The 112,891-nt window shown below is 73.0% G+C and carries 105 protein-coding genes (1 of these 105 cut by a window edge); 48 read left to right on the top strand and 57 right to left on the bottom strand.

What is annotated here, in order from left to right; genetic code table 11:
• Positions 1-844: 844 nt before the first annotated feature.
• From ACTWLT_RS11010 to ACTWLT_RS11020, 3 genes are read right to left on the bottom strand one after another with little or no spacing between them, the layout of a single operon-like run.
• Positions 845-1,489: a response regulator gene (locus ACTWLT_RS11010; RefSeq protein WP_445318254.1), complete on the bottom strand. Its 645-nt coding sequence runs from the start codon at positions 1,487-1,489 to the stop codon at positions 845-847.
• On the bottom strand, positions 1,480-2,637 hold the full coding sequence (locus ACTWLT_RS11015) for a sensor histidine kinase (RefSeq protein WP_445318255.1): 1,158 nt from the start codon (positions 2,635-2,637) through the stop codon (positions 1,480-1,482). The genes ACTWLT_RS11010 and ACTWLT_RS11015 overlap by 10 nt, the downstream gene beginning before the upstream one ends.
• A gap of 41 nt (positions 2,638-2,678) precedes the next feature.
• On the bottom strand, positions 2,679-3,467 hold the full coding sequence (locus ACTWLT_RS11020; RefSeq protein ID WP_445318256.1) for a DedA family protein: 789 nt from the start codon (positions 3,465-3,467) through the stop codon (positions 2,679-2,681).
• 82 nt (positions 3,468-3,549) lie between these two features.
• On the opposite strand from ACTWLT_RS11020, the gene ACTWLT_RS11025 reads away from it, so the two are divergent.
• Positions 3,550-4,266, top strand: coding sequence for a carbon-nitrogen hydrolase family protein (locus tag ACTWLT_RS11025; protein ID WP_445318437.1), 717 nt, complete (start codon positions 3,550-3,552; stop codon positions 4,264-4,266).
• A gap of 35 nt (positions 4,267-4,301) precedes the next feature.
• Positions 4,302-5,132, top strand: coding sequence for an MOSC domain-containing protein (locus ACTWLT_RS11030; RefSeq protein WP_445318257.1), 831 nt, complete (start codon positions 4,302-4,304; stop codon positions 5,130-5,132).
• A 30-nt stretch (positions 5,133-5,162) separates the two neighbouring features.
• Here the strand turns inward: ACTWLT_RS11030 and ACTWLT_RS11035 are convergent, their stop codons facing one another.
• On the bottom strand, positions 5,163-5,774 hold the full coding sequence (locus ACTWLT_RS11035) for a TetR/AcrR family transcriptional regulator (RefSeq protein ID WP_445318258.1): 612 nt from the start codon (positions 5,772-5,774) through the stop codon (positions 5,163-5,165).
• 116 nt (positions 5,775-5,890) lie between these two features.
• Between ACTWLT_RS11035 and ACTWLT_RS11040 the strand changes: the two genes are divergently transcribed.
• Together ACTWLT_RS11040 and ACTWLT_RS11045 are read left to right on the top strand one after the other, a co-directional pair.
• A complete protein-coding gene (locus ACTWLT_RS11040; protein WP_445318259.1) occupies positions 5,891-6,757 on the top strand; it encodes an SDR family oxidoreductase in 867 nt (288 codons plus the stop codon).
• A gap of 74 nt (positions 6,758-6,831) precedes the next feature.
• A complete protein-coding gene (locus ACTWLT_RS11045) occupies positions 6,832-7,272 on the top strand; it encodes a VOC family protein (protein ID WP_445318260.1) in 441 nt (146 codons plus the stop codon).
• Between the two features lie 15 nt (positions 7,273-7,287).
• On the opposite strand, the gene ACTWLT_RS11050 is transcribed toward ACTWLT_RS11045, so the two are convergent.
• The gene (locus tag ACTWLT_RS11050; RefSeq protein WP_445318261.1) at positions 7,288-8,163 is read right to left on the bottom strand and encodes an alpha/beta fold hydrolase; all 876 of its coding nucleotides are present in this window, start codon (positions 8,161-8,163) and stop codon (positions 7,288-7,290) included.
• A gap of 43 nt (positions 8,164-8,206) precedes the next feature.
• Positions 8,207-8,704: a GNAT family N-acetyltransferase gene (locus ACTWLT_RS11055; RefSeq protein ID WP_445318262.1), complete on the bottom strand. Its 498-nt coding sequence runs from the start codon at positions 8,702-8,704 to the stop codon at positions 8,207-8,209.
• A 79-nt stretch (positions 8,705-8,783) separates the two neighbouring features.
• Here ACTWLT_RS11055 and ACTWLT_RS11060 point away from each other — a divergent pair, with 79 nt between their 5' ends.
• Complete coding sequence (locus ACTWLT_RS11060; RefSeq protein WP_445318263.1) at positions 8,784-9,308, top strand: GNAT family N-acetyltransferase; 525 nt, start codon at positions 8,784-8,786, stop codon at positions 9,306-9,308.
• A gap of 13 nt (positions 9,309-9,321) precedes the next feature.
• On the opposite strand, the gene ACTWLT_RS11065 is transcribed toward ACTWLT_RS11060, so the two are convergent.
• The 6 genes from ACTWLT_RS11065 to ACTWLT_RS11090 all read right to left on the bottom strand — a co-directional run bounded on the left by ACTWLT_RS11065 (position 9,322) and on the right by ACTWLT_RS11090 (position 14,320).
• Positions 9,322-9,954: a histidine phosphatase family protein gene (locus tag ACTWLT_RS11065; protein ID WP_445318264.1), complete on the bottom strand. Its 633-nt coding sequence runs from the start codon at positions 9,952-9,954 to the stop codon at positions 9,322-9,324.
• 33 nt (positions 9,955-9,987) lie between these two features.
• Positions 9,988-11,466, bottom strand: a complete 1,479-nt coding sequence (locus ACTWLT_RS11070; RefSeq protein ID WP_445318265.1) for a serine/threonine-protein kinase — start codon at positions 11,464-11,466, stop codon at positions 9,988-9,990.
• A 109-nt stretch (positions 11,467-11,575) separates the two neighbouring features.
• Positions 11,576-11,779, bottom strand: coding sequence for a hypothetical protein (locus ACTWLT_RS11075; protein WP_252417490.1), 204 nt, complete (start codon positions 11,777-11,779; stop codon positions 11,576-11,578).
• 2 nt (positions 11,780-11,781) lie between these two features.
• Positions 11,782-12,846: a LacI family DNA-binding transcriptional regulator gene (locus tag ACTWLT_RS11080; RefSeq protein WP_445318266.1), complete on the bottom strand. Its 1,065-nt coding sequence runs from the start codon at positions 12,844-12,846 to the stop codon at positions 11,782-11,784.
• Between the two features lie 207 nt (positions 12,847-13,053).
• On the bottom strand, positions 13,054-13,935 hold the full coding sequence (locus ACTWLT_RS11085) for a Sco1979 family transcriptional regulator (protein WP_445318438.1): 882 nt from the start codon (positions 13,933-13,935) through the stop codon (positions 13,054-13,056).
• Between the two features lie 145 nt (positions 13,936-14,080).
• Positions 14,081-14,320, bottom strand: a complete 240-nt coding sequence (locus ACTWLT_RS11090; RefSeq protein ID WP_445318267.1) for a DUF397 domain-containing protein — start codon at positions 14,318-14,320, stop codon at positions 14,081-14,083.
• Positions 14,321-14,589: 269 nt separating this feature from the next.
• On the opposite strand from ACTWLT_RS11090, the gene ACTWLT_RS11095 reads away from it, so the two are divergent.
• On the top strand, positions 14,590-15,240 hold the full coding sequence (locus ACTWLT_RS11095) for a GGDEF domain-containing protein (RefSeq protein WP_445318268.1): 651 nt from the start codon (positions 14,590-14,592) through the stop codon (positions 15,238-15,240).
• Positions 15,241-15,273: 33 nt separating this feature from the next.
• On the opposite strand, the gene ACTWLT_RS11100 is transcribed toward ACTWLT_RS11095, so the two are convergent.
• The 3 genes from ACTWLT_RS11100 to ACTWLT_RS11110 form a co-directional block, all read right to left on the bottom strand.
• Positions 15,274-16,287 carry a phosphotransferase enzyme family protein gene (locus ACTWLT_RS11100; RefSeq protein WP_445318269.1) on the bottom strand — a complete coding sequence of 338 codons (1,014 nt, stop codon included), beginning with the start codon at positions 16,285-16,287 and terminating at the stop codon, positions 15,274-15,276.
• Positions 16,288-16,349: 62 nt separating this feature from the next.
• On the bottom strand, positions 16,350-16,814 hold the full coding sequence (locus ACTWLT_RS11105) for an SRPBCC family protein (RefSeq protein WP_445318270.1): 465 nt from the start codon (positions 16,812-16,814) through the stop codon (positions 16,350-16,352).
• Positions 16,807-17,142 carry an ArsR/SmtB family transcription factor gene (locus ACTWLT_RS11110; protein ID WP_252417496.1) on the bottom strand — a complete coding sequence of 112 codons (336 nt, stop codon included), beginning with the start codon at positions 17,140-17,142 and terminating at the stop codon, positions 16,807-16,809. The genes ACTWLT_RS11105 and ACTWLT_RS11110 overlap by 8 nt, the downstream gene beginning before the upstream one ends.
• Before the next feature lie 165 nt (positions 17,143-17,307).
• Between ACTWLT_RS11110 and ACTWLT_RS11115 the strand changes: the two genes are divergently transcribed.
• The gene (locus ACTWLT_RS11115; RefSeq protein ID WP_445318271.1) at positions 17,308-17,958 is read left to right on the top strand and encodes a flavodoxin family protein; all 651 of its coding nucleotides are present in this window, start codon (positions 17,308-17,310) and stop codon (positions 17,956-17,958) included.
• Between the two features lie 32 nt (positions 17,959-17,990).
• Here the strand turns inward: ACTWLT_RS11115 and ACTWLT_RS11120 are convergent, their stop codons facing one another.
• Positions 17,991-18,482, bottom strand: coding sequence for a type II toxin-antitoxin system PemK/MazF family toxin (locus tag ACTWLT_RS11120; RefSeq protein ID WP_252417498.1), 492 nt, complete (start codon positions 18,480-18,482; stop codon positions 17,991-17,993).
• Positions 18,483-18,578: 96 nt separating this feature from the next.
• Between ACTWLT_RS11120 and ACTWLT_RS11125 the strand changes: the two genes are divergently transcribed.
• The 6 genes from ACTWLT_RS11125 (at position 18,579) to ACTWLT_RS11150 (ending at position 22,228) form a co-directional block, all read left to right on the top strand.
• Positions 18,579-19,010, top strand: coding sequence for an OsmC family protein (locus ACTWLT_RS11125; RefSeq protein ID WP_445318272.1), 432 nt, complete (start codon positions 18,579-18,581; stop codon positions 19,008-19,010).
• A complete protein-coding gene (locus ACTWLT_RS11130) occupies positions 19,003-19,518 on the top strand; it encodes an NUDIX hydrolase (protein WP_445318273.1) in 516 nt (171 codons plus the stop codon). Before ACTWLT_RS11125 ends, ACTWLT_RS11130 begins: the two co-directional genes overlap by 8 nt.
• 50 nt (positions 19,519-19,568) lie before the next feature.
• Positions 19,569-20,816, top strand: coding sequence for a hypothetical protein (locus tag ACTWLT_RS11135; RefSeq protein WP_445318274.1), 1,248 nt, complete (start codon positions 19,569-19,571; stop codon positions 20,814-20,816).
• Between the two features lie 343 nt (positions 20,817-21,159).
• Complete coding sequence (locus ACTWLT_RS11140; RefSeq protein ID WP_445318275.1) at positions 21,160-21,522, top strand: DUF2089 domain-containing protein; 363 nt, start codon at positions 21,160-21,162, stop codon at positions 21,520-21,522.
• Positions 21,519-21,779, top strand: coding sequence for a hypothetical protein (locus ACTWLT_RS11145; protein ID WP_445318276.1), 261 nt, complete (start codon positions 21,519-21,521; stop codon positions 21,777-21,779). The genes ACTWLT_RS11140 and ACTWLT_RS11145 overlap by 4 nt, the downstream gene beginning before the upstream one ends.
• A gap of 23 nt (positions 21,780-21,802) precedes the next feature.
• Positions 21,803-22,228, top strand: coding sequence for an SHOCT-like domain-containing protein (locus ACTWLT_RS11150; protein ID WP_445318277.1), 426 nt, complete (start codon positions 21,803-21,805; stop codon positions 22,226-22,228).
• Between the two features lie 58 nt (positions 22,229-22,286).
• Here ACTWLT_RS11150 and ACTWLT_RS11155 read toward each other — a convergent pair whose 3' ends face one another.
• From ACTWLT_RS11155 to ACTWLT_RS11165, 3 genes are all read right to left on the bottom strand, one after another.
• Positions 22,287-23,783 carry an IMP dehydrogenase gene (locus ACTWLT_RS11155; protein WP_445318278.1) on the bottom strand — a complete coding sequence of 499 codons (1,497 nt, stop codon included), beginning with the start codon at positions 23,781-23,783 and terminating at the stop codon, positions 22,287-22,289.
• 164 nt (positions 23,784-23,947) lie between these two features.
• Complete coding sequence (locus tag ACTWLT_RS11160) at positions 23,948-24,139, bottom strand: DUF397 domain-containing protein (RefSeq protein ID WP_445318279.1); 192 nt, start codon at positions 24,137-24,139, stop codon at positions 23,948-23,950.
• A complete protein-coding gene (locus ACTWLT_RS11165) occupies positions 24,130-24,897 on the bottom strand; it encodes a Scr1 family TA system antitoxin-like transcriptional regulator (protein WP_445318280.1) in 768 nt (255 codons plus the stop codon). Before ACTWLT_RS11165 ends, ACTWLT_RS11160 begins: the two co-directional genes overlap by 10 nt.
• 253 nt (positions 24,898-25,150) lie before the next feature.
• On the opposite strand from ACTWLT_RS11165, the gene ACTWLT_RS11170 reads away from it, so the two are divergent.
• On the top strand, positions 25,151-25,441 hold the full coding sequence (locus ACTWLT_RS11170; protein ID WP_445318281.1) for a hypothetical protein: 291 nt from the start codon (positions 25,151-25,153) through the stop codon (positions 25,439-25,441).
• A 254-nt stretch (positions 25,442-25,695) separates the two neighbouring features.
• On the opposite strand, the gene ACTWLT_RS11175 is transcribed toward ACTWLT_RS11170, so the two are convergent.
• Entirely contained in the window at positions 25,696-26,175 is a 480-nt protein-coding gene (locus tag ACTWLT_RS11175) for an NUDIX domain-containing protein (RefSeq protein ID WP_445318282.1), read from the bottom strand.
• A 147-nt stretch (positions 26,176-26,322) separates the two neighbouring features.
• Between ACTWLT_RS11175 and ACTWLT_RS11180 the strand changes: the two genes are divergently transcribed.
• Positions 26,323-27,465 carry a carboxypeptidase-like regulatory domain-containing protein gene (locus ACTWLT_RS11180; protein WP_445318283.1) on the top strand — a complete coding sequence of 381 codons (1,143 nt, stop codon included), beginning with the start codon at positions 26,323-26,325 and terminating at the stop codon, positions 27,463-27,465.
• Positions 27,466-27,479: 14 nt separating this feature from the next.
• Here ACTWLT_RS11180 and ACTWLT_RS11185 read toward each other — a convergent pair whose 3' ends face one another.
• From ACTWLT_RS11185 to ACTWLT_RS11200, 4 genes are all read right to left on the bottom strand, one after another.
• Positions 27,480-28,040, bottom strand: a complete 561-nt coding sequence (locus ACTWLT_RS11185; RefSeq protein ID WP_445318284.1) for a GNAT family N-acetyltransferase — start codon at positions 28,038-28,040, stop codon at positions 27,480-27,482.
• Between the two features lie 125 nt (positions 28,041-28,165).
• Positions 28,166-28,735, bottom strand: a complete 570-nt coding sequence (locus ACTWLT_RS11190; protein WP_445318285.1) for a dihydrofolate reductase family protein — start codon at positions 28,733-28,735, stop codon at positions 28,166-28,168.
• Positions 28,723-29,229, bottom strand: a complete 507-nt coding sequence (locus ACTWLT_RS11195; RefSeq protein WP_445318286.1) for an SRPBCC family protein — start codon at positions 29,227-29,229, stop codon at positions 28,723-28,725. Before ACTWLT_RS11195 ends, ACTWLT_RS11190 begins: the two co-directional genes overlap by 13 nt.
• Positions 29,226-29,600, bottom strand: a complete 375-nt coding sequence (locus ACTWLT_RS11200; protein ID WP_445318287.1) for an ArsR/SmtB family transcription factor — start codon at positions 29,598-29,600, stop codon at positions 29,226-29,228. Before ACTWLT_RS11200 ends, ACTWLT_RS11195 begins: the two co-directional genes overlap by 4 nt.
• Before the next feature lie 201 nt (positions 29,601-29,801).
• On the opposite strand from ACTWLT_RS11200, the gene ACTWLT_RS11205 reads away from it, so the two are divergent.
• Positions 29,802-30,215: a type II toxin-antitoxin system VapC family toxin gene (locus ACTWLT_RS11205; RefSeq protein ID WP_445318288.1), complete on the top strand. Its 414-nt coding sequence runs from the start codon at positions 29,802-29,804 to the stop codon at positions 30,213-30,215.
• Positions 30,216-30,217: 2 nt separating this feature from the next.
• The gene (locus ACTWLT_RS11210; protein ID WP_445318289.1) at positions 30,218-30,340 is read left to right on the top strand and encodes a hypothetical protein; all 123 of its coding nucleotides are present in this window, start codon (positions 30,218-30,220) and stop codon (positions 30,338-30,340) included.
• A 70-nt stretch (positions 30,341-30,410) separates the two neighbouring features.
• Here ACTWLT_RS11210 and ACTWLT_RS11215 read toward each other — a convergent pair whose 3' ends face one another.
• The 14 genes from ACTWLT_RS11215 to ACTWLT_RS11280 all read right to left on the bottom strand — a co-directional run bounded on the left by ACTWLT_RS11215 (position 30,411) and on the right by ACTWLT_RS11280 (position 62,489).
• Positions 30,411-35,921, bottom strand: coding sequence for a non-ribosomal peptide synthetase (locus tag ACTWLT_RS11215; protein WP_445318290.1), 5,511 nt, complete (start codon positions 35,919-35,921; stop codon positions 30,411-30,413).
• Entirely contained in the window at positions 35,918-39,031 is a 3,114-nt protein-coding gene (locus ACTWLT_RS11220) for a non-ribosomal peptide synthetase (protein ID WP_445318291.1), read from the bottom strand. Before ACTWLT_RS11220 ends, ACTWLT_RS11215 begins: the two co-directional genes overlap by 4 nt.
• Positions 39,028-39,216: an MbtH family protein gene (locus ACTWLT_RS11225; protein ID WP_445318292.1), complete on the bottom strand. Its 189-nt coding sequence runs from the start codon at positions 39,214-39,216 to the stop codon at positions 39,028-39,030. Before ACTWLT_RS11225 ends, ACTWLT_RS11220 begins: the two co-directional genes overlap by 4 nt.
• Positions 39,216-40,169 (bottom strand): TauD/TfdA family dioxygenase, encoded by a 954-nt coding sequence (locus ACTWLT_RS11230; protein WP_445318293.1) that lies wholly within the window; start codon positions 40,167-40,169, stop codon positions 39,216-39,218. Before ACTWLT_RS11230 ends, ACTWLT_RS11225 begins: the two co-directional genes overlap by 1 nt.
• A 23-nt stretch (positions 40,170-40,192) precedes the next feature.
• Positions 40,193-45,676, bottom strand: coding sequence for a type I polyketide synthase (locus ACTWLT_RS11235; protein WP_445318294.1), 5,484 nt, complete (start codon positions 45,674-45,676; stop codon positions 40,193-40,195).
• Positions 45,677-45,690: 14 nt separating this feature from the next.
• The gene (locus ACTWLT_RS11240) at positions 45,691-49,218 is read right to left on the bottom strand and encodes a non-ribosomal peptide synthetase (RefSeq protein WP_445318295.1); all 3,528 of its coding nucleotides are present in this window, start codon (positions 49,216-49,218) and stop codon (positions 45,691-45,693) included.
• A complete protein-coding gene (locus ACTWLT_RS11245; RefSeq protein ID WP_445318296.1) occupies positions 49,215-51,524 on the bottom strand; it encodes a lantibiotic dehydratase in 2,310 nt (769 codons plus the stop codon). The genes ACTWLT_RS11240 and ACTWLT_RS11245 overlap by 4 nt, the downstream gene beginning before the upstream one ends.
• Positions 51,521-54,604, bottom strand: a complete 3,084-nt coding sequence (locus ACTWLT_RS11250; RefSeq protein WP_445318297.1) for a thioesterase domain-containing protein — start codon at positions 54,602-54,604, stop codon at positions 51,521-51,523. The genes ACTWLT_RS11245 and ACTWLT_RS11250 overlap by 4 nt, the downstream gene beginning before the upstream one ends.
• Positions 54,601-58,113, bottom strand: a complete 3,513-nt coding sequence (locus ACTWLT_RS11255) for an AMP-binding protein (RefSeq protein ID WP_445318298.1) — start codon at positions 58,111-58,113, stop codon at positions 54,601-54,603. Before ACTWLT_RS11255 ends, ACTWLT_RS11250 begins: the two co-directional genes overlap by 4 nt.
• A 318-nt stretch (positions 58,114-58,431) precedes the next feature.
• Positions 58,432-58,836, bottom strand: coding sequence for a DUF2267 domain-containing protein (locus tag ACTWLT_RS11260; protein ID WP_445318299.1), 405 nt, complete (start codon positions 58,834-58,836; stop codon positions 58,432-58,434).
• Between the two features lie 67 nt (positions 58,837-58,903).
• Positions 58,904-59,302: an NUDIX hydrolase gene (locus ACTWLT_RS11265; protein WP_445318300.1), complete on the bottom strand. Its 399-nt coding sequence runs from the start codon at positions 59,300-59,302 to the stop codon at positions 58,904-58,906.
• Positions 59,303-59,364: 62 nt separating this feature from the next.
• A complete protein-coding gene (locus ACTWLT_RS11270) occupies positions 59,365-60,717 on the bottom strand; it encodes an MGH1-like glycoside hydrolase domain-containing protein (RefSeq protein WP_445318301.1) in 1,353 nt (450 codons plus the stop codon).
• Positions 60,714-61,535: a sugar phosphate isomerase/epimerase family protein gene (locus tag ACTWLT_RS11275; protein WP_445318302.1), complete on the bottom strand. Its 822-nt coding sequence runs from the start codon at positions 61,533-61,535 to the stop codon at positions 60,714-60,716. Before ACTWLT_RS11275 ends, ACTWLT_RS11270 begins: the two co-directional genes overlap by 4 nt.
• Entirely contained in the window at positions 61,536-62,489 is a 954-nt protein-coding gene (locus ACTWLT_RS11280; RefSeq protein ID WP_445318303.1) for a zinc-dependent alcohol dehydrogenase, read from the bottom strand. It abuts the gene before it with no gap.
• Positions 62,490-62,689: 200 nt separating this feature from the next.
• Here ACTWLT_RS11280 and ACTWLT_RS11285 point away from each other — a divergent pair, with 200 nt between their 5' ends.
• The 5 genes from ACTWLT_RS11285 (at position 62,690) to ACTWLT_RS11305 (ending at position 67,287) form a co-directional block, all read left to right on the top strand.
• A complete protein-coding gene (locus ACTWLT_RS11285; RefSeq protein ID WP_445318304.1) occupies positions 62,690-64,084 on the top strand; it encodes an ABC transporter substrate-binding protein in 1,395 nt (464 codons plus the stop codon).
• Positions 64,081-65,037, top strand: a complete 957-nt coding sequence (locus tag ACTWLT_RS11290) for a carbohydrate ABC transporter permease (protein ID WP_252417533.1) — start codon at positions 64,081-64,083, stop codon at positions 65,035-65,037. The genes ACTWLT_RS11285 and ACTWLT_RS11290 overlap by 4 nt, the downstream gene beginning before the upstream one ends.
• Positions 65,037-65,903, top strand: a complete 867-nt coding sequence (locus ACTWLT_RS11295) for a carbohydrate ABC transporter permease (RefSeq protein ID WP_252417534.1) — start codon at positions 65,037-65,039, stop codon at positions 65,901-65,903. Before ACTWLT_RS11290 ends, ACTWLT_RS11295 begins: the two co-directional genes overlap by 1 nt.
• Before the next feature lie 109 nt (positions 65,904-66,012).
• Positions 66,013-66,627 carry a methyltransferase domain-containing protein gene (locus ACTWLT_RS11300; protein WP_445318305.1) on the top strand — a complete coding sequence of 205 codons (615 nt, stop codon included), beginning with the start codon at positions 66,013-66,015 and terminating at the stop codon, positions 66,625-66,627.
• A 54-nt stretch (positions 66,628-66,681) separates the two neighbouring features.
• Positions 66,682-67,287: a class I SAM-dependent methyltransferase gene (locus ACTWLT_RS11305; RefSeq protein ID WP_445318306.1), complete on the top strand. Its 606-nt coding sequence runs from the start codon at positions 66,682-66,684 to the stop codon at positions 67,285-67,287.
• A 21-nt stretch (positions 67,288-67,308) separates the two neighbouring features.
• On the opposite strand, the gene eccB is transcribed toward ACTWLT_RS11305, so the two are convergent.
• Positions 67,309-68,685: a type VII secretion protein EccB gene (gene eccB, locus ACTWLT_RS11310; RefSeq protein WP_445318307.1), complete on the bottom strand. Its 1,377-nt coding sequence runs from the start codon at positions 68,683-68,685 to the stop codon at positions 67,309-67,311.
• 127 nt (positions 68,686-68,812) lie between these two features.
• Here eccB and ACTWLT_RS11315 point away from each other — a divergent pair, with 127 nt between their 5' ends.
• Together ACTWLT_RS11315 and ACTWLT_RS11320 are read left to right on the top strand one after the other, a co-directional pair.
• Positions 68,813-69,532 carry a polyamine aminopropyltransferase gene (locus tag ACTWLT_RS11315; protein ID WP_445318308.1) on the top strand — a complete coding sequence of 240 codons (720 nt, stop codon included), beginning with the start codon at positions 68,813-68,815 and terminating at the stop codon, positions 69,530-69,532.
• A 130-nt stretch (positions 69,533-69,662) separates the two neighbouring features.
• Positions 69,663-69,836: a hypothetical protein gene (locus ACTWLT_RS11320; protein WP_252417539.1), complete on the top strand. Its 174-nt coding sequence runs from the start codon at positions 69,663-69,665 to the stop codon at positions 69,834-69,836.
• A gap of 21 nt (positions 69,837-69,857) precedes the next feature.
• Here ACTWLT_RS11320 and ACTWLT_RS11325 read toward each other — a convergent pair whose 3' ends face one another.
• The gene (locus ACTWLT_RS11325; protein ID WP_445318309.1) at positions 69,858-71,660 is read right to left on the bottom strand and encodes an acyl-CoA dehydrogenase; all 1,803 of its coding nucleotides are present in this window, start codon (positions 71,658-71,660) and stop codon (positions 69,858-69,860) included.
• Positions 71,661-71,791: 131 nt separating this feature from the next.
• Here ACTWLT_RS11325 and ACTWLT_RS11330 point away from each other — a divergent pair, with 131 nt between their 5' ends.
• The 4 genes from ACTWLT_RS11330 to ACTWLT_RS11345 all read left to right on the top strand — a co-directional run bounded on the left by ACTWLT_RS11330 (position 71,792) and on the right by ACTWLT_RS11345 (position 74,579).
• Positions 71,792-72,214 carry an MmcQ/YjbR family DNA-binding protein gene (locus tag ACTWLT_RS11330; protein WP_445318310.1) on the top strand — a complete coding sequence of 141 codons (423 nt, stop codon included), beginning with the start codon at positions 71,792-71,794 and terminating at the stop codon, positions 72,212-72,214.
• 138 nt (positions 72,215-72,352) lie between these two features.
• Entirely contained in the window at positions 72,353-73,390 is a 1,038-nt protein-coding gene (locus ACTWLT_RS11335; RefSeq protein ID WP_445318311.1) for an L-dopachrome tautomerase-related protein, read from the top strand.
• Between the two features lie 73 nt (positions 73,391-73,463).
• Positions 73,464-73,844, top strand: coding sequence for a VOC family protein (locus tag ACTWLT_RS11340; protein WP_252417543.1), 381 nt, complete (start codon positions 73,464-73,466; stop codon positions 73,842-73,844).
• Positions 73,845-73,883: 39 nt separating this feature from the next.
• Positions 73,884-74,579: an alpha/beta fold hydrolase gene (locus tag ACTWLT_RS11345; protein WP_445318312.1), complete on the top strand. Its 696-nt coding sequence runs from the start codon at positions 73,884-73,886 to the stop codon at positions 74,577-74,579.
• Positions 74,580-74,602: 23 nt separating this feature from the next.
• Here ACTWLT_RS11345 and ACTWLT_RS11350 read toward each other — a convergent pair whose 3' ends face one another.
• The 3 genes from ACTWLT_RS11350 to ACTWLT_RS11360 are packed head-to-tail and all read right to left on the bottom strand — an operon-like array spanning position 74,603 to position 78,090.
• Positions 74,603-75,859, bottom strand: coding sequence for an MFS transporter (locus tag ACTWLT_RS11350; RefSeq protein WP_445318313.1), 1,257 nt, complete (start codon positions 75,857-75,859; stop codon positions 74,603-74,605).
• On the bottom strand, positions 75,856-76,452 hold the full coding sequence (locus ACTWLT_RS11355) for an ArsR/SmtB family transcription factor (RefSeq protein ID WP_445318314.1): 597 nt from the start codon (positions 76,450-76,452) through the stop codon (positions 75,856-75,858). The genes ACTWLT_RS11350 and ACTWLT_RS11355 overlap by 4 nt, the downstream gene beginning before the upstream one ends.
• 60 nt (positions 76,453-76,512) lie before the next feature.
• Positions 76,513-78,090: an LLM class flavin-dependent oxidoreductase gene (locus ACTWLT_RS11360; RefSeq protein WP_445318315.1), complete on the bottom strand. Its 1,578-nt coding sequence runs from the start codon at positions 78,088-78,090 to the stop codon at positions 76,513-76,515.
• A gap of 114 nt (positions 78,091-78,204) precedes the next feature.
• Here ACTWLT_RS11360 and ACTWLT_RS11365 point away from each other — a divergent pair, with 114 nt between their 5' ends.
• Complete coding sequence (locus ACTWLT_RS11365) at positions 78,205-78,798, top strand: MarR family winged helix-turn-helix transcriptional regulator (protein ID WP_445318316.1); 594 nt, start codon at positions 78,205-78,207, stop codon at positions 78,796-78,798.
• A gap of 17 nt (positions 78,799-78,815) precedes the next feature.
• On the opposite strand, the gene ACTWLT_RS11370 is transcribed toward ACTWLT_RS11365, so the two are convergent.
• A complete protein-coding gene (locus ACTWLT_RS11370; RefSeq protein WP_445318317.1) occupies positions 78,816-79,865 on the bottom strand; it encodes an aldo/keto reductase in 1,050 nt (349 codons plus the stop codon).
• 350 nt (positions 79,866-80,215) lie between these two features.
• Between ACTWLT_RS11370 and ACTWLT_RS11375 the strand changes: the two genes are divergently transcribed.
• Positions 80,216-81,517, top strand: coding sequence for an MFS transporter (locus ACTWLT_RS11375; RefSeq protein ID WP_445318318.1), 1,302 nt, complete (start codon positions 80,216-80,218; stop codon positions 81,515-81,517).
• Positions 81,518-81,557: 40 nt separating this feature from the next.
• Here ACTWLT_RS11375 and ACTWLT_RS11380 read toward each other — a convergent pair whose 3' ends face one another.
• Together ACTWLT_RS11380 and ACTWLT_RS11385 are read right to left on the bottom strand one after the other, a co-directional pair.
• Complete coding sequence (locus ACTWLT_RS11380; protein WP_445318319.1) at positions 81,558-83,066, bottom strand: CehA/McbA family metallohydrolase domain-containing protein; 1,509 nt, start codon at positions 83,064-83,066, stop codon at positions 81,558-81,560.
• Between the two features lie 191 nt (positions 83,067-83,257).
• Complete coding sequence (locus ACTWLT_RS11385; RefSeq protein ID WP_445318320.1) at positions 83,258-83,920, bottom strand: hypothetical protein; 663 nt, start codon at positions 83,918-83,920, stop codon at positions 83,258-83,260.
• 394 nt (positions 83,921-84,314) lie between these two features.
• Here ACTWLT_RS11385 and ACTWLT_RS11390 point away from each other — a divergent pair, with 394 nt between their 5' ends.
• Both ACTWLT_RS11390 and ACTWLT_RS11395 read left to right on the top strand, forming a co-directional pair.
• A complete protein-coding gene (locus tag ACTWLT_RS11390) occupies positions 84,315-85,277 on the top strand; it encodes a helix-turn-helix transcriptional regulator (RefSeq protein WP_445318321.1) in 963 nt (320 codons plus the stop codon).
• 80 nt (positions 85,278-85,357) lie between these two features.
• Complete coding sequence (locus ACTWLT_RS11395) at positions 85,358-85,996, top strand: DUF6624 domain-containing protein (RefSeq protein ID WP_445318322.1); 639 nt, start codon at positions 85,358-85,360, stop codon at positions 85,994-85,996.
• Positions 85,997-86,032: 36 nt separating this feature from the next.
• Here the strand turns inward: ACTWLT_RS11395 and ACTWLT_RS11400 are convergent, their stop codons facing one another.
• Positions 86,033-86,437, bottom strand: a complete 405-nt coding sequence (locus tag ACTWLT_RS11400) for a winged helix-turn-helix transcriptional regulator (RefSeq protein ID WP_445318323.1) — start codon at positions 86,435-86,437, stop codon at positions 86,033-86,035.
• An 88-nt stretch (positions 86,438-86,525) separates the two neighbouring features.
• Between ACTWLT_RS11400 and ACTWLT_RS11405 the strand changes: the two genes are divergently transcribed.
• Positions 86,526-87,383 (top strand): SDR family oxidoreductase, encoded by an 858-nt coding sequence (locus ACTWLT_RS11405; RefSeq protein ID WP_445318324.1) that lies wholly within the window; start codon positions 86,526-86,528, stop codon positions 87,381-87,383.
• Between the two features lie 107 nt (positions 87,384-87,490).
• Here the strand turns inward: ACTWLT_RS11405 and ACTWLT_RS11410 are convergent, their stop codons facing one another.
• Both ACTWLT_RS11410 and ACTWLT_RS11415 read right to left on the bottom strand, forming a co-directional pair.
• Positions 87,491-87,853 carry a hypothetical protein gene (locus ACTWLT_RS11410; protein WP_252417557.1) on the bottom strand — a complete coding sequence of 121 codons (363 nt, stop codon included), beginning with the start codon at positions 87,851-87,853 and terminating at the stop codon, positions 87,491-87,493.
• 171 nt (positions 87,854-88,024) lie between these two features.
• Positions 88,025-88,729, bottom strand: a complete 705-nt coding sequence (locus ACTWLT_RS11415) for a TetR/AcrR family transcriptional regulator (protein WP_445318325.1) — start codon at positions 88,727-88,729, stop codon at positions 88,025-88,027.
• Between the two features lie 63 nt (positions 88,730-88,792).
• Between ACTWLT_RS11415 and ACTWLT_RS11420 the strand changes: the two genes are divergently transcribed.
• The 6 genes from ACTWLT_RS11420 (at position 88,793) to ACTWLT_RS11445 (ending at position 94,465) form a co-directional block, all read left to right on the top strand.
• The gene (locus ACTWLT_RS11420; protein WP_445318326.1) at positions 88,793-89,629 is read left to right on the top strand and encodes an alpha/beta fold hydrolase; all 837 of its coding nucleotides are present in this window, start codon (positions 88,793-88,795) and stop codon (positions 89,627-89,629) included.
• A gap of 154 nt (positions 89,630-89,783) precedes the next feature.
• On the top strand, positions 89,784-90,731 hold the full coding sequence (locus ACTWLT_RS11425) for an ion transporter (protein WP_445318327.1): 948 nt from the start codon (positions 89,784-89,786) through the stop codon (positions 90,729-90,731).
• A gap of 107 nt (positions 90,732-90,838) precedes the next feature.
• On the top strand, positions 90,839-92,008 hold the full coding sequence (locus ACTWLT_RS11430) for an acyl-CoA dehydrogenase family protein (protein ID WP_445318328.1): 1,170 nt from the start codon (positions 90,839-90,841) through the stop codon (positions 92,006-92,008).
• Positions 92,008-92,853: a phosphate/phosphite/phosphonate ABC transporter substrate-binding protein gene (locus tag ACTWLT_RS11435; RefSeq protein WP_445318329.1), complete on the top strand. Its 846-nt coding sequence runs from the start codon at positions 92,008-92,010 to the stop codon at positions 92,851-92,853. The genes ACTWLT_RS11430 and ACTWLT_RS11435 overlap by 1 nt, the downstream gene beginning before the upstream one ends.
• Entirely contained in the window at positions 92,850-94,061 is a 1,212-nt protein-coding gene (locus ACTWLT_RS11440) for a ferritin-like domain-containing protein (RefSeq protein WP_445318330.1), read from the top strand. Before ACTWLT_RS11435 ends, ACTWLT_RS11440 begins: the two co-directional genes overlap by 4 nt.
• Before the next feature lie 50 nt (positions 94,062-94,111).
• A complete protein-coding gene (locus ACTWLT_RS11445; RefSeq protein WP_252417561.1) occupies positions 94,112-94,465 on the top strand; it encodes a TraR/DksA family transcriptional regulator in 354 nt (117 codons plus the stop codon).
• A 7-nt stretch (positions 94,466-94,472) separates the two neighbouring features.
• Here ACTWLT_RS11445 and ACTWLT_RS11450 read toward each other — a convergent pair whose 3' ends face one another.
• Both ACTWLT_RS11450 and ACTWLT_RS11455 read right to left on the bottom strand, forming a co-directional pair.
• The gene (locus tag ACTWLT_RS11450) at positions 94,473-95,888 is read right to left on the bottom strand and encodes an FAD-dependent oxidoreductase (RefSeq protein ID WP_445318331.1); all 1,416 of its coding nucleotides are present in this window, start codon (positions 95,886-95,888) and stop codon (positions 94,473-94,475) included.
• 38 nt (positions 95,889-95,926) lie between these two features.
• Positions 95,927-96,424, bottom strand: a complete 498-nt coding sequence (locus ACTWLT_RS11455) for a GNAT family N-acetyltransferase (RefSeq protein WP_445318332.1) — start codon at positions 96,422-96,424, stop codon at positions 95,927-95,929.
• Between the two features lie 105 nt (positions 96,425-96,529).
• Here ACTWLT_RS11455 and ACTWLT_RS11460 point away from each other — a divergent pair, with 105 nt between their 5' ends.
• Genes ACTWLT_RS11460 through ACTWLT_RS11470 form a run of 3 tightly spaced genes read left to right on the top strand, consistent with a single transcriptional unit; the run spans position 96,530 to position 98,421 of the window.
• Positions 96,530-96,907 (top strand): ArsR/SmtB family transcription factor, encoded by a 378-nt coding sequence (locus tag ACTWLT_RS11460; protein WP_445318333.1) that lies wholly within the window; start codon positions 96,530-96,532, stop codon positions 96,905-96,907.
• Positions 96,904-97,998 (top strand): ACR3 family arsenite efflux transporter, encoded by a 1,095-nt coding sequence (arsB, locus tag ACTWLT_RS11465; protein WP_445318334.1) that lies wholly within the window; start codon positions 96,904-96,906, stop codon positions 97,996-97,998. The genes ACTWLT_RS11460 and arsB overlap by 4 nt, the downstream gene beginning before the upstream one ends.
• A 15-nt stretch (positions 97,999-98,013) precedes the next feature.
• Complete coding sequence (locus ACTWLT_RS11470) at positions 98,014-98,421, top strand: arsenate reductase ArsC (RefSeq protein WP_445318335.1); 408 nt, start codon at positions 98,014-98,016, stop codon at positions 98,419-98,421.
• 25 nt (positions 98,422-98,446) lie between these two features.
• Here the strand turns inward: ACTWLT_RS11470 and ACTWLT_RS11475 are convergent, their stop codons facing one another.
• The 3 genes from ACTWLT_RS11475 to ACTWLT_RS11485 all read right to left on the bottom strand — a co-directional run bounded on the left by ACTWLT_RS11475 (position 98,447) and on the right by ACTWLT_RS11485 (position 102,766).
• On the bottom strand, positions 98,447-99,907 hold the full coding sequence (locus ACTWLT_RS11475; protein WP_445318336.1) for a dynamin family protein: 1,461 nt from the start codon (positions 99,905-99,907) through the stop codon (positions 98,447-98,449).
• Positions 99,904-101,760: a dynamin family protein gene (locus ACTWLT_RS11480; RefSeq protein WP_445318439.1), complete on the bottom strand. Its 1,857-nt coding sequence runs from the start codon at positions 101,758-101,760 to the stop codon at positions 99,904-99,906. The genes ACTWLT_RS11475 and ACTWLT_RS11480 overlap by 4 nt, the downstream gene beginning before the upstream one ends.
• Before the next feature lie 115 nt (positions 101,761-101,875).
• The gene (locus tag ACTWLT_RS11485; protein ID WP_445318337.1) at positions 101,876-102,766 is read right to left on the bottom strand and encodes an IniB N-terminal domain-containing protein; all 891 of its coding nucleotides are present in this window, start codon (positions 102,764-102,766) and stop codon (positions 101,876-101,878) included.
• Positions 102,767-103,064: 298 nt separating this feature from the next.
• Here ACTWLT_RS11485 and ACTWLT_RS11490 point away from each other — a divergent pair, with 298 nt between their 5' ends.
• The 6 genes from ACTWLT_RS11490 to ACTWLT_RS11515 all read left to right on the top strand — a co-directional run bounded on the left by ACTWLT_RS11490 (position 103,065) and on the right by ACTWLT_RS11515 (position 110,574).
• The gene (locus tag ACTWLT_RS11490) at positions 103,065-104,330 is read left to right on the top strand and encodes an Hsp70 family protein (RefSeq protein WP_445318338.1); all 1,266 of its coding nucleotides are present in this window, start codon (positions 103,065-103,067) and stop codon (positions 104,328-104,330) included.
• A 5-nt stretch (positions 104,331-104,335) separates the two neighbouring features.
• Positions 104,336-106,915: a helix-turn-helix transcriptional regulator gene (locus ACTWLT_RS11495; protein ID WP_445318339.1), complete on the top strand. Its 2,580-nt coding sequence runs from the start codon at positions 104,336-104,338 to the stop codon at positions 106,913-106,915.
• 40 nt (positions 106,916-106,955) lie between these two features.
• Positions 106,956-108,965 (top strand): nitrate- and nitrite sensing domain-containing protein, encoded by a 2,010-nt coding sequence (locus ACTWLT_RS11500; RefSeq protein ID WP_445318340.1) that lies wholly within the window; start codon positions 106,956-106,958, stop codon positions 108,963-108,965.
• Complete coding sequence (locus tag ACTWLT_RS11505; RefSeq protein ID WP_445318341.1) at positions 108,962-109,411, top strand: roadblock/LC7 domain-containing protein; 450 nt, start codon at positions 108,962-108,964, stop codon at positions 109,409-109,411. The genes ACTWLT_RS11500 and ACTWLT_RS11505 overlap by 4 nt, the downstream gene beginning before the upstream one ends.
• Positions 109,389-109,769 (top strand): DUF742 domain-containing protein, encoded by a 381-nt coding sequence (locus ACTWLT_RS11510; RefSeq protein WP_308209451.1) that lies wholly within the window; start codon positions 109,389-109,391, stop codon positions 109,767-109,769. The genes ACTWLT_RS11505 and ACTWLT_RS11510 overlap by 23 nt, the downstream gene beginning before the upstream one ends.
• 70 nt (positions 109,770-109,839) lie before the next feature.
• Positions 109,840-110,574, top strand: coding sequence for a cellulose binding domain-containing protein (locus ACTWLT_RS11515; protein WP_445318342.1), 735 nt, complete (start codon positions 109,840-109,842; stop codon positions 110,572-110,574).
• A gap of 3 nt (positions 110,575-110,577) precedes the next feature.
• Here ACTWLT_RS11515 and ACTWLT_RS11520 read toward each other — a convergent pair whose 3' ends face one another.
• The 3 genes from ACTWLT_RS11520 to ACTWLT_RS11530 form a co-directional block, all read right to left on the bottom strand.
• Positions 110,578-110,739, bottom strand: a complete 162-nt coding sequence (locus tag ACTWLT_RS11520) for a hypothetical protein (RefSeq protein WP_445318343.1) — start codon at positions 110,737-110,739, stop codon at positions 110,578-110,580.
• Positions 110,740-111,055: 316 nt separating this feature from the next.
• A complete protein-coding gene (locus tag ACTWLT_RS11525; RefSeq protein WP_445318344.1) occupies positions 111,056-112,231 on the bottom strand; it encodes a zinc-dependent alcohol dehydrogenase in 1,176 nt (391 codons plus the stop codon).
• A gap of 7 nt (positions 112,232-112,238) precedes the next feature.
• Positions 112,239-112,891, bottom strand: the 3' portion of a protein-coding gene (locus ACTWLT_RS11530; protein WP_445318345.1) for an SRPBCC family protein. It continues 328 nt past the right edge of the window; 653 of the gene's 981 nt are visible here — the last part of the coding sequence; its start codon lies beyond the right edge, outside the window; it ends in the stop codon at positions 112,239-112,241.

The following is a 112,891-nucleotide window of genomic DNA, read 5'->3' on the forward strand; positions in this document are numbered from 1 at the left end:
AACGGCATAGGGGTGCAAGCACCTCGTCCGGCGCTTCTCCAACACGGGGAAAAAGTCAGTTCGGCGGCTCACGGGCGGGGGGCTCGTGGCGCCGGGTCTGTGTGTAACGACCGCCGGGCCGGGGTCATTCCGGGGGTGGCCCGTCCGCTGGCACCCTGTGGTGCGGTGCTGGTGCGGTCGTTCGGGGATGTGTAACGACCGCCGGGCCGCGGTCATTCCGGGGGTGGCCCATCCACTGGCACCGTGTCGTGCGGTGCTGGTGCGGTCGTTCAGGGGATCTGTAACGATCGGCTATGGCCTGGCATTCCAACCCGGGGGTCGGGGCGGCGGGCCGTGGTGCTGCGATCGTCAGGGTATGTAACCACCCCCGGCCGGCCCCCATTCCGGCGCACGGGTGCACCGGGTCACAGGTCAACGCGGCATGAACCGGACACACGGCCACTTGCGGGTCAGTTCGCCCGACCGTCCAGCGTCACACCGGCCCTAGCGGTGGTGATCGACTCGGTATCCCTGACATCGGGCCATCCCCACCCCCGGGACCCCCCGACACCGTTGACGGCGAGTCGATCACCTCAGAAGGCGACACCCGGCCGGCCTCGACACGACCGGCGATACCTCACAGATATATATATGCCTCACAGGTATCGCGGCCACGACCGCGACCGCCACCCGGTGGGCTTGCTGCCAAGAAAGCCGCCGGGAGGCCACACACGGCCTACCCCAACGCCGGGTGATCGGCGGTGATCGAATCCAGATCACCGAAACCGGGCCATCCTCGGCACCCGGACACCCCGATATCACCGACCGCGAGTCGATCAGGGTGACGCGCGCCGTGCGAGGCGTGTCAGGTGCCCAGGTAGCGCAGCACGGCGAGGATCCGGCGGCTGTAGCCGGCCGTGTGGGCGAGGTCCAGCTTGTCGAAGATGGCGTTGACGTGCTTCTCCACCGCGCTCTGCGACACGTGCAGCCGTTGGGCTATCGCGGCGTTCGTGTGCCCCTGGGCCATCTCGTGCAGCACGTCCCGTTCGCGCGGGGTCAACCGACCGAACGGGTCCGGCCGGTCGGAACCGGCCACCACCTGGCGGACCACCTCCGGGTCGAGCGCGGTACCCCCGGCGGCGACGCGGTCCAGTGCGTCGAGGAAGTCGTCGACCTGGGCGACGCGGTCCTTGAGCAGGTATCCGACCCCCTCGGGACGGTCCGCGAGCAGTCGGCCGGCGTACCGCCGCTCCACGTACTGGGAGAGCACCAGGACGGCCGTGGTGGGCCAGCGCCGGCGGATCTCCAGGGCGGCGCGTAGCCCGTCGTCGGTGTGCGTCGGCGGCATCCGGACGTCGGTGACGACGACGTCGGGACGGCACCGTCCGACCGCCTCGACCAGTTCGTCGGCGGTGCCGACCGCCGCGACCACCTCGTGGTCCTCCTCGGCCAGCAGCCGCGCCAGGCCCTCCCGGAGCAGCGTCGAGTCTTCGGCGAGGACTAGCCGCACGGAAGCTCCGCGAGCACGGTGGTCGGGCCGCCCACCGGGCTGGCCACCCGCAGCCGGCCGTCCAGCGCGGCGACCCGTCGGGTCAGGCCGGACAGTCCGCGCCCGGCCGGGTCCGCACCGCCCACGCCGTCGTCGTGCACGCGCATCCGGACCCACCCCTCCCGTACCCCGATCTCGACGGTGACCAGGCTAGCGGCGGCGTGTTTCGCCGCGTTGGTGAGCGCCTCGCAGGCCACGAAGTACAGCACCGTCTCGATCTGCCGGTCGGGGCGGACCGGCAGATCGCAGCGGATCCGCACCGGCACCTCGGAGCGGCGGGCGACCATGGCGAGCACCTCGCCCAGGTCGCTGCCGTCCAGCGCCGACGGGTAGACCCGCCACGCCACCTCACGCAGCTCCTCGACGGCCCGCTGCACGTCCTCGTGTGCCTGGGCGAGCAGGGCCCGGGTGCGGTCGCTGTCCCGGGCACGTCGGGCCCGGCCGAGCAACATGCCGAGCGCGACCAGCCGCTGCTGGAGCCCGTCGTGCAGGTCGCGCTCGATGCGCTGCCGTTCGGCGTCGACGGCGGCGATGACCCCGGCCCGGCTGGTGGTCAGCTCGCGGACCCGCTGCGTCAGCTCCGCGCGGCTCCCCGGGCCGAGCAGCCGCCGAGCGAGCCGAACGTCCAACGCGGCGACGCTGGCGATGGCCTGGACGTTGAGCAGCAGCAGTACGGCGCCGACGACGACCTGGACCAGCGCGTCGACGAGGCTCAGCTCGCCGCGTACGGTCGCGAGCAGCACGATCCCGGCCAGTACCACGCCGACGCCCAGCACCGCGTATGCCAGGAGGCCGAGCGCGCCCGGCAGCAGCCGGGCGGCCAGGTAGCCGACCTGCCGCCGGGTCACCGCGCCGACCGGCGCGGGCAGCTCACCGGCGGCGAGCAGCCGGGTCAGCCGACGGCGTTCCACGAGCAGCAGCAGTGCGGCGTACCGACTCGTCAGGTCGGCGACCCGGCGGCCCGCCGCGGGCGCGGGCGCGGACACGGCGAGCGCCACGGCCGCGACGGCCAGGAAGACCAGTTCGACGACGGCGGTCGCGGTCCCGGCGGCGACGCCGACCGGCAGCCGCGACCGCTCCGACCAGCGACCGGTCCGACGCTCCCCCACCGCCTGCCGCCCTCGCCCGCCGAGTCCGCCCATTCGCCGGCCTAGCGTTCCTCGGAGGCCCACGAGCCGCCACGGTAGAGCGTGCCGCGACCGCCCGGGTCGGGTACGCCGTGCTCCCAGTGCTCCGAGGCGTCGCTGGTGGCCGCCTCGGGGTCGTGGCCGGCACGGCGGGCCCGCAGCACACGAGACCCGACGAACCAGGCGACGGCCGCCCCGCAGACCACGATCACGACGTTCTGGAGCACGCCGACGTACCCCTCGACGAGGTGCCAGTTGTCGCCGAGCAGGTAGCCGGCCAGCACGAAGGTGGTGTTCCAGATGAGGCTGCCCAGCGTGGTGTAGAGCAGGAAGGTGGTGACGGGCATCCGCTCCACCCCGGCCGGAATGGAGATCAGGCTCCGGAAGATCGGAATCATCCGGCCGAAGAAGACCGCCTTCACGCCGTGCCGGAGGAACCACGCCTCGGTCCGGTCCACGTCGCTGAGCTTCACCAGCGGCAGCCGGGCCACGATGGCGCGCATCCGGTCCCGACCCAGTGACGCGCCGATCAGATAGAGCGCCAGCGCACCCACCACCGAGCCCAGAGTTGTCCAGAAGATCGCGCCGATCAGGCTGATCCGGCCCTGCGCGGCGACGAACCCGGCCAGCGGCAGGATCACCTCGCTCGGGATCGGCGGGAACAGGTTCTCCAGCGCCACTGCCAGGCCGGCACCCGGCCCGCCGAGCCGTTCCACCAGGTCACTGACGTAGCCGACCATTCCATCCTGCGGTGGTTCGGCCGCAGCGGTGGGGGTTCCGGTGGCGAGCACGACGTGGGACGTTCGAATCATGCCCCCACGCTACGAAGTGATCCTGAGAGTCGACCATGAGGTCGACCGCCCGGCCGCGCGGGTCGACCCCAGCCGCGGGGGTGTGGAAGACCGCACCCCGCTGCGGCTCGCGGTGGCGCAGCCGTTGTGCGTACCCCGGGACGTCGCGGCGAACGCGCGGGCGCACGCCGCCGCGGTCCGCGCGGCCCGTGCCCGGGTGGTGCTCTTTCCGGAGCTGTCCCTGACGGGGTACGAGTTGGACGCCCCGGTCGTGCCGGTCGACGACCCCCGACTGACGCCGCTGGTCGAGGCGTGCGCCCAGACCGGCGCGCTGGCCCTGGCCGGCGCGCCGGTCGCCGGTGACCACATCGCGACGCTGGCGGTGACCGGGGCCGGTGCGACCGTGGCGTACCGGAAGATGTGGCTGGGTGACGCGGAGGCCCACCGGTTCCGCCCGGGTGACGCGCCGACCGTGCTCGATGTGGACGGGTGGCGGGTGGGGCTGGCGATCTGCAAGGACACCGGCGTCGCCGCGCACGCGGCGGAGACCGCCGCGCTCGGCATCGACGTCTACGCGGCGGGCGTGCTGGAGTCGGCGACCGACGTGGCCGTGCCGGACCAGCGGGCCCACCGGATCGCCACCACGCACGGGGTGTGGGTGGCGATGGCGAGCTTCGCCGGGTCGACCGGTGGCGGTTACACCGAGGCGGCCGGCCGGTCGGCCATCTGGACGCCGCATGGTGAGCTGCGCGCCCGGACGGGATCCGAGCCGGGAGAGCTGGTCGGCGCCAGCCTCGAATCGACCGCCCGCACCGGGTGAACGGGCCGGCGATCCCGCACGGCTAGGGTGGCGTGGTGGATTCCGGGCGACTGGTGCACCTGCGGCGCTATCCGGTGAAGTCCCTGCTGGGAGAGCGGCTGCCGGCCGCCGAGGTGGGCGCGAGGGGCCTCGCGGGTGACCGCGCGCTGGCCCTGCTGGACAGAGCCACCGGACGGGTGGCCAGCGCCAAGCAACCCCACCGCTGGCGCACCCTGCTCACCCTGCGGGCGGCCGGCGCGGCGCCCGATCAGGTACGGATCACCCTGGCCGACGGTCGGCAGCTGTCGACCGTCGACCCCGACATCGACGTGGCGCTCTCCGCGGCGGCGGGTCGCCCGGTGACGCTGGTCGACTCCGTACCGGCCGACGCCACGCTGCTGCGGTCCCACCCGGACGCGGTGCTGGCCGCCGGATGGACCGACGAGGTCCCGGCGGACGAGAGCCCGCTCGGCTCGGCCGCGCCGGGCACCTTCTTCGACTTCGCTCCGATCCACCTCGTCACCACCGCCACCCTGGACCGCATCGCCACGGACCTTCCGCCCGGCGCCGGAACGGTGCAGCGCTACCGACCCAACCTGGTGCTCGACGCGCCCGGGGAGGCCTTCGCCGAGAACGGGTGGGTCGGCCGCGAGCTACGGATCGGCCCGAGCCTGGTGCTGGCCGTGCTGGCGCCGACGCCGCGCTGCGCGGTGCCGACGCTGGCGCACGGCCCGCTGCCCCGGGAGACCGGGGCGCTGCGGGTGCCTGCGCGGCTGAACCGGGTCGAGCCGCTGCCGGGCCTGGGGCCGCAGCCGTGCGTGGGCGCGTACGCGCGGGTCGTCCGGCCCGGCCGGGTGGCGGAGGGCGATCGCGTCACGGTCGGCTGAGGAACGGGGCCGGTTCGGTCCTCGCCCGGGTCACGCCTCGCGCGGCCGGAGACCGCGCAGTGCCGTGTCGACCACCTGGTCGGCGTAGTCGGAGTTCAGGGGGCCGGTGCGCTGGAGCCACCGGTTGAGGACCGGTCCGAAGAGCATGTCGACGGCCACGTCGAGGTCGATGTCCTCGGCCAACTGCCCCGCGCGTTGGGCGGCGCGCAGCCGGTCCTTCTTGAGCTCCCGCATCGGCTCGTCCAGCCGCTTCGCATAGTCGGCCGCCAGGACGGGATCGTGGACGATCTCGGTGTGCAGGGCACGCATGGGCTGGTCGTAGCGCGGGTCGTCCAGCTCGATGATGGTGGCCCGTAGGACCGCCTTCAGATCGGCAGCCAGGTCGCCGGTGTCGGGCAGTGCGCCGCCCTGCCCGTCCTGCCCCTCCGTGGTGAGCGCGAGGAAGGCGTCGAACAGCAGCGCACCCTTGGAGGGCCACCAGCGGTAGATGGTCTGTTTCCCCACGCCGGCCGCGGCCGCGATGCCCTCGATGCTGAGTTTCGCGTAACCCACCTCGGCGACGAGGTCGAGGGCGGCGGTGAGGATGGCGCGCCGGGCTGTCTCGCTGCGGCGGGTGGAGTCGGGGGCGACCTTCTTGGACACGCGTCCAATCTAGCAAGGAAGAGACGAGACGGTCCGTCTTGACAGTCGGCACTGTGCGGGTAAGGTCATGCAGCAACGAGACGGTACGGTTCGTCTTGCCCGACTGAAGGAGCCTCATGGAAACCTCAGGCACCGCCCCCTCCCGGGTCTGGTTCATCACCGGGGCCAGCCGTGGTCTCGGACGCGCCTTCACCGAGGCGGCGCTCGCCGCCGGTGACCGGGTTGTCGGCGCCGCCCGCGACATCTCCCCACTCGACGATCTCGTCGCCCGACACCCCGACCGCCTGCTGGCACTGCGCCTCGATGTCACCGACCGCTCGGCCGTCTTCGACGGTGTCGACCGGGCCGTCCAGCACTACGGCCGACTCGACATCGTCGTGAACAACGCCGGGGCGCTCTTCGCGGGCATGGTGGAGGAGTTCACCGAAGCCGAGGCCCGTGCCCAACTGGACGTCAACTTCTTCGGCGCGCTCTGGGTCAGCCAGGCCGCCCTGCGGGCGATGCGGGCCCAGGGCAGCGGACACATCGTGCAGATCTCCAGCATCGGTGCGCTCGGCGGTTTCCCCAGCACCGGCCTCTACAGCGCCAGCAAGTTCGCGCTGGAGGGCATGAGCGAGGCGCTGGCCGCCGAGGCCGCCGGGTTCGGTGTCAAGGTCACCATCGTCCAGCCGGGAGGCTACTGGACGGACCTCTACACCAGCAGCACGGCGACCACCCCCGACGCCGCCTACGACTCCCTCCGTGCGGAGTTGGAGAGGCAGTGGGCGGACGGGTCGATCGACAGCGAACCACGGCTGGCCGCCGAGGCGTTGATGACGCTGGTCGCCAGCGACGACCCGCCGCTGCGGCTCCTGTTGGGCAGCATGGTCTACGACCTCGCCTTCGACATCTCCCGACGACGCATGGACACCTGGACCGGCTGGGAAGAGGTGAGTCGTCGGGCGGAGAAGGCCGTCCCGGCCCCGGCTGCCGAGCCGACCTGACCGCTGCCCGGTGACCAGCGTCGGGTATCGCGTTGGTCAGGGACATGTCGTACGGCTCGGGCAGGATCGGCCGCATGGGCCCACTCCCCGCTCGACTGTCCGTCGTGACCCTGGCCGCGCGCGACATCGGCGCGCTGCGCTCGTTCTACCGATCATTGGGCTGGCCCGAGCTGCCATCCAGTGACGACGGCTGGTCGGCGTTCCTGCTGGGCGGCGTCCTGCTCGCGCTCTATCCGCTGCCCGACCTGGCGGCCGAGGCGGCGCCTGGCGCGTCCGATCCGGCCGGTGGCTGGTCCGGCGTCACCCTGGCCTGCAACGTCGACAGCCGCGCGGAGGTCGACACGGCCTTCGCCGCGGCCGTCGCGGCCGGCGCATCGGTGGTGGCCGACCCGACCGACCGGTCCTGGGGTGGGCGCTCGGCCTACATCGCCGATCCCGAGGGCAACCGGTGGGAGATCGCCTGGGCCGGCACGGCCCGCTTCGACGAGCGCGGCGCCCTCACCTCCTTCGGCTGAGTCCTGTCTGGACGGTCAACCGGCGTCCAGCACCTCGCGCAGCCTCGCCGCGAACTCCTCGGGCTTGCCCGCGTAACCGAACTCACCACCGAGGAAACCGCCGTGGTGGCTCGGGAACACCACGGCCTCCTGGCCGAGCAGTGCGGCAAGGCCGAGGGCCGTACGCGCGGTGTACGTCCCCGCCGACTCCTCGCCCACCGCGACCACGACCCGGGTCGATGCAGCGGTGAGCAGGTCGGCGTCGGGGCGGTAGTCGGTGATCGCCCACGAACTCTGCGACAGCAGCGGATCGTCGCGGGTGCCGTCGTCGTCGGTCGGCAGGCCGAACGTCGCCGGGTCGGGCGTGGGTTGGGCGAAGTAGGCGTCGGTGAACTCGCCCTGCCAGGACGTCATCGCGATGAACGCGGCCATGCCCGCGCCGGTGCCCTTCGCCTGGTACGCCTCGTAGAAGCCGGCCCGGGCGCGCTCGGCGGCCGTGGCGTCGGGGAGCACCGCGTTGATCGGCGGCTCGTGCGCCACCAGCGTGACGACGTCGCCGGGGTGGGTCGCGACCAGTTCGAGCGCGGTCACCGCACCGCCGCTGCTGGCGAAGACGTCGACCGGCCCGGCGCCGAGCGCCTCGATCAGCAGGTGCAGGTCGGCCGCCTGCTGCTGCGGCGTGTGGTCGGATCGGCCGTCCTTGCGGATGCTGCGGCCCAGGCCGCGCGGGTCGTAGGTGACCACGGTGCGGTCCGTGAAGTGTGGGGCGAGCGCGCCGAAGCCCTCCGCCGTCATCGGCTGTCCGATCATCAGCAGCGCGGGGTGCCCGCCGGACGGGGGAAGCGGGCCGCGGACGTCGTAGACCAGGTCGACGCCGGGTGCGGCGAGGGTGTGCGTCTGCGTTGTCGTCATGACGGTGAGACTACGGCCGACGGGCACGAATCGGCGTGCTGTGTCAGGAGACGCGCGGCAGCGCGAGCCAGTCCTGCCAGCTGATGTCGCGACCCAGGAAACGGGGCTGCTGGAAGGGCCAGTCGGCGGCTGTCCACTGCGGCACCAGCGCGTCCAGCGCGCGCTCCACCTCGCCGCCGACCAGGTCGTCCACCACCCACCAGGAGATTTCCCCGTCGGAACCGGTGCGCTCGGGTGGGTCGATGTAGACGCAGCCGAGGATGGCCGTCTCCTCCTCGTCCAGCAGCGCGTAGTTGAACGACTGGTGTGCGGCTATCTCCTTCTCGTGCCGCAGCAGGTCGACGCGGTCCTCCTCGTACGTCATCGTCTCGCTCGGCCAGGCCCAGGCCGGGCCGAAGATCTCCCACAGGCGCTCTCGGGAGCCCATCACGGCCGGGTAGTCGAGCGGGGTGTCCGCCTCCCGAATCGGCCGCAGGTGGAGCGCCGTGTCGGGCACGGGCACATGGACGGGGTGGACGAAGTCGTCAGGCAGCCAGCTCATGAGGGCGGAGACTACAACCGTCGTCCGCGGGGTGGTCCAGGCGGCAGGGCGTGGCCGTGACAACGGCTATCGTCGCCGCATGCCCGAGCTGATCGCTCCGACCGTCCGCCTGCACGCCGCCTGGCTGGAGGCGCACGCCGAGTGGGGTCCGGGCCTGCACGAGGACGGTTTCGGGTTGCGGCCCTCCGATGAGGTGCGCTCGCCCGCCGGGTTCGGGGCCTGGGTGAGGCTGCTGGCTGACGAGTCGGACCCCGCGAAGCCGCTGCCCACCGGTCAGGTGCGGTGCACGTACCGATGGATCGTCGAGGGCGACCAGGTTCTCGGCGGGATCGCGCTGCGGCACGAGCTCGACGACTACCTGCTGCGGGTCGCCGGCCACATCGGCTATGGCATCCGACCGTCGGCGCGCCGGCGCGGTTTGGCGACCTGGGCGTTGGGGCGGATGCTCGGTGCGGCGCGGGCGCTCGGCCTCGATCGGGTGCTGGTGACCTGCGAGGTGCACAACGTCGCCTCGGCGCGGACGATCGAGCACCACGGCGGGGTCCTCGAGGACATCCGGGACACCGATCTCGGCGCGGTGCGGCGATACTGGATCAAGCTGTAGGGCTCACCCGCTGTCACAGACCCCCGGTGTCACTGAAGCGGCGCAGGGTCCAGCGGGCCGGCGGCCAGGCGGCGGTGTCGTCGTCGGTGGTCCATTCGGTGATCGATGCCGCGGCCACCCCCAGGTCGAACGCCCGGTAGAGCGGCTGAGCCGCGAGCGCGTGGAACGAACTCTCGACCGTCTCGGTGTGCCCGACCAGCAGCACCGTGGCACCCCGGTGGCGGTGTGCGATCTCGGTGATGGCTCGGCTCACGCGGACGACCAGCTCGGCCCAGCTCTCGTTGCCCCTCTCGAAGGGCCGGAACACGCCCCCGCCCTCGGCCGTGTAGTCCGCCTGGAAACGGGTGATCGGCAGCCCGTCGGCGTACGGCGGCGTGTGCCAGGTGCACAGGCCGCAGTCGGCGACCCCGTTGACGCCCAGCGCCGCGGCGATCGGCTGTGCGGTCTGGACGGCCCGGCGCAGCACGGACGAGTACACCGCGGCCGGCCGGTCGGCGGCCAGATCCACGCCGAGTCTCCGTGCCAACGTGCGCGCCTGGTCGTGGCCCAGGTCGGTCAGGCCCCGGCAACCGTGCGGGCCGCCGACGATCCCCTCGACGTGGTGGACCGACTCGCCATGTCGTACGAAGATCAGCCGCGTCCGCATCGGACCATCATGCCAGCGGCGCTGATGGATGGATCAGTCGTCCGTACGGCCGGTGGAGAAGCGGGCGGCCTGGGTCAGCAGGGTGTCGAGTTGGGCGGCCGTCCGCGCCGACAGCCGGTCCCGGTCCCGGTCCGCCAGCTCGGCGATGCGCTCCCGCAGGTCGGCGACGCGCCTGGCGCGGTCCTTCGACCGGCCGTTCAGATCGGCCAGGTCGTCACGCAGATCCTCGGCGGTCCTCCGGTCGATCTCGCCGCGGGCCTGCGCCTCGGCGAGCACGGAGGCGAACTCGTTGGTCACCTGTCGCAGGCTGACCGGCATCTGCTGACCGACCGTCGAGGGCGCCGGACTGCTGCTTGACGGCGGCGGCGAGGACGGTGCGGCCGGCGTCGGCGAGCCGCTGGTGGATGACGGTGCGGCGGCGCTGGCCGACGGCGTGTCGGCGGCCTGCGACGAGTCGGGCGGGTCGATGCTCTGGGAGAGCAGCGCGCCGAGGCCGACCAGTGCCGCGAGACCGGCGGCGACCAGCACGGCGAGGGGTCGCCGTGACCGTCGCCGGCGCGGTGCGGCATCGGCGGGCACGGGGTGGGGGCGGGCCGCCGAGCGATCGATCAGGGTGGGCGGGTGGGCCAGGTTGACCGACGCCGGGAGGCGCAGCATCTCGGTGGGCGGCTCGACGGGCTGGCCGGCACCGAACCGGATCGCCAGCTGCGCGGCGGTCGGCCGGCGGGCCGGGTCGGCGGCCAGGCAGGCGACGGTCAGCTCGGCGATGTCGGTCGGCAGGCCGGACACCCGCAGCGGCGGCACCGGAGTGCCCCGCCGGTGCACCTCCAGCGCGTCCTCCCAGCTCTGCACGGGCAGCGGCGCCTCCCCGGTGAGGGTGCGGTAGAGCAGGGCACCGAGGGCGTAGACGTCGCTGGCCGGGTCCGGCGGGCCGGCGGCCAGCCGCTCCGGGGCGAAGTAGGCCGGCGTGCCCATCAGGGGCTCGCCGGCCTGGCCGCCGAGTGGGTGGTGCGGCCCACCGAGGGCGGCGATGCCGAAGTCGAGCACCTTGGCACCGGTGTCGGTGAGCATGATGTTGCCGGGCTTGATGTCGCGGTGCACCACGCCGATGCGGTGCGCGGCGGCCAGCGCCGCCGCGATCTGCCCGGCCACCCGGATCGCCTCCGGCCAGGGCAGCGGCCCGGTCCGGAGCCGGTCGGCGAGGTTGTGCCCGTCGACCAGTTCCATGACCAGGTACGGCACCACCACGCCGCCGGCCAGGGTCGCCTCGGCGTAGTCGTACACCTGGGTCACGTGCGGGTGGGTCAGCCGGGCGGCCGCGCGGGCCTCCCGTTGGATGGTGGCCCGCAACTGCGGGTCGGCGGCGAGCTGCCCGGCGAGCACCTTGACCGCGACCGGTCGGCCGAGCACCTCGTCGTCGGCCCGCCACACCTCGGACATGCCGCCGAGGCCGATCCGCTCGTGCAGCACGTAGCGGTCGTGGAGGCGGAGGGTGGGCGTGAACGGTGACATGGCCACACCAGTCTGCCTGGCTGTGTCCCGCTCGACCACCCAGCGTGCCTGGTCCCGACCGACTCCTCCCGTGCGTACCGAAATGACCGGTGCCGCTGGCCGGATCAGGCTACGAGCAGCGGGTCACGGTGGGCAGCGGTCGCGGCTGGATCCGGTCGGCGAGCCGGCGCAGGGCGACGGCGGTGGCCTGCCGGGTCGGGGCGAGCAACGCCGGGCGAACGCGTTCGACCTGGACCGGGGCGTCCGGGCGGGCCGAGTTGACGTGTCGGTTCACCGCGTCGAGGGCGGCGAAGTATCCGGTCGAGTGTTCCATGGTCAACTCCTCGGGACAGGTCCGGTGGAGGCCCGGACGACGAGTGCGGTGGGCAGCAGCACATGACCGGCTGCGGCGTCCACGGGCGGGTCGAGCAGCAGCTCGGCGGCGATCCGGCCCTTCTCCTCGGCCGGTTGCCGGACGGTGGTGAGGCCGGCGGCGGCGGCCTCGGGAACGTCGTCGAAGCCGGTCACCGAGACCGGCGGGCGCCGGCCGGCCGGCCGCTCGGCCAGCGCGTCGAGCACGCCGAGGGCGAGCACGTCGGAGCCGGCCAGCACGGCGGTCGGTGGTGTGGGCCGGTCGAACAGCCCGGCGACGGCGACGGCCGCCGCCTCGCGGCTGTTGCTCCGGGCGTTGAGCAGGGTCAGCTCGGCCCACTCGACGCCGACCTCGGCGAACGCGTCGGCGAACCCGGCGAGCCGACCCCGCGTCGTCGGGTGCCCCACCTCGTGCACCCCGGACAGGGTGAGCGGGCCGGCCGGCGCGTCGAGCACCACGGAGTCGGCGAGCAGGGCCACCCGGCGGTGACCGAGGCCGGCCACGTGCGCGGCGATGCCACGCGCGGCGGCCCGCTCGTCGATGCCGACGAACCGTTCGTCGGGGCCGGCGTCGTCTCGGGCGGCGGTGCTGACGAACGGCAGACCCCGTTGCCGGATCACGTCCAAGGCCCATTCCTCGTCGGCGACGCAGTAGACGCAGAAGCCGTCGACGGCGGCGTTCTCCACGGCCCGCCGGGCGTCGGTCTGCGCCGGTGGCAGTGGCACCAGCAGCATGCTGGTGCCGTGCCGCTCGGCCGCCGCGCCAACGCCGGCGAGGAAGCGGACCGCGAACGGGTCGGTGAAGGCGTACGACAGTTGGGAGGTGAACAGCACCCCGATCGAGCCGACGAAGCCGCGGCGCAGCGAGCGGGCCGTGGGGTTGGGGCCCGGGTAGCCGAGCTGCCGGGCTGCGTCCAGGATCCGCTCGCGCAGCGCGGAGGAGAGCTGGTCGGGGCGGCTGTAGGCGTTGGACACGGTGCTGCGGGAGACGCCGACGGCGTCCGCCACGGCTTGCAGGGTTGGCTTCACCGGCGCCCCTCTGTATCGATCCAGTCTGTATCGATTCAGAGACTAGCTGGACCGGTCGGCGTCGGTCAATACCACGTGTCGATCCCGCGGAGGCCGGTGAGCCGTCGTGCCGTCGGATCAGGGCAGGCGGGCCACCGCGCCGTACATGCTCACCTCGACCACGTCGAGATGGGTGAAGAAGCCGTCAACTCGGCCCGCGGCCACTGCTCAGGCCGGGTAGATGTCCTCCAGCAGCCGTCCGAGGATGTCCGCCGTACGCTCCGGCGGCTCGGCCTCGACGCAGAGCCGCTCCATGGCGACGGCGTAGTAGTCCAGGTCGTCGCGCTTGTCGAGGTAGATGGCGCTGGTGAGCTGTTCGATGTAGACGATGTCGGGCAGCTCCTGGTCGCCGAAGCGCAGGATGGTGAAAGCTCCCCCGGCGGCGGCGTGGCCACCGGCGGCGAACGGGATGACCTGGAGCCGGATGGTGGGTGACTTGGTCGCCTCGATGAGGGCGGTCAACTGGCCGCGCATGACCTCGGGGCCACCGATCGGGCGGCGCAGCGCGGCCTCGTCCACCACGGCCCAGAGCTGCGGGGGGTGCTCGCGGCGGAGCAGTTGCTGGCGTTGCATCCGCAGGGCGACCCGCCGGTCGATCTCGGCCGGATCGGCCGCGCCGTGCCCGAGCAGCACCACCGCCCGGGCGTACTCCCGGGTCTGCAACAGGCCGGGCACGAACTGCACCTCGTAGCTGCGGATCAGCGCGGCCGCCGCCTCCAGACCCAGGTAGGACTGGAACCAGGTGGGCAGGACGTCACCGTAGCGGTGCCACCAGCCGGGGCTGTTGGCGTCCCGGGCCAGTTTGAGCAGCGCGTCCCGCTCCTGCTGGTCGGTGACGCCGTAGAGGGTGAGCAGGTCCGACACGTCGCGTTCCTTGAACCCGACCCGACCCAGCTCCATCCGACTGATCTTGGATTCGGATGCCCGGATCTCCCAGCCGGCGCCCTCCCGCGTCACCCCGCTGGACTCCCGCAGCCTGCGCAGCTGGGCACCGAGCAGCATGCGCAGAACGGTCGGCCCGCTTGTCGGGCCGCCCTCGGCGGGGACCATCGTCACGTGCGGACCTCCGGATACCGACCACGGTGGTCGGGCACCCGGCCCGACCGACGTGTAAGCATGCCATGGACCGACAGTGAGGTGTACTCCTCCGGAGCGGTGAATCAGTCCCGTCGCCGGGATGGTCCATCGGCAACGTTCAGTTGATCAGGTGGTCGAAGTCGCCGTCCCGCGCGCCCAGCACGAAGGCCGCGATCTCATCCACGGTGTAGATCAGCGCCGGCCCCTCCGGATGTCGCGAGTTGCGGACCGCGATGCCGGCTCCACCGGGCAGTTCGGCGAGTTCGACACAGTTCCCGCTGGGGTTGCTGCGGCGACTCTTCTGCCAGCTCAGCGGGGGCAACTGATGGATCGGAACGCCATTCGTTGGCTGCTGCATGAGGGCGTCTTTCTGCTCACGAGCCCGCCGATGCCCGTGGGGAGGAGCGGTGACGGCGAGGGGTGCGGTATCGACATTGGACCGTGCTGCACGTGCATCTGCTATTGCATCTGCACCGGACGGCGAGCATGATAACGCACGTGAACGGTGCCCATCCGTTCACGTTGAGTTACCCCGTCTGGGGCAACGACGGAGAAGAACTGGGCCCGACGCGGCACGCGCGCCGCGCTGGCCGAAGGCTGGAGGCGGTCGCGGCGATGGGAGGGCTCGTGCCGGATCCGATGACTGTCGCCTCCGGCATCTGCGCCGCGGGGGCGCTGCTCTCCTCCTGGCAACTCCGCCGGCGGGCGCTGCGCGCCGAGGCCGAGATCGGGCACCTCCAGGCCGAACTCGCCGCCGAGCGGCACGCCGCCAGTCACGACCCGCTCACCGGGCTGCCCAACCGGCGCGCCTTCTACCGGCTCGCCGCCACCCTGCTCACCGACGCGGCCGGGCAGCCGTTGATCGCCATCGTGCTCGACCTGGACGACTTCAAGCAGATCAACGACCGGTACGGGCACGCCGCCGGTGACCAGGTGCTGATCTGCGTGGCCGAACGGCTGGCCGGGTTCGCCGGGGACAACCTCGTCGCGCGTCTCGGCGGGGACGAGTTCGCCGGGCTGCTCGCGAGCCCGACCGTCGACCGGCGCTGGATCGAGCACGCCACCCGGCGGCTCAGCGAGACCGTCGCCGCCCCGATCCGCCTGGGCTCCGGCAGCGTCCAGGTGACCGCCTCGGTCGGGCTCGCCCCGGTCGCCGGCCCGGCCCAGCTCACCGACGCGCTCAGCCGCGCCGACGCGGCCATGTACCAGGCGAAGAGCCTCGGCGGCAGCCGCTCGCCCCGGCAGCTCGTCGACAGCGTGCGCCTGGCCGAGTGCTGAGCGGTCCAGGCCCCGCCACCGCCCGGGCCGTGCTCACCCCCGCGGGTCGAGGCCACGCAGCGCCCGGTCGGCGAGGGTGACCAGGCCGACCGGCGACACGAGTCCCCGTACGATCTCCGCCGCCCTGGTCCGGTCTGCCGCGCTGACTTCGGTGTCCAACGCCTGCCCGGTCCAGTCGCTGAGATCGTCCAGCGCGCGGACCGCGAGGAACCAGGCCAGGCGGGCCCGGTCGACGTCCGCCCGTCCGTAGCCGGCGAGGGCGGCCGCCTGCTGCTCCGCGGTGATCGGTGCGAAGGCGAGCACCCCGCCGATGACGAACATCAGGTCACACTCGGGCGGGGCGAGCACGGCGTCGTCCCAGTCGATCAGCCAGACCTGCCCGCCGGGGCCGAGCAGCAGATTTCCCAGGTGTGGGTCGCCGTGACACACCACCACCGGACCCGGCCGCGCGCCGGAGCGGCGCTCGACCCCCTCGACCAGTGTGGACACCCGCTGCGCCGCCGCGGCCCAGACGGCCGCCAGTTCGGTGAGAAGCGGGCCGGCGGGGTCGGCCGGGTCCGGGTCGCGCAGCCGCTCGGCCATCGCGCGGGTCGCGGCCACGATCGTCGGGTACGTCGCGCCGCCGGCCGGCAGCCGCCGCGCCAGCTCGTCGGTCACCGGCACCGCGTGCACCGCGGCCAGCAGTTCGCCGTACGCGCGCCAGTGCGCCCCGGTCATCGGGCCGTCGAGCGCCCGCCGGTCGGAGACCCACGGCACCACCGAGAGGCGACGGCCCTCGCGGTCACCGCACAGCCGCCCGTCGTGCGTACGCAGCGGCGCGGGGATGCCCGGCACCTTCTGCTCGGCGAGGTGCGCCGCCACGACCAGGCCAGCGGGCGTGCCGCCGCCGCTCACCTTCACCGCGTACCGGCTGCCGTCGGCGGTCCCGGCCCGCCAGAGCCGGGCGTGCTGGTCTGCCCCGTGGGTGACCTCGTCCATGGTGGTCAGCTCGATGCCGAAGTCTGCCTGGACCCAGGCGGCAACCTGCCGGGACGCGTCCTCGATCATGCGCGACACCATGCCACCGGGTGGGTCGCCCGGCCCACCGAATTAGACCGGGCGACGACCGGTCAGCGCAGGGTGGCGAGGTGCCGGTCGAGCGCGGCGTACGACGCGGCGGCGCCCTGTGCCATGCCGGACTCGACCATGCCGTCGCGCTGCGCGGTGGTGTCGAACCGGGTGGTGCTGGTGAGCGTGGTGCGGCCTTCGTGCTCGGTGAAGACCAGCGTCTCCACCGCCACCTGGCCGGGCATGCCCTCGAACTCGAAGGTCTGCACGATCCGCTCCGGCGCGACGATCTCCCGGTACTCGCCCCGGAAGGCGTAGTCGTTGCCGTCGTCGGCGTGCTCGACGCAGCGGTAGCTGCCGCCCTCCCGGAAGTCGATCTCGACGTCCACCGGGTTGCCGCGCGCCCACCACCGCTTCAGGTGCTCGGCCTGGGTGTGCGCGGCGAAGACCAGCTCGCGCGGGGCGTCGAAGGAACGGGTGAGGGTGATCTCCCGGTCGGACGGGAGGTCGATGGCGAGGTCACTCATGGCTGTTCTCCTTCAGGTCGCGTAGGTAGTCGTCCAACGTGTCGTAGCGGTCGTCCCAGAGCCGGCGGTACTGCTCGACCCAGTCGGCGAGCGTGCGCAACGGCGCCGGGTCGAGCCGGCAGCGACGCCACTGCGCCTCGCGGGTCCGCACGATCAACCCGGCGCGCTCCAGCACGTTGAGGTGCTTGGAGATCGCCTGCACGCTGATCGGGAACGGCTCCGCCAACTCGTTGACCGTCGCCTCGCCGGCCGCCAGCCGGGCCAGGATGGCCCGACGCGTCGGGTCGGCCAGGGCAGCGAACACGGTGCTGACCGGATCTGTTGTCATGGTGTCGCTCTCTACCAACTGGCTTATAAACCGATGGGTTGAATATACAGCTCAAGTGGGCTGCGTCAACACCCTTCCGGAGAACACAGCCGGCCTCCGTGTCATCGGGGCCGGCGCGGGGTACGAGGTGGCGAACATCCCGACCGGCGGCCGAGAGGAACCGACGTGGCGAAGATCCGCGCCCTGGTGCTCAACTGCACCCTCAAGCCGTCACCGGCACCGTCCAGCTCCGACAAGCTCGCGCGGGAGGTGCTCGCCGAGCTTTCCGAGCAGGGCGTGGACGGCGAGATCATCCGGGTGGTCGACCACAACGTGCGGTTCGGGGTGTCGACCGACGAGGGCGGCGGCGACGGGTGGCCGGGCATCCGGGCCAAGCTGCTGCCAGCCCAGATCCTCATCATCGCCACGCCGATCTGGCTCGGTCAGCCGTCCAGCGTCTGCAAGATGGTCCTCGAACGCCTCGACGCCGAACTCTCCGAGACCGACGACCAGGGCCGTCTGCTCACCTACGGCAAGGTGGGCGGCGTCGCCGTCGTCGGCAACGAGGACGGCGCCCACCACACGATCGGCCAGGTGCAGCAGGCACTCAACGAGGTCGGCTTCACCTGCCCGGCCGCCGGCGCCACCTACTGGGTCGGCGAGGCGCTGCACAAGACGGACTACCGCGACGCCGGCCCCAAGCCCGACACGACCGGCCGCACCACGAAGGCGTTGGCGCTCAACAGCGCCCACCTGGCCCGGCTGCTCGCCGAGCAGCCGTACCCGCCGCCGGACGCGCGGGGCGCCGGGGTGGGTCCCAGCCGCGAGCCGGCCTGACGGGCCGTCCCACCACCGGCTCTGGGGTGCGGTCAGCGCCAGCCGTACCCGGCGCGTAGAGCCTGCCCGACCCGGTCGAACCGGGCCCGGTCCAGCACGGCGCCCTCGCGGCGGATGCTGTCCTCGCGCATGGTGAGCACCCGGTCGAGTCGAACCCAGCTCGGCCGGTTGTCCCGGTCCCAGTCGCCGGGCCCGAGCGCGAACCAGTGGCGCTGGCCGTGCCGCTCGCTCTGGCTGGACAGCATCAGCCCGAAGAGCGTCCTGCTGTGCCGGCCGACGACCAGCACCGGGCGGTCCTTGCCCTGCCGGGGGTCGTCCTCGTACGGCACCCACGTCCACACGATCTCGCCGGGGTCGGCCTGCCCGTCCCGCTCCGGGGCGTAGGTCAGCTCCCGTCGCTGCAACGCGCTCACCTGGCGCCGGCGGGCCACCTGAGCCGGGGCCGGCCCGGTGCGCCGGGGCGACGGGATCACCGCGCCCACCCGGGAGATGCGCGCCGCCACATTCCTCAACAGACCAGCCACGGCGGGCAGCCTACCGGGCGCCGCGCCGGGCGCCGGAGCGGACGCCGCTGCGGCAGACTGGTGCCCGGCAGCGGGACGACACGGAGGTGCGCCGCAGTGACCATTGAGGTACGGACGAGGAGCCTGCCCGGGGCGGTTACGGCGCTCGGGTCCGCCGGGGCGTACACCCTGGTGGTGGACCGGCCGGCGGATGCCGGCGGCGGCGGGCTCGGTTTCAACGGCGGCCAACTGCTCTACCTCGCGGTCGCCGGCTGCGTCTCCAACGACCTGTTCCGGGAGGCGCGGGCCGCCGGCCTCGACCTGCACCGGGTCGAGGTGACGGTGCGGGGCGACTTCACCGGCGAGCCGGCCGTGTCCACGGAGGTCCGCTACGACGTACGGGTCGAGGGCGACGCCCCGCCGGAGCTGCTCCGGGCACTGATCGAGCGGGTGGACGCGATCGCCGAGATACCCAATTCGCTGCGCGGTGGCACCTCCGTACGACTGGGTCGCACCGAGGTCGCGGGCGCCGGGCGTACCGATGGTTGAGCTGCCGCGTGACCTGCCGATCCTTGAGCGGAGCGCGGTGCGGGTCGTGGTCCGCGACTCCGCCGACCGGGTGCTGCTGTTCCACACCCGAGACCCGGACCACCCCCGCCTGGGCACCTGGTGGGAGCTGCCCGGCGGGGGTATGGATCCCGGGGAGACCTACCGCGACACGGCGGTGCGGGAACTGCGCGAGGAGACCGGCATCGCGGTGAGCCCGGACCAGGTGGGCGCACCGACCTGGCGACGACGGGCGAGTTTCCTGCACCGTCAGCTGCGCCACGTCCAGGACGAGGTGGTCGTCGCGGTGCGGCTGGCCGGCCCCGGGCCGGACGTGGACGAGGCGCAGCGGCTCGACTACGAGGTGGAGGACTACTTCGGCTTCCGCTGGTGGCCGCTGGTGGAGGTGGTGGACAGCCGGGAACGGTTCTACCCCGGCCAGCTCCCCCGGCTGATCACACCGTTCCTGGCCGGTGAGGAGATCGACGAACCGTTCGAACTGTGGTCGTGAGCCGGGTCGGCGAGGATGCCGTACCGGACGGGGGCGGGCAGAGTGGGGGCATGACGACCGACCTGCACGGGCCGCTCTCCGGGTACGCCGCGCGGCTGCACGCCACGATCGGCGACCGGCACCACGTCGCCTCCCCTCTCGGTGCCTGGCTGCTGCTCGCGGTCGCCGCCACGACCGCGACCGGCGGCGCGGACCGCCCGGCGGCCGACGGGCTGGCGGAGGCCCTCGGCACCGACCTGACCAGCGCCGCCGAGGTCGCCCGCGCACTGCTGGACGCGCCCCACCCGCTGGTCGCGTCCGCGACCGCGCTGTGGCACCGGCCGGATCAGCGCGCCAACGGGTCGACCGGCTGGCGGGACGCCCTCCCCGCGACGACCGACGTCGGCCCGCTACCCGACCAGGCCGGACTGGACGCCTGGGCGCGCGAGCACACCCATGGCCTGATCGAGAGGTTCCCACTGCGGGTCGGGCCGGACGTGGTGCTGGCCCTGGCCAGCGCGCTGGCGACGAGGATCTCGTGGGCCGACCCGTTCGAGGTGGCCGAGGCCAGCGCTCTCGGAACGGGCAGCGCCTGGGCGAGCCGGCTGCGCCGGGTGCTGCGCAGTCCGGGCCACGGCCACCGGAGCGCCATCGCGACGACCGAGCGGGCCGGTGACGTGATCGTGCACGCCGCGCCGGCCCAGGCGGCCAACGGTGCGGGCCTGATGGTCGTCTCGGTGGCCGCCGCACCGCAGGTGCCGCCCGCTGATGTGCTGGCGGCCGCGTACCGGATGAGCGCCGGCGCCGCCGACGGCGGTGAACCTGCCGGTCGCCGCTCACTGTTCGATCTGCCGCTCGGCGACACTCCCCTGTGGGCGCTGTACGAGGAGCGGGTACGGACCAGTGCCCGCGACGGTCGCGAGGAGCGGCACCGCGCGGTGCTCCCCTGTTGGTCGGCCCGCAGCGAGCACGACCTGACCGCTCCGGCGCTGGGCTTCCCGGCCGCGTCGGCGACGCTGGCGAGGACGCTGGCGCTGCCGGTGCGGGATTTCGAGGCGCGGCAGGTGGCGATGGCCAGGTACGGCCGGTACGGCTTCGAGGCGGCGGCGGTGACCGGCATGTTCGGGCTGACCAGTCTGCCGCCGGAGGGCGTCGCCCGCACCGCCGAGCTGCGCTTCGGCCACCCGTACGCGGTGGTGGCGGTCGCCACCGACAAGCGCTCCGACGGCGGGACCGGGCCGTGGCACGGGGTGCCGGTCTTCTCCGCCTGGGTCGCCGAACCCGACGAACTGCCCGAGGCCGACGCCGTGGACCGGTGAGCACAGCACTCGACGTACCGATATTCCGTCTTAAGAGATTTGTCGCTTACGCGGGACTTGGTAGCTCACACAGGAGGCATTCAGTCCGTGGTCCCACCCGCCGCCTGACCGTCGGTCCCCATCCGTTCCCAACCGCGCGGCGTCCGTCATCCGCCTGTGGTGCTCCTACGCCACTGCGCGTCGGTCGATGCTGCCACGGCGCGCGCACGGCGATCGTCGGCGGGAGCCGGGAAACCAGATACTTGATGTTCAAATGAAGAAAGTTGAGGTTTCGACATTGCGTCCTTGAGAATGGCAAGGTACAAATGAGCGGCACGGGCGTTGTCGAAGCGAGGAGCCGAGGGTGGACTGGCAGGAACTGACCGACCTGACGCAGGGGCAGCCGTTCGTGGTCGAGCGGGTCCGTCTCTCCGGCAGCGGCATCGCGGTCGAGGGCCAGTTCGAGCCGCCGCAGCTGGCCCAGCTCAGCGTCGACGACCAGGTGTTCGTTGCCGCGTTCGTCCGGTCGCACGGCTCGATCAAGGAGATGGAGCGGATCTTCGGGGTGAGCTATCCGACGATCAAGTCCCGGCTGAACCGGATCGCCCAGCACCTCGACTTCGTCGACACCGACCCGGCGCCCACCGGCGCCGACGTCGTCGACCGCCTGCGGCGCGGGGAGATCAACGTCCAGGAGGCTCTGGCCGAGCTGGAGCGATCCCGATGATCCCGCAGCTGGTGACGTACCACCAACGCCGTCGCGACGGCCGCTGGCTGCGGCTGTACGTCCCGGTCGTGCCGGTCGCGCTGCTGCTGTCTCCGCTGCTGCTGGTGGCCGGGCTGGCCGGACTGGTCGCCTGCCTCGTCTTCCGGGTCAGCCCGGTGGGCGCGCTGCGCGGCACCGCGCAACTGCTGTGGGCGCTGCCCGGCAGCCGGTTCGAGATCGAGCAGGGCCGAACGGCCGTGCTGGTCAGCGTCAGATGAGTGAGAAGGAAGAGGGGCGACCAGTGAACGAGCAACGCCGCCAGATTCTTGAGATGCTGGGCGAGGGCAAGATCACCGCGGACGAGGCCGAACGGCTGATCAACGCCCTCGAACGGGAACAGCCCGAGTCGCCCCCGGGAGCCGCGCCCCGCGCGAAAACCCGACCGAAATACCTGCGCGTGGTGATGCACTCGGAGGACGACTTCAACGGGCCGAGCCGGGTCAACGTCCGGGTCCCGCTACAGCTGCTGCGCGCCGGAGTCCGGCTCACGAGCCTCATCCCTCCCCAGGCGCTCACCGAGGTCAACGCCAAGCTGAACAAGTCAGGTGTCCCCATCGACCTGACCCAGCTCAAGCCGCAGCACATCGAGGAACTCATCGAGCAGCTCGACGACGTCACCGTCGACGTCGACGACCCCGACACCAAGGTGCAGGTGTTCTGCGAGTGACACCGCTACGGCGCCGAACGCCCGCCGGCCACCCGGTCCGGCGGGCGGCCGTCTATTGTCAGCTGCCGCCTGAGCCGCTGCGCAACCGCACCTCGGCACCGTTCTGCTCGTAGCTCTGCTGCGACACCTGAACAAGCGTCGCGTCGCGGTGGAAGTCCGGCAGCGTGACGGCACCGCAGCTCACCATGGTGGCGCGCAGCTTCGCGACCGTACGGGCGATGTTGGGATAGAGGCTGCCGGCGTACGGCACGTAGCCGTCGACGCCTTCCTCGAACGGCAGCTCGGTCTCGCCCTGGTCGTAGCGGGCGACGTTCCGGGCCCGCTGGGAGCCTTCACCCCAGTATTCCTTGAACATCTGCCCGTCGAGGTTGACGAGGTTCGAGGGGCTCTCGTCGAATCGGGCGAAGTAGCGCCCGAGCATGATGAAATCGGCGCCGAGGGCGAGGGCGATCGCCATGTGGTAGTCGGCGAGGAGCCCGCCGTCGCAGCAGATCGGCACGTAGATGCCGGTCTCGGCTGCGTAGCGGTCGCGCTCGGCGACCACGTCGTTGAGCGCGGAAGCCTGCCCACGGCCGATGCCCTTCTGGTCGCGGGTGATGCAGATCGACCCACCGCCGATACCGACCTTGACGAACGCGGCCCCCGCGTCGGCGAGGTACCGGAATCCACGGCCGTCGACGACGTTCCCCGCGCCGACGGGGACCGCGCCGCCGAGCTCACCGACGGCGTACTGCAACGTCTTCTGCTGCCAGACCGAATGGCCGTCGGAGGAGTCGATGCAGAGCACGTCCGCGCCGGCCTCGACGAGGGCGGGAATGCGGTCGCGGTAGTCGCGGGTGTTGATTCCGGCACCGACCCGGAACCGCTTGTCGCCGTCGATGGACTCGTTGCGGAACTGCTTGTGCAGCTCGTAGTCACGGCGCAGCACGATCGACGCGAGATGACCGTCGGCGGTGACGATCGGCAGCAGGTCGAGGCGGTGGTCCCAGATGAGGGTGTTCGCGTCGGACAGCGAGATCGTCGGTGGCGCGGTGACCAGACCGTCGGCCGGGCGCATCCGGGACTCGACCGTGTCGTTCAGGTCGTGACGCTGAGGGTGGAAGTCGGCGGTCGAGATCAGGCCGACGAACACGCCACCGGAGGTGCCGTCGTCGGTGACGACCGCGACGTCCCGTTCCGCGGCCTTGAGCAGGCGGCTGACCTCGCCGAGCGTCGCGGACGGCTTCGTGTTGATGTCCGAGTGCCGGAAGCCCGCCTTGTGGCGTTTGACCGCGCTGACGGACTCGGCCTGCGCCTCGACGGTCTGGTTCTGGTGGATGAAGCTCAGCCCACCGGTTTGCGCGAGCGCTATGGCGAGGCGGGGCGAGGAGACCGCCTGCATGATCGCGCTGACCAGCGGTACCGCGATGCGCAGCGGCGACGCCCCACCGACCGGATGCCGCACGACGGGAGTGGACAGGTCGACGTTGTCCGGGGTGCAGTCCTCGGTGGTGAGGTTCGGCACGAGCAGGTACTCGTTGAGGGTGCGGGAAACCTCGGGGAGGATCACGACCACGTATTGCTCCTAAACACTCCGCCGCGACGGGCTGGCTGGAATGCAGACACACGCTACCAGCGCCGCAGCAACCCCAGTGTTCGGTCCACAGCCGGGCAGTTCGGCGCCGATCCCGGAGGCCGGGCAGCTGTTGGTTGGCCTCTACCCACCAGGTCGGATTTAGGTTACGGCCGCTCAGCGATGTGGGCGACGAATGCCTGCCACGCGGCCGGGCCGAACGCCAGGGTGCCGCCGTCGCGGTTCTTCGTGTCGCGGACCAGGACAACGCCGGGGAGATTGTCGGCGACCTCGACGCAGTCGCCGCCGTTGCCACCGCTCTTCGTGCTCTTGCGCCATCGCGCGCCGGTCATGTCCATGATCTTGCCGCTTCCGTGAGAAGTTCCAGAGAACGCCCTCGGGGAAGGGCCTCGCCACGTATACGCTCCCACCGCCGCTCCAGGGTAGCAATGTCGGAAGCCTGGTCGATGATCTGCGCGCGGGCTTGACTGTCCACATGCGCAACGCGGGTCCCGTCGGGCAGTTCGGCGAGCGTGAACGGCCCATCGAGCCCCGGGTATGTGGGTGTGTCCTGCGGTACGACGTGAAGTTGAACGCTCGGCATTCCGGCGCAGGCCACGAGGTGCGCAAGCTGTTCAGCCATAAGTGCCCGATTTCCGGCAGCAGGCCGGCGGATGATGCCCTCGTCCAGCACAGCGACGAACAGCGGCCCCCTCTCGCGAGTCAAAATCGCCTGCCGATCGAGGCGCGCTGACACCGATTCCTCTATCTCGTCCGGCGTCAGCGACTGACCGTTGAACGTGGCGCGTGCGTACGCCTCGGTTTGAAGCAGACCGGGCACCCAGGCAAGCTGGAACGCCCGCAGCGCGACCGCCTCGCGCTCGATGTCCACCCATGGTCGAAACCAGACCGGTACGCGGCTGGTGAGCACGTCCGGCCACAGCTCGACAACGTCCTTCCTGAGAATCTTTGCTACTTCGGCACGATGTCGGCTCTGCGGGACACGTCCCGGGTTTGCCCACCGGGCGACCGTCTTCGGGTGAAGACCGATGCGATCGGCCAGACTCTCGGCCGTCTCGCACGCCTCGGCGAGCGCCGCGACAAATGCATGGTTCATGCCCGCGTCCCTTCGGGAGCCAATGGAACGTACCGAAGAAATCATCTAACGCTGTGTGATTGTCAGGCAACCCTCGGCAGGGTGCTGCGTAGACGGCGCGAGCGGTGGAGGCGACAGCCCGGCGTGCGCGTTCGTAGCGGGGGCCCGGCCGACCCGACGGCGAGCACGAGGCCGGGCCTCCTTCCACTCGACCGATGCGAGGGACAGCCGTGCCGGAGACACCGAAGCGACACCGCCGGAAACTGCACGCACGATGACCAGCCGGCCCATCCGATCCGGCGACGTGCTGTTGCTGACCCGCGAGGCCAGTCCGCAGTTCACGCGACCGGTCAGCGTCCGCGTGATCCGTGTCCTAGCCGACCGCCACACATACCACGACTGGCTCTGGATCGAGGGCTACGAACTCGGCCCGAGTGGCGACGCGGTGGCCCGGCGCGAGCTGTACCTGATGCCGGCGGGCCTGCGCTGGCTGGAGGGCACGCCCGCACGACCGGACCTCCCCTGCCATCGCCGTCCGGCCACAAGCGGGCGGGGGACGGTGTGAACCGCCGCAGGAACCACCTCCCCTCGCGGCCCACCTGGCGCTGCCAGGCGTGCGGGATCGCCTGGCCGTGCTCGCCGGCGAAGCTGCGGCTCCTCGCCACGTACCGGACCAACCCAACCGAACTGCTGGTGTATCTCGCGACGCTGAGCGAGGAGGCCGCCGTCGACCGTGCCACGTTGGACGCGTGCGCCCCGCCGGCAGACCTCGTCGCGCGCTTCACCGGCTGGGTCTCGGCACCTCCGTCGCCGGCCAATTCACGCTCCTGCCGATGAGCAGCGATGGATCGGACCGCTCGGCGATGCGGCTGTCCGTGCTTCGTCGTGACGAGGCAGCCGGTCAGGCTCAGGCACAAGAAGCAATGCCGCCAAGTCGCCGAACAGCAGGGGAAGGCCGCCCAACTCGCTGATCCCGACCCAGGCGATGTCGTCATGCTCCTCAGGTGCACCGTTGGTGGGAGAGCCGACCCAGTCTCCAATTCGCCACACGCCCACGTGGACGGCGTCATCACCAGTGCCGGCATGCCAGTCGCCCAACCGTGAAGCGGACTCGGCCACAATGTGAACGCCGAGTTCCTCGTGCATCTCACGCGCGAGGGCCTGTAGTTCCGACTCACCCGCCTCGACGTGCCCCCCGGGCAGATCCCAGAGATCCGGGTATGCCCGGCGGGTCGGGCTGCGGTGTACCAGCAGGACCTCGCCGTTCTCCACGAGTGCGCCGCAGACGACGACATGCATGACGGGATTGGAGCACAGGGATAGGACAAACTCGCTACAGCGAAAGGGACACCCAGCCCGCGAGTCGCGCGACCCATCCCCGGCAGGGCATAGTGTCCAGCGGCGTCATCGGCCGATGTCGCCTGCCCGCGGAGAGGGTGGTAGGAAGTGACGACGCGCTTACGTGCCCGATGGGCCCGGGTCGCCGCATTGGTCGCGCTGACCGGGGGGACGCTCGCGGTGTCCGCGGCACCGGTGGCGGGTGCCCCGGCGCCCATCAGCATCCTGAGCGTGTCGGCGGAGAACGTGAAGCCCGGCGACAAGGTTCGCGTTCAGTTCCGCGTCACGAACAACGGGAGCGGGGCCGAAACGGCCATCGTGGTGGTCAGTGGCGGCCTGCAATGCACCACCGGCTGCCGGGCGGAGCCGAACCTCAAACCCGGCCAGAGCCAGGACTTCCAGGCCACCCTCGTCGCGCCCCAGGTGAGCGCGGGCGAGATCTCCGGTCGCAACATCTCGGTCGCCGTACGGCTCGGCGGGCAGAACAGCTTCGACTACAAGATGGTCTACGTTCACGGCGCGGGCACGTCGCAACCCGGCGCGGGCGCGCCGCAACCCGGTGCGGACAAGCCGTCGTCCGAGGTGGACGGGGTGTCCGGCCAGGTCCGTGACTCCAGCGGCAAGGCGGTCGCCGGCGTGGTCCTGACCGTCCGCGACAGCGCCGGGCACGAATACCGTACGACGAGCGACCGGAGCGGCCGGTTCTCGATCAGGTCGGGCGCCGGGAAGACGATCGCCGAGGGCCGGATCACGGTCGTCGCGGCCCTGGACGGCTATCGCACCACCCGCACGACCGTACAGGGCTCCGCCGGTGGCACCGCGAGCGTACGGCTGACCTTGGCCGCCGTGGCCGTGCCCGGGACGACCCCGCCGTCGCCCGCCGCAACGGCGGCAGCGGAGGAGGCTCTCGAGCCGGAGACCAGCGCCGCCGCGGCGGCACCCCCCGCCCTCGACGCTGTCAGCAACGAGGGCAGTGGTTCACTGCCGTACATCCTGGGCGGCCTGCTGGTCGCCACCGGCCTGGGCGCACTGGTCCTGATGGCGAACCGCCGCCGGAACCCACCGGACAAGCCGGCTCCGCACGCGGCGACTCAACTGACGGCACCGGCCGGAGCGGGCATGATCGACGCACCGACCGCGGTGCTGCACACGAGGCCGCCGGCCGACGGGTTCCCCGGCCCGTACAGCGGGCCCCCGCAGGGCGGCATCCAGCAGCTCAGCCACGACCCATACGACGGGCCGGCCCTCTAATACCGTCGCCGGCCCTACGGTGCCGTCCCGTGGCGCCATGTCTCGGCGAGCAGGGCGTACGTGTAGCCGTCCACCCAGCCCAGCTCGGCGTGCCAGGAGTCGCCGACGCCGTGCTGCTCACGACGCATGCCGACCTTTTCGAGGATCCGCACCGAGGCGAGGTTGTCCGCGAAGCAGCCAGCGGTGATCCTTCGAACGCCCAGCCGGTCGAACGCGTGCGCCACCATCACGGTGACAGCCTCAGTTGCGTAACCATGGCCCCCGTACGCCGGGTCGAAGATGTAACCGAGTTGGGCCTCCGTGCACGGCGGCATGCCGGGCTGACCCATACCGTCGACCACGTCAAGCGAGACAGTCCCGATCACCACGCCGTCCACGGCCACCGCCACGCTGTGGTCGTCGGGGTCTTCCGCCGCGCGCCGCCACGCCGCCCGGAAGGACGCGGGGTCGACCTCGGTGCGCAGTAGCCAGCGAGTGACCTCCGGCAGGTTGCGGTACTCCAGGATCCGGTCGACGTCCTCGTCACGCACCGGGCGAAGCTCGAGGCGTTCAGTGCGTAGGTTGGTGCTTGCCATGAGGCGGGACGTTAGCGGACGCAGCACGGCTACGCGTCCGGTTATCCGGCCGTCCGGCCGGACAGGGATCACCTAGCAGGTACGGCGCGCACGTGCGCCGACAGCACCGGTCGCACTGGGCTTCCTCATACTTGACCTTGACGAGGGCGGTAGCGGAGGTGTACGACGCCGTTTCGGAATCGGCGCTCATCGAGGAGTTCGAGGTCGGCGCGTATACCGGTCGGCAGCCCTGGCTTGCCGCCGCCGACGACAACGGGCAGGATGATCATCTGGCACTCGTCGACCAGCCCGGCCTTGAAAGCCTGCGTCGCGAGGTTGGCACCTCCCACGGTGAGATCGCTGCTGGCCGTGGCCTTCAGTTCTCGTACTGCGGCGGGGTCGAAACGGCGTTCGAGTCGGGTGTCGGCAGTTGACACCGCGGCGAGGGTCGTGGAATACACGACTTTGCTCGCCGCCTGCCAGGCGCTCGCGAAGTCGGCCGTGAGGTCGGACTGCGCGGCCAGAGCGGCGTCGGTCTCCCAGAGGGCCATCGCCTCGTACAGACGCCGCCCGTAGAGAAGCGTGCCCACGGACCGCAGGAGGTCGGTGTGGAAGGCGAATACCTCGTCGCCGATTGGGAACCAGTCGAACGCGCCGCGTTCGTCCTCGATGTAGCCGTCAAGCGACACGTTCGTCACGTAGATCAGCTTTGCCATGTCCCTACCTCTCGATGATCAGTTGCAACAACCTGGACATTCATCAACGTGGCGTCCAACTTGGTGAACGCCTGGCGCCAACCCTCCTCGCTGGGCTGCGCGAGATGTTCGGGAAGCCACTGGCGGATCTCCAGTCGCGTCCGTCCGTCAGCCTCGTCGTGAAACTCGACCCGCAGTCTCGTCTCGAACGGCTCGATGCCCTCCTGCAGCCGGCCACTGACGTGCATGACGCCGTCGAGCAGTTCGCCGTCGGCGACGTCTGTGAGGACGACGTGGATGTGCACGCGAAGGCCGGGGTCGGATGCATTGACCTCCGTCCACCGTTGATAGCCGCCGGGGCGCACGTCGAACTCGATCTCGTCGCGTGGCAGTGAGTTGCCGACCGGGCCCCACCACGCCGCGAGGTGATCGGGATCGGTGAAGGCCCGATAGACGAGCTCCCGCGGCGCGTCGAACACACGCGAGATGACGAGCTGCGGAGTTTCCGTCTTCATTCGATCTCCCTGGGGTCGTCGACCATCGGGTCCGTTGCCCGTCCGGCGGCCTGCACCGCGGCGAGGTGGGCATCGAGGCGGGTGAGGGACGAGTCCCAGAACCGCCGGTAGCGGTCGATCCAGTCGGCCGCCTCGCGTAGCGGGGCAGATTCGAGGTGGCTCGCGCGCCACTTGCCCGACCGCGACCGCGAGATGAGCGCGGCGCGCTCGAGCACCTTCAGGTGCCGTGACACCGCTGGCATCGAGATGGACAGAGGCGCGGTGAGTTCGGTGACCGTGGCGTCGCGTTCGGCCAGCTCGGCGATGATCGCCCGTCGAGTCGGGTCGGACAGCGCCGAGAACACCGCGCTGAGCTGATCGGTGCCAGCCATCGGAAGCTCCCCCTTCACTTAACCATGTTGTTAAGCGTATTGAGACGCGAGCGATGCTGTCAACGGGCGCGCGCGGACGGCTCGTCACGGGCGACGTGTCAACGCGTCGGCGCAGCTGCCAGCCCGCTCACGGCCTGGCCGGCGAACGCCGTTTCGGTACGGTGGGCCCGGCCCTGCCAACACCTGACGGAGGAGCTCCTGATGGCCAGGTACGTGATCACTCCAGCCGTGGCGCTACGTCTGGCGCACGACGAGGTCGCGATTCCCGATGAGCATCAGCTCGTGGCTCCAAGCCTGCTCCGCTCACAGGTGCTGTCGCTCCTCTACCAATCGGTCCGTCAGGGAACGCTGTCCAGGAAGGACGCCGAGCGCCACCTCACCTACGTGCGTGCGCTCCGGATCCGACTGCTCGGAGACCGCGTCCTGCAGAGCGTCGCGTGGAAGATCGCCGATCAGCTCGGGTGGCCGGACACGCTCGACGCCGAGTACGTCGCTCTGACCACACTCCAGGCTGACGCCCTCATCACGCTCGACCCGAAGCTTGCCGACGCGGTGCGGAGCATCGTGCCGGTCGCGCCCATCGACGTGCTGGCCCCGTCGCTCACGATTGTCTGATCGTGGAACACGATCTTGACGCACTGGCCGCAGGGGTGGCGGACCACGTGGACTTCGCGCACTTCGCGTACGCCGTCGCGGCCGACGTCGCCGAGATGCTCCTCGTCGCGCGCGAGTACGAGTGACGCTGTCCGGACGGCGGGCTGTGGGACGGCCGCCGCGGCGCCCGCGAGACACCGCGGCGACCCACCAAGCTCACACCCCCACGGGCACCCGCTCCTCCTCGCGCTGCGCGGCGCGGGCGGCCAACCGCCGTTCCCGCTCCTGCGCGCCGATCAGGTCGTCGGGCAGCGAGTCGGGCACCTCCAGGTCGAAGCGGCGCAGCAGCCGGATCGCGAAGCCGCCCAGGGTAATGAGGATCAGCGCCGCACCGAAGCAGACGTACGCGAAGCCGATGCCCCGACCCGGCCCGGTGCCGATCACCGCGCCCACCGACCCGGCAAGCCCCCCACCGGGAGCGAGCAGCGGCTCGAACAGCGCGGTGGCCCCCGGCGCGAGCAGCGCGAAGCCGATCGGCAGCGTCGACCAGGAGATGGTCTGGTTGAGGCTGAACACCCGGCCGTGGAAGCGCTGCGGCACCTTGACCTGGACGATCGTGGCGTAGATGGACTGCGCGGTGGTCATCGACATGGCCAGCCAGAAGGCCCCGACGCAGATCATCGCGACCGACGCGTCCAGGCCGACCAGGACACAGCCGACCGCCGTGCCGAGGTTGCCGATCAGCACGCCGATCATGCGGCGGTGCCGGGGGCCGCCCCACAGCGCCATGAGTACGCCACCGGCGACCGCCCCGACCGCCTCGGCGAGAGCGACCTGGGCGACCTGCGTGGCGCTGCCGAAGGACAGCACCAGCGGGGTGGTGAGCACCAGCGCGGGGGCCAGGAAGATGTTGCCCAGCGCGAAGTACCCCAGCATCAACCGGAAGCCGCGGTGCCGCCACGAGTAGCGCAGGCCGTTGGCGATCGCCACCAGCAGCCGTTCCTTGGGCCGCCAGCCGAGCAGGTCGGGGAAGCGGACCAGCGACAGGGTCACCACGGCGACCAGGTAGCTGACCACGTCGAGCAACAGGATGCCCTTGAGGTCGATGGCGGCGAGCAGGCCTGCGGCGAAGACCGGCATCAGCAGCATGGCGAAACCGTTGGAGAGCTGCGTGATGCCCATCGCGTGCCCCAGGTAGCGCTTGGGCACGAGCTGCGGCACGGCCGACTGGAACGCGATGCGCTGGAACGACCCGGCGACCTGGCTCAGCGCCACCAGGGCGTAGATGTGCCAGAGGGACAGGTTGTCGGTCCACAGCAGCGCGGCGAGGATCAGCTGGATCGAGCCGGCGCTGCAACTGGCGATCATCATGATCTTGCGTCGGCTGACGCGGTCGGTGATCGCGCCGGCGACCGGCAGCATCAGCACCCCGCAGACCAGCGCCAGGGCCCAGAGCAGGCCCAGGTTGGCGACCGAGCCGGTGCGGGTGAACAGCCAGATCGGCAGGGCGAACGCGGTCAGCGCCGAGCCGGTGGTGGAGACCAACTGCCCGGCGGTGACCGCCACGAAGCGGGCCATGCTCGGGCGGACCACCGGTTGCTCCGGGCCGACGACGGCGTCCACGCCGCGGGTGTCGGCCACCGCCCACCCGGCTTCCTCGCCGCGTGCCTGCGGGGTCAGCGTCCCGACGTCGCCGGCGCGGAGCGCCGGGTGCACGCGGGTGACGATCTCGGCCAGCTCCTGCGCCCGGTACTTGAGGAAGAAGTGCCCGGCCTGGTCGAGGACGACCAGCGCCAGCCGGTCGCTGAGGAACTGCCACTCGGCGTACCGCTCGGTGTGGTAGTCGGTGACCGGGTCCTCCGAGCCGACCACGGAGATGATCGGAGCGCGCAGCTTCACCGCGCGCCGGTCGAGCAGGTCGGTGAAGTACTCCTCCGAGGCCCGGGAGTCGGCGCGCATGTTGCTGATGATCCGGTCGGCCTGCTCCGGGTCGAGTTCGTCGGTGTCGACGCCCATCGACTTGAGCCAGCTCGCGTAGTGCCGGTTGCTGCGCAGCTTCTCCAGGCGGGTACGGACCGTCGCGAACAGCCCCTTCGGACGGGCGAACGGGAACATCGCGCCGATGTAGAGCGCCGTCAGATCCCGGCCGGCGGCCTCCACCTTCCGGGCCACCTCGGCGACGATCGCGCTGCCGACCCCGCAGTGCCCGTACAGGGCGAGCGGACCCTCGACGCGTTCCAGGATCTCCTCGGCGACCCGGGTGGTCAGCTCGTCGAAGGGCAGCGCGTCCTCGGTGAGCCCCACGTCGTGCCCCGGGATCGCGAGGGACCAGAGCGCGTGTCCGGCCGGCAACGCGTCCGCGAGAGGCTGGTAGACGATCGCGCTACCGCCGCCGTACGGCACGCAGACGTACGTGATGACCCGCTGTGCCGCCGGGATCGGCTTGGTCAGCTCGTAGAGCAACCGACGCGGCCCGTCGGCCTCGCCGCCGCCGGACATGAACGTGGCCAGGTCGCGGATGGTCCGCTGCTGGAACAGGTCCATGACGCCGACCGGCCGCCCGCCGTGCTCGGCCTTGCGGATCCGCGCCACGACCTGGGTGGCGAGCATCGAGTGCCCACCCAGGTCGAAGAAGTCGTCGTCGATGCCGAGGGTGTCCACCCCGAGCACGTCGGACCAGATGCCGGCGAGCAGCCGCTCGGTGTCGTCGCGCGGTTCGACCAGAGCCACGGACGCGGCGCGGGTGACGACCGGCGCGGGCAGCGCCCTGCGGTCCAGCTTGCCGTTCGGGGTCAGCGGAAGCGCGTCCAGGGTCACGAACGCGGCCGGCACCATGTACTCGGGCAGGGTCTCCTTCAACGCCGCCTTGACCGCGTCGTGGTCGGCCGAGCCCACCAGGTATCCGGTGAGCCGCTTGTCGCCGGGGGTGTCCTCGCGGACCAGGACCACCGCCTCGGTCACCCCGGGCTGGGCGCGCAGCGCACTCTCGATCTCGCCCAGCTCGATGCGCAGCCCCCGCAGCTTGACCTGGTGGTCGATGCGCCCGAGGAACTCCAGCACCCCACCGGCCGGGTCGCCGGGTGCCACGCGCCAGCGGGCCAGGTCGCCGGTGCGGTAGAGCCGGGCGCCCGGCTCGGCGGCGAACGGGTCCGGCACGAACCGCTCGGCGGTCAGCGCCGGCCGGCGGTGGTAGCCCCGGGCCAGCCCGACCCCGCCGATGTGCAGCTCACCGGCGACGCCGACCGGGCACGGGTTGCCCCGGGGGTCCAGCACGTGCAGCCGCAGGTTGCTGATCGGTGCACCGATCGGCACGCTGGTCAGCTCGCCCAGCAGCGCCGGGTCACACTCCCACGCGCTGACGTCGATGGCCGCCTCGGTCGGGCCGTACAGGTTGTGCAGACCGCAGGCGGGCAGCCGGGCCGTGAAGTCCCGGGCCGCGGCGAGCGGCAGCTCCTCGCCCGAGCAGATCACCCGGCGCAGGGCGGTGACCGCCTCGACGCCGTCCTCGGCGAGGAAGACGGTGAGCATCGACGGTACGAAGTGGGCGGTGGTGACCCGCTCGGAGATCAGCAGGTCGCGAAGGTAGCCGGCGTCCTTGTGGCCGCCCGGCTCGGCCAGCACCAGCCGGGCGCCCTCGCGCAGCGGCCAGAAGAACTCCCACACCGACACGTCGAAGCTGGCCGGGGTCTTCTGCAACACCGCGTCGTCGGCGCCGAGCCGGTAGGTGCGCTGCATCCAGTCCAGGCGGTTGACGATGCCCCGGTGGGTGTTCGGCACACCCTTGGGACGCCCGGTGGAGCCGGAGGTGTAGATGACGTACGCGAGGTTGGTCGGGCCGGCCGTCGGCGTCGGGTCGGTCGTCGGCTGACCGGCCCAGACCGCCTCGTCGTCGAGGGCGAGCACGGTGGCGTCGGTCGCCGGCAGCACGTCCCGCAGGTGCTCCTGCACGAGCACCACCGGTGCGGCGGCGTCGGTCACCATGAACGCCAGCCGGTCCGCCGGGTACTCCGGGTCCAGCGGCAGGTAGGCGCCGCCGGCCTTGAGCACGCCGAGCAGGCCGGCGACCAGCTCGACGGAACGTTCCGCGCAGACCCCGACCAGGGTCTCGGGGCCCACTCCGGAGGCCCGCAGCCGGTGTGCGACCCGGTTCGCCGCCGCGTTCAGCTCGGCGTACGTCGTCGACCGGCCGGCGAAGCGCAGCGCGACCGCGTCCGGCGTACGGGCGGCCCGCTCCTCGATCGGTGCGTGCAGGATCTGCTGCCGGGGGAAGTCACCGTCGGTGTCGTTCCAGCCGGCGAGCAGCTCCCGCTCGGCGGGGGCCAGCAGGTCCAGCGCGGAGACCGGCTGGTCCGGGGCGGCCACCACGGCGCGCAGCAGGGTGGTCAGCCGGTGCGCCATCCGCTCGACGGTGGCCCGGGTGAACAGGTCGGTGTTGAAGACCAGCTTGCCCCAGAGCCCGTCACCGGTCTCGACGGCGTGCAGCTCGAAGTCGAAGCGGGTGGCACGCAGCTCCATCGGATGCCACTCGAAGCCGACCCCGGCGTCCTCGGCGACCCCGTCGAACCGGCCCATCTCGTAGTTCTGCAACACGAACATCGCCTGGAACACCGGTGAGCGGCTGACGTCGCGGGGCAACCCCAGCTCGTGCACCACCCGGGCGAAGGGCACCTCGGCGTGCTCCAACCCGTCCAGCACCGCACGCCGGGTCCGCTCCAGCAGCTCACCGAAGGTCGGGTCACCGGCCAGCTCGGCGCGCATCGGCAGCATGTTGACGAACATGCCGACCACGTTCTCCAGCTCCGGTGCCGACCGGCCGGCGACCGACGCGCCGACCGCGAAGTCGTCCTGCCCGGCGTGCCGGGCCAGGAACACCTGGTACGCGGCGAGCAGCGTCATGAACAGCGTGCCGCCGTAGGAGCGGGTCAGGGCCAGCAGCCCCTCGGTGGCGGCCCGGTCCACGGTGAACTCGACGAAGTCACCCCGGTAGGTCTGGGTGGCCGGGCGCGGCAGGTCCAGGGGCAGCTCCAGCGGGGTGATCCCGGCCAGTCGCTCCTTCCACCAGTCCAGGTGGCGGCGGGCGACCGGGCCGGCCAGCTCCCGCGCCTCCCAGACGGCGAAGTCGCCGTACTGCACCGGCAGGGCGGGCAGCTCACCGTCGCGGTAGCGGGTGATCAGGTCGCGCAGCAGCACGTCCACCGACCAGCCGTCACCGACGATGTGGTGCTGACCGAGGAAGAGCACGTGCTCGGTCGGCGCCAGCCGGATCAGCAGGGCACGCAGCAGCGGCCCGCCGGCCAGGTCGAACGGCTCCGCCGCGGCCCGGTCGACCAGCGCCTGCGCGGCGGCCTCGTCGGCGGCGTCGACCACGGTCAACGGCACCTCGACCGCGTCGTCGAGCACCACCGTCGGCCGCCCGTCGGAGTCGGCCGGGAACCGGGTGCGCAGCGACTCGTGCCGCCGGGTCAGATCGGCCAGCGCGCGGCGCAGCGCCGCGACATCGAGCGGGCCACGCACCCGCAGCGGCACCGCGATGTGGTACGCCGCCTCGCCCGGAGCGAGCTGGTCCATGAACCAGACCCGCTCCTGGGCGTACGACAGCGGCACCTGCGCGTCCGGCGGGCGCGGGGTGATCCGGGAGGCGGGTGTGCCGCCCGACCGGCGGCGCAGCCGTTGGGCGATCAGCGCCTGTCGGGCGGCGTCGCGGGCCGCGTCCTTCACGTCGGTCATGAGGGGATGTCCTTCTCCGCCGCGAGCAAGGCGGCGACCTCGGTTTCGGAGAGTTCGTCGAGTTCGGCGGCGATCCGCTGTTCGATCTGCGCGGCCAGGTCGGCCACCACCGGGCTGCTGAACAGCGCCCGCATCGGCAGCTCCACGTCCACCTCGGCGCGGATGCGGGCCATCGCGCGCATGCCGCGCAGCGAGTTGCCGCCGAGGGCGAAGAAGTCGTCGAGCGCGCCGACCTTCTCCAGTTGGAGGATCTCGGCGTAGACCTCGGCGACCAGCGCCTCGGCGTCGGTGCGCGGGGCGAGGAAACCGTCGGAGGCGGCGGCCGGCGCCGGCAACGCGGCGGTGTCCAGCTTGCCGTTCGGGGTCAGCGGAAGCGCGTCCAACCGGACGAACGCGCCCGGCACCAGGTGCGCGGGCAGGTCGAGGGCCAGCTCGGCGGCGAGTGCCGTCTCGTCGACCGTGCCGACCAGGTAGCCGACCAGCATCGGTTCGCCGCTGTCGCTGCGGACCACGACCGCCGCCGCGTCCACGTCCGGACGGGCGCGCAGCACCGACTCGATCTCGCCCAGCTCGATCCGCATCCCCCGGATCTTGACCTGGTCGTCCCGGCGGCCCAGATAGTCCAGCGTGCCGTCGGGCCGCCAACGGGCCAGGTCACCGGTGCGGTACATCCGCTCCCCCGGCGGCCCGTACGGGCAGGGCAGGAAGCGCTCGGCGGTGAGCGCCGGGCGCCGCAGGTAGCCCCGGGCCAGTTGCGCGCCGGCGACGTACAGCTCGCCGACCACGCCCGGCGGCACCGGGTTCAGTGCGGCGTCGAGCAGGTGGACCCGGGTGCTCCAGGTGGGCTGGCCGATCGGCACCGGCCCGGGGTGCACCGGCTGCCCGGGCGGGATCCGGGCCGCGACACAGCCGACGGTCGCCTCGGTCGGGCCGTACTCGTTGATGACCGCCACGTCGGGGTGCGCCGCCCGCCAGCCGGCCAACTGCTCGCCGGCCAGTGCCTCCCCACCGATCACCAGGTCGGTGGTGGGCGACAGCGCGGCGTCGAGCAGCGGCAGGTGGCTGGGGGTGACCTTCAGGAAGGTCGGCGGTCCGCCGGCCCGGGCGCCCGGCGTGTCGATGCCGGCGAGCCGGACCGTGCCGCCGGCGGTGAGCGGGCCGAGCAGCCCGGTCACCGTCAGGTCGAACGAGACCGGCGAATGCAGCAGCGCCGTGCCGGCCAGGCCCGGGTAGGTCTCCCGTGCCCAGGCCAGGTAGGCCGCGACCGCGCGGTGCTCGACCACCACGCCCTTCGGCCGGCCGGTGGAGCCGGAGGTGTAGAGCACGTACGCCGGGTGCTCCGGGCGCAGCGGCGCGCGGCGGTCGTCGTCGGTGAGGTCGGTGTCGTCCAGGTCGGCGGCGGTCGTCGGCTCCAGCAGCAGCGCGTCGGCCGGAGCCAGCGCGGCCGTCCGCGCGGTGGTCAGCACCAGCGTCGGCTCCGCGTCGGTCAGCAGGTAGCCGATCCGGTTCTTCGGGTAGCCGGTGTCCACCGGCAGGTACGCCGCGCCGGCCTTGAGCACCGCGAGCATCGCCACCAGCAGCTCCGCCGAGCGGGGCAGCAGCAGCGCGACCCGGGTCTCCGGGCCGGCGCCACGGTCGACCAGCAGCCGGGCCAGCCGGTTGGCCCGGGCGGCCAGTTCGGCGTAGCTCAGCTCCACCCCGTCGCAGATCAGGGCGGTCGCGGCCGGTGTGGCGGCGGCCTGCCGTTCGACCTCGGCGACCACGGTGCTCGGGGCCACCTCGTCGCCGGTGCCGGTCCAGGTGAGCAGCAGGTCGCGTTCGGCGTCGTCGAGCAGTGGCAACGCGGACAGCCGCGTCGCCGGATCGGCGACGGCGGCGGTGAGCAGCCGCAGGTAGCGGGCGACGACCGTCTCGGCGGTGGCCCGGTCGAACAGGTCGGTGCGGTAGACCAGCCGGCTGGTGCCGCCGGTGATGTCGAAGGCCAGGTCGTCCTTGGTGGTGCCCAGCGGCACCGGGTCCAGACCGGAGTCCGGGATGAGGTTCAGCGCGGTCTGGAACACCGGTTGCACCGACGGGTCACGCTGCGGGGCGACCGCCTCGACGATCCGTTGGAACGGGGTCTGCCCGTGCTCCATCGCGTCCACCAGGCCGGTACGCACCCGGCCGAGCAGTTCGGTCACGCTCGGGTCGCCGGTCAGGTCGCACCGCAGCGCGACCGGGTTGACGAACATGCCGATCAACGGGGTCAGCTCGGCGGTGTCCCGGCCGGCGGTGGAGACGCCCACGACCACCTCGGGGTCACCGGAGATCCGGGACAGCAGGGCGGCGAAGGCCGCCAGCAGCACCATGTAGGGCGTGGCGGAGGTGCCCGCCGCGAGCTGCCCGACCCGGTCCAGCAGCCCGTCGGGGAGGTCGAAGCGCACCTCGTCGCCGGCGAAGCCGAGCTGGGCGGGGCGCGGCCGGTCCAGTGGCAGACCGGTCACCGCCGGCGCGCCGGCCAGGTGGTCGCGCCAGAAGGCGAGCTGCCGGTCCAACTCCTCGCCGGCGAGTTGGTCGCGCTGCCAGACGGCGAAGTCGGCGTACTGGATGGGCAGCTCGGGCACGTCCGCGGGCGCGCCGGTCAGCGCGGCCCGGGTGAACGCGGCCACTTCGGCGTTGAAGAGCACCGCGGAGTGGCTGTCGAAGACCGCGTGGTGCACCACGAACTGCAACCGGAGCTGGTCGCCGGAGAAGCGGACCAGCCGTGCCCGCCACAGAGGTGGGGCGTCCAGCGGGATCGGGGTCCGGGCCAGCTCGGCCATCGTCTCGGCGTGACGGCGCACCTGCTCGTCGTCGGGCAGCCCGGTCAGGTCCAGCACGGGCACCTCCAGCGGCTCGGCGGCCCGGACCACCTGCACCAGCGCGCCGTCGACCATCCGCAGGTGGGTGCGGAGCGACTCGTGCCGGGCGACCACCTGACCGAGCACCTCGACGGCCTGGGTCGCGGTGACGCCTGCCGGGAACCGCCACGGCGCGGAGACGTTGTAGACCGGCGAGCCGGGGTCGAGCTGGTTGGCCGTCCACACCCGCTCCTGGGCGAAGGAGGCGGGGAAGGTCCACTCTCTGGTCATGATGTCGCCTCGCGTACCGAGCGGGGACGCATGTCGGTCCAGACCGTGTCGATGTGCTCCAGGCACTCGGCGCGGGTGCCGGCGAACGCGGCGTCGTGCCACCCCGCCGGGAGGTCCCGGTCGGCCGACCAGATCGAGTACTGCTCCTCGTCGTTGCGGACGACCAGGAATCGGGGTTCGGCCATCACTGTGCTCCATCGGTGTCGGGGGTGTGCGGTTCGGCCATCGCGACGGCGATCTTGCGGGGGCCGGTGAACGGCTCGCGGCCGTGCGCGGCGGTCATGTTGTCCACCACCAGCACGTCGTCACGCTGGTAGTCGAAGCGGACGCTGGCGGCCCGGTAGGCGGCGCGCAGGTGGTCCATGACGTCGGCGGGAATCTCGCCGCCGTCTCCGTAGTAGGTGTTCGACGGCAGCCCGTCGGCGCCGAACATGGCCAGCAGCCCCTCCTGGAGGTCCTTGGCCAGGCTGCTCACGTGGAAGAAGGTGGCGTGGTTGAACCAGCGGGGAACGTCCGAGCCGGGGCGGTGGTGTACGGCGTCGCGGACCGCCTGGGTGCGCAGACCGTCGCGGCCCACCCACTCCAGACTGATTCGGTTGTCCGTCGCGTACGCCTCGACCTCGGCCCGGTCGTCGGTGCCGAACACGTGCTGCCAGCTCGCGCCGAAGTCCTCGTGGAAGTTGCGCATCAGCATCCAGCGGCGGCGGACGAACTCCTCCCGTACGGCCGGGTCGATCTCCTGGTAGACCCGGCGGATGTCGGCGAGCGGGGTGGCGCCCAGCGTCTGCGGCGCGGTGATGCAGTAGAAGAACAGCGTCAACGGCCAGCGCGCCTGGTACGAGTTCTCGTTGTGCAGGAAGATCTCCTCGTCCGGCGGGTAGTCGGTCGAGGTGTACACCCGGCCCTTGATGGCGTGCCGCGGTGAGGACCGCTCCGTGTAGGTCAGCGGTTCACCGGACAGCGCCCGGACCACCCGGTCGAAGCCGTCGACTCCGCCCACGTCGAAGCCCCGGAACAGCAGCCCGCCCTGCTCGGCGAGAGTCGCGCGCAGCTCGGCGCGGCGTTCGGTGATCAGCTCGGTCAGCGCCCGGCCGTCGGATTCGACGACGACGGGCAGCGTGGCGATCGTGTCGCTCATTGCTCTCTACTCCTGATTTCTCGTCACGCGCGGGGCAGTCGCGGAATGGCGGGGATCTGCGCCGGGCTGGCCGGCTCGTCGGTGGTGGTGGCGCGCATGTCCTCGATCCGGGCGGCCAGCCCGGCCACGGTGGGGGTCTCGAAGAGGCTGCGCATCGGCAGCTTCACGCCGGTCGCCCTGCGCATCGCCGCGATCAGCTGCACCGCGACCAGGGAGTTGCCGCCCAGGGCGAAGAAGTCGTCGTCCACGCCGACCTCGGCCACCCCGAGCCCGTCCTGCCAGACCCGGGCGATGGTCATCTCCAGCTCGGTGCCCGGTGCGGCGCCGCCGACCCCCGGGCCGGAAGGGGCGGGACCGGAGACCACGTCGTCCCCGGTGAGGTTGTCGGTGGTGACCCGGCCGGCCCGGCGCCGGATGTCGTCGACCGTGCGGGTCGCGATGACCACCTGGGCACCGAGGCCGGCGGTGAGACTGCGGCGGAACGCCTCCGCACCGTCCACCGGCCGGATGTCCTCGGTGGTGGCCGGCGGGGCGGCCTCCACGGTGGACGCCTCGGTGAGGCCACCGGTGACGGCACCCTGGTCGACCCGGCGCAGCACGAACTCGCTGATCGCGACGAGCTCCCGGCCGTCCGGGTCGCGCAGCGACAGGTCGGCGGTGACCACCTCGTCCGTGCCGCCGGCCCGGTGCCGAAGCTCACTGGTGAACCGGGCCGGCAGCGGCCCGCGCACCACGATCCGGCCGTACGACAGCGGCAGGTAGGTGCCACTGCCCTGACCCCGGCCGAACGCGGTCGCCACGTCCAGCAGGGCGGGGTGCAGGCCCCAGGCGGGCAGGTCACCGACGGCCGCGGCGGGCGCCTCGACCACCGCGACTTCGAGGCCGTCGGCCAGGTGGTGCTCGCCCAGCGCGGCCCAGCGCGGGCCGAAGGAGAGCATGCTGGTCCGTCCCCGGCCGAACGACGCGTCGTCGTCCACCCGCCGCCCGGCCGGGGTCACCGGCCGGGCCGGCGGGGCCGGTTCGGCGGTCCAGCCGGCCGCGCCGCGCACATGGGTACGCAACCGGCCGCCGGCGAGGCTCCGCACGGCGAAGTCGGTGCCGCCGTCCTCGGCCGGCGTCAGCTCCACCCGGTACTGGGCGACGGTGCCCTCGGGCACCGCGAACGGCTCCAGGAACACCACGTCACGCAGCTCGACGGCCGCGCCCGGCCCCGGGGCGGGCAGTGCGGCGGCCACCGCGGCCCGCACCGACTCCAGGTGGGCGGTGCCCGGCACCACCGGCACGCCGCCGATCCGGTGCTCGTCGAGCAGCCAGTGGGTGCTGGCGGACACCAGCCCGTGCAGCACCGTCTGCGCCGGCCCGGTGACCTTCGTGGTGAGCACCGGGTGGTCGAGCCCGCTGGTCACCGTGTCGCGGCCGGCGGCCCGGAACCCGGCCGGCGCCGTCGTCTCCACCGCCATGCCCACCTCGGCCCAGCCGCCCCAGTTCTGCGACAGCACCGGGGCACGCCAACCCGCGCCGGAGCGGGCGTGCGCGTCCAGGAACGCGTTGGCCGCGCAGTAGTCGACCTGCCCGAAGCCGCCGACCACCGCCGTGATGGACGAGCAGAGCACCACGAAGTCCAGCGGCAGGTCACCGAAGACCTGGGCGAGGGCGAGCGTGCCGGCGAGCTTCGGGGCGAGCACCCGCTCGGCCTGGGCCCGCTCCTTGACCTCGGCCATCCCGCCGCCCGGCAGGCCGGCCGCGTGCACGATGCCGTCGACGCCGCCGTACGCCGCCGTCGCTGCGTCGCGGACCCGGCGCAGGTCGGTCGGGTCGGTGACGTCGGCGGCGAGCACCAGCACCTCGGCCCCGGCCGCCTCCATCCGCCGGATCGCCGCGATGGCCCGACCGGCCCGGTCGTCGCCGTGCACGGCGAGGTGGTCGTCCCACCGGTCGCGCTCCGGCAGCCCGGACCGGGCCAGCAGCACCAGCTTCGCCCGGGCCCGGGTGGCGAAGTCCTCGGCCAGGGTGATGCCGATGCCGCCGAGACCGCCGGTGATCACGTACCGGCCGCCGTCGCGCAACGCGCCCGGCTCCCCCTCGGCGTCGATCGTCACCTGCTCGACGTCGGCCACCCAGCGGCGGCCGCCACGCAGGGCCACCTCGGGCTCCCGGGGGCGGCGCAGCTCGGCGACCAGCGCCCCGGTGTCGTCGCCGGTCGGGTCCGCGTCGACCAGCCGGACGGTGAGCCCGGGCAGCTCGGCGGGGAGCACCCGGGCCAACCCGGCGAGGGTGGCGTGCTCCGGGCGGCGCAGGTCGTCGCCGCGTACGTCGGCGGTGCCGGCGGTCACCAGATCCAGGGCGAGGTCGCCCTCCTCCCCGGTCAGCCCGGCGCCGGCGAACGACTGCACCAGGTGCAGGGCGCTGAAGAATCCCAGCTCCTGTGCGGCCCAGGTGGCCGCGATGTCGGTGCCGGTGGGCGCGCCGTCCAGGGTGAACGCGTGCACGAGCCGGGTCGGCGGCACGCCGTCGGCGGTGAGCGCGGCGGCCAGCGCGTCGTGGTCGGCGCGTACGCCGGGGCGCAGGCGGTAGCCACCGTCAGCGGCGGCGAAGGAGTCGCCGGGGCGTACCGGCACCGGCTCGGCGCCGGCGGACCGCAGGCCGGCGACCAACGCGTCGCCGCGCGGACCCGCGGTCAGCACCAGGCAACGCCCCAGCGGCCCGGCCGGCGGCAGCGACGCGGCCTGCCGCCAGACCGGCACCGCGAACCACTCGGACAGCGGTCGCGGCCCGGACTCCACCTCGGCGGCGGTGGCCGGCTGCACCGGGTCCGGGTCGATCCAGTACCGGCGGCGTTCGAACGGGTAGGTGGGTAGCGGCACCCGCCGGGCGGTCGGGTCGGCGTCGACGCGCACCGGCAGGCCGGCGCACCACAGCGCGCCGGCGGTGCCGAGCAGGGTGGCCAGGTCTCCGGTGCTCTCCCCGGCGGCGGGCAGGCTGCCCAGCGGGGTGAGCGGGCGCTGCTCCGGCGTACCCTTCGCGACCTGCATCCGGGCCAGGTTGGCCAGTTGCCGCCCGGGGCCGCACTCGACGAGCTGCCACGTGCCCGTGGCGAGCAGGGTGGCCACGCAGTCGCCGAAGCGGACCGGCCGGCGCAGGTGCCCCGCCCAGTACGCCGGATCGGTGGCCTGCTCGGCGGTGATCCAGGTGCCGGTGACGTTCGACAGGAACGGCACCCTCGGCGGATGCAGCGGCACCGTGCCCATCAGCGCCGTGAACTCGGCGAGGATCGGCTCCATCATCGGCGAGTGGAACGCGTGGGAGGTGCGCAGGACCTTCGACTTGCCCTTCAGCGTCGCGGCGAACGCCTCGACGGCCGCCGTCTCGCCGGCCACCACGCAGGTGCCCGGGCCGTTGACCGTGGCCACGGAGAGCCCCTCGGGCAGCAACTCGGCGACGACCGCCTCGTCCAACGCGACGGCGAGCATCGACCCGGCGGGCAGCGACTGCATCAGCCGGCCCCGGGCGGCGACCACCCGCAGCGCGTCCGGCAGGGTCAGCACACCGGCCACGGTGGCCGCGACGTACTCGCCGATGGAGTGGCCGATCATCGCGGCCGGGCGGACTCCGGTGGCCTGCCAGAGCACGGCGAGGGCGTACTCGACGGTGAACAGCGCCGGCTGGGTGTAGCGGGTCTCGGTGAGCTTCTCCCCCGCCGCCGGGTCCCGGCCGAGGATCAGGTCGCGCAGGTCCAGGCCCAGGTGGGGGCGGAGCAGCTCGGCGCACTCGTCGACGGCCGCCGCGAAACGGGGCTGCTCGGCGTAGAGCTGTGCGCCCATCCCGGCGTACTGGGCGCCCTGGCCGGAGAAGAGGAACGCCACTGTCGGGGCGGGACTGGTGGTCAATGGTTGCGGTCCGCGTGGTCCGCGCACCGGGGCGCGCAGGGCCGTGACGGCCGTCGGGATGTCGGTGGCCACCACGGCGCGGCGGTGCGGGTGGGCGCGACGGCCGACGAGCAGGGTGTGCGCGACGTCGGCGAGGTCCGCGGGCCCGGCGTCGGCCGTGCCGTCCAGGTGGGCGGCGAGGCGCTGCACCGCGGCGTCCAGGGCGCTCGGGGTGGCCGCGCTGACCTGGAGCAGGTGCGCCGGCCGCACCCGCCGCTCGGTGCGGTACGCCGCCGGCGCCTCCTCCAGCACCACGTGCGCGTTGGTGCCGCCGATGCCGAACGAGCTGACCCCGGCCCGGCGCGGCCCACCGTCGGCGTCCCACTTGGTGAGGGTGTTCGCCACGTAGAACGGGGTGTCGGCGAACTCCACAGCCGGATTCGGCGTCTCGAAGTTGATCGTCGGCGGGATCAGCCCGTGCTCCATCGCCAGCACCGTCTTGATCACGCTGACGATGCCGGAGGGCTGGCTGAGGTGGCCGATGTTCGACTTCACCGAGCCGATGCCGCACCAGCCCCGATCGTCGGTGTCCCGGGTGTACACGGCGGACAGCGCGGCCACCTCGATCGGGTCGCCCATCGCCGTGCCGGTGCCGTGCGCCTCGACGTAGCTGATGGTGCGCGGGTCGACGTCGGCCATCGCGACGGCCTGGGCGATCGCGGCCACCTGCCCGTCGACGCTCGGCGCGGTGAAACCCACCTTGCCCGCGCCGTCGTTGTTGATGGCGTTGCCGAGCACCACGGCGCGGATGGCGTCCCCGTCGGCGATCGCGTCGGAGAGCCGCTTGAGCAGGGTCACCCCGACGCCGCTGCCCCACACCGTGCCGTTGGCGTCGGCGTCGAACGGGCGGCACCGGCCGTCGGGTGAGGTGAAGCCGTCCATGCCGAGGTAGCCGACGTGCGGCAGCTCGATGTTCACACCACCGGCGAGGGCCATGTCGCACTCGCCGTTGCGCAGCGCCTCGCAGGCCAGGTGGAACGCCACCAGCGAGGTGGAACAGGCGGTGTGCACGGTCATGCTCGGCCCGCGCAGGTCCAGCCGGTACGACACGTTCGTGGCCACGTAGTTCGGCGAGTTGCCGGTGGCGATGGAGACCGCGCCGTGCGGGTTGCCGCCGACCCGCCGGTTGCGCAGCACGTTGCGGTGCAGGTACGTGTTGCCGCCGGTGCCCGCGTACACGCCGACGGCGCCGTCGTAGCGTGCCGGGTCGTAGCCGGCGTCCTCCAGCGCCGTGTGGCAGGACTCCAGGAACAGCCGGTGCTGCGGATCGGTCAGCTCGGCCTCCCGGGCGGTCATCCCGAACAGGGTGGCGTCGAACTCGTCGTAGCCGTCGACCAGCGGGGCGCGGTTGACCCAGCCCGGGTCGTCGACCTCCTCGATCCTCGCGCCCCGGGCCAGCTGTTCCTCCCGGGTCAGCTCGGTGACCGACTCCACCCCGTCGACGAGGTTGCGCCAGAACTCGTGCACGTCGGCCGCGCCGGGCAGGCGCGCGGCCAGGCCGACGATCGCGATCGGTTCGATGCCCTCGTGGGGCAGCTCGGAGGCGTCGTCGGGTAGGTCGACTGTGGTCGGATTGCTCATCAGGCTGTCCTTCGTCACGCGGTGCCGCCGGGGCGGCGGGGAGGGATACGGCGGGTACGGCTGCGGCGGGCGGCGGCGCGCAGGGCGGCCCGGGCCAGCTCCGGCCGGTCGGCCGCGCCGTCGAGGCTGGCGGCGAGCGCCCGGACGGTCGGATGGCGGAACAGGTCGAGCATCTTGATGGACCGACCGGTCGCGGCGGTCAGCCGGGCGTGCACGGCGGCGAGCGCGAGGGAGTGCCCGCCGATGTCGAAGAAGTTGTCGGTCACCCCGACCTGGTCGCGCTCCAGCACCTCCCGCCAGATCCCGGCGATCAGCTCCTCGGTCTCGGTGAGCCCGTCCGGACCGGCGGGCATCAACCCCGCCGGGGGGCCGACCGCGTCGCCACCGGCCACCGTCATCGCGCCGAGCTGCGGCACCCGCACGGTGGGGCGGGGCAGCGCGGCGGCCACCTCGCGGGCCGGGGCGTCCGGTGCGGCGGCCAGCGCGCCCACCAGCTCGGCCAGGTCGGCGAGCAGGTCGTCGATGCGTCCGGCGTCGAACAGGTCCGGGTTGTAGACCACCTCCACGCCGGTACGCCCGTCGGGCTGCACCACGTAGACGGTGATGTCGAACGGTGAGCCCGGCTTGGGCACCGGCACCGGCTCGGCCGTCAGACCGGTCAGGGTCAGCCGGGGTGGCGCGAAGTTGAGCACGTTGAACAGCACCTGCACCAGCGGCGCGCGGGCGGTGTCCCGGCCGACGCCCAGCGCCTCGACGACGCGTTCCAGCGGCGCCCCGGGATGGGCGGTGGCCTCGTGCAGCTCCCCGGCACACCGGTCGACCAGCTCGGCGAAGCTCGCACCGCCGGTACGGACCCGCACCGGAACCGTGTCGATGAAGAAGCCGATCACGTCGTCGAAGGCGGCCAGCCGACGGTCGGCGACGATCGCGCCGAGCACGTGGTCGTCGCCGCCGGTGAGCCGCGCGATCAGCTCACCGAAGGCGGCCAGCAGCACCGCGGCGACGGTGGTGCCGCGCCGCTCGGCCAGCTCGCGCACCGCGCGGTCGGTGTCGGCCGGCAGCCGGACGGCCGCCTCCGCCCCGGCATAGGTCTGCACGGCCGGCCGGGGCCGGTCCCTGGGCAGGTCCAGCACGGTCGGTACGCCGTCCAGGTGCGCGGTCCACCAGGCCAGGTCGGTCGCGCCGCGCAGCCGGTCCCGTTCGGCACGCCACACCGCGTAGTCGGCGTAGCGGGCGGGCAGCTCCGGCAGCGACGGCGGCTGCCCGGCCACCGCCCGGGCGTAACCGGCGGCCAGGTCCTCGTAGCAGACCCGCTCGGACCAACCGTCGAAGACGGCGTGGTGCCAGGTCGCGGCCAGCACGTGCTCGGCCGGACCGAGCCGGTAGACGGTCACCTGCCAGGGCGGCCCGGTGGCCAGGTCGAAGGGGTGCGCGGCGCCGGCGGCGAGCATCCGGGCCAGCTCCGCCTCCGGCTCGGCGCTGCCGGTCAGGTCCACCACCGGCACCGCCACGTCGGTCGGCTCGGCGCAGACCGCGTACGGCACCCCGGCGGTCTGCGGGATCCGCCAGCGCAGCACGTCGTGCCGCTCGGCGACGGCCCGCAGCGCCACGCCGAGCGCGGCCGTGTCCAGCGGGCCGTGCAGGCGGTGCGCCACCGCGATGTTGTACGGCGCGCTCGACGGCGCGAGCTGGTCGACGAACCAGAGTCGACGCTGCGGCGGGGAGAGGGTGGGCGGGTTGCCGGTGCTCAATCCGTCGGCGCCGACCGGAGCGGCGGCCACCCGCTCGGCCAGCCGGCCGAAGGTGCGCTGGGTGAACACCTCGCGGGTGTCGACCTGTCGGCCCAGCTCGGCGCGGAGTGCCGCGACCAGGCGCATCGCCGCGATGGAGTTGCCCCCGGCGGCGAGGAAGTCGGTCTCCGGCTCGGGTGCCGTGCCGAGCAGCCGGGTCCAGATGCCGGCCACCGCCGCCGCCACGGACCCGTCCGGCACGGCCGACCCGCCTGCGGGGGTGGCAGCGTCGGCGGTGGGGCGGGCGGCGGCCAACGCGCGCAGCGCCGGCCGGTCCAGCTTGCCGCTGACCGGGCTGACCGGCAGCGCGGCGCAGCGCAGCACCCGGGCCGGCAGCATCGCCGCGGTCAGCCGACTGCCGGCGTACGCGCGCAGCCGGGCGTCGTCGGGCGCGTCCGCGGGGCTGAGGAACGCGACCAGCTCGACGCCGGCCGGGCCGGGCACCGCCTCGACCGCGACCCCGGTCACTCCGGGCAGGTCGGCGAGCACCGCCTCCACCTCGCCCAGCTCGATGCGCTGCCCACGGATCTTGACCTGCCGGTCGGCCCGGCCGAGGTAGACGATCCGGCCGTCCGGGTCGTGGCGCACCAGGTCGCCGGTGCGGTACAACCGCTCGCCCGGTAGCCCGGAGAACGGGTCCGGAACGAACCGCTCGGCCGTCAGCGCCGGCCGACCCAGGTAGCCGTCGGCCAGCCCTGGGCCGCCGATCAGCAGCTCACCGGTCTCGCCCGGTGGCACCGGGTCCAGCTCGGCGTCCACCACGTACGCCCGGTGGTTGGGCAGTGGCCGGCCGATCGGCACCGGGTCGGTCTCGGTGGCGCTCAACGGGCCGCTGACCGCCAGCACCGTCGTCTCGGTGGGGCCGTAGCCGTTGAGGAAACGCCGGCCGGGTGCCCAGCGGGTGGCGAGCGCGGCCGGCACCACCTCGCCACCGCACAACACCGTGCGCCAACCGGGCAGCTCCGCGGGGTCCAACATGGACAGCACGGTGGGCGTGATGAAGCCCCAGTTGACCTCGTGCTCGGCGATGAACCGGGCAAGCCGGACCGGGTCGGAGCGGTCCTCGACGGCGAGCAACTGCACGGAGCCGCCGAGCAGCAGCGGCACGAACAGGTCCATGGTGGCCGCGTCGAAGCCCAGCGAGGCGATGCCGAGAGTGCGTACGCCGGCGTCGGCTCCGGTGAGCGCGACCACGCCGGTCACGAACTCGACAACGTTGCGGTGGCTGGTCAGCACCCCCTTGGGCCGGCCGGTCGAACCCGACGTGAACAGCACGTACGCCGGGTCACCCGGGCGGGCCGGGCAGGGCGCGAGGATACCCGGGCCGGGCAGCCCGACCGCCTCCACGCCGGGCGCGTCGCCGAACTCCGCCTCGGCGGCGTCGCCGACCACCAGGGACACGCCCGCGTCGGCGGCGATCCCGCGCAACCGCCGACGCGGGCCGCCCGGCTCCAGCGGCACGTAGCAGCCGCCGGCCAGCAACACCCCCAGCACGGTGGCGACCAGCTCGGGCCTGCGGGCGCCACACACCCCCACCCGGGTCTGCCGGCCGACGCCCCGGGCGCGCAGCGCGGCGGCCACGCCGGCGGCCAGGGACAGCAGCTCGGCGTAGCTGAGCCGGCGGTCCCACTGGCGCACCGCCACCGCGTCCGGGGTGCGGGCGGCCTGCGCCACCACCAGCTCGGCGATCGTCGCGTCCGGCCAGGGCAGAGGCTCGCCCCGCACGGCGCTGATGGACAGGATGTCGGTCACCCGTTCCCCCCGGGGTAGCTGCTCGGATCGGTGATCTGCAGGCGCAGCTCGCTGACGTAGGCGCGGCCCGACGCGTCGGTCACCCAGCTGTCGGTCGGTGCCGGCAGCAGCTCGCTGACCACGAGCGTCACGTCGGGCCCGCTGCGGGCGGCGGCGTCGACCATCGCGCACAGCGACTGGGCGTAGAGCGGGCCGGTCAGGTCGACGTAGCAGGGCTTGACCTCGGTGCCGACCTTCACGAACGCCCGCTCGGGCAGGCCGAGCCGCGCTCGCCACCGGCGCACCGCGAGGAACCGCTCCGCCTCCCCGCTCACCCCGGCCAGGCCGCTCTGGCCGACCGTGGTCCGCCAGGTGCGTCGGGCCACGACCAACCGGTCGATGGTGATCCTCGGCGTGTGCGGCGCCGGGTCGAGCAGCTTGAACGCGTCCAGCAGCAGCGAGCCGAGCAGGTTGGCGAAGACCTCCATGAGCGGCCAGCGGCTGCCGTCGGGCAGCACCGCCGCCAAACGGTCGCCGTCGGGCACGACCCGTACCCCGGTCGCCGGGACCAGCCGGTCGACCTCGCCGCCCCGGGCGGTGTCGATGCCGAGCTGCCGATCGGCGGGGCCGGTCAGGCCGTGGGTGGTGCGGGTGGTGACCCGGGGAAAGCCGTCCGGGTAGAGCACCCGGAGACGGGCGGGACCGAGGTCGGCGTCCAGGCCGGCGCGCAACGCCACCGGGTCGGGGTGGAACGGCACGAAGACGGCGCTGTCGAAGGTGGCGTACGCCGGGTGCAGCTCGCCGAGCACCAGCAGGAACTCGCCCCGGTTCAGCGCGGCCAGGTCGACGGCGCTGACCTGCACGTCGGGGCTGTGGATGCGGGCCGACGGCCAGCCGGGCGACTCCGCCGGGAAGAGCCGGCGCGCCCGTTCGGCCAGGTCCTCGCTGCGCAGCCGCAGCTCGGGCCGCCCGGGTGGCAGTGCCGCCAGGCCGAACAGTTCGGCCCAGCGGGCGGTGAAGGCGGCCCCGGCGGCGGCCAGTGGCCCGTCCGGGGCGAGCAGCAGCCCCTGGGCCAGCGACCAGACGTCGGCCAGCCGCACCGGCCCGTCGGTACGCAGCTCCTCGTACAGCTCGGCGAGGACGCGCTCACACGCGGCGCCGATCTCGGCGGTCAGCCAGCGGGCCGCCCGGAGCACCACGGCCAGCGGCGCGGCGAGCGCGTCGAGCACGTCGGCGCCCACGGCGACGGCGAGGTCCCGGGCGCTCTCCTCGTAGGCGATCGTGCGGCCGACGTACATCTGACCGGCCCGCCGGGTCGCGGCGCGCCCGGTCACGGCGGTGAACTCGGTGTTCAGGGCGGCCAGCGCGACGCCGAGCCGGTCGGGGTCTCCGGCGCTCGCGGCGACCTCGTCGCAGGCCGCGCAGAGCCGTTCGAACCCGGCGGTCACCTCGGCGCGCAGGGCGGGGTCGCCGATCGCGGCCAGCCGTTCCCGCAGCACCTGCTCGGCGCGAGGGCTGATCGGCAGGCCGGCGTCCCAGGTCAACAGGCCGCGATCGACCAGCCGGTCGAGCAGCAGGAATCCGTCGGCGTCGGTCCGCAGCCCGGCGTCGTCGTCGGCGCGGACCCGCTCGACCAGCCGCACGGCCGGGGTACGCCCGTCGCAGGAGGCCAGCAGCCGCGCGTCGAGGGCGGACAGCTCCACCGGCGGGTGCAGCGGCCGGTGCAGCCATCGGCCCACGACGCTCAGGTGCGGCGGCAGCGCCGGCGGCCACCAGCGGCGGACGGCCAGGTCGTCGGCGAGCCGGTCGGCGTACGCGATCAGCGCCCACGCCTCGAAGTGGACCTCACGTCGGGACACCAGTTCCGGCCCCGGCCACAGGCGGGTCGCCGGGTCGGTGGGGTCGATGGCGCCCCAGCAGACCGGGCCGAAGAACCCGATCGTCTCGGCCTTGCCGCAGTATCGCTGCCAGTAGCGCAGCAGGCTCAGCTCGCGCTTGCGCCGCCGGACGTTGCGCACCGCCGGGTCGGTGCGCAACAGCCCGTCCAGGGCGATCAGCATCTCCGGGTTCTGCCAGGTGACCGCCTCGCGCAGCAGCGGGTCGGCGGCGATCCGGTTGGCGGTGGCCGAGGTGTCGGCGAGCGCCTCGGCGAACGCCTTGTCGAACAGCTCGACGGTGGTGTCGCCGGCCAGCAACGCGTCGGCCGTGGCAGCGGCGTCCGGTGCGGTGAAGGCGTCCAGCCCGTCGGCCGGGAAACCGGCGGTGCGCAGCACCACGTCGCGCCACACCGACCAACCGGTGTCGCCCAGGGGCAGCAGGTGGCTCATCGGACGGGCTCCGACTCGTCCACGATGTGCAGCCGCAGCTCGCTGAAGTAGCGCTGGCCGGCCGCGTCGGGCACCCAGGCGTCCTGCGCGGTGGGCAGCATCTCACTGACCACCACCGTCGTGTCGTCGCCACCGTCACGGCGCGCCGCCCGGACCATCGCGCAGAACATGTTGGCGAAGGCGGGGCTGCTCAGGTCGACGAAGCACGGTTTGGTCTCGGTGCCGAGCTTGACGTACACCTGCTCCGGCAGGCCCAACCGGCGCCGCCAGTCCCGGACGGCGAGGAAGCGTGCCTTCTCCCCCGTCGCCGTGCAGAGGCCACTGGCACCGACGGTGGTCCGCCAGGTCTGCCGGGCCACCACCAACCGGTCCAGCGTGATCCGAGGGGTGTACGGCGCGGCCGCGACCAGCTTGAACCCGTCCACGGCGTGCGCGCTGAGCAGGCCCGCGCAGACCTCGGTCAGCGACCAGCGCTGCCCGTCGGCGGCGGCGACCACCAGCCGGCCGTCCTCGTCCAGCACGGTCAACGCCACGGTGGGCAGCAGCCGCTCCGGCTCGGCGTTCGGCGCGGGCGCGAAGGCCAACTGCCGGTCGGTCGGGCCGATCAGCGCCTCGGCGACCCTGCTGGTGCGCCGCGGCCAGTCGGTGGGAAACAGCAGCCGGATGCGGTGCGGGCCCAGGTCGGCCGCCAGCGCGTCGCGCAGCCGCTCGACGTCCGGATGCGAGGGGGTGAACACCTGGCAGTCGAACGACGACCATGCGGCGTGCAGCTCGCCCAGCACGACGGTGTAGTCGCCGCGGGCCAGCGCGTCCGCGTCGGCCGCGCAGATCTGCAGGTCGGGGCTGTGCAGCCGAGCGTTGGACCAGCCCGGCCCGACGGTCGGGAAGACCTCTTCGACCCGGGCGGCGAGGTCGGCCACGTCCAGCCGCACGTCGGTGCTGCCCGCGGGCAGGTCGGCCAGCCCGAACAGCCCGGCCCAGCGGGCGGCGAACTCGGCGGCCACCGCGTCGACCGGGCGCGGCCCGCTGCCCCAGAAGAGGCCCTGCATCAGGAACCACAGGTCGGACAGGGCCACCGGGGCGTCGCCGGCCTCGGTGCGCAGCTCCTCGTAGAGGCCCCGGAACGCCGCCCCGTACGCCTCGTCGAGCGCACCGGCCAGCCAGCGGGCGGCCCGCAGCAGCACGGCCAGCGGCGCGGCGACACCGTCCAGCAGCGGCTTGCCGAAGACGACGTCCAGGTCCCGGCTGGTGTCCTCGTAGCAGAGCGTCCGGCCGGCGTACATCTGCCCGGCCCGGCGCTGCGCCGGCTGCCCGGTGAGGTCGGTGAACGTCTCGTCGAGTGCGTCCAGTGCGACGCGCAGCCGGTCCGGGTCGCCGGCCGCGGCAGCCACCGCGTCCCGGGCGGCGCAGAGCCGGTCGAAGCCGGCCTGGGCGGCTGCCCTGGCCGGGGCGTCGCCGATCTGCGTGATCCGCTGCCGCAGCACCTGCTCGGCGGCGGGGCTCACCGGCAGCGCGGCGTCCCAGGTGGCCAGCTCCCGCTCCACCAACCGGTCGAGCAGCGCGTACCCGTCCTCCGGCCGGCGCAGCCCGATGGCCGGGTCGGTGACCAGGTCACGCGCCGGGCGGTGACCGTCGGCGGCGGCGAGCAGCGCCGCCTCGACCGGGGACAACGGCACGGGCGGTCGGCCCGGCCGGCGCACCTCCCGGCCGGTGAGGCTCAGCTGCGGCGCCAGCCGGGGTGCCCACCACTGGCGCACCGCGAGGTCGGCGCCGATCCGCTGCGCGTACGCGGTCAGCGCCCACGACTCGAACCACACCCAGCGGCGGCGGGTCAGCGCCGCGCCGGGGCGGACCTGGGCGGCGACCGGCAGTTCCGGGTCGAGGGTGACCCAGCAGCTGGGGCCGAAGAAGCCGACGGTCTCGTTCTTGCCGCAGTAGCGCTGCCAGTACCTCAGCAGGGCGCGTTCCCGGTCGCGCCTGCGGACGTTGCGAGGAGCGTCCGCGCCGGTACGGGCCAGCCCGTCGAGGGCGATCAACGCGCCCCGGTTCTGCCAGGTGACGGCCTCGCGCAGCAGCGGGTCGGCGGCCAGCTCGGTGATCCGCCGGCTGGCGGTGGTCACCGCCTCGGCGAACTCCTTGTCGAACAGTTCGGCCCCGACGCCGGTGGCGAGCAACTCGTCGGCGGCCGCGGCGGCCTGTGGGGCGGAGAGCGTCATCAGCCCGTCGGCCGGGAAGCCGGTGCTGCGCAGGATGGCGTCCCGCCACACCGACCAGCCGGTGTCGCCCAGCGGCACCCGGTGCCCGTGGGCCGACGCGGCGGGCGGGTGCCGGTGGGCGGCCGGCTCGGCGGTGAGCGCGCCGGTCAGGTCGGCGCGGATCGCGGCGGCCAGCTCGGGTAGCGCGTCGTGCAGGAAGAAGTGCCCACCGTCCAGCTCGTGCAGGGTGAAACCAGCGCTGGTGTGCTCCCGCCAGGCGGCGCTCTGCTCCCGGGTCACCGCCCGGTCGGTACGGCCACTGAACGCCACGATCGGCACCGGCAGCGGCTCCTCCGGCCGGTACCGGTAGCCGTCCACCCGCTCGAAGTCGGCCCGCAGCAGCGGCAGCAGCAGCTCCACCAGCTCGGGATGCTCCAGCACCCCGGCGGGCAGCCCGCCGCCCGCCCGCAGGCGGCGCAGCAGTTCGTCGTCGTCCACGCGGGACAGCCCGTCGAAGGCGCTGGGCTCGGTGACGTGCGGGGCGCGGGCGCCGCCGACATAGAGCCGCAGGGGCAGCGGCAGCCCGGCGCGGCGCAGCTCGCGGACCACCTCGAAACCGAGCCGGCCGCCCATCGAGTGGCCGTACAGGGCGTACGGGCCGTCAGCCCGTTCGGCGATGGCGGTCGCCACGTCGAGCACCCGGAAGCGAGGGTCCTCGCTGATCCGGTTCTCCCGACCGGGCAGCTGCACCGGCAGCACCTGGATGTGCGGGCCGAAGCGCCCCGGGAAGTGGCGGAACGCGCTGGCGCCGGCGCCGGCGTAGGGCAGGCAGAACAGGGTCACCGGTGCCGGATCGCGGCTGCCGGCGGAGAGGAACCAGTTCACCGCACACCTTTCTGAGGGGGGTCGATCCAGTACCGCTGCCGCTGGAAGGGGTAGGTGGGCAGCGAGGTTCGCCGGATGTCGCCGGTCGGGTGCAGCGTCGTCCAGTCCAGGTCGCGGCCGGCCACCCAGTCGGCGGCCAGCTCGCGCAACGCTCCAGCCGGACCGGCCACCCGGGCGTCGGTGGCCAGCAGCTCGTCCAGTGCGGCGACGGCCCCCGCCGCGTCGGTGGCGATCACGGCGGCCCGGCAGCCGAACTCGCGGCGGCCCAGGGCCAGCGTCGCGGCGACCTCGGCCAGCGCCGGGCCGGTGCCGGCCAGGTGCCGCCGCAGCCGGGTCAGCGCCGCCCGCAACGCCACCGGGGTACGCGCCGAGACCGGCAGCAGCTGCGCGCCGGCCGGCCCGGAGTCGACCGGCTCGGCCGGCGGCGGTTGCTCCACCACGATGTGCGCGTTGGTGCCGCCCAGCCCGAACGAGCTGACCCCGGCCACCCGGCGCGGCGCGTCCGGCCAGTCCCGCACCTTGGTCGGTACGTAGAACGGGCCGGCGGCCAGGTCGATCTCCGGGTGTGGGCGGGTGAAGTGCAGGTTCGGCGGGATGACGCCGTGCTGCACGGCGAGCACCGCCTTGATGAGCCCGGCGATGCCGGCGGCGGCGTCGAGATGACCGATGCTGGTCTTCACCGAGCCGAGCGCGCAGCTCTCGGCGGGCGCCGCGCCCTGGTAGACCTCGTGCAACGCGGCCACCTCGATGGCGTCGCCGAGCGGGGTGCCGCTGCCGTGCGCCTCGATGAAGCGGACCTCGCCGGGGGCGACCTCGGCGGCGGCGAGCGCGCCGGCCACCGCGGCGGCCTGACCGGCCGGGCCGGGGACGGCGTACCCGGCGCGGTCGGCGCCGTCGTTGGTGACCGCCCAACCGGGCAGGATCGCGAGGACGCGGTCGCCGTCGGCCTGCGCGTCGGCGAGCCGGCGCAGTGCCACCACTCCGACGCCGGAGCCGAAGCCGGCGCCCTGGGCGGCCTCGTCGAAGGCCCGGCAGCGGCCGTCGGGTGAGGCCAGGCCGCCGGGGGTGTGCCGGTGCCGGGGCCAGGTCACGCTCACCCCACCGGCCAGGGCGATGTCGCACTGGTAGTCGGCCAGGCTCTGCGCGGCGAGGCACACCGCGACCAGCGAGCTGGAGCAGGCGCTCTGCACCGCCACCGCCGGCCCGGTGAGACCCAGCCGGTACGCGACCTGGCCGGGCAGGTGGTCGGTGAGCTGCCGGCCGACCAGCCGGGCCTCCCAGTCGTCCGGGTCGACGTCGCCGACCACGGCCGGGTTGTCCATGAGGTGGAACAGGAAGTAGCGGTTGACGGAGGTGGCGCCGTACACGCCCACCAGGCCGGGGAACCGGGCCGGGTCGTGCCCGGCGTCCTCCAGCGCCTCCCACGCGGTCTCCAGGAACAGCCGGTGCTGCGGGTCGGTACGGGCGGCCTCCCGGTCGCCGAAGGCGAAGAACTCCGCGTCGAAGTCGGCGATACCGTCGAGCCGGCCGGTCGCCTTGACGTGCCGGGGGTCGGCGCGCAGCCCCGGGCCGACGCCCAGCGCGGCCAACTCCTCGTCGGTGTGGTCGTGGATGGCGTCCATTCCCGCGCACAGGTTCCACCAGTAGGTGGCCACGTCCGGCGCGCCGGGGAACCGGCCGGCGAGACCGACCACGGCGATCTCGTCGCCGGTGTACTCGCGGGCGCCGACCGGCGTGGCGGAGGGGGCGGTCGGTGGCGCGGCGGGCATCGTCGGGGCCGGGGTGACCACCGGCGGGGTCGCAGGCGTCGCCGGTGTCGGCGGGTCGACCAGCCGGGCCTGTGCGGCGACCGTCGGGTGGTCGAAGAGCCGCAGCAGCGGCACCGACACACCGAACCGTTCGGCCAGCCGCTGCTGCACCTGACCGAGCAGCAGGGACTGCCCGCCGACGTCGAAGAAGCTGTCGGTACGGCCGACCGCGTCCCGGCCCAGCACGGCGCACCAGATGTCGTGCACGACCCGCTCGGTTGGCGTGGCCGGCCGGTCGCCGGGCGGCACGGCCCGGGCCGGGTCCGGTAGCGCCCGCTCGTCGACCTTCCCGCTGACGGTCAGGGGGAACTCGGCGACCGGCACCACGGCGCGGGGCAGCGCGTACTCGGGCAGTTGCCGGGCCAGGGCGGCCCGCAACGCGGCCGGGTCCACCGGCGCCCCGGCCGGCCGGACGTACGCGAGCAGTTCGCCGTCACGGGCGATGGCGCGTACCTCGGCGATGCCCGGCTCGGTGGCGAGCACGGCCTCGATCTCGGTCAGCTCGACCCGGAACCCGCGCACCTTGACCTGTCGGTCGAGCCGGCCGAGGCAGCGCAGCTCGCCGGTGGGCAGCAGCTCGCCCAGGTCGCCGGTGCGGTACACGGGCACGCCGTCGGGGTCGTGGCCGAACCGGTCGCTGTCCTGGTCGAGGTAGCCGGGGGCGAGGTGCTGGCCACGCACGACGATTTCCCCGTCCGGTGCCAGCCGCAGCGTGTACCCGGGCAGGGCGGTGCCGATCGGCAGCGGGCCGGTGGCGGCGGGGTCGACGTCGGCTAGGGGCAGCGCGTACCGGGCGGCGAAGGTCATCTCGGTGGCCCCGTAGCCGTTGACCAGGACACACCCCGGCGCGAAGCGCCCCCTGGCGCGGGCGGCGTCGGCGTAGCCGGCCTGCTCGCCGCCGAGGAGAACCACCCGGACGCGGTCCAGCCGCTCGACGCCGGGGGTCTCCAGCAGGTAGCGGTAGACGGTCGGGGTGGAGTGGTAGATGGTGACGCCGTTGCGGGCCAACTGCTCGGCGGCGTACGCCAGCCCGTGGCGGCGCAGGTCGACCGGGACGACGGCGGCGCCGGTGAGCAGCGCCGGGTACAGGTCGGGGATGGCCGCGTCGAAGCTGAAGGAGGCGAGCAGGCTGAGCCGGTCCTCCGGACGCAGGTCGAGGGTGGCGATCTGGTTGTCCACCACGTGCGTCAGGTTGCGGTGGCTCTGCCCGACCGCCTTGGGTCGCCCGGTCGAGCCGGAGGTGAACAGCACGTACGCGAGCGCGTCCGCGTCCACCGGCACCGGTCGCAGCGGCACGGGTCGTACGTCGACGGCCGGGATGACGCGCAGGCCGGGCCGGTCGGCGGCGAGACGCCGGGCCAGCTCGGTGTGCTCGCCACCGCAGAGCAGGACGGTGACGTCGGCGCCGTCGAGCAGGTGCCGCAGCCGCTGCTCCGGGAAGCCGGGGTCGAGTGGCACGTAGGCGGCGCCGGAGGCGAGTGTGCCGAGGATGGCGGCGATGGTGCCGGCGCCGTGCGCGGTCAGCAGACCGACCCGGTCACCGGGCCGTACGCCGGCGGAGGCCAGCAGCTCGGCGTGCCCACCGGCCAGGGCGGCGAGCCCGGCGTAGTCGAGCGGGCCGGTGTCGCCGAGCACGGCGGGTTGGTCGGGGTGAGCGGCGGCGGCATCGGCGAAGCGATGGATCAGCGTCGAGTTTCCCATCTCAGGACGCGCACACCGCTCCACAACAGACGGACGCGCAGCAATCGACAGCCATGATCATCATCCCCCCCAGGACTTCACAATGGAAGGAGCATATGGCTCGATGCATGCTGCGATAGATCATCGACTAGAGTCGACCCGAAGGGGCGATCAAAGGCTCCGACAAGGGACGGCGAACATCGTCCGATCATCCCCCTGGCGCGACGGGTATTTTTCGCCTAATGCAACTACTGACAACCATTCTTCCGGTCGCATTTAGTTTGCGCCGAGGAATTTCCCTTTCGATAGCACCTTGTCCGAATAGCGACGCCGAACTGTTCAGTCCGTGACAGACGGGGGAACGGGCGCGACCCCACCCTCCGGATCCCGGGGCAACCCCGCCACCATCTCCCGGAACTCCCGCACCGTGACCGCCTCGCGCAGGGTCGCGAAGACCGCGGCGGTGCCGGCCCGGGCCGTCACCTCGTCGACCCCGGCCCGCTCCCCCACCAGGCGCAGGAACTCGGCCGGCCCGGCGGCCGGCGGCGGCCCGGCCGCGGCGCGATCCGGGCCGCCCACATAACCGCTCAGGTCGTCCGGGAGGTGGCCGGCGAGGTCGGCCGTCGGACAGCCGGTCACCCGTTCGGCCATCGTCTGCAGCACGGCACGCGCCACCACGGCGGCCTGCTCGGTCGGCAACCCGGAACGCCGGGACACCGCGTCGATGAAGCGGGGGAACCGCACGCCGCCCTCCTGTCCACCACGGGACCCGCGCTTACCCGGGCACGGTCGCCACAAACGGCGACGCGGGTCAGCGCAGCAGGCCCGCCGACCGCAGATGGTCGAAGACGAGGTGGTCGACCGCGGAGGTGCGGTGCCGGTCGGCGTACGCGAACCAGGCCGTCTCGGCGATCTCGTTGGCCGGCCGCAGCCGCCCGGAGTATCCCGCCTGGTAACAGGTCATCCGCACGGTCGTGCCGGCCGTGTGGCCGTGCGCCGGTGCGGTGAAGGTGCCCAGGTGCGCCGCTCCGCGCACGTCGACGGCGACGCTCAGCTCCTCCTCGACCTCCCGGCGCAGGGTGTCCAGGTCGGTCTCCCCCGGCTCCCGCTTGCCTCCCGGCAGGTACCACACGTCCTTGCCGCGGGACCGGGTGCTCAGCACCAGCCCGTCCTCGATGAGGATCCAGGCCACCTTGTCGATCTCGGACACGCCACCCCTCCCGACCATGGGACGGGGCACGCTACCACCGGCTGCGGCCGGCGCCCTGTCGCTCAGTCCGTGTCGGGCGGCTCCTCGGCCAGCAGGTCGAGCAGCAGCGCGGCGGTCCAGCCGAACGCCGGCGAGCCGAGCCCGGCACCCGTGTCCGGGTGGAAGTACTCGTGGCAGCCGGCCCCGGCCACCAGCCCGATCATCGACCGGCGCAGGCCGGCGGCCAGGTCGGAGTGGCCGTGCGCGAGCAGCCCGCGCCGCACCAGCCAACCGACGTTGAGCCAGCTCGGCCCGCGCCAGTAGCGCAGCGGCTCGAAATCCGGCGCGGTCCGGTCGTGGCTGGGCAGCGGCCGCTCCATCCGGCGGGCCACCCCGAAGCGCGCCGAGCGGGCCTCGACGACCAGCGCGTCGACCTGCCGGGGCGGCAGGTCGGGCAGGATCAGTGGCGCCAGCCCGAGCACCGTACGGGCCGGGATCAGCCGGTCGGTGCGCAGGTCACGGGGAGCGAACGTGCCGGTGGTCGGGTCGTACAGGCGGCGCACCACGGCCTCGGTGATCCGCGCCGCGCGGGCGCGGTGCGGCCCCGGGTCGGCGCCGACCAGCCCGGCGATCCGGGCCAGCGCGTGTTCGGCAGCCCCGAACGCCGCGTTGAACAACGGGCACTCCACCAGGAACGGATGCCCGTCGGCCAGGTCCCGGTCGGAGTAGGCGCGCTCCCGGTAGGCGGCGACGATCGCCAGGTAGCGCGCGTAGTCCAGGTCCGTCGGGCGGTGCGCGGCGTCGGCGTGCGCGGTGTCGTGCCGGCGGTACGCGCGCATCACCGCCGCCTCGGCCGGGACCACGGCCATCGGCTCGTCCCAGGCCGGGCTGTTGTCCAGACCGGACTCCCACGGGTGCACGATGCAGACCAGCCCGTCGCCGGTCAGGTCGCGCCGGTCGGCGAAATAGCGCTGCTGGGCGACCAGTGCGGGATAGAGCCGGCGCAGCGCGGCCAGGCCGGTCGGGTCGGGCGCCCGCCGGTACGCCAGCCACGCGGCGAGCGCGTGCACCGGCGGCTGGACCAGGCCGGAGGTGTCGACGGCCGGCGCGCCCTCGGCGCTCGCCGAGCACCACAGCTCCGGCCCCGGGAAGTACGCGCCGACCCGTATCGCCGGGTTGAACACGATGTGCGGCACCCGACCGTCGGCCCACTGCGCCCGGAACAGGCTGGCCAGCTCACGCCAGGCCCGCTCGGGACGGGCCTGGGCCAGCCCGATCGCGATGAACGCGGAGTCCCAGCTCCACTGGTGTGGGTAGAGCGTGCGGGACGGCACGGTGTGGTCGTGTTCCCAGTTGGCGTCGAGCGTGGCGACCGCGAGCCGGCGCAGCCCGGCGAGGTCGGCCGGCCCGCCGGTCCGGGCCGGGGCGGCGGTCATGCCGCGGCCCGCCGGGGCAGCGCGTGCCGCAGCACCGTGGCGGCCTGCTGAAGCGCGCGGACCGGGTCGCCGCGCAGCCGGCACTCCAGCGCCAGCCAGCCCCGGTAGTCCAGCTCCAGCAGGGTCCGCACCAGCGCCGGCCAGTCCAGGTGCCCGGCACCCGGCTGGTACCGGTTCGAGTCGCTGACCTGCACGTGCCCGAGGTAGGGCGCGGCGGCACGCAGCGCCCGGTGCATGTCGTCCTCTTCGATGTTCATGTGGAACGTGTCGGCGACGACGCGGACCGAGGGCAGCCCGACGGCCGCGCAGAGCGCGACCGCCTCGTCGAGCCGGTTGACCATGTGGTCCTCGTACCGGTTGAGGGGTTCCAGGAAGAGGGTGACCCCCTCGGCCCTGGCGTGCTCGCCCAGCTCGCCGAGGGCGTCGAGGAGCACCCGCCGGTCGCCGGTCGGCTGCCGCGGCGGTTCGAACGGCGGCAGCCGTCGGGAGAACATCCCCCAGGCCGCCGGGGTCATCGCCCCGACGCCGCCCAGCTCGGCGATCACCGACAGCTGGGAGCGCAGGTTGCGGACGGCGTCGGCGGACCGGGCGGGGTCGAAGTCGCCGATGAAGTGGTCCATCTCGACGCAGACGGTGGGCATCACCACCCCGGCGGCGCGGGCACGGCGCAGTTCGGGCAGCCGGCGGGCGAACGCGAGGTCACCGCGCCCGCGCAGCTCGATGCCCTGGTAGCCGAGGGCGGTGGCGAGAGCGTACTTCTGGATCAGGTCGGTGCCCGGCAGGAGCTGTTCCTGGCAGGCCAGCGCGATGGTGGTCATCTAGAACCTCAACACCACTTGGAGGACGTCACCGGCGCCGCGGTCGAGCAGCGCGAGGGCGTCGGCGACGGCGCTGGCGTCGACGATGTGGCTGACCAGCGGCAACGGGTCGACGCTGCGCTCAGCCACCAGCTCCATGAAGGTCTGCGCGACCCGTTCTCCGGTCCACCGGCCGGCCATGCTCGGCGCGGGGGTGGGCCCGGAGATCTGGGCGGCCACCAGCTGGATGCGGTTGTGGTGGAACTCTTCACCGAGGCCGAGCCCGTCGGCCTGGCCCTGGTAGAAGCCGGCGGCCACGACCCGGCCGGCGTGTGCGGTGGACCGGATGGCCTCGTGCAGCGCCGGGTACGCCCCGGACAGCTCCAGGCAGACGTCCGCGCCCCGACCCCCGGTGGCCTGACGCAGGACGGCGGCGGCGGATTCGGCGCGGGCGTCCACCACGGACCGTGCGCCGTAGCGGGCCGCGTGCTCCAACCGGTCGGGCACCGGGTCGACCGCCACGACCCGGGCGCCGGAGAGCACCGCGAGCCGGGTGGCGAGCAGCCCGATGACGCCCTGCCCGAAGACGCCGACCCAGTCGCCGAGGTGCAGGTCGCCGGCGAGGACGGCGGTCAGCGCGATGGCGCCGGGCCGGGCGAAGACCGCGGCGAGCGGGTCCAGGCCGGGGGCCAGCGGGTGGACCGCGTCGGCGGCCAGCACGGCCTCGGCGCGGTGCCCCCAGATGCCCCACACCATCTGCCCCGGCTGCCGGTCGGTGACCTCCGGGGCCACCTCGACGACCTCGCCGACCTCCTCGTAGCCGAAGCCGACCAGCGGATAGGGCACCGGGGTGCGGCGGGGCACGAACATCCGGGCGGCGTCGTCCCAGTCCTTGCTGAGCCGTGGATTGCTGCCCCGGTAGAGGGTCAGCTCGGTGCCGGCCGAGATGCCGGAGTAGCGGGTGCGAATTCGCACCTGGCCGGGACCGAGCGGATCTGACGGGCAGGGCTCGAGGCTGATCCGTCGAGGCCCGGCGAGAGAGACAACCCAATTGCCCATGAGTCACACCCCGGTAGCACTGGGCTCCAGGATAGGCAAAAAATCGCCATATGTCTTGTCATTGATCAATCGAAGGTGTTGAATCCGTCATGTACCCTTCGAGAGGAGTGCCACCGATGTCAGCACCTCCGAGGCGGATACTCGCCACCACCCTGATCATGGCACTTACCGCGTCCACCCTGCTGGCCTGCGGCGACGACGAATCCGACAGCAGCAACAACAAGATCACCGTGTGGAGCCTGGAAGACGTGGCCGACCGGGTCACCGCCACCAAGGCCATCATCGCCGACTTCACCGCGAAAACCGGGATCCAGGTCGACCTGGTCACCGTCAACGAGGACCAGTTCCCGTCACTGATCTCCGCCAACGCCGCCGCCGGCGACCTGCCCGACGTGGTCGGCTCGGTCTCCCTGGCCGGCATCCGCACGCTCGCCGGCAACGAGCTGCTGCACGCCTCGGCCAACACCGAGATCGTCGACAAGCTCGGCCGGCAGACCTTCTCCCCCCGCGCGCTGGAGCTCACCTCCGACGACGGCAAGCAGCTCTCCGTGCCCAGCGACGGGTGGGGGCAACTGCTCGTCTACCGCAAGGACCTGTTCGCCGCCGCCGGCCTGCCCACCCCCGACACGTACGAACGGATCACCGCCGCCGCGGCCAGGCTGAACACCGGCGGCGTCGCCGGGATCGCCGCGGCGACCTCCCCCAGCGACGTGTTCACCCAGCAGACCTTCGAGCACCTGGCGCTCGCCAACGGCTGCCAGCTCACCGACGACGGCGGCGCGGTCACCCTCGACTCGCCGCAGTGCGTCGAGGCGTTCCGCTTCTACGGCGACCTGATCCGCAACAGCTCCGTGAAGGGCGCGCAGGACGTCGACACCACCCGCGCCACCTACTTCGCCGGCAAGGCCGCCATGGTGGTCTGGTCGCCGTTCATCCTCGACGAGCTGGCCGGGCTGCGCAACGACGCCAAGCCGACCTGCCCGCAGTGCCAGGCCGACCCGATGTTCCTCGCGAAGAACAGCGGGTTCGTCACCGCGATCAAGGGCCCGAACGGCACCGAGCCGGCCCAGTACGGCGAGATCAGCTCGTGGGCGGTGCTGGACGGCGCCGCGACCGATCCGGCGAAGTCCTTCGTGGAGTTCATGCTCGGCGACGGCTACCCGCGCTGGTTCGGCATGTCCCCCGAGGGCCGCTTCCCGGTGCGCAAGGGGACCCAGGCCGAGCCCGAGGCGTACCTCACCGGCTGGAACACCAGCCAGGCCGGCGTGGACGCCAAGAAGCCACTGGCCGAGGTCTACGGCGACGAGGTGCTGGCCACGCTGCGCCGCAGCCCGGACACCTTCCAGCGCTGGGGGCTGACGCAGGGGCAGGGAAAGCTGGTCGGCGCCATGCTCGGCGAGTTGCCCGTGCCCAAGGCGTTGAACGACGTCCTCTCCGGCAAGTCCGACGCGGCGGCGGCCGCCGGCCGGGCCAAGAAGGACGTCGAGGCGATCAAGGCAGGGGTGAATTGACCACCACGGCACCCGGCACCGGCCGCTCCCCCACCCGGGAGCGGCCCGCGCCGGTCCGCCGCCGACCACTGACCCTGCGCCGCCGCGAATCCCGCGCCGGGCTCGCGCTGGTCGCACCGACCCTGCTCGTCACCATCGCGGTCATCGGCATCCCGATCGTCTGGACCGTGGTGCTCGCCTTCCAGCGGGTCCGGCTCGCCACACTGCGCAAGACCGGCCTGTTCGGCGAGTTCACCATGGACAACGTCGACCGGGTGCTGCACACCCCGGGCTTCGCCGACACACTGTGGACGACCCTGGTCTACAGCCTCGGCGGCACCGTCGGGTCGATCCTGCTGGGGCTGGTCGCCGCCCTGGTGGTCCGCCGGCCGTTCCGCGGCCGCACCCTGGTCCGGGCGTCCATGCTCCTGCCGTACGTGGCGCCGGTCGTCGCGGTGACCTTCGTCTGGCAGGTGATGCTCGACCCGCAGCTCGGCATCGTCAACGACTGGGGCCAGCGGCTGCTCGGCTGGGACGCGCCCGTGCCGTTCCTGTCCCAGGAGTCCACCGCGCTGGCCACGGTGATCGTGTTCGAGGCGTGGCGGTACTTCCCGTTCGCGTTCCTGTTCCTGCTGGCCCGGCTCCAGGCGGTGCCCGGCGAGCTGGAGGAGGCCGCCCGGGTCGACGGCGCCACCCCCACCCAGCGGTTCCGGCACATCCTGCTGCCGCAGTTGCTGCCGGTGATCGCCCTGCTGGGCGTGCTGCGCTTCATCATGACGTTCAACAAGTTCGACGACGTCTACCTGCTCACCGGCGGCGCCGCCGGCACCGAGGTGGTCAGCGTGCGGGTGTACGAGTTCCTCACCGCCCGCACCGACATCGGCGCGGCCGCCGCGCAGGCGGTCGTGCTGGCCGTGGTGCTCATCGTGTTCGTGCTGATCTATCTGCGCTTCTTCGGACGGAGGGCCGGCTGATGGACCGGGACGTCGTCGAGACCGTGAGCCTGCGCTGGCTGCGCCGCCTGGTGATCGCCGTGTTCCTGGTGGTCACCGTCTTCCCCTTCTACTACATGCTGATGCTCTCGGTGCGACCCATCGAGCGGCTGCTGCTCGACCCCGGCTCGCTGGTCGTCGGCTTCGGCGAGCTGACCGTGTCCACGTACGCCGAGGTGCTCAAGGCCACCGACGACGGCGGCCAGGGTTTCCTCACCTTCATCCGCAACAGCGGCCTGGTCGCCGTCGCGGCGACCCTGCTCACCCTGGTGGTGGCGATCCCCGGCGCGTACGCGGTGGCCCGGCTGCGGTTCTTCGGCCGCCGGCAGGTCGACTTCCTGTTCCTGGCCGTCTACCTGTTCCCGTCGATCGTCATCGCGATCCCGCTGTTCGTGGTCTTCACCCGGGCGGGGCTGCGCGGCTCACTGTTCGGCCTGGTGCTCGTCTACATCTCGCAGACGCTGCCGGTCTCGGTCTACATGCTGAAGAACTACTTCGAGACGATTCCGGTCAGCCTGGAGGAGTCCGCCGCCATCGACGGCGCCGGTCGGCTCGGCATCATCCGCCGGGTCAGCCTGCCCCTCGCCATGCCGTCGATCATGGCGGTGGCGCTCTACGACTTCATGATCGCCTGGAACGAGTTCCTCTTCGCCCTGCTGTTCCTGGTCGACAAGCCCGACCGGTGGACGGTGTCGCTGGGGCTGTCCCTGCTCGCCGACGGGGTGGAGGTGCCCAAGACGGTGCTGATGGCCGGGTCGGTCGTCCTCACGCTGCCCATCGTGATCCTGTTCTTCGCCAGCGAGCGGCTGCTCACCGAGGGGCTGACGAGCGGAGCCGAGAAGGGTTGAGCCTGCCGGCATCCTCGGTTGGTGGAAATCCCAGCCGAGGATGCCGCTCTCCGCGTCCGGCGTCCGTACCATCGACGGGTCCGCATCCACCCAGTCGAAGGGGCCCGCGATGAGGAACAGCCGGCCGACCTCACCGAGAGACACCGCCGGCGAGGACTACACCGAGCGGCTGCGGCGACTGGGCGGCGCCCGCTGGAAGCGGCTGCTCGACGTGCAGGCGCCCTACCGGTGGAACCTGCGCCGGCTGCGGTTGGGGCGCACCCTCGACGTCGGCTCCGGTCTCGGCCGTAACCTGGCCAACCTGGACGGCAACGGCGTCGGGGTCGACCACAACCGCACCTCCGTGGAGCACACCCGGGCCGCCGGCTTCGAGGCGTACACCGTGGAGGAGTTTCCCCACAGCCCGCACGCACGCCCCGGCGCGTTCGACTCGTTGCTCGCGGCGCACCTGCTGGAGCACCTGCCCGCCGACCAGGCACGGGAGGTCGTCGCCTCCTACCTGCCGTACGTGCGCTCCGGCGGCACCGCCGTGTTCATCACCCCGCAGGAACGCGGGTACGCCAGCGACGCCTCGCATGTCCGCTTCGTCGGCTTCGCCGAGGCGGCGCAGACCTGCCGGGAGCTGGGCCTGACCGTCACCCGGCAGTTCTCGTTCCCGTTCCCCCGGTCTCTGGGGCGGCTCTTCACCTACAACGAGTTCGTCACCGTGGCCCGGGTGCCCTGATCCCGCTCCCCGGGTCGCCCGCGGCGCCCGCGCCCGCCCGGTTACCGTGGCCACATGGCCAACCCGACCCGCTGGGCGACCGACACCGGTCCGGAGCACTCGCAGTGGTACATCGACCGGTTCCGGAAGCTCGCGGCCGAGGGCGCCGACCTCGCCGGCGAGGCCCGGCTGGTGGACGCCCTGGTCCCGCCCGCCTCGCGGATCCTCGACGCCGGCAGCGGCACCGGCCGCGTCGGTGCCGCGTTGGCCCAGCGGGGGCACACCGTGGTCGGGGTCGACGCCGACCCGGCGTTGGTGGCCGCCGCCAGCGCCGACCACCCCGGCCCGCGCTGGCTGGTCGCCGACCTGGCCGAGCTGGACCTGCCGGCAGCCGGTGAGACCGAACCGTTCGACGCAGCGGTGCTGGCCGGCAACGTACTCGCCTTCGTCGCCGCCGGCACCGAGCCGGAGGTGCTGCGCCGAGTCGCCCGGCACCTGCGTCCCGACGGCGTGCTGGCGGTGGGCTTCGGCACCGAGCGCGGTTACCCGCTGACCGCGTTCGACGCCGACGCCGTCGCCGCCGGGCTACGCCTGGAGCACCGCTTCGCCACCTGGGACCTGCGCCCGTGGCGTGACGACGCGGACTTCGCGGTCACCATCCTGCGTCGCCCGGCCGCCTGAGACTCGACCCGGCGGCCGCCCTCAGGCGGGGGCGGCGACGGCCCGCGCGGCGGCCGGGTCCAGGGTCGCACCCGCCGGCACCAGGCTGACCAGGCCGGCTGGCAGCCGCTGTGGGCGCACGTCGCGGTAGCCGAGCATCGCGAGCACGTCGCGGTCGGCCACCACGTACCGCCGGCCCAGGTCGGTGATCACGGAGATCGCACCGCCGGACGCGCCGGGCGCCGCGGCGGCCTCGACCACCGCGCCACGACCCGGCTCCACCACCACATGGTCGGCCAGCACGGCGCCGCCGGCCGGCGGCGTGCGCGGCACGGCGGCCAGATCCGGCAGCCGCACGCCCCACCGCACCTCGCCGGCGCCGCCGTCGTCGCCGACCCGGGCACAGAGCGCCCCGTCGTCGCCGGCCGTCAGCCGGGGCGGGACCGGCGGCGGCGCGGTCGGACCACTGGGGGTGAGGTCGGGCACCGTGGGCAGCGCGGCGAAGCGGCCCAGCGTCATCGCCTCCGGCTCACCCTGACCGGTGCTGGCCAGCAACAGCCCGGCCTGCAACTCGGTGATCCCGGCCAGCCCCTCGTCGAGTGCCACCGCGTACTGCCGGCCACCGCCGGAGTTGCGCACCAGGTAGACCTGCCCGATCGTGGCACCCGGCACCCGCGTGGCGGGCCGGCCCAGGCCGGGCAGGGCGAGCGGGGCCAGGTCGACGCCCGCGGGCAGCGAGTTGAGCAGGGCGGGTGCCACCGGCACCGCCCGGGCCCGGGTGGTGGCCAGCGCCGCCAGCACCCGACTGGGATCGCGGATCAGGTAGCGCCGCTGATGCCAGACCAGGTGCAGCCCGCCGTCGGGGTCACGCAGCAGCAGCGCGTCGTCGCCCAGCGGCCGGCCGCCGCCGGGCGCGGCGCCGACCAGCAACGCTGATCGGGGTACGTCGTCGGCCGGGACCGTGGAGCAGACCGTCCACGCCGCGGTGGACAGCCGGCTCGGGGCGGGCAGTGAATCCGGCGCGTCGGCGATGCCCAGCGGCAGCCCGCGCGGCACCCCGTCGATCGAGCGCCGGGAGACGAGCACGGTCTTCGACCGGTCCGCGCCCACGATCAGCAGCGCCGAGGCGTAGTTGAGCACCGGGTGCAGCTTCTGCTCGCGGTAGACGAACCGGGCGCCGGACTCCTTCTCCACGATCACCGCGCCCGCGTCGCGCCAACCGCTGCCCCCACCGGCGAACAGGCCGTAGAGCGCGGAGCCGCCCAGCCCGATGGCCGCGACCAGGACGCTCGCCAGGCCGGCGCCGGCCAACCGCCGAAACGGCGACTGGGCCGGGTCGGTCTCCCGCATCACCAGGGCGGCGACCGCCCGCTGGACGCTGAACTGGTAGGAGTGCAGCTGGTCCTGCCGCGACGGCATGAGGTCCCTTCCGGTGGATCGGCCGGCCACAGGATATGCGGTGCGTCGATGTCCCGTGGACCCTGCGTGGCCGCGAGGGTCGCGACCGGTACCATCCGGGGACGAATCCGGCGGCGAGAGGGCACCCGTGGGCGCGCGTTTCGAGGAGCTGGCCTGGCGGGAGACCCCGATCGGTGCGATCAGCCTGCGCCGGCGCCGGGACCCGGCACTCCAGGTCGAGGTGTACGAGGTCAAGCTCGACGACGAGTTCCTGATGTCCAGCCTCTTTCCGGTCGCGGAGATCGAGCTGGCCCGGTTGGGCCTGGCCGGACTGACCGGTGACACGCTCGACGTGGTGGTCGGCGGGCTCGGGCTGGGCTACACCGCCTGCGCCGCGCTGGACGACCCGAGGGTGCGGTCGCTGCTCGTGGTGGAGGCGATCGAGGACGTGATCGACTGGCACCGCCGAGGGCTGCTGCCGTTCGCGGCGGGGCTCGCCGAGGACCCGCGTACCCGGTTCGCGCGGGCCGACTTCTTCGCGGCGGTGGCCGGCGACGTCGGTTTCGACGCCGAGGTGCCCGGGCGACGGTTCGACGCCGTCCTGCTCGACGTCGACCACTCACCGCGCAACGTCCTGCACCCCAGTCACGCCGCCTTCTACGCGCCGGCCGGGCTGCGCCGGCTGGCCGCCCTGCTCCGCCCGGACGGGATCTTCGCGCTCTGGTCGGACGATCCGCCGGACACCGGGTTCACCGCGGCGCTCACCGAGGTGTTCGCGAACGCGGAGGCACATGTCGTGCCGTTCGCCAACCCGCTGACCGGTGGCCAGTCCGCCAACACCGTCTACGTCGCCCGCACCGCGAGCTGAATCGCCGCGCGTACGCAGGCGGCGTGCGCTAAGTGCGGCTCACCGTGCCGTTCGGGCATGGTGTCCGCCGGAGCGGGAAGGTGGGCCCGGGGTCGCCGCTCGGTGCGCGGCCGGGTGACGGGAGGTCGAGATGCGTGCCTTGCTCTGGGTCGTCGGCGTGGTCGCCGGTGTGCTGATCCTGCTCGGGCTGCTCCTCGAGGCGGTCCGCTGGCTCATCATCATCGGGTTGATCGCGCTGGTGGTGGTGATCGTGCTGGGCGTCGTCAAGGGACGACAGGCGATGAGCCACCACGGGCGACGGTGAGGCCGGGCGGGACCGGCCCGCTCAGAACCAGTCCGCGCGCATCTCCAGCGTGGTCCGGTCCCGGCTGTCCAGCAGGTCGAGTTGCGGGCCGGTGCGCGGCAACTCGACGGTGAAGAAGTAGCGGGCGGCCTGCCGCTTGCCGGCATGGAACGCCTCTGCCGCCCCCTGCGGCGGCAGGGCCAGCGCCTGCTCCAGCCACATCCACGCGATGACGACGTGCCCGACCGCCTCCAGGTAGACGCTGGCGTTGGCCAGCGCGAGGACCGGGTCACCGTCGGCCCAGAGTCGCCGGGTGACGGCGACGACCCGGTCCACCGCGTCCGCCAGCCGGTCGGCCAGCTCGCCGGCCTCGCCGCCGGCCTGACGTGCCCGGGTGACGGTGCCGCGGATCGTGTCGGTCAGCAGGAGCAGGCCCGCGCCGTCGTGCATGGTCATCTTGCGGCCCAGCAGGTCCAGCGCCTGGATGCCGTGGGTGCCCTCGTGGATCGGGTTGAGCCGGTTGTCCCGGTAGTGCTGCTCCACGTCGTGGTCGCGGGTGTAGCCGGCACCGCCGAGCACCTGGATCGCCAGGTCGTTGGCGGCCAGGCACCACTGCGACGGCCAGCTCTTGGTGATCGGCGTGAGCACGTCCAGCAGCAGGTGTGCCCGCTGGCGGTCGGCCTCGGCCGGCGCGGTCTTCTCCTCGTCGAGCAGCCGCGCGCAGTAGAGCACCAGGGCCAGAGCCCCCTCCACGTAGCTCTTCTGCGCCAGCAGCATCCGCCGTACGTCGGGGTGGTCGATGATCGGCACCTGCGGCGCACCGGGGTCCTTGGCGCCGACCGGCCGGCCCTGCGGCCGCTCCCGCGCGTACGCCAGGCTCTTGAGGTAGCCGGTGTAACCCAGTGCGGTGGCGCCGGCCCCCACCCCGATCCGGGCCTCGTTCATCATGTGGAACATCTGGGCCAGCCCCTGGTGCGGCGGGCCGACCAGATGACCCACCGCGCCAGGCCGGCCGCCCGGGGTGTGCCCGCCGTCGCCGAAGCTGAGCAGCGTGTTGGTGGTGCCCCGGAAGCCCATCTTGTGGTTGAGCCCGACCAGCACCACGTCGTTGCGGTCGCCGAGCAACCCGTCCGGCCCGACCAGCACCTTGGGCACGATGAACAACGAGATGCCCTTCACCCCGGGTGGCCCGCCGGGGATCCGCGCCAGCACCAGGTGGACGATGTTCTCCGCCAGCTCGTGGTCGCCACCGGAGATCCACATCTTGGTGCCGAAGAGGCGGTACGTGCCGTCGGGCTGCGCCTCGGCGCGGGTGGTGATGTCGGCCAGCGAACTGCCCGCGTGCGGCTCGGACAGGCACATGGTGCCGAAGAACCTGCCCTCCAGCATGGGCCGCACGTAGGTGTCGACCTGCTCGGCGCTGCCGTGCGCCAGGAGCAGGTTGGCGTTGCCCAGGGTGAGGAACGGGTACGCCGAGGTGGCGACGTTGGCGGCCTGGAACCACGTGAAGCAGGCCGCCGCGACGACGTGCGGAAGCTGCAGGCCACCGACCGATGCGTCCAGCCCGGCGGTGAGCAGGCCGGTCTCGGCGAAGCTCTCCAGCGCCGCGCGAACCTGCGGGATGAGCCGCACCCGCTGCCCGTCGAAGGTGGGCTCGGCGAGGTCGGCGGCCCGGTTGTGCGGGGCGAACTGCTCGGTGGCCACCTGCTCGGCGAGGTCCAGCGCGTCGTCGAAGGTCTCCCGGGAGTGCTCGGCGTAGCGGGGACGCTCGACGAGCCGGGACACCTGCAGCCAGTCGTGCAGCAGGAAGTCCAGGTCGCGGCGGGAGAGCAGGGTGGACGGCACGGCACTCCTCATCGGGCACGGGGCGGGTCGGTCCGGGGCGCCGGCCCGCCGCCGCCCCGGCCCATCCTGGCGGATCCGCCGGGTGCGCACCACCGGTGACCTGTCACACCGGCCGACTACAGTCGCGGACCGTGACCGAACCCGGAGACGTCCCGCCCGAGGTCCTCGACCGGCTGCGGCCGATCTGCCTCGGGCTTCCGGAGAGCTACGAGGAGCCGGCCTGGGTCGGCACCCGCTGGCGCATCCGCAAGCGGACCTTCGCCCACGTGCTCACCGTCGACCCCGACCGTCAGGTGGCCCACGCGCGGGCCGCCGAGCTCGACCAGCCGGCCTGCCTGCTGATCTTCCGGTCGCCGCCCGACGAGATCGCCGGGCTCGTGGCCAGCGGGCACCCCTTCTACAAGCCGCAGTGGGGTCCGACCGTGCTGGGCATGGTCGTTGGCGACGACACCGGGTGGGACGAGGTCGCCGAGCTGCTCACCGAGAGCTACTGCCTGCTCGCCCCGAAACGGCTCGCCGCCCTGGTCGACCAGCCCGGCCCGCCGCCCGCCTGAACGGCCGAAACGGCCGAACGGCCGGGCCCGGTCGGCGGTTTCGGCCGACGAGGCCCGGGGATACCGCGCGGTGGTGGCCGAGGCCGTCGGACGCCCGGTGGAGACCCGGACGCCGTCGGGCGGGTGAGGAGCGCAGCGATGTCCACGCTGCCCACCGAGGAGGATCCGCGGCTGAGCCCGGCGCTCGCCGAGGACCGGGTGTGCACGGGCGTGACGACCCTGCGGGGTCGGGTGTTCCTGAGCTACCCGTCGGCGGACCGGCCGGGCGTGCAGGTGGCCGAGGCGCTGCCGGACGGTCGCCGCAACCCGTACCCGGATACCGCGTGGAATCGGGCAGGCCAGGGGCCGGACGGCGCGTTCGTCCAGGTCAACGGATTACGGGCCGGGCCGGACGGCCGGCTGTGGATCATCGATGCGGGCGCGCCGACGATCGGTGCCCGGCAGGTGCCCGGCGGGGCTCGACTCATCGTGGTCGACCCGGACGGCGACCGGGTGCACCGCGTCTATCACCTCGACGCGGCGGTGCACCCCGACAGCTACGTCGATGATGTCCGGTTCCACGACGGCATCGGTTACCTCACCGACGCCGGGGCGCCCGGCCTGATCGTGCTCGACCTCGACTCCGGGCAGGCCCGGCGGGTCCTGGACGGCCATCCGAGCACGGTGGGCGAGCGCCTGGTCGCCGACGGCCGGCCGCTGCGCGACCCGGACGGCGGCGAGGTGCGGTTGCACGCCGACCAGCTGGAGGTGTCACCGGACGGGCGGTGGCTGTACTACCAACCGGCGTCCGGCGGCATGTCCCGGGTCGGCACCCGGTGGTTGGACGACCCGACGGTGTCCGCCGACGAGCTGGCCCGCCGGGTCGAACGGTGGTGCGACACGCCCAGCACCGGCGGTACGGCGATCGACGCTACCGGCACCATCTACCTCAGCGACGTGGAACGACGGCGCGTCCTCGCCCTGGCACCGGACGGCGGCATCCGCACCCTCGTCGCCGATCCGCGACTGGTCTGGGTGGACGCCATGTGGATCGACGCCGACTCCCGGCTCTGGTTGCCGGCGGCCCAGTTGCACCTGACCGCCGGCCTGAACGGCGGTCACTCGGCCGTCGACTACCCCGTCCGGATCTACCGGATGCCGATCGACGCCGGCCCGTCGACGCTGGACCACCAGTGACCGGCTACCGGTGGACGCGGACGCGTCGTCCCGCGGTCGCCCGGGCGCACGGTCCGGCGATATCCTGCGTCGCATGCATCGGAGCCGCGTGTACGCGCTGCTGATCGACGCACCCGCGGCGGAGGCCGCGCGGGCGGCGCGGTTCTGGTCGGCGGCGCTGGGCGTCAGCACCCGGTCCGATCCGGCGGAACCACAGTTCATCGACCTGCACGAGGCGCTGCCCGGGCTGGTCACCGCGGTCCAGGCAGTCGACGACGCTCCGCGCTTTCACCTCGACATCGAGACCGACGACGTGGCGGCCGAGACCGCACGGCTGATCGACCTGGGCGCGACCGAGGTGTCGCAGTGGTTGGAGTGCCGGATTCTGCGGGCACCCGGTGGGCACCTGCTCTGCGTGCTGCCGGTGGCGAGCCCACCGGCGGTCTTCGCCGCCCAGGCCCGAGTCTGGCCCTGATCCGCCGGGGTGTCGCAGGCCGGCGCTAGGGTCCCGGCCATGGTTGATTTCGTACTGGTGGCCGGGGCGTGGCTGGGCTCGTGGGCGTGGGACGAGGTGCTGCCGCCACTGCGCGCGGCCGGGCACGGCACCCACCCGCTGACCCTCTCCGGCCTCGCCGAGAAGCGGGGCGTGCCGGCCGGGCAGCAGACCCACGTGCAGGACATCGTCGGTGAGATCGAGCAGCGCGACCTGCGCGACGTGGTGCTGGTCGGGCACAGCTACTCGGGCATCCCGGTGGGTCAGGCCGCCGAGCGGATCGGCGACCGGCTGACCCGGGTGGTCTTCGTCGACTCGGAGGTGCCCGTCGACCGTGGCTCGTTCGCGTCCGGCTGGTGGCAGGGCCCGGCGGCACTGGAGGCGTTGATCGCCGACAACGGCGGCTACTGGCCGCCGCTCGGCGCGTCCGACTTCGACGGTCAGGGTCTCACCGACGAGCAGGTCGCCCGGCTGGTCGAGGGCTGCACCCCGCACCCCGGTGCCACGCTGACCGAGCCGGCCGTGCTGACCCGCCCGCTCGGCGAGCTGCCGGCCACGTACATCAAGTGCCTGCTCGACGGTCCCGAGCCCAACGACACCGTGGCGCAGCTGCTGACCAGCGAACATTGGCGACTGGTCACGATGGACACCGGCCACTGGCCGATGATCTCCCAGCCCGCCGAACTCGCCGGGCTGCTGCTGGCGGAGGCCACCTGACCCGCGCCGCGGGTGGGCTGAGGTCAGCTCTCCGGGTCGTCGAGGGTCCTGATGTGGCAAACCGGCGACGCGAGCAGCCAGAGCACGGCGAGCACGCCACCGAGACCAGCGACGACCAGTGTCGGCCGTACGCCGATGGTGGTGCCCAACGCGCCGCCGACCAGCGCGCCCAGCGGCCGGATGCCGTAGTTGACGGCGCTGTACGCACCGGCTCGACGGCCCCGCGCCTCGTCGGGGGTGACCGCCGTGATGAGGGCGTTCAGGTTGACGTCCATCAGCATCACCCCGACGCTGGAGACCAGCTCGATGGCGGCCAGCATGCCGACCTTCGCCCAGGTCGGGCCGGTCACCAGCGCGGCCAGCGCCAGCGGCGCGGGAAAGAGGACCACGCCGATCATCGCGGTGCGGCCCAGCCCGATGGCGCGGGAGACCCGGGGCGCCAGCGCCGCACCTGCCAGCCCGCCGACCGCACCGGCGCCGAACGCGATGCCGATGGCACCGGCCGACAGGCCGAGGTCACGGCTGGCGTAGAGCACCAGCAACGCGGTGGAGATGAACGTGAAGAAGTTGACGGTGCTGGTGCAGCCGAGCGCGGCGCGTAGCACCGGGTGGCGCAGCACCAGCACGAGACCGTCGCGGACAAGGCCCAGGGTGGACGACTGCCGCGGCGGCGGAGGCGTCTCGGTCACCGGAATGCGGCCGATCAGCAGCGCGGAGCCGAGGAACGACACCGCGTCGACGACGACGGCGACCGGCGCGGTCAGCGCCTGGACCAGTCCACCGCCGACGGCCGGGCCGGCCACGAACGAGACGGCCCGGCTCATGCTCAGCTTGCTGGTCGCGTCGACGTACGCCGAGCGCGGCACCAGCGCGACGAAGAACGCCTGGTGCGCCATGGCGAACAGCACCGCCCCGGCGCCGGTGAGCAGCGCCACCAGGTAGAGCTGGGTGAGGGTGACCGCGCCGAGGAGGTAGGCCACCGGCAGGCTGAGCAGCACCGCCGCCCGGACCAGGTCGGCGATGATGAGCAGTCGGCGCTTGTGGGTGCGCTGGTCCACCCACGCGCCCAGGAACAGGCCCAGCAGGTTGGGCAACCAGATCAGCGCCGTGAGGACGCTGACCTGCGCCGGCGTCGCGGCGAGCAGGGAGACGGCGATCAGCGGCAGGGCCAGTTCGCTGATCCGGTCACCGAACTGGGAGATCGTCTGGCCGATCCAGAACGTGCGGAACCGGCTGTCGCGGTGCAGGGCCGGCGGGGGCGCGCTGGTGACGGTGGTCATGACGCGGAGGGCTCGTCGCCGGGCTCGGGCAGCAGGTAGCGCAGCATCCGGACGAGCTGCGCGCCGGCCGGTGACGACTCGTCGTCCTTGCGCCGCACGTACGGGGCGAGCAACTCCTCGATCGCGGTCTCCAGTTGCCGCAGCTCGTCGGCGGTGGCCACGAACCGGGTGTCGGCCACCCCGGCCAGCCCGCGCCACTCGGCGTCCAGCCGGGGCTCGTCGTTCAGCAGCCACTGCTGCGGCGCCTCGGCGGTCCGCGCGAACATCTCGCCCCGCAGCTGGCGCGCGGCGGCCTGCCCCTCGGCGTCCTCGGGAAGCGTGAAGCGGAAACCCCGGGCAGCCGCCTGCCACCAGCGTTCCCGCCTGCTGGTGGCGCCCTCCCAGTCGGCGACCAGGCCGAACGTCGCGAGGTGCCGCAGGTGCCAGCTGACCACCGATGGTGTGGCGCCGACGTGTGGCGAGAGCCCGGTGGCGGTGGCCGGGCCGTACCGCTGCAGGCGGTCGAGGATGGCCAGCCGGACCGGGTGCGCCAGCGCCCGCAGAGCCTGCGGCTCGGTGATCTCGAAATCCCCGTACGGATTCTTGAGAGACATGTCTCGAAAGTAGTCTCTCAGATTTCACCGGGCAACCCCGATCCGCGCCGGGCACCCCGGTCAGCTCACCCCCAGGCGCGCCAGCGGCTCCACCAGCTCGCGCTCCTCGTAGCTGAGGTGGGACAGCAGGGCGTCGCTCAGCAGATCCACCGCGGCGCGCAGCTCGGCCATCCCGTCCGGCGCCGCGACGTACGCGACCAGGGCCCGGTCGACGCCCTCCAGCACGTCGTGGATGGCGTGGTGTTCCTGCTCCAGCCGGTCGACGACCGGGTTGAGCCGCGGGTCGCGCTCGCGCAGCCGCGGGAAGAGCGACTGGTCCTCGATCGTGTGGTGGGTGGTGACGATGCGGCAGTAGGACTCGCAGTAGACGCCGAGCGTCCAGCGGTTCTGCCGCATGGTCATCGTGTTGATGTGGGACCGCGCCGTGCCGGCGTCGATCTCACCGGTGGCCACCTGCTCGATCAGGTCGTGGATCTGGGCCAGCTCGGCGCGCAGGGCGTCGTGCACCTGCACCAGGTGCTGACCGGTGGCCTGCTCGTGCGGTGTGTAGGTGCGCGTCGGGTCGGGCGCGGGGCCGGTCGGCCGGGTCGACTCGTCCCAGACCTGGCGGTTGCTGCGCCGCCGGCCGTCATCGGGGGTCGGCGCCACGGCGAAAGCCCCGCCGGTCACACTCGGACGTGCCGCCGGAGCCGGCGCGGCGACAACCGGCGCCGACCCGGCGACCGGCGTACGGCCCCGCGCGGTGCCGCCGTCGCGCTCGGTGGCGACCAGCTCGCGGACGGCGGGGGCCACCTCGCCGGCGAACCGGCGCAGGTCGTCGGGGTCGTCGCTGCCGAGGATGAAGACGCTGACGCCCGCGCCCAACGCGAGCTCGGCCAACTCCCGGGCCCACTGCTCGGCTGGCCCGTGCAGCGGGCCGCGTCCCACCGAGGCGAACTGGCCCGAGATGTTGAGCAGGCGACGGACGTCGCCGGGCGAGCGGCCGGCCTGTCGCGCGGCGTCGTCGATGATCCCGTTGCCCTTCTCCAGGTCGCCGGGCTGGAGGTAGCCCAGTGAGGGCAGCCAGCCGTCGGCCAGGCGACCGGTGAGTTCGAGCATCCGCGGCTTGTAGGCGCCGAGCCAGATCGGCACCGCGTGCGCGGGGGCGGGGCCACGCTTGGCGCCGACCACCCGGTGGAACTCGCCGTCGACACGCACGCCGCCGCGCGTCTCGGCGTCCCAGACCTGGCGGATGACGTCGATGGCCTCCTCCAGCGCCCGTACGCCCTGCCCGGGGGTCAGCCGCCGGCCACCCATGGCCTCGATGGCGTCCCAGAACGCCCCGGCGCCGAGGCCCAGCTCGACCCGGCCGCCGCTGAGCAGGTCCAGGCTGGCCACGCTGCGGGCGAGCACCGCCGGCGGACGCAGCGGCAGGTTCGTGACGTTCGCCGATAGGTGCACCCGCGTGGTCCGCGCGGCGACGTAGCTCAGCAGCGTCCAGGTGTCGAGGAACTTCGGCTGATAGGGGTGGTCCTGAAAGGTGACCAGGTCCAGGCCGACCTGCTCGGCCAGGACGGCGAGGCCCACGGTGTGTTCCGGATCGTCGCTGCCGGGGGTGGTGAACGCGCCGAAGACCAGGTCGTGGCCGTAGTCGCTCATCTGCAAGCCTCCCGTGTCGCACGACGCCTCGGACGATGCATCATGACCTAAACCTTATGCCATACAGAACATCTTCCGCCAACAAGGTCTGCACCACTGCGCTATTGTCGAGACATGACGGGTGCCAGCGAGGCGCGCAACCGGCCCGATCCCCTCGACGAGGATCTCGGCTGGATGCTCGGCATCGTCTTCCGTGGCTACGTCCGGGCTGCGGAGCACGCGCTCGCGGACTTTCCCGGTGGCCCCCGCGGCTACCAGGTGCTCACCGCCGCGGTCAACGGGCCGACCCGCAACCAGGGTGCGATCGCCGAGGAACTCGGCATGGACCGCACGGTGCTCACCTACGTCATCGACGACCTGGAACGACCCGGGTTGGTTGCCCGTCGGGCAGACCCGGCCGACCGGCGGAGCCGGCTGGTCGACGTCACCGACACCGGCCGTGCCGCGTGGGAGCAGCGACGACGGTCGCTGCGGCACGTCGAGTCACACCTGCTGGGTGCGCTCTCGCCGGCCGAGTCGACGACGCTGCGGGCCCTGCTTCAGCGGGTCGCCTGCTCCGCCCAGGCCGTCGACCCCCTGCGGGATCTCTGCGAGGTGGTCGCGCAGGTGCGGCCCGACCCGACCCCACCCGGGCCGTCGCCGGGCGCATCGGCGGCGTCCGCACCCGCGGGGCGGACGCCGACCGCCCGCACCCGCCGTCGCCGCTGAATCTGCCAGCGGCGTGGTCAGGCGGCCGCCCGCTGCGACAGTGGACGACGGCGCAGCGCCGGATCGGTGAGCACCGGCGGTGCCCAGGCCCCGTCGGGCTGGTAGAGGTTCGTCCCGGGCGGGACGATCTCGTCGATCCGGTCGAGCACCGCGTCGTCGAGGGTGAGCGCCGCACCCGCCAGCAACCCGTCGAGCTGCTCCATGGTGCGCGGGCCGATGATGGCCGACGTGACGCCCGGGTGCGCAACCGTGAACGCCACTGCCAGCTCGGGCAGGGTGCAGCCGATCTCCTCGGCGAGGCCGACGAGCTGGTCGACGGCGGCGTACTTGGCCGCGTTGCCCGGCAGCGCGGGGTCGAAACGGGCCGGAGTGAGGGCGGGTCGACCGGCGCTCAGATCGACCGGCCGGCCGGCCCGGTAACGGCCGGAGAGGAACCCGGAGGCGAGCGGGCTCCAGACCAGCACCCCCATGCCGAGACGCTGGCAGACCGGCAGCACCGACGTCTCGATCCCCCGGGCCATGATCGAGTACGGCGGCTGCTCGGTGCGGAACCGTCCCAGCCCCCGCCGGTCGGCGACGTGGTACGCCTGCACGATCTCGTCGGCGGGGAACGTCGAGCAGCCAAAGGCGCGGATCTTGCCGGCCCGCACCAGGTCGGTGAGCGCGCCCAGCGTCTCCTCGATGTCGGTGGTGTGGTCGGGCCGGTGCACCTGGTAGAGGTCGATCCAGTCGGTGCCCAGCCGGCGCAGGCTCTCCTCGACCTCCCGGACGATCCAGCGCCGGGAGTTGCCGCCGCGGTTGGGACCCTCGCCCATCGGGAAGTGGACCTTGGTGGCCAGCACCACGTCGTCCCGCCGGCCGCGCAGCGCCTTCCCGACGATCACCTCGGACTCCCCGGCCGAGTACATGTCGGCCGTGTCGACCATGTTGATCCCGGCGTCCAGGGCGGCGTGCACGATGCGGACGCAGTCGTCGTGGTCGGGGTTGCCCACCGCGCCGAACATCATGGTGCCCAGACAGTGGACGCTGACCTGGATGCCGGTGCCGCCAAGGACGCGGTAGCGCATGGGTGCCCTCCGAGGGGTGCTCTTCGCCGCACGGACCGGGGCGGCGTGGCCCGTGCGGCGAACCTAGGCATTCGAGCGCACTCGAGGTCAAGCGGGCACAGGTCGGGCCGGCGGGCCCGGCTCTGCGCTGGCCTGGAATCCGGTACGGCGACCCGGTCCCGTGCCCCTGGGTTAGCCTCGGACCGAGGCGCCCGCCCCAACAGCGCCCGATCCCCGAACGCACTCCCTCCCCACTCCGGCCTGCGGTTTCTCCCCCAGCACAGCGTCCCGTGCGAGATCGACGGCGCCCTGATCCGGTGCCGCCGCCCGCGGGTCGGCACCGGGAACCACGGCATGCTCGGGGGGCGTGGATGGCAGATCGAACGCGGGACGCACCGTGGCGATCCACGGACTTCCGGCTCCTGATCGCCGGTCAGACGGTCACCCAGCTCGGCACCGACGTCACCGCGATCGCCTTCCCGCTGATCGCCGTGCTCCTCCTGGACGCCACCGCGTGGCAGCTCGGCGCCCTGGTGGCCGTGCAGAACGGCGCCTTCTTGCTGGTCGGTGTGCCGGCCGGCGTCTGGCTGGACCGTCGGCGGCTGCGGCCGGTGCTGATCGCCACCGACCTGGTCCGGGCCGCGGCGCTGCTCACCGTCACGGTCGCCGCCGCGGTGTCGCAGCTCAGCCTGCCGCTGCTGATGACGGCGGCCGGGGTGCTGGCGGTGATGCGGGTGCTCTTCGACATCGGCCACCAGTCGTACCTGCCCACCCTGTTGGACCGGCGCGACCTGCTGCGCGGCAACTCGGCGGTGGAGCTGGTCCGCTCGTCCGGGCAGGTCACCGCGCCCAGCATCGGCGGGTGGCTCACCCAGCTGGTGGGCGCGACCAACACCCTGTTGGTCGACGCGGCGAGCTTCCTGGTCAGCGCCGTCTGCCTGGCGCGGATCCGGAAGACCGAGCGCGGCCCGACCCGGGTCGGGCGGGCCGGGATGGTGCGGGAGGCCCGCGACGGCCTCCGTTTCGTGCTGGCCAACCCGGTCCTGCGGGCGATCGCCGCGACCAGCGCCGTGTCCAACCTGCTGTTCACTGCCGCGACCGCGCTGATCGTGCTGTTCCTGATCGACACCGTCGGCCTGCGCCCCGGCACCGCCGGAATGCTGCTGTCCGCCGCCCCCGTCGCGGCCCTGCTCGGCGCCGCCGTGGCGGCCCGACTCGCGCGGCGCGTCGGCTCGGCCCGGATCATCTGGCTGGCGCTGGCCGTGACCGGCCCGTTCAACCTGCTCATCCCGCTGACCGGACCGGGCTGGCGCACCGGCTTCTTCGTCGCCGGCATGGTCGGCGGCGGCGTCGGCCAGGTCGTCTACGGCATCACCCAGGTCAGCTACCGGCAGGCGATCGTGCCGAGCGAGTTCCTGTGCCGGGTCAACGCCAGCATGCGGTTCCTGGTCATGGGCGCGCTCCCGCTCGGGGGCCTGCTCGGCGGGGCCCTCGGTGGCGCGCTCGGCGTACGCGCCACCCTGCTCCTCGTCGGCGCCGGCCTGACCCTGGCGCCACTGCCGCTGCTGCTGTCCCCGTTGCGCCGGGCCCGCGACCTCGCCGACCTGACGCCGACGCTGGGGACCGGCACCCGCCGGACGCGGCGCGGGTCCACCGCCACCGCCCGACCGTAGGAGCCGGGCCGGGCCGGCGGACCCGCGCCGGTGCGCCGGGTCAGCGCACGTGCACGAACACCGGGTTCGAGTAGCACCACAGGTCGTCCCACGGGCTCTCCAGCCCGTCGGCGAGCGGCTCGGCCTCGTCCGTGCTGGTGCCCCGGACCCGCGCGTAGGTGTCGGCCTCGACGTTGCGCAGCGTGTGCCGGATGACGTGGTCCTCGCCCTGCCGGCGCCAGTCCCGCGGGCCGAACCGCGCCACCACCTTGGTGGTGGGGTTGGTGTCGGCATCCGGGTTGGTGCTCGGACCGGTGATCTGGCCGACGATCAGGTCGACCCGGCGGACCTCGGGGCGGTCACCGTTGGCGTTCGGGCCGTTCAGCGGACGGAACCTGATCTCGATCTCGACGTCGGTGCGACCGCGGCGGCTGACCGTGATGGTCTCACCCACCTCGGCGGTCCGGCCCTGGGAGCTGGCGGTGACGTCGAGGCTGCGGACCAGGTCACCGGTGGTGACCCAGATCCGGCCGTTGCGCAGGCCGTCCATGATGTCGCCGTAGTCCTGGCGGGCGTGCACGTACGTCTTGCTGTACTCGCCCGGCCAGAAGTCCGAGCCGCCACGCGTCCAGTGCACGTGCGAGTCCGACGTCGCCGTGATCCACCAGCGGCGTCCCTCACCGAGCAGCGAGTCCCAGAGCCCACCGACCCGCGCCGTCATCTGGTCGAAGCCGCCGTACGTGGGGTGGTTGCCGTACCCGCCACGCTTGCCGCCGTTGAGCGGACCCGCCTGGTGGCCGGGCGCGCCCTCGAAGCCGATGTAGACGTCCGGCGCGGCGTTGTTGCCGTTGCGGAACTCCCGTGGCGTGTCCTGGCCGTAGACGCCCAGGCCGGGCGCCGAGCGGGACGTGTGGTGGGCGATCACCAGGGGCTTGTGCGGCATCCCCCGGGCGACCTTGAGGAACTCCACCATCCGGGCCTCGGTGTCCCGGGCCGGGTCGGTGGGGAACGCGTCGTACTTGGCGAACCGGCTCTCCAGCTCGAAGAGCTGCTTGGCCTCGTCGTCGTGGCGGGGGATCATCAGCGTGTGGTGGTCCAGCGCCGGCGTGTCGAACTCCATGCCCCAGAACTGGAGCACCTCGGGGACCAGCTTGCGCGAGCGCAGCAGGTCGGGGTATGCCTGCTCGATGTTGACCTTCGAGTGGGTCGGTCCACCGTGGTCGGTGCACATCGCCCAGCTCAGGCCGAAGTTCTTCGCCATGATGGCGTTGGTGACGATCGGGTAGACCGCGTCGGCGCCCTTGTGGAAGACCACCGGGGACTTGGTGGTGTCGAAGTCACCGCTGTACTCGGAGTGGATGTGGTGGTCACCCGCACGCCACGCCCGGTTCTTCGAGCCGCCCCGGTCGCTCGTGTCGTCGCCGGGCCTGCGCTCCTCGTCGGCCCACGCCGCGCCGCCGCCCACCAGCGGGCTGGCCGCGGCGAGCGTCGCGCCGACGCCCGCGTACTTGACCAGCTTGCGCCGCGACAGCTGCGCGCGCTCGATCTCTTCGGGCTGCTTGTCTCCCACGTGTGAGCCTCTCCTCGATCAAGCGAATGCTCTTTCGATCAAGAAGCCTCAGAGAAGCCCGTGAACGGTCGCTGTACGGGGCGCGGGCGCACGATGAACACCCGCCCCGGACTGCCGAGCGGCCCGGCCGGCGAGCGGCAGGATCAGCTCGCCGCGGGCCCGGCGGCGGTCACCCTCGCGCGACGCGGAACCTAGATGCGGGCGCGGGGCAGCCAGCCCAGGAATCGGTTCCGGACCCGGGGCAACGGCAGGGTCGGCAGGTCCTGGGCCGCGGCGACGAGGCAGGAGCCGAGGTACACGGCGAGGGCGGCGCGCGCACCGCCGAACTCGGCGAGGAGTTGGCTCTGCTTGGTGGCGCAGGGCCAGTCGCGGCCGCAGCCGGTGCAGGTCCAACTCGGTGGGTTGGGCAGGTGCTCGGGCAACCTCGTCCGGTGGTACCGGCCCACGACGCTGTTGTCCGAGCGCACGTCGCGTCGCCGCGGCACGGCGCGTCCGTTGCGGCGCCCGGGGGGCAGGGCGGTGGGCAGGTACCGGCGGACAGTGCCGAGGAGCACGCCGACGCGGATCAGCGCGTCCGGACCCACGTGGTGGGCCAGCAGCGCCGTCATCACGTAGTGCCCCAGCAGGTCGAACGAGTCCCGGTTCAGGCGCAGGTCGCGGCAGAGGTCGACGAAGTCGGGAGTGGTCAGTGGAACCCGGTCGTCGAGCGCGCGGCGCAGCACCTCGCGCAGCGCGACCTCGAGATCCGCCAGCGTCTCGCCCCCACCAAGCCCACCGCTGTCCCGGTCGGTCGCCCGCGCCAGCGCCTCGGCCACGGCCAGTCGGACGACACGCTCAGGATCGGAACTGTCCAATGGTCACCCCCATTCGATGGCCGGTCTCCCGGCGGCGACCCCGGCCGCCCTGCGACGCCCGAGGAATAGTGAACAAGATTCCGCCGGTGCAACCTGCATGGCTAGGACAGTGAACGCAGGAACACCCGAGAGGGTGGTCAAAAAGCGAAGTCGACGAACCGACACACCGAAGTGGAACGACAGGCCGGCGACCACCGCCATCATGTGGTGGAATTCCCATGAATAGTTATTGTGTTTGTGGGAATTGCCGACAGTCAGCTCATACCCGACTATGCCGCAACCGGTCGCCGCCGTCCCGCTCGCGACGCTCCACTCTCTCTCCGACAACCGGTCAAACGAGTGCTGCCGGCCCGGTCCACCAGCCGGCCGCGCCTTCCCCAGACGGAGACAGCGGATGACCTCACCAGTGCAGACCCGGGGGTTCGAGAGCCGAGATCCGGCGGCCATCCACCACTTCCTGGCCCGGACGTACGGAACGGACCTGCGCATCCGCGGCGGGGACGGCGGCTACCGACTCGCCCACCAGCGCGTCGACGCCGGATCGTTCGCCCTCGCGGCCATCGGCCAGACCGGGCACCTCGACGTCGGCGTCGGCGGTATCGACGCTCTGGTCATCTGCCGCAACCGCACCGCCCAGCTCGAACGCGCCGCGGACGGTTCGGCCCACCGGTTCGGCCCTGGCGACGTCTTCCTCACCACCAGACCCAACCGACCGTTCGAGGTGCAGTGGCAACCCGGCGGGGTGGAGCTCTGCGTACTGGATCTGGCGGTGCTGGCGCAGGTCGCCACCGCCGCACCGACTCGCCGACCCGGTCAGATCCGGTTCACCGACCTCGGTCCCGCCACCGCCGCTCTCGCCCGGCAGTGGCGGAACACCACCCGCTACGTCAGCGACGTCGTGCTGACCAACCCGATCAGCAGCGCCCAACCGTTGGTCATCGGGAACGCCGCGCGGATGCTCGCCGCGGCGGCTCTCACGGTCTTTCCCAACACGGCGGTCACCGACCCGACCGTTCAGGACCGGCGCGACGCCGGCACCGCCACTTTGCGTCGGGCGATCACCTTCATGGACGAGCACGCCGACCAGGACATCAGCGCGACCGACATCGCCAACGCCGCCGCCGTGTCCCTGCGGGCGGTGCAACTCGCCTTCCGCCGTCACCTCGGCACCACCCCGATGGCGTACCTGCGCCGGATCCGGCTCGATCGGGCCCACCACGACCTGGTGCGGGCCGACCCTCGCCGGGACACCGTGTCGGCGATCGCCAGTCGGTGGGGATTCGCCAACCACAGCCGGTTCACCGCCCGCTACCACGCCAGCTACGGGGTGCCACCCCGCGAGACGCTCAACGCCTGACCGTGGGTCATCTCCGGTCGGCGCACTCGGCGCCTTGTGGCAGGGCGGAGGCCCGGCGAGAATCGGCGGCGGGAGGCCGAATGAGACGTCCGCTCCGGTTCCTGCCGCTGGCCGCCATGCTGGCCCTGTCGGCCTGCACCGACCCGGCCGAGCCGGCGGCCACCGCACCGCCGATCACCACACCTCCGCCGGTCACCACACCTCCGCCGGTGACCCGCTCCCCCGCCGCCTTCAACAAGGCGCTGCACGACGAGCTGGTCGCGATGTTGGCACGCGACCAGGCCGACCGCAACGGCACGCCGCAGACCGAGACCGACCAGGCGCGTACGGCGCGGCTGAAGGACATCATTCGTGTCCACGGCTGGCCGACGTTCGGCCTCGTCGGCCGGGACGGCGAGAACGCCGCCTGGGCGATCGCCCAGCACTCCGACTTCGATCCCGCCTTCCAGCAGCAGGCGATCGTCCTGCTGCGCGACGCCGTGGCGGCCGGCCAGGCCTCGCCGGGCAACCTCGCGTACCTGGAGGACCGGGTCGCGGTCGCGAAGGGCGAGCCCCAGGTGTACGGGACGCAGATCGGCTGCGGGCCGGACGGCCCCGTTCCGGCGACTCCGATCAGGGACGAGTCGGGTGTCGAGCAGCGCAGAGCCCAGGCCGGTCTGCCGACGCTGGCCAGCTACCTGGCCGAGATGACCACGATCTGCGCGCAGGACGCCAACTAGGCAGCTCGCGGAGGCTGGCGGAGGCGCCGACGAGGGCTAGGCCCGGTCGCGCTCGTGGGCGTCGCGGGCGGTCTGCAGCTCCGGCACCGAGCTCTCCAGCAGGTCGGCGAGGCCGCGCAACTGCTCGGCGACCCGGGCGCCGAGGGGGGTCAGCGAGTATTCGACGCGGGGCGGGATCGCCGTGAGGACCTCGCGGGTCAGCATGCCGTCGCGCTCGAGGGTCTGCAGGGTCTGGGAGAGCATCCGCTCGCTGACCCCGTCGATGCGCCGACGCAGCGCGTTGAACCGGTACCGCCCCTCGCCCAGCGCCAGCAGGGCCAGCGAGGCCCACTTCGAGGTGACGTCCTCGAAGGCCGCGCGGGAGGTGCACCCCCGCGCGAAGACATCGCTGACCAGTTCCTGGGTAGGCCCCGCCGGGTCCTGGGACGGCACGTCGTTCACCCCACCAGCCTACCGCACGGTTACGGACTAGCATGTGCTGTAGATTAGTAAGTGCTACTGATTTGCCATCGTCGCACCGGAGGTCTCCATGCCCACCTATGCCGTCACCGGCGCCACCGGCCGCCTGGGCCGCCTGGTGATCGAGCAACTGCTCGACGCCGGCGTACCCGCCACCGAGATCGCCGCCATCGTCCGCACCCCGGAGAAGGCGGCCGACTTCGCCGCGCGCGGTGTCGACGTCCGCAAGGCCAACTACGACGACCCCTCGACGCTGCCCGGCGCGGTGGCCGGCGTACGCCGCCTGCTGCTCATTTCCGGCGACACTCCCGGCCAGCGCGTGGCCCAGCACACCGCGGTCGTCGACGCGGCAAAGCTGGCCGGGGTCGAGCGCCTGATCTACACGAGCATCCTGCGCGCGGACACCACCACGAACCCCCTGGCGCCCGAACACAAGGCGACCGAGCAGGTCATCGCCACCTCGGGTCTGCCGTACACGATCCTGCGCAACAGCTGGTACACGGAGAACTACACCGACCAGCTACCGCAGTACCTGCGGAGCGGCACGATCCGCGGTGCCACCGGCGGCAGCAAGATCTCGGCCGCCACCCGGGCCGACTACGCCGCCGCAGCCGTCGCGGCGCTGACCCGCGAGGAGGACGGCAACGCCGTCTACGAGCTGGGTGGGACGGCCTTCACCTTCGACGAGCTGGCCGCCGCCGTCACGGAGGTCACCGGCGCCACGGTCGTCCACGAGGACCTGTCGGCCGCCGAGCTGGCCTCCGCCCTGGAGAACGTCGGGCTCGACGCGGGCACCGCCGGGTTCGTCGCCGCGCTCGACACCTCCATCGCCATCGGGGAGCTGGTGACCGACAGCGACGACCTCAGCCGGCTGATCGGCCGCCCGAGCACGCCGCTGCGCGAGGCCATCCGGGCCGCCCACGCCTGACCGGCTCCGTCCAGGAACACGCCGGGCGGGCGAGGGGTGCGTACCCGTCGCCCGCCCGCACTCCGGCAGCCCCCACGGTCGACACCTGCCGGAGACACCCCGGTCCACTACTCCGTCTCGTCGTCGTCCTCGTCGGTCAGCTCGGCCAGGACGTCGGCCGCGTCCCGGTTGCCGCCGTCGGCGAGCCGTCGAAGCTCGGCGAGGTCCACCCGCTCGGCCGCCAGCTCGACCAGCTGGTCGGTGGCGTCCCGGTCGCCCCGGTCGGACAGGCGCCGCAGCTCGTCCATGTCGCCGCGCTCACTGGCCAGCTCGACGAGCTGAGCCGCCGCGTCGGCGTTGCCGGCCTCGGCGAGCTGACGCAGCTCGGCCAGGTCACCCCGCTCACCGGCCAGCTCGACGAGCTGGTCGACCGCGTCCCGGTCACCCTTCGCGGCCCGTTCCCGCAGGCTCGGAAGATCAGAATCTGACACGGCCACACACCCCTCACGCACGGCAATCGCCGTCATCGTCGACCGTCGCGTACGGCCCGGTGGACCAGATCAGCCCCCGGGAGGCTCACCACCGAAACCTAGACAACCGGCGCCACGTCGGGCAGGCGAACGCCCCAACAGCGTCGGCTGGTGGCGCACCCCGCGCCGTTGTCAGCGGGCCGCGCCCTGAGGCTCGGTGAGGAGCAACCCGGTCAGCAGGCCGCGCAGGGTCCGCTCGAAGAGATCCGCCCGGGGCGCGGGCGCGGAGGGCCGACTGAACGCCGAGACCAGGTGCGGGTACGCGGCCAGATCGGCGCCGGCGAGGCTGAACGACCCGGCGGCGGCCTCGCTCCGGGCGAAGAGGCTCACCACGCCGGTCATCATCGCGATCGCCTCGAACTTGACGGTGACGGCGCAGTCGACGGGCTCCAGGATCCGGATGCAGTTGTCGAACCAGGCCAGGCTCTCGGGGCCGATGCCGGACGTCCGGTGACTGAGATCGAGCAGCCACGGGTGGCTCCGGTACAGCGCCAACTGCCGGCGGGCCAGCAGCAGCATGGCGTCCAGCCAGTCGCCCTCCGCCTGCGGGTAGGGCCGCAGCTCCCCCACGACCCGGTCGGCCATCAGGTCCAGGAGGTCGTCCCGTGAGGACAGGTACCGGTAGAGCGATCCGGCGCCGGTGCCGAGCGCGGTGGCGACGGCACGCATCGACACGGCGGCCAGTCCCTGGCCGTCGGCAAGCGCGACGGCCGCCGCCACGATGGCGTCGCGGCTGTGCGCGGGAGCGGGACCTCGGCTGCCGCGTTCGGGCCTGGTCCAGATGGGCTGCCGGTCGGTGTCACCACCACCACCGGACTTGCTGGGTGCGTCGCTCACCGATCTACTGTAAACTGCAAACGTCGTTCGCAGTTTAAGTCGTCGCGGAAGGGCGGACCGATCATGGAGCGGATCACGGCACGGGACGGCGCCAGCATCGCGGTGCACTCCACGGGCAGCGGACCCGGCATCGTCGTGGTGCACGGCGGCGGGGTCACCATCGACGTCTACCGTCGGTTGGCCACGGCCCTCGCCGACCGGTTCACCGTGCACCTCTACAACCGGCGGGGGCGGGCCGACGCCCCACCCAGGTCGATGCCCTACATGCTCGACCAGGAGATCGACGACCTGGCCACGGTGCTGGAGCACACCGGCTCCGGCAACGTCATCGGCCACAGCTCCGGCGGTTTCATCGCGCTCCAAGGCGCGCTCCGCCTGCCAATCGAACGGCTCGCCCTCTATGACGCCGCGATCTCCGTCGACGGCGGCTGGCCGTCCGCGTGGCTGGAGCCCGCCCGCGAGGCGCTGCGTCGCGGCGACATCGCCCTGGGCCTCGCCATCACCGCCGCCGGCATCAACCCGCAGATGGCGGCGGGGAGGCTCCCCCTCGGCGTGCGGACCGCCATCATCCGCGCGTTCATGCGTACCCCGATCGGGCGCACGATGGGCGAGTTGCTGCCGATGACGCTGGATGAGACCGCTCTGATCCTGGCGCACGACGGTCCGGCCAGCCAGTGGGAGGCAGTGACCGCCGAGGTGCTCCTGGCCTGCGGCACCGACGGCCCGCCCTACTACGCCGACGCCAACGAGGCGTTGGCCCGCACGTTGCCCCGAGCCAGGACGGTGACGATCCCCCGCAGCGGCCACGACGCCATCAACCGGGCGTTCCCGAGGATGGTCGAGCCGCTCGTCGACTTCTTCACGGCCCCGGTGACGCCGGAGCGCGCGCCCCGCACCTGACGGACCATCTGGCGCACGGTGCGCGAGGCCGGCCACGACTATTGATCTTGGCTAGGCTGACGGACATGCCCGAACGCCCCGCGCACCGCCATCACGACGGCCACCGGTGGGCCCACCCAGCGGCTCCGGAACACACCACCGAGTCGGTCGGCTGGTGAGTGGAGCACCCGCACCTGCCCAGCGAGACGCACCGAGCACCCTCGCGAGCCGCCGGTCCAGGTTGGTCGACGGCTGCGACCGGCTCGCCCGGTCACGTCCCTTCGAGATCGGCATCGTCGTCGTCATCCTCGCCAACGGGGTCGTCCTCGGCCTGGAGACGTACGACGGCCTGACCGCCGCGGGTGCGGCGCTGCACTGGCTGGAGCTGTTCTTCCGCGCCGTGTTCGTCGTCGAGATCGCCATCAGGCTGGCGGCGTACGGCAGCCGCCCGCGGGACTTCTTCCGGCACGGCTGGAACGTCTTCGACTTCGCGGTGATCGCGGCGATCTTCATACCGGGCCTGCACGGCGACTCGGCGCTGCTGCGCGTGGTGCGGGTCGCCCGGATGGTGCGGCTGGTGCGCTTCTCGCCGGGGCTTCGCACCATCGTCACCGCGCTGTGGCGCAGCCTCCCGGGCGTCGGCGGTTTCCTCGCCCTGGCCGTGGTGACGCTCTACGTGTACGGCATGGCCGGCTGGCTGATCTTCGGCAGCAGGTACCCGGAACAGTACGGCGACATCGGCCGCTCCCTGCTGACGTTGTTCGTGCTGCTGTCGCTGGAGACGCTGCCCGACCTCATCGAGCAGGGCATGGCCATCTCACCGTGGACCCTGCTCTACTACGTCAGCTATGTGGTCATCACCGTCAACCTCCTGCTCAACATCCTCATCGCTGTCATCGTCAACTCGATGGAGGAGGCACGCCGGCTGGAGATGACCGAACGGCTGGCCCCCGGGTACGACGAGGACGGTGACGGCGTACCGGACGAGGTGGACCGCATCGCTCTCACCCAACGGTTGGACGACCTGCGCGCGGTGATCGCCGAGTTGGAACGGGAACTGCGGATCGACCGCGACGACGGGCACGGGCGTTCCCACCGCGATGACGCCCGCACCAGGCGCTGACCTGACCCCTCGGTACCGCGACGGCTATCCGACGCTCTCGCGTGACGGTCGCCACATCGGATAGCCTCGGCAATGGTCCCGCCGGTCTGACTGAAGGGGACAGCCGCATGACGGCCAGTGTCGACAATGCCCACCCCAGCACCGACACCTCGGACACACTCGGCACGCTGATCGACGACGTGGTCCGTCCCGGGGCGGCGACCGTCGACCGGGACGCCGCCTTTCCCCGGCAGGGCGTCGACGCACTCGCCGCGGCCGGCCTGCTCGGCCTGGCATCCTCGACGGAGGTCGGTGGCGGAGGCCAGGGGATGCGCGTGGTCGCCCAGGTCGTCGAGCGGCTGGCCGCCGAGTGCGGGTCGACGGCGATGGTCGTTCTCATGCACTACGCGGCGACCGCCGTCATCGAGGCACACGGCCCGCGCGAGGTCCGGACGTCCATCGCCGCTGGCGAACACCTGACCACCTTGGCGTTCTCCGAGTTCGGCTCGCGCAGCCACTTCTGGTCGCCGACCGGCACCGCGACGGCGACCGACGACGGCACCGTCCGGCTCGACGCCAGGAAGAGCTGGGTCACCTCGGCGGGCGAGGCGAACAGCTACGTCTGGTCGAGCCTCCCTCTGACCCTGGGGGCCGGCCCGATGACGCTGTGGCTCGTTCCGGCCGACAGCGCCGGCCTCAGCGTCACCGGCGACTTCGACGGGCTCGGCCTGCGCGGCAACGGCTCCCGGCCGATGACCGCCGACGGGCTCCGGGTCCCCACCGACGCGATGCTGGCCGCCGACGGCGCCGGTCTCGACACCGCGCTCGGGGCGGTCCTCCCCTGGTTCCTGGTGCTGAACGCCGCGTTCTGCCTCGGCCTCGCGGACAGCGCGGTCGCCGAAGCCGGACGCCACCTCACCCGGACCACGCTCACGCACACCGGCGCCGCCCTGCGCGACGCGCCCGTCGCCCGGCGCGACCTCGCCCAGCTGATGATCCGCACCGACGCCCTGCGCGCCTTCCTCGGCGACACCCTCACCGCACTGGAGACCGGCCGGGACGATGCAATGCTGCGGGTGTTGCAGGTCAAGGCGCTCGCCGGCGAGACGGCCGCCGACGTGACCGACGGTGCGATGCGGCTCTGCGGCGGCAGCGCGTTCCGCAAGGAGCTGGGCCTCGAACGCCGGTTCCGCGACTCTCGGGCAGCCCGGGTGATGGCACCGACCACCGACGCCCTGCACGACTTCGTCGGCCGCGTCGCCACCGGGCTGCCGCTGCTCGACGAGGTCAACCGCTGATGGCGGCGCCGGCCGTCCTGATGGGCGCGGTCGCCTACGACCCCAAGGTGGTGACCATCTGGGAGGGCTTCCGCGCCTGGCTGCGAGGCCGCGGTCTGGATTTCGACTTCGTCCTCTACTCGCACTACGAGCGGCAGGTCGAGGACCTTGTCGCCGGCCGGATCGACGCGGCGTGGAACTCGCCCCTCGCGTGGCTGCGGGCCGAACGGCTGGCCGCGGCCAGCGGCAGCACCGTGCGAGCGCTCACCATGCGCGACACCGACCGGGACCTCACCTCGGTCGTGGTGGTGCGCGCCGACTCACCGGCGCGACAGGCCGAGGACCTCGCGGGGAGGCTGGTCGCCGTCGGTGCCGTGGACAGTCCACAGGCGACGCTGATCCCGCTCGGCCACCTCGCGGCGGCCGGTGTGGAGGTCGACGTACGCCGCTTTGACGTGGGCGTCGGTCTGCACGGCGACCACATCGGCGGCGAGCGCGACGCGGCCCGAGCCCTCATGGCCGAGGAGGTCGACGCCGCCTGCATGATCGACGCCAACCACCTGGCGTTCGTCCGGGAGGGCACGCTGCCGCCGGAGGGCACCCGGATCGTCGCGCAGACCGCGCGATACGACCACTGCAACATGACGGTACGTGACCCCGCGAACGACGGGGTCCGGCTCTTCGGCACGCTGCTGCGCGGCATGTCGTACGCCGATCCGCAGGTGCGGCCGTTGCTCGACCTGGAGGGCCTGACGGTCTGGGAGGACGGCCGCACCACGGGGTACGACGCCCTCGCCCGGGCGGTCGACGCGAGCGGGTTCTACGCCGCCGACGGGCGGGTGACAGCCGAGGGCTACCGGCCGTGAGAGCCGTACCCGCCGCCGAGATCCACCTCGGCGGCCTGGGCTTCGGCCGGGGAGCGCACCTGCTGGTGCAGCGCGCCCTCGCCGGGTTGCCACCCGGTGGCCGGCTGGCGGTCTCCGGCCGCGACCCGACCCTGCCGGTGCACCTGCCCGCGTGGTGCCGGAGCCGGGGTCACCGGCTCGAATGGCCGGATCCCGCCGACCGGAGCGAGCTGGTGGCGGTGGTCGTCCGGGGCACGGCCGATGACGACCGCTGGTTCGGCGCGGAGCGTGCGGGCCCGGCCCGGCCCACGGCGCTCAGCGGCCGCCCGCCGCCACGGTGGGGCCTCGGCGCCCGCGGCGCGCTGCTGGAGGCCGGCGGCCCCGAGGCCCGCTTCGACCTGGACGAGCGCGATCTGGTCTGGGCCGACGTCGCGCCGAAGCTGTACGCGCAGGCGGCCGCCCGACAGTGGGACCCGGAGTCCGCGGTGCCGTGGGACGACGCGTTCGCTCTGCCGGCCGACGTCGAGGCCGCGGTGGTGCAGGTGATGACCTACCTCGTCGAGAACGAGCAGGCGGCACTCATCGTGCCGGCGCGTTTCGTCGGGCGCATCCATCCGCATTTCCGCGAGGTGACGCAGCTTCTCGCTGTGCAAATGGCCGACGAGGCCCGGCACATGGAGGTGTTCAGCCGGCGGGCGCTGCTGCGGGGCGCGGAGCTGGGCACCTCGTCTGCCGGCGGCAGGCAGTCGCTCTTCACGCTCGTCACCGAATCCGACTTCGCCCTGGCGTCGTTCCTGCTCTCCGTGCTCGGTGAGGGCAGTTTCGTGGACCTGCTCTCGTTCCTGGAGCGGAACGCCCCGGACCCGGTGACCCGCCGGATCTGCTGGCTGGCGATGCAGGACGAACGCCGGCACGTGGTGTTCGGCATGGCGCACCTGGAGCACCAGGCCACGGTGGACCCGCGGCTGCGCGACCGGCTGCGCGCCGCCATCCACCGCCGCCACGACGCGCTCATCGACACCGCCGGCCTCAACGCGGACGTCTTCGACGCGCTCGTCGTGCTCGCGGCGGGCGGCTGGCACCCCGACGACGTGTCCGCCGGCTTCGACCGGGTGCAGGAGCTGCGGCACGCGATGGATCAGGGTCGGCAGCGCCGGCTGGTACGGCTGGGCTTCCGAGCCGACGAGGCGGCCGCGCTCTCCGCTCTGCACACCCGCAACTTCATGTAGACCGGCGACACCTCGGCCCGTCGGGGTGACCACGGTACCGTTGAACGGTCATGAACAGGGACGACAGCTCGATCCGCGCGGCACTGCTACGGCTACGCGACGAAACCGCGGCTCAGGCGACAGCCCTGGACGGCGATCTGCGGAGCCTCTTCGAGGCGTCCCGGTCGTCCAACGCCGATGACGAGCACGACCCCGAGGGCAGCACGATCGCGTTCGAGCGGGCACAGCTCACGGCCGTCCTGGACGCGGCACGCCGGCGCCTCGCCGAATTGGACGTCGCGTTGCAACGGGTCGATGCCGGCACGTACGGCGTGTGCGAGCGTTGCTCACGGCCGATTCCCGCTGAGCGGCTGGTCGCCCGCCCCTCCGCGCGTACGTGTGTGGCCTGCGCCGGCCGAAGGTGACACCGCGTCAGCCGCAGCAACCACCGGCCTGACCGTCGCCGGGTGCGGCGTCGAGGGCGATGAGGTTGAGCGGCGCGGAGAGCAGCCCACCGGGGACGCCGGTGGCCAGCCCGCGTGCGGCCGGCTCGGCGGTCGGCACCGGCCCGCAGCAACTGTCGCCGGTCGCCGAGTCGGCGGGGTTGCTGTTGCAGACCCCGGTCTCGGGAAGGTCGAGTTGGACGTCGCGGGCGGCGGTCCAGTCTCCGGCGAGGGCGGCGACGACGGAGCGGACCTGCTCGTAGCCGGTGGCCATGAGGAACGTCGGCGCGCGGCCGTAGGACTTCATGCCGACGGCGTAGTAGCCGTCCTCGGGGTGTGCGAGTTCGTCGACGCCGTGTGGGGGCACGGTGCCGCAGGAGTGCTCGTTCGGGTCGATGAGCGGGGCGAGTGCGCGGGTGGCGCCCATGATCGGGTCGAGGTCCAGGCGCAGTTCGGAGGCGATCGAGTGGTCGGGGCGGAAGCCGGTGGCCGCGACGATGCGGTCCACGGTGACTGACTCCTCGCCGCCGTCGCCGTGCCGGACGACCACCGCCACGCGTCCGCCGGCCGGGGTGAGGGCGTGCACGGAGAACCCGGTGAGCAGCCGGATCCGGCCGGCGTCGACGTGCTCCCGCAGCCGCGAGCCGAGCGCGCCACGCGCCGGGAGGGCGTCGGCGTCCCCGCCGCCGTACGTCCGCGCCGGTGACGCGGTCCGGATCGCCCAGGTCACCTCGGTGCCCGGCTCGTCGGCGGCGAGGTCCGCCAGGGACAGCAGCGTGTTCGCCGCCGAGTGACCGGCACCGACGACCAGGGTGTGCCGCCCGGCGAACCGGGCCCGGTCGGCGCCGAGGACGTCCGGCAGCGCGTGCTCCAGGTATGCCGCCACGTCGGTCTCACCCCGGGCGGGCAGGCCGGACGCGCCGAGGACGTTGGGCGTGCCCCAGGTGCCGGAGGCGTCGATGACGGCGCGGGCGAGCACCTCGTCGCCGTTTGCGAGGCGGATCAGGAACGGGGTGGACTCCCGGCCGGCGGTGCGCAGCCGATCCAGGCCGAGACGGCTGATCGCCTCGACCCGCGCGCCGTAGCGCACGTGCGGCTTGAGCTGGGGCAGCTGCGCGAGAGGTTGGAGGTAGTCGCCGGCCAGCTCCGCACCGGTGGGCAGGGCCGCCGGGTCGGGGGCGACCCAACCGGCCTCGTCCAGCAGCCGACGGGCGGCGGGGTCGATGTCGTAGCGCCACGGCGAGAAGACCCGCACGTGCCCCCACTGCCGTACGGCGGCACCCGCGGTGTCACCGGCTTCGAGGACGGTGAAGGGAATGCCGCGCTCGTGCAGGTGCGCGGCGGCGGCGAGACCGGTGGGGCCGGCCCCGATGACCACGACGGGCAGGGCGTCCAGTGGGCTCATGGCATCTCCTCTGTTGGTGATGGTCCGGCACCGTTTCGTCAGGTGACGGCGGGACTGCGGCGTTCCAGCAGGACGACGTCCCGCCAGCGGTCGTGGTGGCGGCCGACCCGCTCGCGGACGCCGATGACCCGGAACCCGGCCCGCTCGTGCAGCGCCAGGCTGGCGGTGTTCTCCGGAAAGATGCCGGACTGGATCGTCCAGATGCCGGCGGCCTCGGTCGAGGCGATCAGCGTGCCCAGCAGCAGCCGGGCGATTCCTCGCCCCTGGGCGGCCGGGTCGACGTAGACGGAGTGTTCGACCACGCCGGCGTAGACCGCGCGGGCCGAGGTCGGTGAGACGGCGATCCAGCCGAGGACCGTGCCGTCGCTGTCGACGGCCACGAAGCGGTGCGCGGCCAGCCTGGCGGCGTCGAACGCGGCCCAGGTCGGCGCGGTGACCTCGAAGCTGGCGTTGCCCGCGTCGAGCCCGGCCTGGTAGATCGCCAGGACCCGGTCGGCGTCGCCGGTGGCCATGGGGCGCACGGTGATGTCGGCCATCAGCAGCCTCCCGTTCGGGTGGAGGGACCTTCCTCCGGACGCCTGTCTCGACGTCTGTCGAATCAGACGTTTGCACGTTGATTAGAGAGATGTCAACCTAGACGCATGTCGAAGCAATCGGCCTCCCTCGCCCTCGTCGACCTGACGGCCGACGAACCCTGCTGCCCGCCCCTGGCGGAGCGGCGCGTCCCGGCCGAGACCGCCACGCAGCTCGCCCCCGCGTTCAAGGCCCTGGGCGATCCGGTACGGCTCCAGCTCATGTCGATGATCGCCTCCGCCGAGGGCGGAGAGGTGTGCGTCTGTGAACTGACCCCCGCCTTCGACCTGACGGGTCCGACGATCTCGCACCACCTGAGGACGCTGCGCGAGGCGGGGCTGGTCGACGCCGAACGTCGGGGCACCTGGGTCTACTACCGCGCCCGGCCGGCCCTCCTGCGCCAGCTCGCCGCACTGCTCACCGTCGCGCCGGCCTCCGTCGCGTGAGCCGCCTGACGGACGTCGAGCCGGCCGAGAGCGCCGTGGCTGGTCGCCTCTCCCGACTCGACCAGTTCCTGCCGGTCTGGATCGGGCTGGCCATGGTCGCCGGGCTGCTCCTCGGTCGTCTCGTCCCCGGCCTGAACGGCGTGCTGGACTCGGTGACGGTCGGTGGGATCTCCCTGCCGATCGCCGCTGGTCTGCTGACCATGATGTACCCGGTGCTGACCAAGGTCCGCTACGACCGGCTCGACACCGTCACCGCCGACCGTCGACTGCTGGTCTCCTCGCTGGTCCTCAACTGGCTCGTCGGCCCGGCCGTGATGTTCGCCCTGGCCTGGATCTTCCTGGCCGACCAGCCCGCGTACCGGACCGGCCTGATCATCGTCGGCCTCGCGCGTTGCATCGCCATGGTCATCATCTGGAACGACCTCGCCTGCGGCGACCGGGAGGCCGCCGCCGTCCTCGTCGCGCTCAACTCCGTCTTCCAGGTTCTCGCCTTCGGCCTGCTCGGCTGGTTCTACCTGTCCGTGCTTCCCGACTGGCTGGGCCTGTCCGGCACCGCCCTGACCGTCTCGGCCTGGGACATCGCCCGCAACGTGCTCATCTTCCTCGGGGTTCCGCTGCTCGCCGGCTACCTCACCCGCCGCGTCGGCGAACGCGCCAGGGGCCGCGAGTGGTACGAGTCCCGCTTCCTGCCCAGGATCGGCCCCGCCGCCCTCTACGGGCTGCTGTTCACCATCGTGATCCTGTTCGCCCTCCAGGGGGACGCCATCACCAGCCGACCCCTGGACGTCGTCCGCATCGCCCTGCCGCTGCTGGTGTACTTCGCACTCATGTGGGCCGGCTCCTACGCCCTCGGTCGAGGCATCGGCCTCGGCTACGAACGCACCACCACCCTGGCCTTCACGGCGGCCGGCAACAACTTCGAACTCGCCATCGCCGTCGCGATCGGCACCTTCGGCGTCACCTCGGGCCAGGCCCTCGCCGGGGTCGTCGGCCCACTGATCGAGGTGCCCGTCCTGGTCGGGCTGGTCTACGTCTCCCTGTGGGCGCGACGCCGGTTCTTCACGCCCACCCACCCCGCGGCCACCGCGTGAGCGAAGGAACTCATCATGAACGACAAGCCCAGCGTTCTGTTCGTCTGCGTCCACAATGCCGGCCGCTCCCAGATGGCCGCCGGCTGGCTCCGCCACCTCGCCGGTGACACCGTCGAGGTCCGCTCGGCCGGCTCCGCCCCCGCCGCGACGGTCAACCCCGCCGCCGCGCAGGCCATGCGGGAGGTCGGCATCGACATCACCGACCAGACCCCCAAGCTCCTGGAGTACGCGACCGCCGAGTCGTCCGACGTCATCGTGACGATGGGCTGCGGCGACACGTGCCCGGTCTTCCCCGGCAAGCGCTACGAGGACTGGAAGCTCGACGACCCGGCCGGCAAGGGCGTCGAGGCCGTCCGCCCGATCCGCGACGAGATCCGTGCCCGGGTGGAGACGCTCCTCGCCGAGCTGCGCCCTGCGGCCTGAGCCCGACACGGCCTACCCGTCGACCTCACCGACCGCCCGCGGCCAGCTCGGCGAGCATCCCCTCACAGCTGCGGACGACGACCTGCGCTCCGCGCCGCTGAGCCAGCGGAAGCAGAGGATCCTCCGCCCGGTCCCGCCACCGCCACTGGGCATCGGCGGCGACCTCCCAGAGCCGCTGCACCGTCGCCTCGTGCTCGACACCCAGCCGGGCGGCGAGCCCGACCCCGTCGCCCCCGATCAGCCGCTGCGCCTCGGCGACCAGCTCGGCGTCGAGCCCCAGCCGGGAGTTCCGCAGTGCCACCAGCAGGCGTAGCTCCCGGAACTCGTGCGCACCGGCGAGGATCTGCTCGATCGCGCCGACCAGCTCGTCGGCGCCACGCGTGGGCTCGGCCCGCAGCAGGGCCTCCACGGCGGCCAGCGCCGACCGGGCCTTGAGGGTGTCCCGGCGGTCGATGAAGCAGCGCGTCACCGCCTCGCGCAGCTCGGTCAGACCGCTGCGCCGGATGAGTTCGGCGGAGAGCTTCACCCGGCTGTCGAAACCGGAACGGACCAGGGTGGTCGCCAACCGGATCCCGAAGAGCCCGAACCGACCCAGCAGTTCGGCGCGGACCTCGGGTTCCAGCCGTACCGGCAGCTCGCCCCGGAGGAAGCGGTCGGCGGAGAGCAGGTGGGCCTCCAACTCCGGTCGGGCCACCCCGGCCAGCATCGCCAGCGCCGCGAAGTCGGACTCGCCGAGCACCCGGCCCGCCAGGCCGATGGCCCCACTGCACGCCACCACGTTCACGCAGAGCGCACTGACCCGCGGATCCCGGTGGTGCCGTCGGGCCAGCTGGCGGGCGGTGAGCAGCCCGTCGATGCGGCCGCCGCCGGTCTCGTCCGCCCGGGACAGCACCATGATCACGTTCACCGGGGCGGCCTGGCCGACGGCACTCTCCCTACTGGACTCCAGCACCCGCAGATCGCTGTCACGGCCGTCGCGGGTCAGGTACAACACCGCGTCCGAGTCCCGCAGCACACGCTCCATGACCGGCGGGTGACCCTGCTCGCCGGTCTCGGTGACCGCCGGGGTGTCGATCAGCGTGACCTGCCGCAGTGCCCGGGTCGGCCACTGCACCACGATGTCGCGCACCTCCCCCGCCCGCCAGCCGAGGTCCACCCGCATCCCGGTCGCCGACTTGAGCACCGTCAGCTCCTGCGGAGGCTGACCGGCCGGATAGGCGGTGGCGCGGGGCTGGGCGCCGTCCTCGTACCAGGTGAAGACGCCGTCGGCGCCCTCGACCGGCGCGACCTCCTCGCCCATCAGCGCGTTCAGCACCGTCGACTTGCCGGAACGCCAGGGGCCGGCGACCGCGATCCGCAGCGGTTGCTCCAGCCGGGCCACCTGGTGCCGCAACTCCCCCAGGGCTCGGGGGTTGCCCTGGTAGACGTCGATGGCCTGGTGCAGCAACCCCCACGCCGCCTCGTCCAGCCTCATCCCGACGGTCACGGCCGGGGCTCCAGCAGCACCGGGGCGGAACGGGCGCCGCTCAACTGCTGGGCCTGCTCGTAGAGCGCGGCCAACCGGGTCATCTTCAGTCGGATCTCGCGCTGCCGCTGCTCGCGCAGGGCGACATCGGTGTCGGCCTCCTGCTTCGCGCTGCGGAACGACTGGACGATGGCCTCCTGCAACTCCTCGGTCAACCCGGTGAAGTGGTCCCGCAGCATCCGCTGCACCTGGCGGGTGGCGTCCCGGCAGTCACGGATCATCCGGACGAAGAAGTCGTCGACGTGCCGCTGGATCGCCGTCTTGACCGTCGACTGGCGACGGCGGAGCAACTGCTTGCTCTCGTCGCGGATGCTCTTGCCGCCGAAGAGCGCACCGATGCCGACCGAGACCGGGTTGATCATCGGCATTCCGGCCAGCGTCGTCGCCAGACCGAACATCAGCATGCCGCCGTACGAGCCCTTCATGCCGGTGAAGAGCTTCTGACCAGTGGTGAACCGGTCGATCCTCGGTCGTTCCAACTCTGGTAGCCGGTCGCCGAAGTCCTCCGGCATCGTCATCGACCAGGGCGGCAGCACGTCGTAGCCGTACCGGGCGAAGTTGGCGGCCACCCGGCGGGCGATCCAGTCACAGCGCTGGATCAGCCACTCGTGGTTCGCCTCGGCCGCCTCCACCAGGCTCCGCTCCAGCCAGTCCTGGAAGGTGTCCCAGGCGACCAACGGATCGGCCGTGTCGAACGCCTCGTCCACCGTGCGCAGGATCTGGCGGGTCCGGTCGCGCAGGTCGTACTCGATGTCGGAGAGCAGGTCCGCCATCTCGTCGTTGAGGGTGTTCTGCCACCGGGTGGAGCAGCGGCGCAGCTCGTCGACCTCACGCTGGGCCGCGTGCAGCCGGGAGATCGGCCCGGACTGCTCCTCGGCCTCCTGGGTCGCCAGCTCGGCGCGCAGCGGCGCGGCCAGCTGCTCCACCACCGTCCGGGCCACCCCCTGCACCGAGGCCCTGGCCAGCTGGTCGGACTTGCCGGCCAGGTCCCGCTGCAACCGGGCGATCAGCGCGGGAAAACCGGACTCGGCGTTGAGGGCGCGGTCGTCGGACGCGGCGGCGCGCAGCCGCAGCGCCGCCGAGACCGGGATCAGCGGTACCGGAACTCCGGCCTCGGCCAGGTGCTGTCGGTTGCGCTCGGCCACCGCACGCCAGTCAGCCACCAGATCTGTCTTGCTCTGCACCACGACCACGTTCGGATGCGAGCGCAGGACGTGCAGCAGCATGTTCAGCTCGGTGACCGAAAGTTCCCGGGTGGAGTCGGAGACCAGCAGCACGGTGTCCGCGCGGGTGGGAGCGGCGATCGGTGCGGCGCTGCCGAGCGTGGCGATCTCGTCGGTGCCGGGAGTGTCCACCAGCACCAGTCCGCCACCGAGCAGGGCACGGGGCAGCCCGATCTCGACGTACGCCGGGCCGCCACCGGGCCGACGCCCGACCGTGCCGGCCACCCCCGCCGCGACCTGGTTGAGCGCCACCGGGGTTCGCTCGACGATCGACGCGGGTGCGGCGCCGGTGGGCCGGCCCGGGGCCGGAGGCGGCGCCTGGACAACGGCCGCGCTGGGGGCGGCGGCGTGCTGCACCACCGTCGGCAGGACGGTGGTGCGGCCGTCGCCGACCGGGCAGGCCGGCGCGTTGATGATCGCGTTGATCAACTGGCTCTTGCCCTGGTTCGGCTCGCCGATGACCAGGACGCGGAGCTTCGGGTCCAGCAGTTGGGCACGCCTCTGCCGCACCGTCTGCAGCAGGTCGCCTCGTCCGTGTGTGGTGCACGTCCGGGCGATTTCGTCCAGCACGTCCAACCAGATCCCGGCCATCACCGCACCAAGTGTGCGGATTTCGGCTCAATTATCAAGAGGGACCGGTTGTGGAACCCGAGAGGGCCGGATCGCCCGAGACGATCCGGCCCTCCGCTCCTACCGGGAATCCCCGTCAGAGCAGACCGCCGGTGATGCCCAGCAGTCCGTTGTCGGACGAGGCGTGCCCCCCGTCGTGCGAGTCGCCGAGCACACCGTCGGTGACCCCACCGGTCACGTCGCCGACGGTGCCGGTGACACCGGGGACGAGCCCGTCCACCTGGTGCGTCACGCCACCCACGACGGACGGCACGTCGAGCGGCGGGACCACGCCGCCGACACCGCCACCGTGACCCAGGCCCAGACCGCCCAGGGTGTCGTCGACGCCGAGGGAGCCGACGACACCGTCGAGCTGACCGGTGGTGCCGGAGATGAGACCACCGGTCAGGTCGCCGCCGAGCAGGCTCGGGTCGCCGGTGCCGAGCACGCCGACCGGGTTGCCGACCGTGCCGGTGACGTCACCGATCACCGGGTCGACGATGCCGTCCACCGGCGCCACTACGTCGGCGTCGAGGGTGTGGGCCACGTCGTTGACCCCGGTCAGGTCGGTCTCGAGGCCGCTCGGACCGACACCCAGGCCGATCCCGGGCAACACGGTGACCCCGGCGGCGACGGTCGCCGGGTCGACCGCGATGGCGCCCAACACGCCGGCCTTGACGTCCAGGCCGGTCGGAGAGCTGGTGATGCTGATCTGCTGCGCCACGCTCTGCAGCTGACCGACCACGTCGGTGGCGTCGGTGACCAGCGGGTCGAACCCGAGCTGTCCGACGGGGGCCAGCGGCGCGAGGCCCTGCCCCGGGGCGTAGTCGACCACGAGCGGAACCACGTCCTGCACGTCGGCGGCGGTGATGTCGGTGAGCCCCGCGGCGTTCAGGGCACCCTCCGGGTCGAGGTCGAACGCCGACCGCGCGTCAGGGTTGGTCAGCAGGTCGAGCACGAAGTCGTGAAGGGTCTGGTTCGAGTCCATGTGCCGGTTCTCCTCGGATTGGCGTCGGCGACCGTCGTTCGTCGACAGTGACGTTATTGCGGGGAGCGGCCGTGGGCATCGGGGCTGCACCCGCATCCGGTGCCGCCGCGTTAGGGCCTCCGCGACCTCCTACGTTAGGGGGACTGGGGGAAACCGTCCCGGTCAGATTAGGGTCCCGAGCGGGAGGCGATCTCTGGTACGAACGTAGGAGCCCGCGGGGGTTCGCCGGGGGTGGGTCGTCGGGCAGCACCGACGCCATCGCCATCGGCCAGCCACCTCACGGGGAGAGAAGAGACGGATGCCGTACGTCCTGGGGATAGACATCGGAAACACCAATACGGCCGCCGCGGTCGCACGGCGACAGGGTACGACCTGGACGCGCCCCGAGGCGGTGCCGCTGAACGCCGGCACACCCCTCGTACCCTCGGTGTTGTACCTGTCGACGGACGGTTCCCTGCACATCGGCGAGCCCACGACCGACGACGGCAGCCGCACCACGCGCGACTTCGTCCGCCGCATCGGCGACGACGTGCCGCTGCTGCTCGGCGGCGAACCGTGCGCACCGCAGACGCTCACCGCCGAGCTGGCGACATGGGTGGTCGAGCGGGTGTACGAGCTGGAGGGCGGCCCGGCCGAGGCGGTCGTGCTCAGCCACCCGGCGAGCTGGCGACCGTACCGGCGGGAGTTGCTGCACCGGGCGCTGTTCGACCTCGGCCTGCGCAACGTGACGCTGCTGCCCCACACTGTCACGGTGGCCGAGAGCCACGCGGCGCACGGCTTCGGGGGCAGCACGGCCGCTGTCTACGCGCTGGGTGGCAACAGCTTCGAGGCGGCGCTGGTGCGGCGCACCCCGCGGGGCACGTACGAGAGCTTCGGCACGCCCCAGGGCCTCGACCCGATCGGCGGGGCCGACTTCGACGAGGCGCTGGCCGGGCACGTACGAACGGTGCTGGCCCGGGAGCTGGCCACCACCGCACGCCGGGACACCAACGCCGCCCTGCGCGGGCTCCCGTCGCAGTGTGACCGGGTCAAGCGTGAGCTGACCGTCGACCTGACGGCCGACGTGGTGCTGACCCTGCCGACCGGCCCGGCGCGGATTCCGGTGACCCGTGCCCAGTTCGAGGACATGATCCGCCCGACGGTGCAGGCCACCGTCGACCTCCTGCTCCGGACCGTGCGCGGTGCCGGGCTGAAGCCGGCGCAGCTCGACGGCGTCCTGCTCGCCGGCGGCTCCACCCGCATCCCGCTCGTCACCGAGCTGATCAGCGCGGCTCTTCCGGTCCCTGTCGAGGTGGAGCCGGATTCGCAGCTGACCGCCGCCACCGGTGCGGCGCGGGCGGCCTGCCAGGTGGTGTCGCCGCGTCCCCGCCGTCCGGAGCCGGTACGCGAACCGGCGCCGGTCAGCGGCGCCGGCCGGGCACCCCTCCCGGCGCCGCGCCGCCCCCACCACGACACCACCGTCCCGGGCGATCCGCCACCCCGACCCCCGGTCCGGATCCTGCCACTCGACCTGCCGAAGGCGTCCCGCCTGGCGCTGTCTCTCAGCCGGGGACGCGAAGGATGACCACAATGATCATGAATGATGTCGCCGAATCCAGACTGGTCCTCGGCAAGGGGCCGAAGGCCCTGCTGGACACGGTCTCGGAGGACCCGACCGGCCCGCTCACCGTCGGCCTGGTCGGGCCGGGCGGCCACGGCAAGTCCGCACTGCTCGCGGAGCTGGCGCGGGTCCACCAGCACGCCGGGATCCCCGTACGCACCGGGGCTCCCGAGCCCGGCGACCCGGTCGCCCCCGACGCGCTGCTGCTGGTCGACGACGCGCACCTGCTCGACGACGTACGGCTCGGGGAGCTGCTGCGCCTGGTGTCCACCCGCCGGCACCGGGTCGTGGTCGCCCACCGCCCGTGGCCCCGGTCGGCGGCCCTCATGGAGCTGGCCGACACCCTGCGCCGGGACGGGCAGGCCGTCCTGCTCACCCCGTTCACCCGGGAGCAGACGGCGGCCTATCTCGACGCCGCGCCCGAGCCGGGTCGGCGGAGTGACCTGGTGGACTTCGTACAGGCGCAGACCGGCGGTGTGCCCCGGGACGTCGAGCGGCTGGTCCGTGGACTGCGCGGGCCGCAGGGCAGCACCGTCGAGCCGCCCCGGTCGGTCGTCCTGGAGTTCGGGCCGGACCTGGAGGTCCTGCCCTCCGACGTCCGACGCCTGATGCTCGCCGTGGCGGCGGGCGTGCCGCTGCCGGTGAGCATGCTCGGCGCGCTGCTGGGCCGCGAGCCGGAGGCCGTCGACGAACTGATCGCCCTGACCAGGGCTGCCGGGCTGCTCGGCGCCGACGGCCGGCTCGCGCCGATCGTGCGGCGGGCCGTCACCACGCTCAGCCCGGCCAACGATCGCGCCGCGGTCTGGCGGAAGCTCACCGAGCTTCAGCTCGCGCGGGGCGGCGCGGTGCTGCCGCTGGTCCGCTCGCTGCTCGCGGCCGGTGTGCTCGGCGACTGCCCGGCCCCGACACTGGCGGCCGCCGCCGAGGAGGCGCTGGCCGAGGAGCCGGCCTTCGCCGCCGAACTGTTCGCCGCCGCCACGGCCGCCGGCCTGCCGGCGAGCGCCCGGCAGGCGCTCGCCGCCGCGCTCGCCGGCAACCTCGACGACGCCCTGCGGGTGGCGGACCGGCTGCTGATGACGGCCGCGCCGATCGACCGCACCGAGGCTGCCATGGTGGCCGCGACCGCCCTGGCGCACCGCGGGCACGTCGGGCGCAGCGTGGAGCTGTACCGCTGGTCGGGCACCGCGTCGTCGGTGGCGTTCGCCACCGTCGGCGGGCTCGCCTCCGGCGACCTGACCGCCGCCGCCGAGCCCGCGTCCGGCGAACCGGCCGGCGAACCGGCCGGCGAACCACCCACGCTGCACGCCAGCGCCGCCCGACTGATGGCCGACGGGGTACGCGAGAGCGTCACCGGCCCACCGACGGCAGCGCTCTCCGCCCTCGTGCAGGCCGCCGCGCTGCTGGAGCCGGCGGGGCGGGCGGCACTCCTGCCGGACAGCCCGGCGGCGCTGGCCGCCCTGACGGCGGTGCACTGTGGCGAGCTGGAGATCGCCGAGCGGGTGCTGCACCGGGCCCTGGTGGCCGGTGTCGGCGGCCCTCTGATGGCCCGCCGCCACCGGCTGCTGCAGGCCTGGATCCTGATGGTCCGGGGCCAGACGCACGCCGCGGCCGAGCACCTCGCCGCGGTGACGGTCGACGGCCGGCCGTTGGAGTCACGTGACCTGCTCTTCGCCGCCGCGCTGCGGATGGGCATCGGCCGGCGCAACAGCGACCTCGGGGCGCTCAAGCGTGGCTGGGGGCAGGCGTTGGAGGCGGTGGTCCGGCACCCCGTCGACCTGTTCACGCTGCTGCCGCTGGGCGAACTCGCCATCGCGGGCGCCCGGCTGGGTGACCTGGCCCGACTCGACCCGTACCTGCGGGAGGGCCGGTCGCTGCTCGGCCGGCTCGGCGAGCCGGCACTGTGGAGCGTCCCGCTGCACTGGAGTGGGCTGCACGCCGCGATCCTCACCGACGAGCCCTCGGTCGCCGACGAACACGTCGCCGCCCTGCTCGCCGCCGCCGGCCACAGCAGGTACGCGGCCGTGGTCGCCGCGGCCGCCGAGAGCTGGGTGGAGGTGCTCCGGGGCGTGGTCGACCCGGTCCGGGTGGAGGCCGCCGCCCGAGGTCTGCACGACACCGGGCTGTGCTGGGACGGCGCCCGCCTCGCCGGGCAGGCCGCGATCCGGACCTCGGACCGCCGGGCGATGACCACACTGCTGGAGTGCGCCCGGGTGCTCCAGGGCCGGCCTGCCGGCGCCAACGGCGGGCAGCGGCCGCCGGCCGGCGAGGGCACCCCCCAGGTCGCCGACGCCATCGCCGGTCCCACCCAGCAGGGGCTCAGCGACCGCGAGTACGAGGTGGCCGAGTTGGTGCTGGCCGGGCTGACGTACCGGGAGATCGGCGACCGGCTCTTCATCTCGGCCAAGACGGTGGAACACCACGTGGCCCGGATGCGCAACCGGCTGAACTGCGCCAACCGCGCGGAGCTGCTGGCTCTGCTGCGCACCGTCGTCGCCGACCGCGCCAGCAACGCGGCCGGGCAGCCGTGGCCGCGACGGTCGACCCGATGAGACGACCCCGTGGACACCGGCGGACCGAGCGGAGCGGAACGTGACCGAGGACCGGCCCATCCGGATCAGGCTCGTCGCGCTGGCAGCCGTGCTGGTCACGCTCTGGTCGTACGCGGCCTACCTGACCGGCCAGGACGCCGCCGACCTGCTCCGGGTACGTGCGCTGGCGGACACCCTGGGCCAACCGATCGACCGGCTGATCCTGAGCCTGCAGGCCGAACGCCGGCTCACCGCCGAGACGATCGCCCAGGGCGAGCGGGCGGGGACGGCGCTGGACGGCGCACGCCAGGGGACCGACCGGGCGGCGGCCGAGGTGCGCGCGTTCACCGAGGGCACCGATCTGCGGCTGCTCACCGCCGGAACGGTCCGCGACCGGGCCGACGAGCTGGTCCGGCGACTGAACGGCCTGGGCGCGATCCGGTCCCGGGTGGACGCCGAGCAACTCGACGGCGCCGAGGCGACCGACGGCTACGACCAGCTCGTCACCGTGGCGTTCGGTGTCTACGGCCCGGAGTGGGGCGCGTACGAGAGCGAGCTGGCGGCCGACACCCGCGCGGTGATCGCGTTGGCGCGTGCCCGCGAGCTGCTCGCCCGGGAGGACACCCTGGTCAGCGCCGCCCTGGCCGGCAACCAGATCAGTGCCGACGAGCGGCGCCGCCTGGCCGAGCTGGTCAGCAACCAGCGGTACGCGCGCGCCGAGGCGACCGCCGGGCTGGCGATCGACGGCCCCGGAGAGCAGCAGGGACTCCCGGTGGACCCCCGGTTCGAGGGCCTGCTCGCCCTGGAGGACGGGCTGCTGCGCACCGGCGGCACCGACCCCCTGAGCGGGATCACCATGCCCGACTGGCGGGCCGCGGCGGACGCCGCCCTCGGCGCCCTGCACGAGCTGGTGACCGTCACCGCCCGCAGCAGTGTCGAGCGGGCCACGCCGGGTGCGGCCGTGATCGTCGCGCGTACCGGCGCGGTGGTGGGGCTCGGTCTCATCGCGGTGATCGCGGTGCTGTTGAGCTGGGCCGGCACGATCCGACGGCTGACCGGCGAGCTGGCCCGGTCGGGCACCGACCCCGACCGGTGGCAGCCACCGGCCGGCCCGACCGGCACCGCGCTGACCCACCCCGACATCGCGGAGGACGTCGGCCCGGTCCCGACCCCGGGTCCCACGGCGGCGGAGCGCACCCAGGACCTGTTCCTGCGGGTGACCCGACGCAACCAGGTCCTGCTCCGCGACCAGCTCAATCTGCTGGACGGGATGCAGCGGCGGGAACGCGCCGCCGAGGAGGCCGACGAGCTGTTCCGGCTCGACCACCTCACCACGCGCGTCCGGCGCAACGTGGAGAAGCTGATCACCCTCGGCGGCGCGACGCCCGCCCGCCGGTGGCGGCGCCCCGTGCCACTGCTCGACATCGCGCGCGGCGCGGTCGCCGAGGTGCCGGACTACCACCGGGTTCTGATCGCGCCGCACTGGCCGTGGTCGCTCGCCGGTCCCGCCGTCACGGACGTCATCCACCTGCTGGCGGAGCTGATCGAGAACGCTCTCGTCTTCTCGTCGACGGAGACGACCGTCCGCGTCGCCGGGGAGCACCGGCCGCAGGGTTGCGCGATCGTGGTCGTCGACGACGGACCGGGCCTCGACGCGACCGCGCTGGCCGAGGCGAACCACCTGCTCGGCAACCCACCACCGGACGGACCGCCCGTCGGCCCGGCGGGGCTGTACACCGCCGCAGTGCTCGCCGCCCGCTGTGGCGCCCGGGTCTCGCTGCGTCCCAGCCAGCGCGGCGGAACGGCGGCGATCGTGCTGCTCCCGACCGGACTGGTCACGCCGACCGGCGCCGTGGGTGGACGACCCGGCACCGCCGACGGAGCGGCCACGTCGCCTCCCCGCCCTGCGAACCCGCCCGAGCGGGCCGGCGCCGGCGCGACCGGCCCGGGCGGCCACGGCGAGCTGCCGATGCGCATCCGCCAACCCGGGCCGAGCGGCCCCCACGCCGGCAGCGCCGGCCCCGAGACCGTCGAGCTGCCGGTCGCCAGAGCAACAAGGAGACATCGATGACGCATGCAGTGGTCACCAGCGACAGCCTGACCGGCGCCCTGGACCGCCTGGTCGACCGGGTGCACGGCGCGGAGTTCGCCGTGGTCCTCTCCCCGGACGGTCTGCCGCTCGGCGCTTCCCGGCACGTCGGAGCGAAGCTGGCCGAGCAGATCTCCGGTGTGGTCGCCGGCCTGCTGGCGCTGGGGCAGGCCACCACCCGGACGTGCGACGCGGGCGAGCTGCGTCAGATCGTGGTGCAGATGTCGCGGGCGTTCCTGTTCGTCGCCACCATCCGGAACGGGACCATCCTCACCGTCCGGATCGCCGGGGACGACGCCGAGGTCGGCGACATGGCGTACGAGGTGGCGCTCTTCGTGGGGCAGGCCGAGCGGCACCTGCCCGTCCGCCTGGAACCGGCCTCCTCGGCGATGAGCGGGGACTCTGGTGTACACCACCGGCGCGGCTGACGAGGCGTGGTACGACGACGACGCCGGCCCGGTCGCCCGCCCGTACACGATGACCGGTGGGCGCACCGCGCCCGAGCGCGGGCGGTTCGACCTGATCTCGCTGGTCGTCGCCCGGCGGGCGGTGACGCCTCGCGCACCGCTCTTCCCCGAACAGGCGCGGATCGTGGAGCTGTGTCACCATCCAGTGTCGGTGGCTGAGGTCGCCGCCGAGCTGGATCTGCCCCTGGGCACCGTCCGGGTCCTCCTCGGCGACCTGCTCACCGCTGGGCTGATCGAGACACACGAACCGCCGACGCTGTCGGAGCTGCCGTCCGAGGATCTGCTCAAGGCGATCCTCGTCGGGCTTCGCGCGCTGTAAGGGGCGGGTGCCGAGGCGACCCGGGAGGTCGCAGGCGCGCGTCCGGGACGAACTGAAGGGGAGACAGGTAGTGCCGGCAACACCGCCCCAGCCACGGCGTACCGCGGCGATCATTCTGCTGGACCGGGTCGTGGCCATCGCCTCGGCCGTCAAGCGGGCGTTCACCGGTCGCGGCGACGGCTCACGGGCCACCTGGGTGGCCGTGATCGCGGCGCTCGGGGTGCTGGTCGCGACGGCGGTCTCCGTCGTCGGTGTGCTGCGTACGCCGGAACGGCTGGCACCGGTGACCCTCAACCCGTCACCGTCCACCGACCAGGTGAGCACACCACCGGCCGGTACGCCCCGGGCGCAGGCGAGACCGGCGGCCACGAGCCCGACCAGACCCACTCCCCCGCCGGCCACGCCCACCGCCGAACCGTCGACCAGCACGCACGCATCACCGCCGTCGACGGCCTCGACGGCCTCCCCCACACCGGCGCCCCTGCGCGCCGACTTCGCCATCGCGGAGAACGCCCTGCTCAGCTACGGTGCCGCCGTGACGATCAGCAATCCCGGACCGGTGCCGGTGACAGAGTGGACGCTGGTCGTCACCCTGCCCCGGGATTCGCTGCGCGTCAGCTCGGTCGAGGGCGCGCGGGCCAGCCAGGACGGTGCCGTGTGGACGTTCGTCCCGGACGGCAGCGCCGGGCAGGTGCCCGGCAGCGCCTCGGTCCGGGTGACGTTCCGCGTGAACGGCTCGACGGTCGGCTCCGCCCCCACGGCGTGCACCGTCAACGGCGCCGCATGCGCCGGCCTGCCGGACTGACCGTCAGTTGCTGGCCGTCCCTCCGCAGGCCCACCTCCCGTCGCTGCCGTCGAACACGCCGAACGTCCCACGCCAGACGCCCGGGCTCACGTCATTTCCCCACAACACCGCCTGACCGGCGTCGGCGGCGATGGTCGCCACCGTCCGCAGGAACGACAGGCTCACCTCGGGCCACTCGCCTGCCGAGAACCCGGGGCGTGGCGACCGGTCCGCCGTCGCGGCGAACGTCGACTCGTACCGGGGCAGGGCCAGTTGGTCGAGACGTGCCGACAGCTCGGCGGTCTCGGTGACGGTCAGCCAGCCGTGGATCCCCTCGGTGACGCCGAACTGATAGCCCAGTACCGCGCCGCAACTCCACCAGCGCCGGCACGACCTCGTCGCGGTAGCGCTCGTGGTCGAACACGAAGATCTCGGCGTCCGCGCCCACGATCACTCCTCCCCGGGGGGAGGCAGTTTCGCACGGCACCGGGGCCTCCCGCCGCTACGGCTTGAGCACCACCTTCAGGCATTCGTCCTGCTTGTTCTTGAAGATGTCGAAGCCGTGCGGAGCGTCGTCGAGCCGCATCGTGTGGGTGATGATGAAGCTCGGATCGATCTCGCCCTTGCGGATCCGCTCCAGGAGCGGCCGCATGTAGCGCTGCACGTGCGCCTGCCCGGACCGCATGGTCAGCGAGCGGTTCATGAACGAGCCCATCGGGAACTTGTCGATGAAGCCGCCGTAGGCGCCTATCGCCGAGATGGTGCCACCGTTGCGGCAGCTCAACACCGCCTCCCGCAGCGCGTGCGGACGGTCGGTCTCCACCTTCGTCGCCTGCTTGGCCCTGTCGTACGCGTGCAGCGCGGCCGACGCGTGGTGTCCCTCCATGCCGACGGCGTCGATGCAGGCGTCCGGCCCGCGTCCGGCCGTCATCTCCCGCAGCGCGTCCAGCACGTCGGTCTGCTCGTAGTTGATGGTCTCGGCGCCGGTGTTCTCCCGGGCGATCCGCAGGCGGTAGGGGAACCGGTCGATGACGATGACCCGTTCCGCGCCGAGCAGGAGAGCGCTGGCGGCCGCGAACTGGCCGACCGGCCCGGCGCCCCAGATCGCGATGGTGTCGCCGCGTTTGATGTCGCACATCTCGGCGGCCATGTAGCCGGTGGGCAGCACGTCGGACAGGAACAGCACCTTCTCGTCCGGCAGGTCGTCCTCGATCTTGATGGTGCCGACGTCGGCGTAGGGCACCCGGGCGTACTGCGCCTGGCCTCCCGCGTAGCCGCCGAGCAGGTGCGAGTAGCCGAAGATGCCGGCGGGCGAGTGGCCCATGACCTTCTCCGCTATCGCCGCGTTGGGGTTGGAGTTCTCGCAGATCGAGTAGAGGCCGCGCTCGCAGGAGGCGCAGTTGCCGCACGCGATCGGGAAGGCCACCACCACCCGGTCACCGATGCGCAGGCCGTCCCGTACGCCCGGGCCCAACTCCACGACCTCACCCATGAACTCGTGACCGAGCACGTCCCCCTTCTTCATCGCCGGGATGTAGCCGTGCAGAAGGTGCAGGTCGGAGCCGCAGATCGCGGTCGAGGTGATCCGCACGACGGCGTCGCGCGGGTTGAGGATCTGCGGGTCGGGCACGTTCTTGACCGCCACCTTGTTGGGCGCGATCCAGCAGTTGGCTCTCATGATCGTCCTACCTTCCGGACCCGCGGGTCGCCAGCGGCTGAGCCGGGCGCTGCTTCACCTGTTGCTGGACGTTGCTGCCGTCCGGGCTGCCGTCGGAGCGGGTGATCTCACCGGTCTCGATCACCTGCTTGAACCTGCGCAGGTCGTCGCAGACCTGCTGCTGCGGGTTCTCGCCGAACAGCTTGGCGGCCCTGGTGCCGAGGACGCCACCGGGCGCCCGGTAGCCGAGTTCGATGCGCACCTCGGTGCCGCGACCGCCGGCGACGGGGATGAAGCGCACCGATCCCGAGTTGGGGACCCGGGCGCCGCCGATCGACCGCCAGGAGATGAGCTGACCGGGGCGGTCGTCGACGATCTCCGCGTCCCAGCTGACGCTGCGCCCGGCCGGTGCCTTCGCCGTCCAGCGCGACCGCCGGTCACCGGTTGTCCGGACGGACTGGAGGTGGGACATGAAGCGCGGCAGGTTCTCGAAGTCGTGCCAGAACCGGTAGGCGTCCGCGGCACTGCGGTTGATCGTCACCGACGCGTACACCCGGTTCGCCTCCCGCAGGCGTCGTCCCCGGGTGGTCCGCACCGCCGTGTACAGGTCCAGCGCGGTGATTCCGGCCAACGCCCAGGTCGTGTACGTCAGGCGCTGGCGCCGTTCGCCACGCCGATCCT

Source organism: Micromonospora yongxingensis (genome assembly GCF_052601155.1).

Coding starts and splice junctions, on each gene's coding strand:
- ACTWLT_RS11020 (WP_445318256.1), bottom strand. CDS start 3,467: ATGATTCGAACGTCCCACGTCGTGCTCGCCACCGGAACCCCCACCGCT.
- ACTWLT_RS11040 (WP_445318259.1), top strand. CDS start 5,891: ATGGAAACCTCAGGCACCGCCCCCTCCCGGGTCTGGTTCATCACCGGG.
- ACTWLT_RS11045 (WP_445318260.1), top strand. CDS start 6,832: ATGGGCCCACTCCCCGCTCGACTGTCCGTCGTGACCCTGGCCGCGCGC.
- ACTWLT_RS11050 (WP_445318261.1), bottom strand. CDS start 8,163: ATGACGACAACGCAGACGCACACCCTCGCCGCACCCGGCGTCGACCTG.
- ACTWLT_RS11055 (WP_445318262.1), bottom strand. CDS start 8,704: ATGAGCTGGCTGCCTGACGACTTCGTCCACCCCGTCCATGTGCCCGTG.
- ACTWLT_RS11060 (WP_445318263.1), top strand. CDS start 8,784: ATGCCCGAGCTGATCGCTCCGACCGTCCGCCTGCACGCCGCCTGGCTG.
- ACTWLT_RS11065 (WP_445318264.1), bottom strand. CDS start 9,954: ATGCGGACGCGGCTGATCTTCGTACGACATGGCGAGTCGGTCCACCAC.
- ACTWLT_RS11070 (WP_445318265.1), bottom strand. CDS start 11,466: ATGTCACCGTTCACGCCCACCCTCCGCCTCCACGACCGCTACGTGCTG.
- ACTWLT_RS11075 (WP_252417490.1), bottom strand. CDS start 11,779: ATGGAACACTCGACCGGATACTTCGCCGCCCTCGACGCGGTGAACCGA.
- ACTWLT_RS11085 (WP_445318438.1), bottom strand. CDS start 13,935: ATGGTCCCCGCCGAGGGCGGCCCGACAAGCGGGCCGACCGTTCTGCGC.
- ACTWLT_RS11090 (WP_445318267.1), bottom strand. CDS start 14,320: ATGCAGCAGCCAACGAATGGCGTTCCGATCCATCAGTTGCCCCCGCTG.
- ACTWLT_RS11100 (WP_445318269.1), bottom strand. CDS start 16,287: ATGATCGAGGACGCGTCCCGGCAGGTTGCCGCCTGGGTCCAGGCAGAC.
- ACTWLT_RS11105 (WP_445318270.1), bottom strand. CDS start 16,814: ATGAGTGACCTCGCCATCGACCTCCCGTCCGACCGGGAGATCACCCTC.
- ACTWLT_RS11110 (WP_252417496.1), bottom strand. CDS start 17,142: ATGACAACAGATCCGGTCAGCACCGTGTTCGCTGCCCTGGCCGACCCG.
- ACTWLT_RS11130 (WP_445318273.1), top strand. CDS start 19,003: ATGGTTGAGCTGCCGCGTGACCTGCCGATCCTTGAGCGGAGCGCGGTG.
- ACTWLT_RS11135 (WP_445318274.1), top strand. CDS start 19,569: ATGACGACCGACCTGCACGGGCCGCTCTCCGGGTACGCCGCGCGGCTG.
- ACTWLT_RS11145 (WP_445318276.1), top strand. CDS start 21,519: ATGATCCCGCAGCTGGTGACGTACCACCAACGCCGTCGCGACGGCCGC.
- ACTWLT_RS11160 (WP_445318279.1), bottom strand. CDS start 24,139: ATGGACATGACCGGCGCGCGATGGCGCAAGAGCACGAAGAGCGGTGGC.
- ACTWLT_RS11165 (WP_445318280.1), bottom strand. CDS start 24,897: ATGAACCATGCATTTGTCGCGGCGCTCGCCGAGGCGTGCGAGACGGCC.
- ACTWLT_RS11170 (WP_445318281.1), top strand. CDS start 25,151: ATGACCAGCCGGCCCATCCGATCCGGCGACGTGCTGTTGCTGACCCGC.
- ACTWLT_RS11175 (WP_445318282.1), bottom strand. CDS start 26,175: ATGCATGTCGTCGTCTGCGGCGCACTCGTGGAGAACGGCGAGGTCCTG.
- ACTWLT_RS11185 (WP_445318284.1), bottom strand. CDS start 28,040: ATGGCAAGCACCAACCTACGCACTGAACGCCTCGAGCTTCGCCCGGTG.
- ACTWLT_RS11190 (WP_445318285.1), bottom strand. CDS start 28,735: ATGGCAAAGCTGATCTACGTGACGAACGTGTCGCTTGACGGCTACATC.
- ACTWLT_RS11195 (WP_445318286.1), bottom strand. CDS start 29,229: ATGAAGACGGAAACTCCGCAGCTCGTCATCTCGCGTGTGTTCGACGCG.
- ACTWLT_RS11200 (WP_445318287.1), bottom strand. CDS start 29,600: ATGGCTGGCACCGATCAGCTCAGCGCGGTGTTCTCGGCGCTGTCCGAC.
- ACTWLT_RS11205 (WP_445318288.1), top strand. CDS start 29,802: ATGGCCAGGTACGTGATCACTCCAGCCGTGGCGCTACGTCTGGCGCAC.
- ACTWLT_RS11215 (WP_445318290.1), bottom strand. CDS start 35,921: ATGACCGACGTGAAGGACGCGGCCCGCGACGCCGCCCGACAGGCGCTG.
- ACTWLT_RS11220 (WP_445318291.1), bottom strand. CDS start 39,031: ATGACCAGAGAGTGGACCTTCCCCGCCTCCTTCGCCCAGGAGCGGGTG.
- ACTWLT_RS11225 (WP_445318292.1), bottom strand. CDS start 39,216: ATGGCCGAACCCCGATTCCTGGTCGTCCGCAACGACGAGGAGCAGTAC.
- ACTWLT_RS11230 (WP_445318293.1), bottom strand. CDS start 40,169: ATGAGCGACACGATCGCCACGCTGCCCGTCGTCGTCGAATCCGACGGC.
- ACTWLT_RS11235 (WP_445318294.1), bottom strand. CDS start 45,676: ATGAGCAATCCGACCACAGTCGACCTACCCGACGACGCCTCCGAGCTG.
- ACTWLT_RS11245 (WP_445318296.1), bottom strand. CDS start 51,524: ATGAGCCACCTGCTGCCCCTGGGCGACACCGGTTGGTCGGTGTGGCGC.
- ACTWLT_RS11255 (WP_445318298.1), bottom strand. CDS start 58,113: ATGGGAAACTCGACGCTGATCCATCGCTTCGCCGATGCCGCCGCCGCT.
- ACTWLT_RS11270 (WP_445318301.1), bottom strand. CDS start 60,717: ATGACCGCCGCCCCGGCCCGGACCGGCGGGCCGGCCGACCTCGCCGGG.
- ACTWLT_RS11275 (WP_445318302.1), bottom strand. CDS start 61,535: ATGACCACCATCGCGCTGGCCTGCCAGGAACAGCTCCTGCCGGGCACC.
- ACTWLT_RS11285 (WP_445318304.1), top strand. CDS start 62,690: ATGTCAGCACCTCCGAGGCGGATACTCGCCACCACCCTGATCATGGCA.
- ACTWLT_RS11295 (WP_252417534.1), top strand. CDS start 65,037: ATGGACCGGGACGTCGTCGAGACCGTGAGCCTGCGCTGGCTGCGCCGC.
- ACTWLT_RS11300 (WP_445318305.1), top strand. CDS start 66,013: ATGAGGAACAGCCGGCCGACCTCACCGAGAGACACCGCCGGCGAGGAC.
- ACTWLT_RS11305 (WP_445318306.1), top strand. CDS start 66,682: ATGGCCAACCCGACCCGCTGGGCGACCGACACCGGTCCGGAGCACTCG.
- eccB (WP_445318307.1), bottom strand. CDS start 68,685: ATGCCGTCGCGGCAGGACCAGCTGCACTCCTACCAGTTCAGCGTCCAG.
- ACTWLT_RS11320 (WP_252417539.1), top strand. CDS start 69,663: ATGCGTGCCTTGCTCTGGGTCGTCGGCGTGGTCGCCGGTGTGCTGATC.
- ACTWLT_RS11335 (WP_445318311.1), top strand. CDS start 72,353: ATGTCCACGCTGCCCACCGAGGAGGATCCGCGGCTGAGCCCGGCGCTC.
- ACTWLT_RS11340 (WP_252417543.1), top strand. CDS start 73,464: ATGCATCGGAGCCGCGTGTACGCGCTGCTGATCGACGCACCCGCGGCG.
- ACTWLT_RS11345 (WP_445318312.1), top strand. CDS start 73,884: ATGGTTGATTTCGTACTGGTGGCCGGGGCGTGGCTGGGCTCGTGGGCG.
- ACTWLT_RS11350 (WP_445318313.1), bottom strand. CDS start 75,859: ATGACCACCGTCACCAGCGCGCCCCCGCCGGCCCTGCACCGCGACAGC.
- ACTWLT_RS11355 (WP_445318314.1), bottom strand. CDS start 76,452: ATGTCTCTCAAGAATCCGTACGGGGATTTCGAGATCACCGAGCCGCAG.
- ACTWLT_RS11360 (WP_445318315.1), bottom strand. CDS start 78,090: ATGAGCGACTACGGCCACGACCTGGTCTTCGGCGCGTTCACCACCCCC.
- ACTWLT_RS11365 (WP_445318316.1), top strand. CDS start 78,205: ATGACGGGTGCCAGCGAGGCGCGCAACCGGCCCGATCCCCTCGACGAG.
- ACTWLT_RS11370 (WP_445318317.1), bottom strand. CDS start 79,865: ATGCGCTACCGCGTCCTTGGCGGCACCGGCATCCAGGTCAGCGTCCAC.
- ACTWLT_RS11375 (WP_445318318.1), top strand. CDS start 80,216: ATGGCAGATCGAACGCGGGACGCACCGTGGCGATCCACGGACTTCCGG.
- ACTWLT_RS11390 (WP_445318321.1), top strand. CDS start 84,315: ATGACCTCACCAGTGCAGACCCGGGGGTTCGAGAGCCGAGATCCGGCG.
- ACTWLT_RS11395 (WP_445318322.1), top strand. CDS start 85,358: ATGAGACGTCCGCTCCGGTTCCTGCCGCTGGCCGCCATGCTGGCCCTG.
- ACTWLT_RS11405 (WP_445318324.1), top strand. CDS start 86,526: ATGCCCACCTATGCCGTCACCGGCGCCACCGGCCGCCTGGGCCGCCTG.
- ACTWLT_RS11420 (WP_445318326.1), top strand. CDS start 88,793: ATGGAGCGGATCACGGCACGGGACGGCGCCAGCATCGCGGTGCACTCC.
- ACTWLT_RS11430 (WP_445318328.1), top strand. CDS start 90,839: ATGACGGCCAGTGTCGACAATGCCCACCCCAGCACCGACACCTCGGAC.
- ACTWLT_RS11435 (WP_445318329.1), top strand. CDS start 92,008: ATGGCGGCGCCGGCCGTCCTGATGGGCGCGGTCGCCTACGACCCCAAG.
- ACTWLT_RS11445 (WP_252417561.1), top strand. CDS start 94,112: ATGAACAGGGACGACAGCTCGATCCGCGCGGCACTGCTACGGCTACGC.
- ACTWLT_RS11450 (WP_445318331.1), bottom strand. CDS start 95,888: ATGAGCCCACTGGACGCCCTGCCCGTCGTGGTCATCGGGGCCGGCCCC.
- ACTWLT_RS11455 (WP_445318332.1), bottom strand. CDS start 96,424: ATGGCCGACATCACCGTGCGCCCCATGGCCACCGGCGACGCCGACCGG.
- ACTWLT_RS11460 (WP_445318333.1), top strand. CDS start 96,530: ATGTCGAAGCAATCGGCCTCCCTCGCCCTCGTCGACCTGACGGCCGAC.
- ACTWLT_RS11470 (WP_445318335.1), top strand. CDS start 98,014: ATGAACGACAAGCCCAGCGTTCTGTTCGTCTGCGTCCACAATGCCGGC.
- ACTWLT_RS11480 (WP_445318439.1), bottom strand. CDS start 101,760: ATGGCCGGGATCTGGTTGGACGTGCTGGACGAAATCGCCCGGACGTGC.
- ACTWLT_RS11485 (WP_445318337.1), bottom strand. CDS start 102,766: ATGGACTCGAACCAGACCCTTCACGACTTCGTGCTCGACCTGCTGACC.
- ACTWLT_RS11490 (WP_445318338.1), top strand. CDS start 103,065: ATGCCGTACGTCCTGGGGATAGACATCGGAAACACCAATACGGCCGCC.
- ACTWLT_RS11495 (WP_445318339.1), top strand. CDS start 104,336: ATGATCATGAATGATGTCGCCGAATCCAGACTGGTCCTCGGCAAGGGG.
- ACTWLT_RS11505 (WP_445318341.1), top strand. CDS start 108,962: ATGACGCATGCAGTGGTCACCAGCGACAGCCTGACCGGCGCCCTGGAC.
- ACTWLT_RS11525 (WP_445318344.1), bottom strand. CDS start 112,231: ATGAGAGCCAACTGCTGGATCGCGCCCAACAAGGTGGCGGTCAAGAAC.